Annotated in this window: 98 protein-coding genes, 4 tRNA genes and 1 pseudogene (2 of these 103 cut by a window edge); 67 read left to right on the forward strand and 36 right to left on the reverse strand. The window is 66.9% G+C overall.

Translation table 11 applies throughout. The features are described from left to right. Window positions 1–604, forward strand: partial view of a DEAD/DEAH box helicase gene (locus tag AB4089_RS01270; RefSeq protein ID WP_441407521.1) — the final stretch only. It extends 1,181 nt beyond the left edge of the window; 604 of the gene's 1,785 nt are visible here — the last part of the coding sequence; its start codon lies beyond the left edge, outside the window; it ends in the stop codon at window positions 602–604. A gap of 123 nt (window positions 605–727) precedes the next feature. Here AB4089_RS01270 and AB4089_RS01275 read toward each other — a convergent pair whose 3' ends face one another. From AB4089_RS01275 to AB4089_RS01285, 3 genes are all read right to left on the reverse strand, one after another. Then, a complete protein-coding gene (locus AB4089_RS01275) occupies window positions 728–1,075 on the reverse strand; it encodes a hypothetical protein (protein ID WP_441407522.1) in 348 nt (115 codons plus the stop codon). Between the two features lie 121 nt (window positions 1,076–1,196). Beyond that, window positions 1,197–1,880 (reverse strand): isochorismatase family protein, encoded by a 684-nt coding sequence (locus AB4089_RS01280; protein WP_441407523.1) that lies wholly within the window; start codon window positions 1,878–1,880, stop codon window positions 1,197–1,199. Continuing rightward, on the reverse strand, window positions 1,881–3,209 hold the full coding sequence (locus AB4089_RS01285) for a nicotinate phosphoribosyltransferase (protein WP_441407524.1): 1,329 nt from the start codon (window positions 3,207–3,209) through the stop codon (window positions 1,881–1,883). Window positions 3,210–3,363: 154 nt separating this feature from the next. On the opposite strand from AB4089_RS01285, the gene clpS reads away from it, so the two are divergent. The 6 genes from clpS (at window position 3,364) to rdgB (ending at window position 7,716) form a co-directional block, all read left to right on the forward strand. Next, window positions 3,364–3,729, forward strand: a complete 366-nt coding sequence (gene clpS, locus AB4089_RS01290) for an ATP-dependent Clp protease adapter ClpS (RefSeq protein WP_390204619.1) — start codon at window positions 3,364–3,366, stop codon at window positions 3,727–3,729. After that, on the forward strand, window positions 3,722–4,288 hold the full coding sequence (locus AB4089_RS01295) for a DUF2017 domain-containing protein (RefSeq protein ID WP_441407525.1): 567 nt from the start codon (window positions 3,722–3,724) through the stop codon (window positions 4,286–4,288). The genes clpS and AB4089_RS01295 overlap by 8 nt, the downstream gene beginning before the upstream one ends. 85 nt (window positions 4,289–4,373) lie before the next feature. After that, window positions 4,374–5,426 (forward strand): glutamate racemase, encoded by a 1,053-nt coding sequence (gene murI / locus AB4089_RS01300; protein WP_441407526.1) that lies wholly within the window; start codon window positions 4,374–4,376, stop codon window positions 5,424–5,426. After that, window positions 5,423–6,220, forward strand: a complete 798-nt coding sequence (locus AB4089_RS01305; protein ID WP_441407527.1) for an MBL fold metallo-hydrolase — start codon at window positions 5,423–5,425, stop codon at window positions 6,218–6,220. The genes murI and AB4089_RS01305 overlap by 4 nt, the downstream gene beginning before the upstream one ends. Window positions 6,221–6,268: 48 nt before the next feature. Continuing rightward, the gene (gene rph / locus AB4089_RS01310; protein WP_377985165.1) at window positions 6,269–7,027 is read left to right on the forward strand and encodes a ribonuclease PH; all 759 of its coding nucleotides are present in this window, start codon (window positions 6,269–6,271) and stop codon (window positions 7,025–7,027) included. After that, on the forward strand, window positions 7,024–7,716 hold the full coding sequence (rdgB, locus tag AB4089_RS01315; protein ID WP_441407528.1) for an RdgB/HAM1 family non-canonical purine NTP pyrophosphatase: 693 nt from the start codon (window positions 7,024–7,026) through the stop codon (window positions 7,714–7,716). The genes rph and rdgB overlap by 4 nt, the downstream gene beginning before the upstream one ends. A gap of 111 nt (window positions 7,717–7,827) precedes the next feature. Here rdgB and AB4089_RS01320 read toward each other — a convergent pair whose 3' ends face one another. After that, window positions 7,828–8,595 carry a VTT domain-containing protein gene (locus AB4089_RS01320; RefSeq protein WP_441407675.1) on the reverse strand — a complete coding sequence of 256 codons (768 nt, stop codon included), beginning with the start codon at window positions 8,593–8,595 and terminating at the stop codon, window positions 7,828–7,830. A gap of 116 nt (window positions 8,596–8,711) precedes the next feature. Here AB4089_RS01320 and AB4089_RS01325 point away from each other — a divergent pair, with 116 nt between their 5' ends. Then, entirely contained in the window at window positions 8,712–9,728 is a 1,017-nt protein-coding gene (locus AB4089_RS01325; protein ID WP_441407529.1) for an exonuclease domain-containing protein, read from the forward strand. Between the two features lie 160 nt (window positions 9,729–9,888). Then, window positions 9,889–10,485 (forward strand): DUF4395 domain-containing protein, encoded by a 597-nt coding sequence (locus tag AB4089_RS01330; RefSeq protein ID WP_441407530.1) that lies wholly within the window; start codon window positions 9,889–9,891, stop codon window positions 10,483–10,485. A gap of 661 nt (window positions 10,486–11,146) precedes the next feature. On the opposite strand, the gene AB4089_RS01335 is transcribed toward AB4089_RS01330, so the two are convergent. Then, a complete protein-coding gene (locus AB4089_RS01335) occupies window positions 11,147–12,322 on the reverse strand; it encodes an ADP-ribosylglycohydrolase family protein (protein WP_441407531.1) in 1,176 nt (391 codons plus the stop codon). 215 nt (window positions 12,323–12,537) lie between these two features. Here AB4089_RS01335 and AB4089_RS01340 point away from each other — a divergent pair, with 215 nt between their 5' ends. From AB4089_RS01340 to AB4089_RS01365, 6 genes are all read left to right on the forward strand, one after another. Next, window positions 12,538–12,894 carry a YidH family protein gene (locus AB4089_RS01340; protein WP_390204633.1) on the forward strand — a complete coding sequence of 119 codons (357 nt, stop codon included), beginning with the start codon at window positions 12,538–12,540 and terminating at the stop codon, window positions 12,892–12,894. Then, on the forward strand, window positions 12,891–13,232 hold the full coding sequence (locus AB4089_RS01345) for a DUF202 domain-containing protein (protein ID WP_441407532.1): 342 nt from the start codon (window positions 12,891–12,893) through the stop codon (window positions 13,230–13,232). The genes AB4089_RS01340 and AB4089_RS01345 overlap by 4 nt, the downstream gene beginning before the upstream one ends. Window positions 13,233–13,450: 218 nt before the next feature. Next, window positions 13,451–14,488 (forward strand): MIP/aquaporin family protein, encoded by a 1,038-nt coding sequence (locus AB4089_RS01350; protein ID WP_441407533.1) that lies wholly within the window; start codon window positions 13,451–13,453, stop codon window positions 14,486–14,488. Between the two features lie 92 nt (window positions 14,489–14,580). Further along, window positions 14,581–15,762, forward strand: coding sequence for an exonuclease SbcCD subunit D (locus AB4089_RS01355; protein WP_441407534.1), 1,182 nt, complete (start codon window positions 14,581–14,583; stop codon window positions 15,760–15,762). Next, the gene (locus AB4089_RS01360; RefSeq protein WP_441407535.1) at window positions 15,759–18,848 is read left to right on the forward strand and encodes an AAA family ATPase; all 3,090 of its coding nucleotides are present in this window, start codon (window positions 15,759–15,761) and stop codon (window positions 18,846–18,848) included. The genes AB4089_RS01355 and AB4089_RS01360 overlap by 4 nt, the downstream gene beginning before the upstream one ends. A gap of 108 nt (window positions 18,849–18,956) precedes the next feature. Beyond that, on the forward strand, window positions 18,957–20,426 hold the full coding sequence (locus tag AB4089_RS01365; protein WP_441407536.1) for an MFS transporter: 1,470 nt from the start codon (window positions 18,957–18,959) through the stop codon (window positions 20,424–20,426). Window positions 20,427–20,549: 123 nt separating this feature from the next. Here AB4089_RS01365 and AB4089_RS01370 read toward each other — a convergent pair whose 3' ends face one another. After that, a complete protein-coding gene (locus AB4089_RS01370) occupies window positions 20,550–21,266 on the reverse strand; it encodes an IclR family transcriptional regulator (RefSeq protein WP_441407537.1) in 717 nt (238 codons plus the stop codon). 217 nt (window positions 21,267–21,483) lie between these two features. On the opposite strand from AB4089_RS01370, the gene AB4089_RS01375 reads away from it, so the two are divergent. The 3 genes from AB4089_RS01375 (at window position 21,484) to AB4089_RS01385 (ending at window position 25,061) form a co-directional block, all read left to right on the forward strand. Next, window positions 21,484–22,020, forward strand: coding sequence for a flavin reductase family protein (locus AB4089_RS01375; protein WP_441407538.1), 537 nt, complete (start codon window positions 21,484–21,486; stop codon window positions 22,018–22,020). A 91-nt stretch (window positions 22,021–22,111) separates the two neighbouring features. Further along, entirely contained in the window at window positions 22,112–23,566 is a 1,455-nt protein-coding gene (gene hpaB, locus AB4089_RS01380) for a 4-hydroxyphenylacetate 3-monooxygenase, oxygenase component (protein WP_441407539.1), read from the forward strand. Window positions 23,567–23,726: 160 nt separating this feature from the next. Then, window positions 23,727–25,061, forward strand: a complete 1,335-nt coding sequence (locus AB4089_RS01385) for an MFS transporter (RefSeq protein WP_441407540.1) — start codon at window positions 23,727–23,729, stop codon at window positions 25,059–25,061. An 89-nt stretch (window positions 25,062–25,150) separates the two neighbouring features. Here the strand turns inward: AB4089_RS01385 and AB4089_RS01390 are convergent, their stop codons facing one another. The 5 genes from AB4089_RS01390 to AB4089_RS01410 form a co-directional block, all read right to left on the reverse strand. Then, window positions 25,151–25,978 (reverse strand): alpha/beta fold hydrolase, encoded by an 828-nt coding sequence (locus tag AB4089_RS01390; protein ID WP_441407541.1) that lies wholly within the window; start codon window positions 25,976–25,978, stop codon window positions 25,151–25,153. Window positions 25,979–25,982: 4 nt separating this feature from the next. Then, complete coding sequence (locus AB4089_RS01395) at window positions 25,983–26,312, reverse strand: biotin/lipoyl-containing protein (RefSeq protein WP_091559612.1); 330 nt, start codon at window positions 26,310–26,312, stop codon at window positions 25,983–25,985. After that, window positions 26,305–27,420: an alpha-ketoacid dehydrogenase subunit beta gene (locus AB4089_RS01400; protein WP_441407542.1), complete on the reverse strand. Its 1,116-nt coding sequence runs from the start codon at window positions 27,418–27,420 to the stop codon at window positions 26,305–26,307. Before AB4089_RS01400 ends, AB4089_RS01395 begins: the two co-directional genes overlap by 8 nt. Beyond that, window positions 27,413–28,462, reverse strand: coding sequence for a thiamine pyrophosphate-dependent dehydrogenase E1 component subunit alpha (locus AB4089_RS01405; RefSeq protein ID WP_441407543.1), 1,050 nt, complete (start codon window positions 28,460–28,462; stop codon window positions 27,413–27,415). Before AB4089_RS01405 ends, AB4089_RS01400 begins: the two co-directional genes overlap by 8 nt. 106 nt (window positions 28,463–28,568) lie before the next feature. Next, complete coding sequence (locus AB4089_RS01410; RefSeq protein ID WP_441407544.1) at window positions 28,569–29,981, reverse strand: amino acid permease; 1,413 nt, start codon at window positions 29,979–29,981, stop codon at window positions 28,569–28,571. Between the two features lie 183 nt (window positions 29,982–30,164). Between AB4089_RS01410 and AB4089_RS01415 the strand changes: the two genes are divergently transcribed. After that, complete coding sequence (locus AB4089_RS01415) at window positions 30,165–30,641, forward strand: Lrp/AsnC family transcriptional regulator (protein ID WP_441407545.1); 477 nt, start codon at window positions 30,165–30,167, stop codon at window positions 30,639–30,641. Here the strand turns inward: AB4089_RS01415 and AB4089_RS01420 are convergent. After that, on the reverse strand, window positions 30,638–31,282 hold the full coding sequence (locus AB4089_RS01420; protein WP_441407546.1) for a maleylpyruvate isomerase N-terminal domain-containing protein: 645 nt from the start codon (window positions 31,280–31,282) through the stop codon (window positions 30,638–30,640). The two genes, AB4089_RS01415 and AB4089_RS01420, sit on opposite strands and share 4 nt — an antisense overlap. A gap of 231 nt (window positions 31,283–31,513) precedes the next feature. Between AB4089_RS01420 and AB4089_RS01425 the strand changes: the two genes are divergently transcribed. From AB4089_RS01425 to AB4089_RS01445, 5 genes are all read left to right on the forward strand, one after another. Next, window positions 31,514–32,230, forward strand: a complete 717-nt coding sequence (locus AB4089_RS01425; protein ID WP_441407676.1) for an NUDIX hydrolase — start codon at window positions 31,514–31,516, stop codon at window positions 32,228–32,230. Then, complete coding sequence (gene nadA, locus AB4089_RS01430) at window positions 32,227–33,540, forward strand: quinolinate synthase NadA (protein WP_441407547.1); 1,314 nt, start codon at window positions 32,227–32,229, stop codon at window positions 33,538–33,540. The genes AB4089_RS01425 and nadA overlap by 4 nt, the downstream gene beginning before the upstream one ends. Then, window positions 33,537–35,348 carry an L-aspartate oxidase gene (locus tag AB4089_RS01435; protein ID WP_441407548.1) on the forward strand — a complete coding sequence of 604 codons (1,812 nt, stop codon included), beginning with the start codon at window positions 33,537–33,539 and terminating at the stop codon, window positions 35,346–35,348. The genes nadA and AB4089_RS01435 overlap by 4 nt, the downstream gene beginning before the upstream one ends. A gap of 101 nt (window positions 35,349–35,449) precedes the next feature. Further along, window positions 35,450–36,298 carry a carboxylating nicotinate-nucleotide diphosphorylase gene (gene nadC, locus AB4089_RS01440; protein ID WP_441407677.1) on the forward strand — a complete coding sequence of 283 codons (849 nt, stop codon included), beginning with the start codon at window positions 35,450–35,452 and terminating at the stop codon, window positions 36,296–36,298. An 8-nt stretch (window positions 36,299–36,306) separates the two neighbouring features. Continuing rightward, entirely contained in the window at window positions 36,307–37,482 is a 1,176-nt protein-coding gene (locus tag AB4089_RS01445) for a cysteine desulfurase family protein (RefSeq protein WP_441407549.1), read from the forward strand. A gap of 98 nt (window positions 37,483–37,580) precedes the next feature. Here the strand turns inward: AB4089_RS01445 and AB4089_RS01450 are convergent, their stop codons facing one another. Next, entirely contained in the window at window positions 37,581–38,066 is a 486-nt protein-coding gene (locus AB4089_RS01450) for a GtrA family protein (protein WP_441407550.1), read from the reverse strand. Between the two features lie 4 nt (window positions 38,067–38,070). After that, window positions 38,071–38,745 carry a DUF1684 domain-containing protein gene (locus tag AB4089_RS01455; protein ID WP_441407551.1) on the reverse strand — a complete coding sequence of 225 codons (675 nt, stop codon included), beginning with the start codon at window positions 38,743–38,745 and terminating at the stop codon, window positions 38,071–38,073. A gap of 112 nt (window positions 38,746–38,857) precedes the next feature. Between AB4089_RS01455 and AB4089_RS01460 the strand changes: the two genes are divergently transcribed. From AB4089_RS01460 to AB4089_RS01470, 3 genes are all read left to right on the forward strand, one after another. Then, the gene (locus tag AB4089_RS01460; protein ID WP_441407552.1) at window positions 38,858–40,312 is read left to right on the forward strand and encodes a M20/M25/M40 family metallo-hydrolase; all 1,455 of its coding nucleotides are present in this window, start codon (window positions 38,858–38,860) and stop codon (window positions 40,310–40,312) included. 30 nt (window positions 40,313–40,342) lie between these two features. After that, complete coding sequence (locus tag AB4089_RS01465) at window positions 40,343–41,188, forward strand: hypothetical protein (RefSeq protein WP_441407553.1); 846 nt, start codon at window positions 40,343–40,345, stop codon at window positions 41,186–41,188. A gap of 89 nt (window positions 41,189–41,277) precedes the next feature. Then, window positions 41,278–42,081, forward strand: coding sequence for a transglutaminase-like domain-containing protein (locus AB4089_RS01470; protein WP_441407554.1), 804 nt, complete (start codon window positions 41,278–41,280; stop codon window positions 42,079–42,081). A 56-nt stretch (window positions 42,082–42,137) separates the two neighbouring features. Here AB4089_RS01470 and AB4089_RS01475 read toward each other — a convergent pair whose 3' ends face one another. Both AB4089_RS01475 and AB4089_RS01480 read right to left on the reverse strand, forming a co-directional pair. After that, window positions 42,138–42,599: a MarR family winged helix-turn-helix transcriptional regulator gene (locus AB4089_RS01475; RefSeq protein WP_441407555.1), complete on the reverse strand. Its 462-nt coding sequence runs from the start codon at window positions 42,597–42,599 to the stop codon at window positions 42,138–42,140. Continuing rightward, on the reverse strand, window positions 42,599–43,723 hold the full coding sequence (locus tag AB4089_RS01480; RefSeq protein WP_441407556.1) for an LLM class flavin-dependent oxidoreductase: 1,125 nt from the start codon (window positions 43,721–43,723) through the stop codon (window positions 42,599–42,601). The genes AB4089_RS01475 and AB4089_RS01480 overlap by 1 nt, the downstream gene beginning before the upstream one ends. 209 nt (window positions 43,724–43,932) lie before the next feature. Here AB4089_RS01480 and AB4089_RS01485 point away from each other — a divergent pair, with 209 nt between their 5' ends. The 4 genes from AB4089_RS01485 (at window position 43,933) to AB4089_RS01500 (ending at window position 52,898) form a co-directional block, all read left to right on the forward strand. After that, window positions 43,933–45,390, forward strand: coding sequence for an MFS transporter (locus AB4089_RS01485; protein ID WP_441407557.1), 1,458 nt, complete (start codon window positions 43,933–43,935; stop codon window positions 45,388–45,390). Between the two features lie 439 nt (window positions 45,391–45,829). Beyond that, window positions 45,830–47,101: a diaminobutyrate--2-oxoglutarate transaminase gene (ectB, locus tag AB4089_RS01490; RefSeq protein ID WP_441407558.1), complete on the forward strand. Its 1,272-nt coding sequence runs from the start codon at window positions 45,830–45,832 to the stop codon at window positions 47,099–47,101. Window positions 47,102–47,293: 192 nt separating this feature from the next. Then, window positions 47,294–48,577 (forward strand): aspartate kinase, encoded by a 1,284-nt coding sequence (locus AB4089_RS01495; protein ID WP_441407678.1) that lies wholly within the window; start codon window positions 47,294–47,296, stop codon window positions 48,575–48,577. A 58-nt stretch (window positions 48,578–48,635) separates the two neighbouring features. Beyond that, complete coding sequence (locus tag AB4089_RS01500; RefSeq protein ID WP_441407559.1) at window positions 48,636–52,898, forward strand: Pls/PosA family non-ribosomal peptide synthetase; 4,263 nt, start codon at window positions 48,636–48,638, stop codon at window positions 52,896–52,898. 27 nt (window positions 52,899–52,925) lie between these two features. Here the strand turns inward: AB4089_RS01500 and AB4089_RS01505 are convergent, their stop codons facing one another. The 6 genes from AB4089_RS01505 to bcp form a co-directional block, all read right to left on the reverse strand. Next, on the reverse strand, window positions 52,926–56,159 hold the full coding sequence (locus AB4089_RS01505; RefSeq protein ID WP_441407560.1) for an efflux RND transporter permease subunit: 3,234 nt from the start codon (window positions 56,157–56,159) through the stop codon (window positions 52,926–52,928). Between the two features lie 121 nt (window positions 56,160–56,280). Next, the gene (locus AB4089_RS01510) at window positions 56,281–57,783 is read right to left on the reverse strand and encodes a malate:quinone oxidoreductase (RefSeq protein ID WP_441407561.1); all 1,503 of its coding nucleotides are present in this window, start codon (window positions 57,781–57,783) and stop codon (window positions 56,281–56,283) included. A gap of 78 nt (window positions 57,784–57,861) precedes the next feature. Further along, the gene (locus tag AB4089_RS01515) at window positions 57,862–59,517 is read right to left on the reverse strand and encodes an ABC transporter substrate-binding protein (protein ID WP_441407679.1); all 1,656 of its coding nucleotides are present in this window, start codon (window positions 59,515–59,517) and stop codon (window positions 57,862–57,864) included. 242 nt (window positions 59,518–59,759) lie between these two features. After that, window positions 59,760–60,434, reverse strand: coding sequence for a fasciclin domain-containing protein (locus tag AB4089_RS01520; RefSeq protein WP_441407562.1), 675 nt, complete (start codon window positions 60,432–60,434; stop codon window positions 59,760–59,762). A 227-nt stretch (window positions 60,435–60,661) separates the two neighbouring features. Next, window positions 60,662–60,743: transfer RNA gene (locus tag AB4089_RS01525), tRNA-Leu, on the reverse strand. A 114-nt stretch (window positions 60,744–60,857) separates the two neighbouring features. Continuing rightward, complete coding sequence (gene bcp / locus AB4089_RS01530; RefSeq protein ID WP_441407563.1) at window positions 60,858–61,331, reverse strand: thioredoxin-dependent thiol peroxidase; 474 nt, start codon at window positions 61,329–61,331, stop codon at window positions 60,858–60,860. Between the two features lie 109 nt (window positions 61,332–61,440). On the opposite strand from bcp, the gene AB4089_RS01535 reads away from it, so the two are divergent. Continuing rightward, window positions 61,441–61,941: a MarR family winged helix-turn-helix transcriptional regulator gene (locus tag AB4089_RS01535; RefSeq protein WP_441407680.1), complete on the forward strand. Its 501-nt coding sequence runs from the start codon at window positions 61,441–61,443 to the stop codon at window positions 61,939–61,941. Between the two features lie 19 nt (window positions 61,942–61,960). On the opposite strand, the gene AB4089_RS01540 is transcribed toward AB4089_RS01535, so the two are convergent. Then, window positions 61,961–62,590: a DUF2510 domain-containing protein gene (locus AB4089_RS01540; protein WP_441407564.1), complete on the reverse strand. Its 630-nt coding sequence runs from the start codon at window positions 62,588–62,590 to the stop codon at window positions 61,961–61,963. 121 nt (window positions 62,591–62,711) lie between these two features. Next, window positions 62,712–62,909 (reverse strand): hypothetical protein, encoded by a 198-nt coding sequence (locus tag AB4089_RS01545; RefSeq protein WP_441407565.1) that lies wholly within the window; start codon window positions 62,907–62,909, stop codon window positions 62,712–62,714. Window positions 62,910–63,093: 184 nt separating this feature from the next. Between AB4089_RS01545 and AB4089_RS01550 the strand changes: the two genes are divergently transcribed. Further along, entirely contained in the window at window positions 63,094–63,285 is a 192-nt protein-coding gene (locus tag AB4089_RS01550) for a hypothetical protein (protein WP_441407566.1), read from the forward strand. Window positions 63,286–64,080: 795 nt separating this feature from the next. Here AB4089_RS01550 and AB4089_RS01555 read toward each other — a convergent pair. The 7 genes from AB4089_RS01555 to AB4089_RS01585 all read right to left on the reverse strand — a co-directional run bounded on the left by AB4089_RS01555 (window position 64,081) and on the right by AB4089_RS01585 (window position 69,833). After that, window positions 64,081–64,782 carry a DUF3824 domain-containing protein gene (locus tag AB4089_RS01555; RefSeq protein WP_441407567.1) on the reverse strand — a complete coding sequence of 234 codons (702 nt, stop codon included), beginning with the start codon at window positions 64,780–64,782 and terminating at the stop codon, window positions 64,081–64,083. Between the two features lie 90 nt (window positions 64,783–64,872). Next, window positions 64,873–65,715 carry an oxygenase MpaB family protein gene (locus tag AB4089_RS01560; protein ID WP_441407568.1) on the reverse strand — a complete coding sequence of 281 codons (843 nt, stop codon included), beginning with the start codon at window positions 65,713–65,715 and terminating at the stop codon, window positions 64,873–64,875. A 25-nt stretch (window positions 65,716–65,740) separates the two neighbouring features. Next, window positions 65,741–66,706 (reverse strand): hypothetical protein, encoded by a 966-nt coding sequence (locus AB4089_RS01565; protein ID WP_441407569.1) that lies wholly within the window; start codon window positions 66,704–66,706, stop codon window positions 65,741–65,743. Continuing rightward, window positions 66,703–67,188, reverse strand: coding sequence for a hypothetical protein (locus tag AB4089_RS01570; RefSeq protein ID WP_441407570.1), 486 nt, complete (start codon window positions 67,186–67,188; stop codon window positions 66,703–66,705). The genes AB4089_RS01565 and AB4089_RS01570 overlap by 4 nt, the downstream gene beginning before the upstream one ends. Window positions 67,189–67,449: 261 nt before the next feature. Further along, a tRNA-Lys gene (locus AB4089_RS01575) sits at window positions 67,450–67,525 on the reverse strand. A 117-nt stretch (window positions 67,526–67,642) separates the two neighbouring features. After that, window positions 67,643–68,704, reverse strand: coding sequence for a PQQ-dependent sugar dehydrogenase (locus tag AB4089_RS01580; protein WP_441407681.1), 1,062 nt, complete (start codon window positions 68,702–68,704; stop codon window positions 67,643–67,645). Window positions 68,705–68,798: 94 nt separating this feature from the next. Further along, window positions 68,799–69,833, reverse strand: coding sequence for a sunset domain-containing protein (locus AB4089_RS01585; RefSeq protein ID WP_441407571.1), 1,035 nt, complete (start codon window positions 69,831–69,833; stop codon window positions 68,799–68,801). 129 nt (window positions 69,834–69,962) lie between these two features. Between AB4089_RS01585 and AB4089_RS01590 the strand changes: the two genes are divergently transcribed. The 17 genes from AB4089_RS01590 to AB4089_RS01670 all read left to right on the forward strand — a co-directional run bounded on the left by AB4089_RS01590 (window position 69,963) and on the right by AB4089_RS01670 (window position 92,352). Then, entirely contained in the window at window positions 69,963–70,901 is a 939-nt protein-coding gene (locus tag AB4089_RS01590) for a LysR family transcriptional regulator (protein ID WP_441407572.1), read from the forward strand. Window positions 70,902–71,030: 129 nt separating this feature from the next. Beyond that, window positions 71,031–72,752 (forward strand): dihydroxy-acid dehydratase, encoded by a 1,722-nt coding sequence (ilvD, locus tag AB4089_RS01595; protein WP_441407573.1) that lies wholly within the window; start codon window positions 71,031–71,033, stop codon window positions 72,750–72,752. 454 nt (window positions 72,753–73,206) lie between these two features. Then, window positions 73,207–75,105, forward strand: coding sequence for an acetolactate synthase large subunit (locus AB4089_RS01600; RefSeq protein WP_441407574.1), 1,899 nt, complete (start codon window positions 73,207–73,209; stop codon window positions 75,103–75,105). Between the two features lie 2 nt (window positions 75,106–75,107). Further along, window positions 75,108–75,620, forward strand: coding sequence for an acetolactate synthase small subunit (gene ilvN / locus AB4089_RS01605; protein ID WP_018773531.1), 513 nt, complete (start codon window positions 75,108–75,110; stop codon window positions 75,618–75,620). Window positions 75,621–75,714: 94 nt separating this feature from the next. Continuing rightward, the gene (gene ilvC / locus AB4089_RS01610; RefSeq protein WP_441407575.1) at window positions 75,715–76,740 is read left to right on the forward strand and encodes a ketol-acid reductoisomerase; all 1,026 of its coding nucleotides are present in this window, start codon (window positions 75,715–75,717) and stop codon (window positions 76,738–76,740) included. Between the two features lie 135 nt (window positions 76,741–76,875). Next, window positions 76,876–78,471, forward strand: coding sequence for a phosphoglycerate dehydrogenase (gene serA, locus AB4089_RS01615; protein ID WP_441407576.1), 1,596 nt, complete (start codon window positions 76,876–76,878; stop codon window positions 78,469–78,471). 206 nt (window positions 78,472–78,677) lie between these two features. Next, entirely contained in the window at window positions 78,678–81,464 is a 2,787-nt protein-coding gene (locus tag AB4089_RS01620; protein WP_441407577.1) for an ABC transporter permease, read from the forward strand. Then, window positions 81,461–82,228 (forward strand): ABC transporter ATP-binding protein, encoded by a 768-nt coding sequence (locus tag AB4089_RS01625; protein ID WP_441407578.1) that lies wholly within the window; start codon window positions 81,461–81,463, stop codon window positions 82,226–82,228. The genes AB4089_RS01620 and AB4089_RS01625 overlap by 4 nt, the downstream gene beginning before the upstream one ends. Window positions 82,229–82,237: 9 nt before the next feature. Beyond that, entirely contained in the window at window positions 82,238–83,797 is a 1,560-nt protein-coding gene (gene metG / locus AB4089_RS01630) for a methionine--tRNA ligase (RefSeq protein WP_441407579.1), read from the forward strand. A 138-nt stretch (window positions 83,798–83,935) separates the two neighbouring features. Next, the gene (locus tag AB4089_RS01635) at window positions 83,936–84,988 is read left to right on the forward strand and encodes a 3-isopropylmalate dehydrogenase (RefSeq protein ID WP_441407580.1); all 1,053 of its coding nucleotides are present in this window, start codon (window positions 83,936–83,938) and stop codon (window positions 84,986–84,988) included. A 140-nt stretch (window positions 84,989–85,128) separates the two neighbouring features. Next, the gene (locus AB4089_RS01640; RefSeq protein ID WP_441407581.1) at window positions 85,129–86,241 is read left to right on the forward strand and encodes a branched-chain amino acid aminotransferase; all 1,113 of its coding nucleotides are present in this window, start codon (window positions 85,129–85,131) and stop codon (window positions 86,239–86,241) included. A gap of 126 nt (window positions 86,242–86,367) precedes the next feature. Then, complete coding sequence (locus AB4089_RS01645; protein WP_441407582.1) at window positions 86,368–86,742, forward strand: DUF1304 family protein; 375 nt, start codon at window positions 86,368–86,370, stop codon at window positions 86,740–86,742. An 89-nt stretch (window positions 86,743–86,831) separates the two neighbouring features. After that, complete coding sequence (locus AB4089_RS01650; protein ID WP_441407583.1) at window positions 86,832–87,614, forward strand: MBL fold metallo-hydrolase; 783 nt, start codon at window positions 86,832–86,834, stop codon at window positions 87,612–87,614. Between the two features lie 66 nt (window positions 87,615–87,680). Continuing rightward, window positions 87,681–88,457: a fumarylacetoacetate hydrolase family protein gene (locus AB4089_RS01655; protein ID WP_441407584.1), complete on the forward strand. Its 777-nt coding sequence runs from the start codon at window positions 87,681–87,683 to the stop codon at window positions 88,455–88,457. Between the two features lie 129 nt (window positions 88,458–88,586). Beyond that, window positions 88,587–90,125 (forward strand): glutamate--tRNA ligase, encoded by a 1,539-nt coding sequence (gltX, locus tag AB4089_RS01660; RefSeq protein ID WP_441407585.1) that lies wholly within the window; start codon window positions 88,587–88,589, stop codon window positions 90,123–90,125. A 1-nt stretch (window position 90,126) separates the two neighbouring features. Beyond that, entirely contained in the window at window positions 90,127–90,840 is a 714-nt protein-coding gene (locus AB4089_RS01665) for an HAD family hydrolase (protein WP_441407682.1), read from the forward strand. A gap of 180 nt (window positions 90,841–91,020) precedes the next feature. Further along, window positions 91,021–92,352 (forward strand): sialate O-acetylesterase, encoded by a 1,332-nt coding sequence (locus tag AB4089_RS01670; protein WP_441407586.1) that lies wholly within the window; start codon window positions 91,021–91,023, stop codon window positions 92,350–92,352. Here the strand turns inward: AB4089_RS01670 and AB4089_RS01675 are convergent. Beyond that, entirely contained in the window at window positions 92,349–93,740 is a 1,392-nt protein-coding gene (locus tag AB4089_RS01675; RefSeq protein ID WP_441407587.1) for a hypothetical protein, read from the reverse strand. The genes AB4089_RS01670 and AB4089_RS01675 overlap by 4 nt on opposite strands. A 347-nt stretch (window positions 93,741–94,087) precedes the next feature. On the opposite strand from AB4089_RS01675, the gene AB4089_RS01680 reads away from it, so the two are divergent. Both AB4089_RS01680 and AB4089_RS01685 read left to right on the forward strand, forming a co-directional pair. Next, window positions 94,088–94,159, forward strand: a tRNA-Gln gene (locus AB4089_RS01680). Between the two features lie 130 nt (window positions 94,160–94,289). Then, window positions 94,290–94,362 (forward strand) — tRNA-Glu (locus AB4089_RS01685). 115 nt (window positions 94,363–94,477) lie between these two features. Here AB4089_RS01685 and AB4089_RS01690 read toward each other — a convergent pair. Both AB4089_RS01690 and AB4089_RS01695 read right to left on the reverse strand, forming a co-directional pair. Further along, window positions 94,478–95,014 carry a DUF1697 domain-containing protein gene (locus AB4089_RS01690; protein WP_441407588.1) on the reverse strand — a complete coding sequence of 179 codons (537 nt, stop codon included), beginning with the start codon at window positions 95,012–95,014 and terminating at the stop codon, window positions 94,478–94,480. Between the two features lie 46 nt (window positions 95,015–95,060). Further along, window positions 95,061–95,780: an IclR family transcriptional regulator gene (locus AB4089_RS01695; protein WP_390204725.1), complete on the reverse strand. Its 720-nt coding sequence runs from the start codon at window positions 95,778–95,780 to the stop codon at window positions 95,061–95,063. A gap of 133 nt (window positions 95,781–95,913) precedes the next feature. On the opposite strand from AB4089_RS01695, the gene leuC reads away from it, so the two are divergent. Then, window positions 95,914–97,368 carry a 3-isopropylmalate dehydratase large subunit gene (leuC, locus tag AB4089_RS01700; RefSeq protein WP_441407589.1) on the forward strand — a complete coding sequence of 485 codons (1,455 nt, stop codon included), beginning with the start codon at window positions 95,914–95,916 and terminating at the stop codon, window positions 97,366–97,368. A gap of 87 nt (window positions 97,369–97,455) precedes the next feature. Continuing rightward, a complete protein-coding gene (gene leuD, locus AB4089_RS01705) occupies window positions 97,456–98,058 on the forward strand; it encodes a 3-isopropylmalate dehydratase small subunit (protein WP_441407590.1) in 603 nt (200 codons plus the stop codon). Between the two features lie 471 nt (window positions 98,059–98,529). Here the strand turns inward: leuD and AB4089_RS01710 are convergent, their stop codons facing one another. Beyond that, entirely contained in the window at window positions 98,530–99,561 is a 1,032-nt protein-coding gene (locus AB4089_RS01710; RefSeq protein ID WP_441407591.1) for an Lrp/AsnC family transcriptional regulator, read from the reverse strand. Window positions 99,562–99,689: 128 nt separating this feature from the next. Between AB4089_RS01710 and AB4089_RS01715 the strand changes: the two genes are divergently transcribed. The 6 genes and pseudogenes from AB4089_RS01715 to AB4089_RS01740 all read left to right on the forward strand — a co-directional run bounded on the left by AB4089_RS01715 (window position 99,690) and on the right by AB4089_RS01740 (window position 106,936). Further along, on the forward strand, window positions 99,690–101,111 hold the full coding sequence (locus AB4089_RS01715; protein ID WP_441407592.1) for an MFS transporter: 1,422 nt from the start codon (window positions 99,690–99,692) through the stop codon (window positions 101,109–101,111). Window positions 101,112–101,161: 50 nt separating this feature from the next. Next, entirely contained in the window at window positions 101,162–102,316 is a 1,155-nt protein-coding gene (locus AB4089_RS01720) for an amidohydrolase (RefSeq protein ID WP_441407593.1), read from the forward strand. Between the two features lie 178 nt (window positions 102,317–102,494). Next, on the forward strand, window positions 102,495–103,820 hold the full coding sequence (murA, locus tag AB4089_RS01725) for a UDP-N-acetylglucosamine 1-carboxyvinyltransferase (protein WP_028278332.1): 1,326 nt from the start codon (window positions 102,495–102,497) through the stop codon (window positions 103,818–103,820). A gap of 10 nt (window positions 103,821–103,830) precedes the next feature. Continuing rightward, window positions 103,831–104,571: pseudogene (locus AB4089_RS01730) on the forward strand (lysophospholipid acyltransferase family protein); the annotation flags it as partial. 164 nt (window positions 104,572–104,735) lie between these two features. Next, window positions 104,736–105,788, forward strand: a complete 1,053-nt coding sequence (locus AB4089_RS01735) for an NAD(P)H-dependent glycerol-3-phosphate dehydrogenase (RefSeq protein WP_441407594.1) — start codon at window positions 104,736–104,738, stop codon at window positions 105,786–105,788. A 2-nt stretch (window positions 105,789–105,790) separates the two neighbouring features. Then, window positions 105,791–106,936, forward strand: a complete 1,146-nt coding sequence (locus AB4089_RS01740; protein ID WP_441407595.1) for a D-alanine--D-alanine ligase family protein — start codon at window positions 105,791–105,793, stop codon at window positions 106,934–106,936. A gap of 195 nt (window positions 106,937–107,131) precedes the next feature. On the opposite strand, the gene AB4089_RS01745 is transcribed toward AB4089_RS01740, so the two are convergent. Next, complete coding sequence (locus AB4089_RS01745; protein WP_441407596.1) at window positions 107,132–107,632, reverse strand: DUF3515 family protein; 501 nt, start codon at window positions 107,630–107,632, stop codon at window positions 107,132–107,134. Window positions 107,633–108,089: 457 nt separating this feature from the next. Here AB4089_RS01745 and AB4089_RS01750 point away from each other — a divergent pair, with 457 nt between their 5' ends. The 7 genes in view from AB4089_RS01750 to wecC are tightly spaced (at most 7 nt apart) and all read left to right on the forward strand, a layout consistent with a single transcriptional unit that may run on beyond the window. After that, the gene (locus AB4089_RS01750) at window positions 108,090–108,488 is read left to right on the forward strand and encodes a hypothetical protein (RefSeq protein WP_441407597.1); all 399 of its coding nucleotides are present in this window, start codon (window positions 108,090–108,092) and stop codon (window positions 108,486–108,488) included. A 5-nt stretch (window positions 108,489–108,493) separates the two neighbouring features. Next, window positions 108,494–109,753: a glycosyltransferase family 4 protein gene (locus AB4089_RS01755; protein WP_441407598.1), complete on the forward strand. Its 1,260-nt coding sequence runs from the start codon at window positions 108,494–108,496 to the stop codon at window positions 109,751–109,753. After that, complete coding sequence (locus tag AB4089_RS01760) at window positions 109,750–111,486, forward strand: glycosyltransferase family 4 protein (RefSeq protein ID WP_441407599.1); 1,737 nt, start codon at window positions 109,750–109,752, stop codon at window positions 111,484–111,486. Before AB4089_RS01755 ends, AB4089_RS01760 begins: the two co-directional genes overlap by 4 nt. Further along, complete coding sequence (locus AB4089_RS01765; protein WP_441407600.1) at window positions 111,486–112,394, forward strand: ABC transporter permease; 909 nt, start codon at window positions 111,486–111,488, stop codon at window positions 112,392–112,394. Before AB4089_RS01760 ends, AB4089_RS01765 begins: the two co-directional genes overlap by 1 nt. Then, window positions 112,381–113,271 (forward strand): ABC transporter ATP-binding protein, encoded by an 891-nt coding sequence (locus tag AB4089_RS01770; protein ID WP_441407601.1) that lies wholly within the window; start codon window positions 112,381–112,383, stop codon window positions 113,269–113,271. The genes AB4089_RS01765 and AB4089_RS01770 overlap by 14 nt, the downstream gene beginning before the upstream one ends. A gap of 3 nt (window positions 113,272–113,274) precedes the next feature. Continuing rightward, window positions 113,275–115,197, forward strand: a complete 1,923-nt coding sequence (locus AB4089_RS01775; protein WP_441407602.1) for a glycosyltransferase family protein — start codon at window positions 113,275–113,277, stop codon at window positions 115,195–115,197. A 7-nt stretch (window positions 115,198–115,204) separates the two neighbouring features. Next, window positions 115,205–115,343: the beginning of a UDP-N-acetyl-D-mannosamine dehydrogenase gene (wecC, locus tag AB4089_RS01780; RefSeq protein WP_441407603.1), read on the forward strand. 1,172 nt of this gene lie beyond the right edge of the window; only the first 139 of its 1,311 coding nucleotides appear in the window; its start codon is at window positions 115,205–115,207; the stop codon falls past the right edge of the window.

Consider the following 115,343-nt stretch of genomic DNA (forward strand, 5'->3'; position numbering starts at 1 on the left):
GTCCGTCCCGCAGCTGATGGCGCTGGCCAACTCGATGGAGGCCGAGCGCGACCACGCCCTGGACCGCCCCGAGAAGGAGGACAGCGACGGGCTGTTCAATCCCGAGGACTCGCTCATGGACGAGGCGAACCGCGAGGAAAAGGCCTCCGACTCGCTGATGAAGGGCAAGTTCGAGGCCCTGGACTCCCAGGCGTCCTTTGACCGGGTGCTCTTCGACGGCGGCGAATTCGGCACGGGCGGAGAGGTTGGCTCGGAGGACGAGCTCGACTTCCTCGGAATCCCGGGCCTGCTGGACGCCGATCAGGTGGGCACGCTGTTGCGCCAGCGCCAGCACGAACAGCTCAACCGGAAGAACAGGCGCTCCCCGCAGGCCGGCGCCGAACCGGTTGCCCCGGCCGTGCCGGACCACCGGATGCTCATGGACCTGCGCACCGAGCTGGCCAAGAACGTGGCCGCGTGGTCGGCCCGGACCGGGACCCCGCACGGCGTCATCCACACCAAGCTGCGGACCGTCTGCGGCGGCCCCGCCGTCGCGCAGGCCAACGAGGAACAGCTGCAGACCCGCCTGCGGAAGCTCCAGGACTGGTTCATCGGCCGGAAATAGCCGCCGGCCAACGCATAGGGGCAACGCGCAGGTCCAACGCGCAGGGCCACAGCACAGGGGCAAAAGCAGAGGGACCAGGCCGACGGCCTGGTCCCTCTGCTGTGTCTAACGGAGGCGTGTCGGCTACTGGCCGCTGCCGCAGACCTGGCCGTATTTCTGGCCTGCCGCGGTGTAGTCCGCCTTCATGTCCTCGAGCTTGGCCGTGTCCGGTGAGGGCTTGGCCGACTCGTCGAAGTATTCGATGATGGTCTGCAGCGGAGCCCGAAGGTCATCGGAGGCTGCCGCCTTGATAGGCCGCAGCTGGTTGGCGACCCTGGTCATGCCGGCCTTGTCCGACGTCGCCGACTGGGCGGAGACCACGGTCTTGACCCGGGCGCAGGTTTCCTCGTTGCTCAGCTGCGGCGCGGCCGAGCAGCCGGCCGCGCCGAGCAGCGCGCCAGCGGCAATCAGAACGGTCAGGGTCTTCTTCATGGTGTACTCCGGGGTTCTACGGGTAAGACGATAGGGCAACGGTTTCGAGTCTACTTTGGCGGCGGCCTTTTCCCGCCAGCTGTTGCGGGCCACACGGCCCGGGGGAGAGGAGCGCAGCCGTTCAGAGGACATCGACGCCGCCGAGCTCCATCTCGGCCACCGCGTCGTCGAGGTCGTCGGAAATACCGACCGTCAGGCCGCGCAGCACCGTGACGGAGTAGCCGGCCTGCACCGCATCCAGGGCGGTCGCCTTGACGCAGTAGTCCGTGGCGATTCCCACCACCACGATGTCTTCCACGTCGTGGCTCTGCAGCCAGTCATCCAGCCCGATCGCCTCCTCGCCAGCGGCGAAATCAGTGCCGGCGAAAGCACTGGAGGCTGAAGAACCCGGGGCGTCCTCGGTGCCGATTCCGGACACGGGCATGGCGCCGGGTTTCCGGTCCCCGGTGGGGACATCGTCCTCAGGGGCCAGCAGCCCTTCGAAGCCGGAATACGCCGCGGCGAACTGGCCCTTGCGGAAGTAGGCCTGGATGAATTCGGGATCGAGGTCCGGATGCAGTTCGGCCCCGCGGGTGCCCGCCACGCAGTGCGGCGGCCAGCTGTCCACGTGGTCGGGTTCCTCGGAGAAATGCGCGCCCGGATCGATGTGCCAGTCCTGGGTGGCCACGACGTGGTCGAACTGGCCGTGGTGGGCGTCAACGTACTCGCTGATCTCGCCGGCGAGTTCCGCCCCGCCGGTGACGGGCAGGGCACCTCCCTCACAGAAATCGTTCTGGACGTCGACAATGATCAGGGCGCGGGACATTCAGTCCTCCTCGTAGATGGTGGGGATGGCCGCTTCGCCGCGCTGGAGCCGGTTGACCACAGCGGGGAGTTCCTTCATGGTCTCCGCGTGGCGCCGTCGGGCGCGCTGGACCCCTTCGGGCCCAGTCCACCCCGGAAGAATCTCGCCGTTCTTGACGAACTGCTGCAGCAGCGGACGGTCGTTGCCGTCGTCCTCCGGGTGATGGCCGACGCCGACGATTTCTGCGGTGGCGGTTCCGCGTTCGTTGAGCTTGCGCAGCGCGTACTTGCGCCCGCCCTTGCTGGCTTTGTTCTTGGCTGCTTTGGCGACGGAGATGAACTCGCCGTCACCGTCGGTGCGGCTGACAAGCTTATAGACCATGCTGGCCGTCGGTGCCCCGGAACCGGTGACGAGCGAGGTGCCCACGCCGTAGGAATCCACCGGCGCGGACTGAAGCGCGGCGATGGCGAACTCGTCGAGATCCGAGGTCACCACGATCTTGGTGCGGTCGTTGCCGAGCTCGTCGAGCAACTGCCGGACCCACTGGGCCTGGGCCACGAGGTCACCGGAGTCCAGACGGACTGCGCCCAGCTTGTCCCCGGCGAGGTCGACGGCGGTACGGACGGCCGCTTCGACGTCGTACGTGTCAACCAGGAGGGAGGTGTCCGGCCCGAAGGCGGCAATCTGGGCCTCGAAGGCCTGGCGCTCGGAGTCGTGCAGGAGGGTGAAGGAGTGGGCGGCCGTGCCGACGGTCTTCAGCCCGTAGCGCAATCCGGCCTCCAGATTCGAGGTGCTGTCGAACCCGGCGATGACCGCGGCCCGGGCAGCTGCGGCCGCCGACTCCTCGTGCGTCCGGCGCGAGCCCATCTCGATGCACGGGCGGGTGCCGGCGGCCGAGATCATCCGGGAGGCGGCGGAGGCGATCGCGCAGTCGTGGTTGAGCACGGAGAGCAGGTAGGTCTCCAGGATGCAGGCCTCGGCGAAGGTGGATTCGACGATCAGCACGGGGGAGTTCGGGAAGTACGCCTCACCCTCCGGATAGCCCCAGATGTCGCCGGAAAAGCTGTAACCGGCCAGGTAGTCCAGGGTCTGGTCGTTGACCACCTTGGTGCGGCGCAGGTAGTCCAGTTCCGGCTCGCCGAAGCGGAAGTTCGCGATCCCCTCCAGCAGGCGGCCGGTGCCCGCCACGATCCCGTAGCGGCGCCCGTCCGGCAGCCTCCGGGCAAAGGCCTCGAAGACGGATTTCCGGTGTGCCGCGCCGGACTGCAAAGCACCCTGCAGCATCGTCAGCTCGTAGTGGTCGGTGTACAGGGACGTGCGGGGACGGTCCCAGCCAGCTGAGGTACTCACAAATTCACTCTAGTCCCCACCGGCTCCCTCGTCTCGCTTCGCTTCGCCGTGGGGCCCTCGCCGGCGTGGGCCCAGCCACCGGCTCCCTCGTCTCGCTTCGCTTCGCCGTGGGGCCCTCGCCGGCGTGGGCCCAGCCTCCCCATAGAATGGACAGATGACCCTCAGCGTTGCGCTCGGCCCCGACACACGGGAGAGCACCCAGACCGGAACAGTGACGTCAGGCGACGTCCTGACGGCCCCGGACATCCCTTGGAACCTCGTGATCTGGAACGATCCGGTGAACCTGATGAGCTACGTGAGCTACGTGTTCCGCAGCTATTTCGGCTACTCGGAGACCAAGGCCAACAAACTCATGATGGAGGTCCACAAGAAGGGACGCTCGATCGTGGCGCACGGGAGCAAAGAGCAGGTGGAGCAGCACGCCGTCGCCATGCATGGCTACGGCCTGTGGGCGACGGTGGAAAAAGCCACCGGCGGCAGCGGGAGCGGTTCGGGCAAAGGCAAAGGAAAACGTGGCTAAGGCATTCAAGTACGGGCTCAAGGGCATCCGGGGCTTTCTCGAGCCGGCCGAGCGGGAGCTGCTGCGCAGCCTTTTCGACGACGTGATCTCCATGCTCGAGCCCGAGGAGCGCGCCAACGAGGACCCACTGGCCGCCCTGGTGGGGCTGGACGCAGAAGCCCGCGAACCCTCGGACCGCGCCCTGCGGCGGCTGCTGCCGAACGTGGTGAAGAACGACGCCGACGCCTCCCTGGAGTTCCGCCGCTATACGGAGCGTTCGCTGCGCGAAAGCAAGATCGGCGCGCTGAAGGCGGCCGCCCTAAGCCTGGACCGGGAGGACCTCGTGCTGACCCAGGCCGACGCCGGGCACTGGGCCACCGCACTCAACGATGTCCGGCTGGTGCTCGCCGAACGCCTCGACATCCGCGACGACGCCGACGCGGACAACGTCCACCTCATGCAGGACTGGTCCCAGGCCGAGGACGTCGAAAGCTACCTGGCCCTGGTGTACAACTTCACCACCTGGCTGCAGGAGTCGCTGGTCCAGGCCATGGTGCACTCGCTCGATGCCCGGCGCTGAGCGCGAGGGTGTGACCTACGAGACACGAGTTGAGCGCCACAATGTGATGGCCGCTCCGCAAGCGTTGTCCTATCCTCGAATAATCATGACTTCAGCATCGAATATGGATCCGGCAGGGGCTGCTGCGGACTCCCCAGCCCGCAACAACGCAACGGCCCCCACCGGGCCCGAACCGGCTTTGGAGCTGGGGTCGCGGCCCATTGGCGTCTTCGACTCCGGCGTGGGCGGCCTCACCGTGGCCCGGTCCATCATCGACCAGCTGCCCAACGAATCCATCCTCTATGTCGGGGACACGGCGCACGGCCCCTACGGGCCCCTTCCCATCGCCGAAGTCCGGGCCAACGCCCTCGGTGTCATGGACGAGCTCGTGGATTCCGGCGTCAAGCTCCTGACCATTGCCTGCAACTCTGCATCCGCCGCAGTGCTGCGCGACGCCCGCGAACGCTACACAGCCCGCTACGGGATCCCCGTCATCGAAGTGATCCAGCCGGCCGTCCGCCGCGCCGTCGCTGCCACCCGCACGGGCCGTGTGGGCGTGATCGGGACCTCGGCCACGGTGGGCTCGCGCGCCTACGAGGACACATTCGCCGCAGCCCCGGACCTGGAGATCACGTCCGTGGCCTGCCCGGCGTTCGTGCCGTACGTGGAGGCCGGGATCACCACGGGAGCGGAACTGCTGGCCGTCGCCCGCGAGTACCTAGCGCCGCTCATTGCCGCTGGGGTGGACACGGTGGTGCTCGGCTGCACGCACTACCCGCTGCTGACCGGCGTGATCTCCTTCGTCCTGGGCGAGGACGTCACATTGGTTTCCAGCGCCGAGGAAACGGCCAAGGACGTCTACCGGGCCCTGGCCTCCCGTGGCCTGGAGCGCACAGACGCCACGGCCCCCGAACACAATTTCATTGCCACCGGCGACGCCGCCCAGTTCGAGCACCTCGCCCGGCGTTTCCTTGGCCCCGAGGTCCTCAGCGTCCGCCACGTGGACCACGTCGCAGCGCAATACCCCACCGGCAGCCTCGCCCGGATCACCCCGGAAATGATTGCCGCGGCGCAGTCCGCCGCCGCGCAGGCCGGTGCCGTCCGGCCGCGGATCTCGAACTTCGTGGGCGGATCCGCGGGCGGGGGAACACTGCTGTGAAGCTGACTATCGTGGGTTGTACCGGGTCCTTCCCGGGGCCCGGCTCGCCGGCGTCGTGCTATCTGCTGACCGCCAACGACGGCGAGCGGAACTGGAAGATCGTCCTGGACCTCGGCAGCGGGGCGCTCGGCGCCATCCAGCGCTACACGGACCTGGAGGACATCGACGCCATTTTCCTCACCCACCTGCACCCGGACCACTGCATGGACCTGTGCGGGCTCCACGTTGCCGTGCGTTGGAAGCCGGGCGGCTGGGGAAGGGGCAGGATCCCGGTGTGGGGACCGGCCGCCACGGCCGACCGGATGGCAACGGCGTACGGCCTGGACCTGGACCCGGGCATGCACGAGGAATTCGACTTCAGCAACTGGTCCGAGCGCAAGCAGGTGGCCCTCGGCCCGTTCACGGTGACGCCCTACGCGGTGAACCATCCGGTCGAGGAGGCGTACGCCCTCCGTGTGGAGGTCACGGAGCCCGCCAAGGACGGCACGCCCGTGACCCGTATCCTGAGCTACTCCGGGGACACGGACTCCTGCGCGGGCCTTGAGGACTCCGCCCGCGACGCCGACCTCTTCCTGTGCGAGGCGGCCTTCGAGGAAGGCCGCGACGACGCGATCAAGGACGTCCACCTGACCGGCAAGCGGGCGGGGGAGGCCGCCGTCGCCGCCGGGGCGCGGCGGCTGCTGCTGACGCACATTCCCGTCTGGACGTCCCCGACCACCGTCATGGCCGAGGCCAAGGAGGTCTTCGGCAAGGACGTGGCCGTCGCCGTCGCCGGTGTGCACTACACCGTCTAGCTGTAATGCCGGCGCGGGCGGCACCGGGCGAGTCGATAAGCTAAAGACATGACTTCCCAAGCTCCCAGTGTTCCCGTTATCCGCGCCGACGGCCGTACTCCCGACCAGCTGCGCCCGATCAGCATTACCCGCGGCTGGTCCAAGCAGGCCGAGGGTTCGGCCCTGATCGAGTTCGGCAACACCAGGGTCCTGTGCACGGCCTCCCTGACGGAGGGCGTGCCGCGCTGGCTCAAGGGCGAGGGCCGCGGCTGGGTCACGGCCGAGTACGCCATGCTGCCGCGGGCGACGAACACCCGGTCCGACCGTGAATCGGTCAAGGGCAAGATCGGCGGCCGCACCCACGAGATCTCGCGGCTGATCGGCCGCTCGCTGCGCTCCATCATCGACACCAAAGCCCTGGGCGAAATCACGATCGTGCTCGACTGCGACGTGCTGCAGGCCGACGGCGGTACCCGCACCGCGGCCATCACCGGTGCCTACGTGGCACTCGCGGACGCCATCCGCTTCGCCCGTGAGAAGAAGATGATCGGCCGCAACGCCGAGCCCCTGATCGACACGATCGCCGCCGTGTCCGTCGGCATCATCGACGGCGTGCCGATGCTCGACCTGCCCTACGTCGAAGACGTGCGCGCCGAGACCGACATGAACGTGGTGGTGACCGGCTCCGGCAAGTTCGTCGAAGTCCAGGGCACGGCCGAGGGCGCACCCTTCGACCGTGACGAGCTGAACAAGCTGCTGGACCTGGCACTGCTGGGCACCGAGCAGCTCGCCGCCATCCAGCGCGACACCCTGGCGGAGGCCCCGTGACGGACGCGCCGTCCACGGGAGCGCCGGATGCCGGCGGCCCGGGCGCTGACGGCCCCGCCCCGCGGCTCGTCCTCGCCACCCACAACAAGGGCAAGCTCCGCGAACTCCGCGAACTGCTCCGCGGCCAGGTGCCCGGGCTCGACGTCGACACGCAGGTGGTGGACGCCGGCGCCGTCGGGGGCCCCGACGTCGCCGAAACCGGCGTGACTTTCGCCGAAAACTCGCTGCTGAAGGCGCGGGCCGTGGCCGAGGCAACAGGGCTGGTGGCGATCGCCGACGACTCCGGACTTTCCGTGGACGTCCTCGGCGGAGCGCCCGGGATCTTCTCGGCGCGCTGGTCCGGCCGGCACGGCGACGACGCCGCGAACCTGCAGCTCCTGCTCGCCCAGCTGGCCGACGTGCCGGACGAATACCGGGGGGCCGCCTTTGTCTGCGCCGCGGCGCTGGCGGTGCCCGGGTCCTCGCCCGACGGCGGCCGGGAAGTCGTCGAATACGGGCAGCTGGAAGGGACTCTCCTGCGGGAACCGCGCGGCGAGGGTGGCTTCGGCTACGACCCCGTCCTGCAGCCGAACGGGCTGGACCGCAGCTGCGCCGAGCTCAGCTCCGAGGAGAAGAACGCCATCAGCCACCGGGGCCATGCGTTCCGGGCACTGCTGCCGGCCATCGTCGAGGCCCTGTCCGGGAAATAGCCTGCAGGCGTTCTCGCCGCCGGCCTTAAACTGCGGCAGGCCTTAAACGAAGGAGGGCGCCCCACACGGTGGGGCGCCCTCCTTCGTTCACAGCGTTGCCATTGAGGGCGCTTAGGGGGTCTTGCGCTCTTCTTCCGGCTCATGTTCTTCGATGAATTCCTCGACGACGTCCGTGCCGTACTTCTCGGACTGCCGCCTGGCTATGATGCCGCGGATGACTTCAATGGCGATCGGGATGACCGAGACCAGCACGATGGCGATGAAGATGATGTCGAGGTTGTCCTTGACCCACGGCACCTTGTCCCCGAGCAGGTAGCCCAGGAGCGTGACGCCGCCGCCCCACAGCACGGCACCGATAACGTTGTAGGTGAAGAATTTGCGCTTGCTCATCTGCGCGACGCCCACGATCACCGGGACGAAGGTGCGGATGATGGGGACGAACCGGGCCAGGATCAGGGCCTTGCCGCCGTGCTTTTCGAAGAATGCATGCGCGCTATCCACGTTTTCACGCTTGAACAGCTTGGAATTGGGCCTGTTGAACAGGGCAGGTCCCGCCTTGGACCCAATCAGGTAGCCCACCTGGTTGCCGACAATGGCGGCGACGATGATAAGGGCGGTCAGGACCCAGATGTTGACCTGGATGGTGCCGGTGGCCACAAGCAGGCCGGCCGTGAACAGCATGGAGTCCCCGGGCAGGAAGAAGCCGATCAACAGCCCGGTCTCGGCAAAGATGATGCCGCAGACAAGGAGGACCACCCACGGCGCGAAGGCCGGATTCGCGAGGAAGACCTGCGGGTTGAGCCAGTCGGGCAGGAAGGAGGCCAGATGAGGCTGGACGGGGCCGGCGCCGCCGAGGGCGGACACGGCGAGGTCGCTCATTGCTAGTACGTTCACCCGTTAAGGGTACTTGACCGGTGACGGCCGGGCCCGGGGGCCGGCTTCCGGTGGTCGTGCCACGGCGGGAGGCGGAGCCGGCGGACGGTAATGTTGGGGCCGTGGGTTTGGACTTTACGGCGATCGACTTTGAGACCGCAAACGGCTTCCGCGGTTCGCCGTGTGCTGTTGGCCTGAGCAAGGTCCGCGGCGGCGTCGTCGTGGAGGAAGCCTCCTGGCTCATGCGGCCGCCGGAAAACCATGACGCGTTCGATCACCACAACGTCAGGATCCACGGCATCCGGCCGGAGCAGGTGGCGGGACTGCCGCGGTTCGGGGAACTCTTTCCCGAGATCGGCGCGTTCATTGGAGGTGACGTGCTGGCGGCCCACAATGCGGCGTTCGACCTCGGCGTGATCCGCTCGGGCCTGGAAGTCTCCGGGCTGCCCGGACCCGCCTATGACTACGTCTGCACGGTGATGTTGTCCCGGCGCTGCTATTCCCTGGTGTCCAATTCGCTGCCGTACGCGGCCGAGGAAGCCGGCGTGCCGCTGGTGAACCATCACGATGCCGCCGAGGACGCCCGTGCCTGTGCCGGCATCCTGATCGACATCGCCGCCCGCAACGGGGCGGCGAGCATCGCGGAACTCTATCTGTCACTGGGCCTGGCGGTGTCGCGCCAGCCGGCCTTCGACCCCCGGCGCGACCCGTTGTCCAAAGCCACCGTCGCCGCGCTGGAGGCGCTCGCGGGTGGAAATGCAGCTGCGCCGTCACGCCGGCCGTTCGCCGCCGGGTGGCCGGAGGAAGGCCCCAACCCGGTGCCCAATGCTGCGGCCAGCCCGGACCACCCGCTGTTCGGCCAGACTGTCGTTTTCACCGGCGAACTGGCGATTCCCCGCCCCGAAGCCAAGGTCCGATCCGCCGAGCTTGGCGCCAGGCCTGAAAGCCGGGTCACGGCCCGCACCACCGTCCTGGTGGTGGGGGACGGCTTTGTGGCCGCGGACCTGCGCTCGGGCCGGCTCACCGGCAAGGCCCGCCGCGTCCTGGAACTGCACGACCGCGGGCAGCAGATCGAAGTGCTGTCCGAGGGCGAATTCCTGCAGATGGTCGGCGGACACGTGGCCGCCGTCCCCGCCTGAGCCTGCCTTCTGAACCGGGCCTGCCTGACTCGCCTGGACCGGTCCCGTCTGAACCCGTCCTGCCTGAACCCGTCCCGTCTGAACCCGTCCCGCCTGAACCCGCAGTCACACGGCGCAACAATCATTCCCGGCATGGCGGGCCCGCTCGTAGCCTTGGCGGATGAGCAAACTGCCGGATGCACAGACCCCCGCTGTCCCGTCGAAATCAGGGCCGTCCGAGTCGGTGCCGTCACAGCCGGTGCTGTCGGATGGGGTGCTGTCGCAGCGCGGTATTGACTGGCGGAAGGTATTCGCGTTCCCGAACCCGGTGAACGAGTACTCCGCCCGCATTACCGCCGCCCTGGTTGTGGCGCTCTCCGCGGTCACCCTGCTGACCGGTTTCGGCTGGGGGCTCGCCATCATCGCGGCTGGGTTCTGGCTGCGCGTGCTCTTCGGCCCCCGGATCTCGCCCCTGGCCCAGTTCTCGGTTAAGATCCTGACGCCCTGGCTCGGCCGGACCCGCCTCGTTCCCGGGCCGCCCAAGCGATTCGCCCAGGGCATGGGCGCCGCCATGTCGACGGCCGCCGCGCTGCTGCTGGCGGCCGGCCTCGCTCCGGCGGCGTGGGTCCTGCTTGCCGTGCTGATCGCGGCTGCGTCCCTGGAGGCATTCGCCGGGTTCTGCCTCGGATGCACCATCTTCGGCTTCCTGCAGCGCCGCGGCCTCATTCCCGAGGACGTCTGCGAAGCCTGCAACAACATCTCTCTCCGCCGCGCCTAGGACCCGGCGAGGCTGGGTTCCGGCGAGGTTGGGTTCCGGCGAGGCTGGGATTCTGCGAGGCTGGGACCCGGCGAGGCTGGGATTCTGCGAGGCTGGGACCCGGCGAGGCTAGGAAAAGGCGGGCCTGGGACCCGGCGAGTCTGCCTTCCGACGGGCCAAGGGTCCGGCGAGTCCGGGTTCCGATGGGCCTGGGATCCGGCTTGTCTGGGTTTCGGCGAGTCTGCCTCTGGACATGTCCTCGGGAGGCTCTGACAGTTGGACATAGTGGCATTATGTCCAGTCCTCGCCCCCGCGAATGCGCATGTCCTGAGCTGCGGCTGCCAGGGAGGGACATGTCCCGCGTTCTGACGGCGGACTGGGCATGTCCTGGGTACCCAGCAGTGGCGGATGGACATGCCCCTGGCAGGGATGCGCGACTGGGCATGTCCGGTGGTGTGCGGCAACCGGGATGGACATGCCGCTCGCAGCGGTGCACGACTGGGCATGTCCGGTGGTGTGCGGCAACCGGGATGGACATGTCTCTTGCGGCGAGGCACAACGGGGCATATCCCGTGCAGAAGCCGGCCCAGGTGACGGCAGAAGGACGGTCCCGCCCTGCACGAACGCCGGAAGCACGAATGCCGGAGACCTGGCGCCTAGCGGACAGGCCGGCGCAGTACAGCTAGGTGCCCGTGACGTCCGCCAGCTTCGAGGCCATGCCTCGGATGACCTCCGGCGCTTGGAGCTCCGCAAGCCAGTCGGCCGGCAGGCACCGCTCGCCGTAGTACGCCCCCAGGATGTTCCCGGCGATCGACGCCGTCGAGTCGCTGTCCCCGCTGTGGTTCACCGCCACCGCAATGGCGGCACGGAAATGGTTCTGGGCCGGCAGCCCGGCGATGCCGGAGTCCGACGCTGTTTCTGTCCCGGTTCCCGGGGCGGTGGCCAGCACGGCGTATAGCGCGACGGCGAGGGCTTCCTCGGCCACCCACCCCTCGCCGAGTTCGCTGACCAGGTCCTCGGGGCTGAGCAGACCGCCGTGGCCGGGAAGGTCGCCCGTCAGCTGCAGGGCTGCCTCAAACCGGGCCACCACGTCCGGATCCGGCTCTTCGCCCTTCCGCAGGACGCCGCCGCGCAGGTGCCCGAGGGCGGCCTGGGCCGCTTCGCGCAACTCGAGGCCAGAGGCCAGGGCATGGATGAGTAGGCTGAAGACGCCGGCGCTCTGCCGCGCCGCGGGGTGGCCGTGGGTCAGAGACGCGGCGTCCGCGCTGAGCTTGTAGACCAATTCGGGCCCGAGGTGCGGGATCAGGCCGAACGGCGCTGAGCGCATCACGGTGCCGCAGCCCTTGGCCTCGGGATTGACCGGCCGCTGCACGGTACCCATCTCGCCCGTGGCGAGCCCGCTCAGGCAGGCGTTGCCGGGCGAGCGCCTGCTCTTCAGAACGTCCTGGGCATCGATCCAGCGCGGCGGCTGGAAAGGGGCCGACGGCGGGACGGCGACACCCTGGGTGCCCAGCCAGCGCAGGTACGCGAGCCACAGGCACGCGTTGATGTCCGCCGCCACGCCGTCGTTCGCCCATTCCAGCGCCTCGAGGAGGCCGTCCGCGGTGTAAAGGGTCATTTGCGTGTCGTCCGAGAAGGGGCTGCCGGCGTCGAGCGCGGAAAAGTCCTGCAGTCCCGCGGGGCCGAACCGGGCGCGGATCGCGGCAATGTCATCGAACTCCACGGCGTAGCCCAGCGAATCGCCGAGTGCACCCCCCAGCAGGCAGCCGTGGATGCGCGAGCCGTGGGCCGGGGCGGGGGAGTCCGGCTGGCCGGGTTTTGGGGCTGATGCGGGAGTGGTCCCGGGCTCGGTGCTCATGTCCTCAAATTTACCCGGCGCCGCCCCACCCGTTGCACCGCACGCTGCAATGCCGCACTCTGCAATGCCGCAACTGTGTAGTGCAGTGCAGTGCAGTGCAGTGCAGTGCCGGACGGGCGGCGGGTGCGGAACGCCGGTAGGGTGCTGTTAGGGCCCGTCCAGCGGTCAGGCGAAGCAACCGCCGGCGGCGTATCCGTCGGCAGCGGAGGAATCGAATGCGCGAACCAGCGTGGCGGAAGACCGGGAACACACCGGATTACAGATTCTCCCTGGCCAACGAGCGGACGTTCCTGGCCTGGATCCGCACGTCCCTGGCCCTGATTGCCGGTGCCCTGGCGATCGACCAGCTGGCCCCGGAGATCGCGCCCGGCCCCGTGCGGATTGTCCTGTGCGTCATCCTCGCGTTCCTGGGCGCGGGCCTGGCCGCCTTGTCCTACCACCGGTGGGGACTCATGGAGGCGGCCATGCGGAACAACCGGGAGCTGCCGTTTTCCGCCGTGATGCTGGTGATGACGATCGGCGTCGCGGCCGCGGCCCTGGTGTTCGCCATCCTGATCCTGGTGGCACGGTGAGCCCTGATCCGGCCCGGGATCCCGGACTGCAGCCCGAGCGGACATCCCTGTCCTGGCGCCGGACGATGCTCGCGCTGATCGTGGCCGACCTGCTGATCTGGCGCAGCTGGGCGCTCGCGGGGTCCCGCGGCGGCGGAGCGGTCCCCGTCGATTTCCTTGGAGTGTGCGCGCTCGTCGCCATGGCCGCCACGCTGGTCCTGGGTGTGTGCGTGCTGGTCCGCGGGCGGGAGCTCCGGCGCTCCAACGCCGCGCCGCCGGCGACGCTCCTGCGCTGGGCCGCCGCCGCCGTCGTGGCCCTTGCCGCCAGCGCCGTGACTGCGGTGGCCCTGGGGCACTGAACCGGTAACTGGACAGGACCGATAACTGCACAGGGCGGTTGGGCCGCTTCACGGGCACTAGGCAAGAATCCAGCCAACATCCAGATTCCGCTGGAAGACTGCTGGCGGACCTATTCTCCGGGCGGCCAAGGCCTTCCCCGGACCACAACCCAGCGGCGGGCCGGACGCCGCAAAGTGCAGCCCCAGGCACGCCGCCACCAGCAAAGGAAGTCCTGAACATGACCCTTCTTGTGCCAGCCCCCGAGTCCGTTGGCGTCCAGCCTCCGGCCGTCGGCGACGCTTCGCCCCGACCGGGACTCATCGCCCGGCTGTCCGCCGAGGCGTTGGGGACCCTGATCGTCGTCGTCGCAGGCCTGGGCGTGCCGCTGTTCACCATTCCGCAGTCGAACCCGCTGCCCGCTGCCCTTGCCGCCGGCCTGGCGCTGACGGCGGCGATGCTCGCCGTCGGCTACGTTTCCGGTGGCCACTTCAACCCCGCCGTCACCATTGGCAACGTCATCGCCGGCCGGATCCGCCTGGCCGCAGCCGCGGCCTACATCGGAGCCCAGCTTGTGGGTGCGGCGCTCGGCGCCGTGGCCCTGTTCGGTGTCCTGCGCACCGTGCCGACGATCAACGACAGCACGGGCGCCTTCGCCACCGTGGCGGCCGGATTCGGCGAGCATTCCATCATCCAGGTGCCCATGGCCGGTGTCCTGCTCGTTGAGGTCCTCGGCACGGCCCTGCTCGTGGCTGTCTTCCTTGCCACGACGGCCAGCCGGAACCCCGCCAGGGCGGCGGCTCCTTTCGCGGTCGGCCTGACGACGGCGATGCTCCTGCAGCTTGGCCAGGCGCTCGGCAATGTCCCGTTCAACCCGGCCCGGGCCACGGCATCGGCCATCTTCAGCGGCCCGGATGCACTCGGGCAGCTGTGGCTGTTCTGGGTGGCGCCGGTGGTTGGTGCGGCCATCGCGGGACTGGCTTTCCGCGGCTTCGCGCAGGGCGCCCAGACTGCCAAGACAACTGACCCGGCTGGCGCAGCGTTCACACCTGCCGAATCTAACGACGCCGATTTGGCTGGGTCCGACTTGGACGACTTCGACGCCGCCGACTTGGATGACGCAGAACTGACCGGCGCTCGGCTGACCGGCGCTCGGCGGTGCGGCGCAGCGGACGACGCCGACAAGGGCGCCCCCGCCGGGCGCAGCGGCAAAGCGAAGGCTGCGGCTGCCGAGAACGACGAGGCCCGCAGCTTCTTCGACCGCAATGGTGGAAAGTAGCCACCCTTCACCACGATTACCCCTAGTTGACCTCCGTCACCCTTCCGGGGTGGTGGCGCAAGAGTGTCGGTGGCAGCCGATACCGTAGGAATATGCGGTTATTGCACACCTCCGACTGGCACTTGGGCCGGTCCTTCCATGGCATCGGCATGCTGGATGCCCAGCGCGCCTTCATTGACCAGCTCGTGACCTTTGTCCGGGAAGAGGCCGTGGACGTTGTCCTCATCGCCGGGGACGTCTATGACCGCGCGCTGCCGGGAGTCGACGTCGTCGGCCTGCTGGATGACGCCCTGGTGCGCCTCACCGGTGCCGGCGCCCAAGTTGTCCTGACCAGCGGCAACCACGACTCCGCCATCCGGCTGGGGTTCGCTTCGCGGCTGCTTGAGCGCGGGGGAGTGCATTTGCGCACGCGGCTGGACGAGCTTGACCACCCCGTGCTCTTTCCGCTTACGGACAAGACAGATGACGAGGCTGCGCCGCTGCTGGCCATCTACGGCATTCCCTGGCTGGAGCCCCGGCTCGTCGCCGAGCAGCTGGCCGTCCAGACCGCCAGCCACTTCGAGGTCACACGCGCCGCCACCGAACGGATCCGTGCAGACGTGCTGCGCCGCAGTGAGAGCCGGACCGTCCATTCGGTGGTCCTGGCGCACACTTTCGCCAGCGGAGGCATCAGCTCCGACAGCGAACGGGATCTGAGCATCGGCGGCGTCGGCGCTGTCCCGCTGGATCTCTTCGACGGCTTTGGCTACACGGCACTGGGCCACCTGCACGGCCGGCAAGAGCTGTCACCCGCAGTGCGCTACTCCGGCTCGCCGCTGGCGTACTCCTTCTCGGAAGCCAAGCACCGGAAGGGAAGCTGGCTCGTGGAGGTCGACGCCGAAGGCATCGGCGACGTGCGCGAAGTGCTGTGGGACGCGCCCCGGAATCTCGCCGTGCTCCGCGGAAAACTGGAGGACCTCCTCGAATCGGAGGATTTCGCTTGGGCCGAGGGCGCCTATTGCCAGATCACGCTGACGGACACCGCCCGCCCGGCACAAGCGATGGACCGTCTGCGGTTGCGGTTCCCCGACACCCTGGTTCTCGGCTTCGATCCCGAAGGGGCCGGCGCGGCGCCGAAGGCCAGCTACAGCAGCCGGCTTGCCGAAGCCGACGATGACCTCGCCGTCTGCTGCGGATTCCTCGATCACGTCCGGGGCCGGCCCGCTTCCGACGCCGAAGCAGCCGTTCTCGCAGAAGCGCTCGAGGCCGTGCGCCTGGAAGGGATATCCCTGTGAGGATCCACCGCCTGGAGATTTCCGCCTTCGGACCGTTCGCCGGCACGGAGCGGATCGACTTCGACCGTCTCAGCGCACACGGTCTGTTCCTGCTGAACGGCGCCACCGGCGCGGGCAAAACCAGCGTCCTGGACGCCATCTGTTTCGCCCTGTACGGGTCGGTGCCCGGGGCCCGGCAGGACGGAAAGCGGTTGCGCAGCGACCACGCGGACACGGCCGCAGAGCCGAGGGTCACCTGCGAGTTCTCCGCTAAGGGCCGGCATTTCGAAGTCTCCCGGGCGCCCGCCTGGGACAAACCGAGCGCCCGGGGCAAGAACGGCTTCACCCTCCAGCAGGCCAACACGCTGCTGCGAGAACGGATCGACGGCGCGTGGGTCGAAAAATCCGGTCGGAATGATGAGGCCGGTGCCGAGATCGCCGATGTCCTGGGCATGAACCGGGACCAGTTCACCCGTGTGGTCATGCTGCCGCAGGGCGACTTCGCGGCGTTCCTGCGCTCCAAGGCATCGGACCGCCTGGAGCTGCTGCAGAGCCTGTTCGGCACCCAGCGCTTTGAGGCCGTGGAACAGGAATTGTCCCGGCAGGCGCAGGCAGCCAAAACCGAAGTTGCCAGCCTGACCACGAGGCTGGAGCTGCTGCTGGCCCAGGCTGAGTCAGAAACCGCGGCGCTCGACCTCGACCCCGCCGGGGCCCCCGGGAGGGACATGCCCGACGCCCTCTTGGCCTGGCTGGACGGCGCAGCCGCAACCGCCGCGCAGGAGCGGCGGACCGCCGCCGCAGCAGCCGAGCAACGGGCCGCCGAACAGGCCACCGTCTTGGAGGCCGCCAACGCGCGGGCCAACCGCCACGCCAGGCTTGCCGCCGCGGAACTGCGACGGATCGACGCCGACGCTGAGGCGCCGGTCCTGGCGCAAAAGGCCGTAACCCTTGGCCTGCACCGCCAGGCCGAGGTGCTGGGCGGCCAGCTGCGCGCCGTCGAAAGTGCCGCGGCGGCCGAGGACCTGGCCGAAAAGGCCCTGCTGGAGGCCGCCCGGCAGCTGCGGACTGCGGCAGCCACGGACCCCGAACTCGCCGGGCAGGACCTCCTCGACGCCGGCGCCGAGGACACTTCCATCGGCGCTGGCGCTGCTGGCCGGCGCGCCCCGCTGGACAGCGCGGCCCTGCGGAGCACCCTCGGACGGCTGAGGTCCCTGCGGGCCGTGCTCACCGAACGCCTGCCCGACGAATCCCGGCTCATCGCACTCACTGACCGCAGCAGCACGCTGCGCGCGCAGCTCCAGGAGCTGGAAACAGGGCAGCGGACAAGTGCCGCTGCCCTGGATGTGCTGCGCTTGGAATCGGCGGCCATCTCCGCCGGCATCCGTCCCCTCGAGGAACTCGCTGCGGAAGTCCAGCTGCGCACCAAGGAGGCCACGGCAGCCGACGAACTCGTGACCATCGTTGGCCGCTTCCTCGCCGCCGAGGCCGAGTGCTCGGCAACCGAGGACCGGCACGCCGCGGCCCGGAACGTCCACCAGGACCGGAGGCAGCACTGGCTGGACCTCCGTGAGCAGCGGCTGATGAACGCCGCCGCCGAGCTCGCCACCCAGCTCCTCGCCGGAGTTCCCTGCCCCGTCTGCGGCAGCCCGGAACACCCCTCGCCCGCCCCCGCCGCGGCCTCCGCGCTGACGGTCGCCGAGGCCGAGAAGGCCGCGCAAGAGGCCACCGACCTCGCCGAAGAGGCCTTCGCTGCCCTCGGCCGCGAGCTCTCCGACGCACAACAGCGCGTCGCCGTCCTGGCGGCGCAGGGCGGCAACACGCCTCCGGAGGAAGCCCGTGCGGAGGCGGCCCAGGCCCGGGAACGGGCGGATGAGGCCGGCCGCGCGGCCACGGACCTCGCCGCGGGACGAGCCCGGCTGGCCGAACTCGAAGCGGCCATCGCCGCCGCGGACCGGGCGCAGGCCGACGCCGCCTCCGGCATCGCCCAAACGCAGTCCACGATCACCGAAGTCGGGGAACAGGCCGGAGTCCTCGAACACGCCCTCGAGCAGTTGCGCGCCGGCCATGCCACCCTCGATCAACGCATCGCCGCCCTGACGTCGACGACGGCGGTCCTGGAGCGGGGCGACGCCGCTCAGTCCGCCCTCGAGCAGGCCGCCGCCCGCACCCAGGAGGCACGCCGGCACCTTGACGAGTCGCTTCCCCCGGCCGGTTTCGGCACCGAGGCCGCGGCGCGGGAGGCACTGCTGCCGGCACCGGTGGCCAGCGGTCTCGAAACCGCCATCCGGGCGGGACAGGACGAGGCCGCCCGGATCCAGGAACTGTTCGCCGGGGAAGACCTCGCACTGGCCGCAGCCGAGCGGGCCGCAGGGGACCTCGTCAGCGACGCCGCCCTCGAACAGCTCAAAGCGGAGTCGGCGGCCGCCGAACGCACAGCCTGGGAAGCCGCACTTGCGGCCGGACTGGCGGAAAACTCGCTGCGGAACCTCGGACGCATCGCCGGTGACTACAAGGAACTTGCCGCCGCCGGCAGGGAACCCCGGGACCGGGCCGCACTGCTTGCCGCCGTGGCCGACGCGGCCAAGGGCGGAGGCGACAACACCTACCGCATGAGCCTGAACAGCTATGTCCTCGCGGCCCGGCTGGAGCAGGTGGCGGTCGCGGCCTCGGAACGCCTGATCGGGATGAGCGACGGCCGCTACACGCTTCAGCACACCGATGCGAAGGCCGCGCGCGGCGCGAAGTCCGGCCTCGGCCTGGAAGTCGTCGACGAGTGGACCGGCCAGCGCCGGGACACCGCCACACTCTCCGGCGGTGAATCCTTCATGGCCTCGCTGGCGCTGGCCCTCGGGCTGGCCGACGTCGTGCAGCACGAGTCCGGCGGTGTGGACATCGAGACCCTGTTCGTGGACGAAGGATTCGGCAGCCTCGACGACCAGGCACTGGAACAGGTTATGGACGCCCTTGAAGGCCTCCGCGACGGCGGCAGGGTGGTCGGACTAGTCAGCCACGTGGCGGAAATGAAGCAGCGCATTGGCACCCAGCTCCAGGTGGTCAAGGGCCGCAGCGGCTCGACCTTGCACATCAGCGACGACGCTCGCGTCTGAGCCACGCCAACGGGTTGCCCGTCGCGGAATCAGCTATCATTGATCTGTTACCGGGTCGCGCGCATCGGGAGGAGGGACGATGCGCATTATTGACCGAACCCGGAAACCATGAACCCTTCACCGTCTTCTCTGGCGTCCACTCTTGACGCACCCCTTTCGACCGACACCCGGCCCGCCACTGCACCGGCGCTTGCTCCTGCCACTGCACCGGCACCCGCCGCTGCATTTGAGCCGGCCAAGGGCGGCCGCTTCGCGCGGCTGCCGCTGCTCGCCGGCCGGAGCTTCATCCCGCTGGGGCTCTTCGCCCGCCTGCCGCTGGCCATGCTCACCGTCGGGGCCCTGACGCTCGTCACCGCCGTCACGGACTCTTACGCCGTGGGCGGCGCCGCGGCCGGTGCCGTCGGCATCGGTTCCGCACTGGGAGCCCCCGTCCTGGGCGTCCTCGCCGACCGGCTCGGCCAGCGCGGCGTCCTGCTCGTGTCCGCAGTCGCCAATACGGTGGCCATTGTTGCCCTGATCCTCGCGGCGTACCTCATCCCCGGGGCGAAGGACCTTGCCGCCGCCGTCCCCGTCCTGGCCGCCGCGTTCGTGGCCGGCGCAAGCTGCCCGCAGGTCGGTCCGCTGGCACGCGTGCGCTGGATGGCGCTGACTTCCCGGACCTTCGGGCCCGGCCGCAGCGCGGCGGCCAATTCCGCGGACCTGGACACCGCACTGTCCTATGAGAGCACCGCGGACGAGCTCACCTTCGTGCTCGGCCCGGCACTCGTCGGCATCCTCGCGAGCCTGCTCGCGCCGTGGCTTCCGCTGGCCCTCGCCGCGGTACTGACTCTCGTCCTTGTCCCGGCGTTCGCCGTCCACCCCACGCACCACGCGGTGGTCCGCACAGCGCGGCGCCCGGCCGCTGCTGCTTCAGGCGTGGCCGCCGCACCCGCCGCCGGATCAGCCGACGGCCCGGACGGCGACCGGCGCCGGGAGACGCGCCCTGCGGCCCAGCGCGCCAGGACCCTGGCCGCCGTCGCGCTTCCCGTGCTGGCGATGGTATGTATGGGCACGTTCTTCGGCTCCACCCAGGCATCCCTGAGTTCCTTTTCGGCCAGCTTCGCCACCTCCGAACTCGCGGGCCTGCTCTACGCCGTCATGGGACTGAGCTCCGCAGCTGCGGCCCTCTCGGTCGCCTACTGGCCCCGGCGCTTTAGCGTGAACGCCCGCTGGATCGCGTGCGCGGCCCTCATGGCCGGACTCGCACCGCTGCTGTTGCTGCCCTCGACCGCGCTGCCGATGATCCTGGTCCTGCTGGTTCTGGGCCTGCCCGTGGGCCCGCTCATGGTCACTGTGTTCGCCATCGGCGGCCTCGTGGCCCCGGCCGGCAAGCTCGGCACGGTCATGACCGCCCTGGCCAGCGGCATTGTCGCAGGCACCGCGCTCGGATCTTCGATCGCCGGGCAGCTGGCCCAGAACTTCGGATATTCGACGGCGTTCCTGGTTCCCGTGTGTGCCGCCACGGCGCTGTTCCTGCTGGGAACGGCAGCCGCCGTCGTGCTCCGGCAACGCGGAAGGAAGACGGCGCCGGCCGCCTAAGCCCCGCTAACCCGCCGTTGCGCTATCACTCTTGGTCCCTAAAACGGCGCCAAGAGGACACCTACTGATAGAGCAACGGGGGGGGAAGCGGGCGGCGCCGGCCGCCTAAACCCAAACCAGCAGCTAGCCGAGCTGCGCCTCGATGCGACGCGCCGCCTCCTGGAGTGCCCCGGCCACCTCGTCCGGATCCTGTGCGGCACGGATGTAGACGACGGCGAGGGCAGCCGGCCTGCCGCCCGGCACCCGCAACGGGACAGCAATGGAGGACACACCGGGGATCACCTCGTCATGGCTCGCGGCAAAGCCGCGGGTCCGGGCCTCGGCCGCCTCGGGCCGGTAGGGGATGCCTGGGGACAGCGCGTGCCATTCCTGCTCAGCGAAGGCGGACTGGATGGCGATGCCCGGGGCCCCGGCGCTGATGGGATGCCGCGACCCCGGGTGCTGGACCACAGCTGCTCCGCTGTGCCGCGGATCCACGGTCACCAGTGTCACGCACTGCTCCCGGTCCCAGACCGCCACGAAGGCGCTCATCATCAAGGTGTTGGCCAGCTGGGTCAGTTCCGGCAGGGTTGCCGACTGCAGGTCGCGGGAGACGCCGCGCGCCAGGACGGCGAGGCCGGGCCCCGGCTGGACGCGGCCGCCGTCGTCGCGGACCAGCAGCGAATGGTCCTCGAGGGTGCGCAGGATCCGGTAGGCCACTGAGCGGTGGACGCCCATGGCATCGGCGAGCTCGGCAATGGTGAGCGGTTGCTGGGCTTCGGCGAGAATCTCCAGCGCCCTGATGCCACGGGACAGCGTCTGGGACGGGGAGGCCTGCGCAGTGCCGGCGTTCGGGGTCATGGGGTCCATCCTAGGGGCGGGATCGCTGGACACCGGCCGATCATGCCGGATAGCCCTTGTGCTCTCGTACACGGTCCGCTAGCGTTCTATATGGGAATTACTTGTTCGATTATAGAACACGATTCGTCAGAAAGCACAGCTGGTTCAAAGCCCAGCTCATCCAAAACGCAGCTCATCCCACCACAGCCCAGGGAACCGCCACGACCGCAAGGAATCGATGATGATTGCCAAGCCGCGCGACCAGGCCGGGAACATCCAGGGCCGGGTTTCTGCCCCGCGCGCCAACCACTTCCGGGGCAGCCTCGGCAGGTTCGCCACCGGCGTCGCGATCGTGACCTTCGACGGGGTGACCAAGCGCCACGGCATCACCGTGAACTCCTTCACCTCGGTCTCGATGGAACCTCCGCTGGTGCTGGTAAGCATCGCCCGCACCGCCAAGGCCCACGACGAACTCGCCGGGAGGCCCTTCACGGTGAATATCCTCGGCGCCGAACAGCGGTACCTGGCGCTGCACTTCGCCGGACGCCCCGGCCCCGAGCCGCTGTGGGTGGAGGGAGACACCGCGCCGCGGCTGTCCAACGTGCTCGCCTACTTCGAATGCAAGCCGTGGGCAGCGTACGACGGCGGCGACCACACCCTGTACGTCGGCGAGGTCGTGGACTTCAACTACCGCAACGGCGACGCCCTGGCATTCGCCAACAGCACCTTCACCACCATCCCGGAAAGCCAGCTGGGCATGGAGGACCTGCTGTAGGGCACGCACAGAGCGAATCAATTCAACAGTGACACCACATAACTGTGACACCACATAACGGCGAACCACTCGATGATGACTGGAGAATCCCATGGGTATCCGTACCGGACAGCAGTATCTGGCCAAGCTCAACGCCATGACCCCGCACGTGGTGATCGACGGCGAAGTGGTCAGCGAGAAGATCGCCGAGCACCCGGCCTTCCGCAATGTGGCCCGTTCCTACGCCAGGCTCTTCGACATGCAGCACGACCCGAAGTACCAGGAGGCCCTCACCTACGCCTCGCCGAGCACCGGGGACCTCGTCAACGCCTCTTTCCTGGTACCGAAGACCATCGAGGACCTCCAGCGCAGGCGCCGCGCCATCTCCACCTGGGCTGAGTCCTCCAACGGCTTCCTTGGCCGCTCCGGGGACTACATGAACTCCGCGCTCACTGCGCTGAGCACGGCGGGGGAATGGTTCGCTCAAGCGGATCCGAAATTCGGCGAGAACATCCGCAACTACTACGAGTGGGCCCGGGAAAACGACGTCCTCGCCACGCACACCCTCATCCCGCCGCAGGTGAACCGCTCGGTCTCCGGGTCGGAGCAACTCGGCGGCCAGCTCTCGGCCCGGATCGTGGAGGAGCGCGAGGACGGGGTCGTCATCCAGGGCGCCCGCATGCTCGCCACCATCGCCCCGATCGCGGACGAGCTCCTCGTGTTCCCGTCCACGGTGCTGCGCGGCACCCCGGAAGACGCGCCCTATTCCTACGCATTCGCCATCCCCAACGATGCCCCGGGGCTGCGGTACCTCTGCCGTACCTCGCTGTACAACGGCGGCAGCACCCACGACGAGCCGCTGGCCTCCCGCTATGAGGAAATGGACGCCGTCGCGGTCTTTGACCACGTCTTTGTGCCCAGCGAGCGCATCTTCATGCTCGGCAACCCGCAGCTGTGCAACGCCTTCTACACCGAGACCGGCGCCGGCGCGCTCATGACCCACCAGGTGGTCACCCGCACCATCGCCAAGAGCGAGTTCTTCCTGGGCCTGGCGTCGGAGCTGGCCGAATCGATCGGCATTGACGGGTTCCAGCATATCCAGGAGGACATTGCGGAGCTGATTATCGACGTCGAAATCGGCAAGGCGCTGGTCCGCGCCTCCGAAGCCGACGCCGGGCTCAACGACGCCGGCGTCATGCTGCCAAAGTGGTCCACGCTGAACGCCGCCCGCAACTGGTACCCCAAGATCGCCCAGCGCTTCCCGCAGATCATCCGGAAGTTCTCGGCGTCGGGCCTCATGGCACTGCCCGGCGAGGCGGATGTCAACAGCGAGGCCCGGGCGGACATCGAGCTGTACCTGCAGGGCAAGTCCCTGACCGGTCCCGAGCGCGTCCGGCTGTTCAAGCTGGCTTTCGATGCCTCGATCTCCGGGTTCGCCGGGCGGCAGTCGCTCTACGAGTACTTCTTCTTCGGCGACCCGGTGCGCATGGCCGGGGCCCTGGTGAACACCTACGACCGCGGGCCGGTCCGGGCCAGGGTCCGCGAGTTCCTCGCCCGCACGGACTGACCGGGCGGGGACACGTTCGGAAAACATGTGCGGGGAATCACATCTTCATAGTAGTATTTGGGATACTAACTGACCGTTCGATCAGTAATTCCAGCAGCATTCAGTTATCACTTCGCACCCACTTTGGGCAGTACCTCTGCCCCCGGACATGAAAGTTCCAATGACTGTAACTTCAGCCGTAGATTCCCAGGCGGGTCCCAGCAGCAAAAAAGAGGAACGCAAGGTCCTCGCTGGGACCCTGGTCGGCACCACCATCGAGTGGTACGACTTCTTTATTTTTGCCCAGCTGACAGCCACGCTGCTGTCCCCGCTGTTCCTCGCCCCGCTGAACGCCTCCAACCCGGGCCTGGCGCAGATCCTGTCCTTCGCCCTCATCGGCATCAGCTTCCTGTTCCGCCCGCTCGGCGCGATCGTCGCCGGCCACCTCGGTGACCGCCTCGGCCGCAAGGCCATGCTGGTCTTCACCCTGGTCATGATGGGTGCCGCCACCGCGCTGATCGGCATGCTGCCCACCTACGCTCAGATCGGCGTCTGGGCCCCGATCCTGCTCATCACCCTCCGCGTTATCCAGGGCTTCTCCGCCGGTGGCGAATGGGGCGGCGCTGCCCTGATGGCCGTCGAGCACGCACCCAAGAGCAAGCGTGGCCTGTTCGGCGCCTACCCGCAGATCGGCGTGCCGGTCGGCATGATCCTGGCCACGGGCCTGCTGTTCTTCCTCAACACCAGCATGTCCAAGGAAGACTTCGCGGCCTGGGGCTGGCGGGTTCCGTTCCTGCTCTCCATCGTGCTGATCGTGGTGGGCTACCTGATCCGCCGCGCCGTCGCCGAGAGCCCCGTCTTCAAGGAGATGCAAGACCGGAAGGAAGCCAGCAAGGCCCCGCTCGGCGAGCTCATCCGGAAGCACAAGAAGGCCGTCCTGTACTCCACGATGATCTTCATCGGCAACAACGCTGCCGGCTACCTGCTGATCGCCTTCTTCATCTCCTACGCGACGAAGACGCTCAAGATGCCCACCCCGCAGATCCTGCTGGCCACCACCCTGGCCTCCTTCGGCTGGCTCGTCTTCACCCTGGTTGGCGGCTGGCTCTCTGACAGGATCGGCCGGGTCAAGACCTTCCTGATCGGCTACGGCATTGTCTTCGCCTGGATGATCCCGATGTTCGCGCTGATCGACACCAAGGACATCCTGCTCTACGGCGTGGCGCTGTTTGTCCTCACGATCGGCCTGGGCCTGTCCTACGGTCCCATGTCCGCGATGTACGCCGAGATGTTCCCGGCCAATGTCCGGTACTCCGGGATTTCGATCGGGTACGCGTTCGGCGCCATCCTCGGCGGAGCGTTTGCGGCCACCATCGCGGAGGCGCTCCTGCAGGGCACCCACTGGACCGGGTCGATCGGCATCTACATCATGGTCCTCTGCGTCATTTCCGCCGTCGGAGTCCTGCTGGCCGGAGAAACGAAGGGCCGCCCGCTCGGCCTCAGCAGCCACCACTAGGCTGAGGTTCCGGCAAAGCACGACACAAAAGAGGCACGGACAGCGGTCCGTGCCTCTTTTGTGTTGGCCTGTGGTGCGGCTTCCTCGGCTTAGACGCCCAGGAAGCTGATGGCACCCTGCTTGAAGGCGCGGCTGGTGATCGCGTTGGTGTGGTTGCGGGCCGGCAGCACGAGCTGTTCGACCATGGCGCCGGCCTTGGCGCCGAGGGCGGCCAGTTCCGGCATGGACGCTGCACGGTCGTCCTTTTCCCCGGCCACAAGGAGCATGGGCATGTGCGGGACGGCTTCTGCGGGATCGTACGGCTCAGTCTTGATCGCCTCAATCAAGGAGAGCAGCGCGAAGATGTTGTTGCTCGGCAGCAGCATGGCCATCTTCAGCAACCCCGCGGTCGATTCGTCCGCGATCGGGGTGCCGTCGGCCAGGTACCGCTGCGCGGCGATCAGGTCGAAGTCCGCCAGGGGGTCCGCGACGTTGGGCCCGCCCAGGACCAGCCGGTGCACGAGCTCATGCTGGGTGGCGCCGAACTCCCACGCAAGCCGGGATCCCAGCGAATAGCCGATCACGTCGAGGCCGCTGGACGGGTCCCCGTCGCGGAGGGGCCGTGCGCCGGCGTCGAACACGATCTGCAGCAGGTCCGCGCGGATCCGGCTGGGGGAGTAGGAATCCATGTCCTCCGGCGCCCCGCTGCGGCCGTGGCCCGGCAGGTCCACGGTGATGACGCGGCGGCCGGCTTCCAGGAGTGCGGTGAGCCAGCCGCTGTCCTCCCAGTTGAGCTTGGACGAGGAGGAGAAGCCGTGCAGCAGCAGGACGGGACGGAGCCCGGCGTCGTTCTGGGGCTCATGCACCTGCACGTACAGCTGGGGGTCGGTGCCCTCCACCGTGTGGGAATGCAGTTCGCCGGTGTGTCTGCCGCTCATGCTCTCAGTCCTCATCAAGTACGGCGCTCAGGCGGACCCGGCGCTTAGGTGCCTCTTCCTTCGGGACGGTGCCCACGATGCCGGCGGTGTTGTCCGGCACCTCAAACACAATCAGGGGCTCGCCGACGTTGATCTTGTCGCCGGGCCCGCCGTAGGTACGCACTACCTTACCTGCCTGCGGGCTGGGCAATTCAACGGCCGACTTGGTGGTTTCGACCTCCACGAGCGGCTGGTTGCGTTCCACCTGCTCGCCCGGCGAAACCAGCCATTCGAGCACTGTGGCCTCAATCAGGCCCTCGCCGAGATCCGGCAGCGGGAAGGAAATTTCAGCCACGTTTGTACTCCAATACTCGCTGGATGCCGAAGAGGATCCGGTCAATGTTCGGGATGTATTCATCTTCCAGGTCGCCGGAAGGGTACGGGACGTCGAAGCCGGTGACCCGCTCCACCGGCGCCTTGAGGGTATCGAAGCAGCTCTGGGTGATCAGCTGCGCCACCTCGGCGCCGAGGCCTGAGGTCAGCGGCGCTTCGTGGACGACGACGGCGCGGCGCGTCTTGCGCACGGAGGCGGCCAGCGCCTCGGCGTCGATCGGCTTGAGCCAGCGCAGGTCCAGGACCTCGATGTCGATCCCGTCCTCGGCCGCGAGTTCGGCCACCTGCAGGCAGCGCGCCACCATGGCGCCCCACGCGACCAGCGTGAGGTGGCGGCCCGTGCGCATCACCTTGGCGCCGGTGGGGGAACCGCCGGCTGCATCGTGCCGGGCGGCATCCACGTCGCCCTTCTGCCAGTACCGCGACTTCGGCTCCATGAAGATCACCGGGTCCGGCCGCGTCGCGGCGTACTTGAGCAGGTGGTAGGCCTCGTGCGGGTTCGACGGCGAGACGACCTTGAGGCCCGGGACGTGGGCGAAGAGCGCCTCGAGGCTTTCGCCGTGGTGCTCGGGGGCCCGGATGCCGCCGAAGCTGGGCACCCGCAGGGTGATGGGCATCGGCATGGTGCCGCGGCTGCGGTAGTTCATCCGGGCGATCTGGCAGACGATCTGGTTGATGGCCGGGTAGGCGAAGCCGTCGAACTGGACCTCGGGGATGGGGTGGAAGCCGGCCATCGCCAGGCCCACGGACATGCCCAGGATGCCTGATTCCGCCAGCGGCGTGTCGAAGACGCGCTGTTCGCCGTGCTTGGCCTGCAGCCCGTCGGTGATCCGGAAGACGCCGCCGAGCCTGCCGCAGTCCTCGCCGAAGATGACGGCCTTGGGGTTCTCCGCCAAGACCTCGTCGAGGGCACGGTTGAGCGCCTGCTGCATGGACATCACAGTGGCGGAAGCCGGTGCGCCTGCGCTGTTGGCAGTGCCCTCGCTGGTGCTCTCTGCGGTGTTGTCGGCAGTGCTCTGTCCGGTGTTGTCGCCTGCGGCGTCTACGCTTTCAAGGATCGAGTTAGACATGTTCGGACTCCTCACGCCAGTTGGCGGCCTGGGCCTGCAGGGCAGGGGTGGTTTCCTGGAAGACCAGGTCAAACATTTCCGTCCCGGGACGGGAGCCCAGGGCCTGGATACCGGTGCGGATCTGCTCCTCTTCGGCCTTGGCCGCGGCCAGCACCTCGGCGAAGAACGCCTCGTCCGCGATTCCGTCGGCCAGCAGCCGCTGCCGGAGGCGCTCCAGCGGGTCGATGCCGGCGCCGTCGCGTTCCTCGTCGAGGGATCGGTAGCGGCCCGGATCATCGGAGGTGGAGTGCGGGCCGCGGCGGTAGGTCATGGCCTCGATCAGCACCGGGCCGCCGCCGGAGCGGGCATGCGCGAAGGCGCGGCGGGTCGCCTCGAGGACCGCGACGACGTCGTCGCCGTCGATCTGCAGCGCCGGGATTCCGTAACCGGCGGCGCGGGCGGCGACGGAGCCGCCGGCCACCTGGCGTTCGGTGGGGACCGAGATGGCCCAGCCGTTGTTCTGGACGAAGAACACCACCGGCGCCTTCATGACGGCGGCGAAGTTCATCGCCTCGTGCACGTCGCCCTGCGAGGAGGCGCCGTCGCCGAAGTAAGTCAGGGCGACGCCGAGCTCTCCGTCGGCAGTGCCGGCCAGCGTCTGGCCGTGGGCCCAGCCGACGGCGTGCAGGACGGACCCGGCCACCACCGCCTGGATCGGGGCAAGCCGGGATTCCATCGGGTTGTACAGCCCGCCGTGCCACGTGGCCTTGTGGGTGGACATGTAGGCCACCATGTCAACGCCCATTGCCCGGGCGACACCCATCTCGCGGTAGGTGGGGAAGACGAAGTCACGGGTGGTGTCCACGGCGTAGCCGCTGCCCACCTGGGCCGCTTCCTGCCCGAGCTCGGGGGCGTAGCCGGGAATGATGCCCTGCCGCTGCCAGGCGATGGCAGAGGTATCGAGGTGGCGGACGGCCACCATCAGCGTATAGAGCTCACGGAGCTCGTCGGCAGTGAGGGGCCCGGCTGCGCCGCCGGAAGCCACAGGGAGAAGTGTGTCCATGCCTGTGACCCTAGTCACCGGCGGGAGGGTGTGCAATCAGCCTAGGACGAGGTGCCCAGACTGCACAGTTATGCCGCCCCTACCGCCGGTGAGCTTGGCAATTTGTCTAGCGAGCCTGCTGGTCGGCCCCTACGCCTGCGCGGCGGTTGCGGGTGAGCCGGGCGCCGATCCAGCAGGCGGCGGCGATGCCGGCGACCAGGGCCATCGTGCTGAACAGCTGCTTGCTGCTCTCCGCGCCGGTGAAGCCGACCGCGAAGATCAGTGCCAGGAGCACGAGCCCGAAAATCGTCAGCCCGGGGAACCCCTTCATCCGCAGCGGCAGCGCGGTGCCCTCGCGGTCCGCACGGCGCCTCAGGATCAGCTGGGACACGAGGGCTGTACCCCACACCACCAGGCAGGTGGAGCCGACCAGCTGGAACAGGGCGGGCAGGATCTTCTCCGGAAACAGCAACTCGAGCACGGTGGCGATGAAGCCGAAGGCCACCGAAACGCCGACGGCCACCACGGGGACCCGGGACTTGTTCAGCTTGGACAGGAACCGCGGGGCCTCGCCACGCTCGGACAGCGAGAACACCATGCGGGAGGCGCCGTAGAGGTTTGCGTTGAGGGCCGAGAGCAGGGCGACGACGGCGACGAGCGTGATCGCGGCGCCGGCGCCAGGGATGCGGGCGGCGTCGAGGACTCCCGCGAACGGGGACTTCAGCGCCTCGGATGTGGCGGGAAGGACGGCGGCGATAACGAACACGGAGCCGATGTAGAAGACCAGGATCCGCCAGACGACGGTGCGGATGGCCTGGGCGACGCTGCGCTCCGGGTTCTCGGTCTCGGCGGCGGCCACGCTGACGATCTCGGTCCCGCCGAAGGCGAAGATCACGACGAACAGGGCGGTGGCGATGCCGCCGAGGCCCGCGGGGGCGAAGTCGGAAGTGATGTTGCTCAGTCCGGGGGAGGGGACGTCCGGCAGCCAGCCGAACAGCAGGGCCGCGCCGATTGCCAGGAAGATCACGATGGCGGCCACCTTGAGGATGGCGAACCAGAACTCGAACTCGCCGAAGTTCTTCACCCCGGCGAGGTTGATGGCCGTGAAGAGGACCATGAAGACCAGGGACAGCGCCCAGACGGGGATGACCGGCCAGACCGTGAAGAGGAGCCCGGCGGCACCGAGGGCCTCGGCCGCGATGACGACGACGAGCTGCAGCCACCAGAGCCAGCCCACCGTGGCGCCCGCCGTCGGTCCCATGGCCTTTTGCGCATAAACCGAGAAGGCCCCGCTGTTGGGGTTGGCCGCCGCCATTTCACCCAGGGCCCACATGACGAGGATGATGAGCGTTCCGGCGACGAGGTAAGAGATCAACACGGCCGGCCCGGCGGCCTGGATTCCCGCCCCCGAGCCGAGGAACAGGCCGGCGCCGATGGCACTGCCCAATCCCATCATGGTCAGCTGGCGCGGCTTCATGCTGTGGCCCAGGGCCGGGGCCGGGAGTGTTGTGGGTGACGTCGCGGTGGACTTCGTTGTCATGGCGAACCTTCGTGTGGTTTGGATCTGTGCGTCCTTATGGGACCTATCAAATTTACCGTCTGTGAGCCGGCCCTACGGGTCGCCGGGGCGCCCCCGCCGTGAGAATATGGTGGCAGTTTGCGCACTGAATCGGGGCATCGGAAGCGGTTTGTCAGGTCCGGGCCACTTGGGAGGGAAAAATTCATGGATGTTGATCCGCTGGATGCAAAGATTGTCCGATTTTTCACGGATTCCCCCCGGGCGTCGGTGCTGGAGGCCTCCCGGGTGCTGAAGGTGGCCCGAGCCACTGTCCAGTCCCGGCTGGACCGGATGCAGGACGGCGGTGTGATCGGCTCGTGGGTGCCGCATCCCGATCCGGCGCACTTCGGCTACCCGGTGGTGGCCTTTTGTTCCTTGACCATCAACCAGGACCTCGGGCATGACGCCGTCGTGGAGGCCCTGGCGCGGATCCCCGAGCTGATCGAGATCCATACCGTCTCCGGGAGTTCGGACCTCATGGCCCGCATTGCCGCGCGTTCCAATTCGGATCTCCAGCGTGTCCTCGATGCCATGATCGCCACCCGGACGGTCCTGCGGTCCTCCTCGGTGATCGTCCTCAATACCCACTTCCAGGGGCGCACCCTGCCGCTGCTGGAAGCCGCGGCCGCAGCAAGGGGCTAGAGAACGCTCAGGCCCTCGGGCAGGCCGGTCCGGCCGGTGAGCAGGAGCAGCAAGTCGCCGGCGGCCGGCGACCGGGAGCCGATGGCTGCGGCGAGCTCCAGGGAGGCCGCGACCGCCGGGGCCAACAGGGCGGGCGGGGGGAGCCCCAGGGCGCGTGCCAGGTCCAGCGTGTGTACGGCCAGTTCGAAGGTCCGGGTCGGCAGGTAGTCGATGAGCCGCATGGCCCCGGCTGGGGTGGCCACCAGGGCATCGTCCGGCGTCTTCCCGAGAAGTGCTGTGACACGTTGGACCAGCTCCCGCACTGCGGAGGCCGGGTCCTCGCCCAGGGCTGTCCCGGTTTCCTTGCCTCGCTGGGCGATCGCGTCCGGCGAGGTGGCGCCCCGGACGGCCAGGAAGTATTCGACCGGACCTGCCAGCAGTTCCCCGGTAGCAGGGGTGGAGAGATAGGTCTCCACAGTGGTGAGGGCACGGCTCGTGTGGCCGGTCAGCGCCCGGACATCCCATACACCCAGTGCCGGCCGCGACCACGCCTGGTCCGGTATCTGTCCGGCGAGCTCCAGGAATGCCTGCGCCGCTCCCGCGTAACGGGCCCTGGCTGCCGCTGCGGCCCCACCCTCCAGGTCCATGTCTTCTGCTTCCATAGCCCCGATTAATACCGTTGTCCGCACCCGCGGACAAGGTCGACCGAATGCCCGGACCAGGGCCCCGGCCAGCCAGCGGCTCTCCTGCATGTGACCTGAAACATTTTGTACTGGGGCAGCTCCGTCGTATCATTAGTTCTAGTCAATTTGACTATAACTAATCCGGCGGTCGGGCCGGAGACGTCCGGGCAGTCCACAGCGGACCCGGCCGGGACTTCAGAAGGCGGGTGGATCACCGTTTACACCGCAGCAGCCAACGTCTCGGAGCGCCAGACCGCTCCGCCGTCGCTGGCCATCTCCACCGTGATCTTTGYGCTGCGACCCAGCGAGAAGTCCGGGCGCCCCACCCTCTGGATCCCGCTGGTGCGCCGGATCCGCGAACCGTTCAAGGGCCTCTGGGCGCTGCCCGGTGGTCCGCTCACGCACTCCGAGTCACTCCAGGACGCTGCGTCGCGGAACCTGCGCGAGACCACGGGCCTGGACCCGAACTACCTGGAGCAGCTCTACGCCTTCGGCGGACTGCACCGCTCACCCACCCAGCGCGTGGTCTCCATTGTGTACTGGGCCCTCGTCCAGCCCACGGAGGCAGCGCTCGCGGACGAATCAGAGAACGTGCGCTGGTTCCGCGCCGACCGGCTCGGCGAGCTCGCCTTCGACCACAACGCGATCGTCGACTACGCCCTGTGGCGGCTGCGCAACAAGATGGCCTACGGATCCATCGCCTACCACCTGCTGGGCGAGTACTTCACCCTGGCACAGGTCCGCGAAGTCTACGAGGCCGTCCTGGACCGCGAACTGGATCCCGCCAACTTCCGCCGGCAGGTCAAGGCCACCCCGGAAATCGAAGAAACCGATCAGTACCTGCAGGGCGGTAAACACCGCCCACCCCGCCTCTACCGCTTTACCGGCCGCCCAGGCCTTGACCCAGACAACAGGAGCACACCATGAGCAGCGTTAACACGGCAATCCAGCTGATCACGCGCGAGCAAGCCACCGCCAGCACCAAGGGCCTTGCAGCATCCGCCTCCACCTGCAGCCCGGCGCTGGCCCGCGGGCCCTGGGACTATGACCTCGCCGAGGCCCTCGCCGGAACGCCCGCCTACGGACCGGGAGCCTCCTCCGCCGACGTCGCGCCGGTCTCAACCCCGCGGCAGGGTCAGCTGCCGGAGGAGTACAAGCTGGCCAGCGATGCCGAGCTCGACGCCCGGATCCGGGCCGCCAAAGCGGCGCTGGGGGACCGCGCCGTCGTCCTGGGGCACTTCTACCAGCGCGACGAAGTAATCGAATATGCCGACTTCGTGGGCGATTCCTTCCAGCTCGCCAATGCGGCGCTGACCCGGCCGGACGCCGAAGCCATCATCTTCTGCGGCGTGCACTTCATGGCCGAGACCGCGGACATCCTGTCCCGGCCGGACCAGGCAGTGATCCTGCCCAACCTCGCCGCGGGCTGCTCCATGGCGGACATGGCGGACATCGACTCGGTCACCGAGTGCTGGGAACAGCTTGAGGAAGTTTTCGGCACGGAGCCCGACGCCGACGGCCGGGTCCCGATCATCCCGGTCACCTACATGAACTCCTCCGCAGCCCTGAAGGGCTTCTGCGGCGAGCGCGGCGGGATCGTCTGCACGTCCTCGAACGCCGCGACGGTGCTGGAGTGGGCGTTTGAGCGCGGCCAGCGGGTGCTGTTCTTCCCGGACCAGCACCTGGGCCGCAATACCGCCAAGGCCATGGGCGTGCCGCTGGAGCAGATGCCGATGTGGAACCCGCGCAAGGACCTCGGCGGCAACGACGAACAGACACTGCTCGATTCCCGGGTGATCCTCTGGCACGGCTTCTGCTCGGTCCACAAGCGCTTCAACGTGGGCCAGATCGAGAAGGCCCGCGCCGAGTTCCCCGGCGTGCAGGTGATCGTGCACCCGGAATGCCCTATGGAGGTGGTGGACGCCGCCGATTCCGCCGGGTCCACCGACTTCATCAAGAAGGCCATTGCCGCGGCCACGGAACCCACCACGTTTGCGATCGGCACCGAGATCAACATGGTGAACCGGCTCGCCGCGGAATACCCGCAGCACACCATCTTCTGCCTGGACCCGGTGATCTGCCCCTGCTCCACCATGTACCGCATCCACCCCGGCTACCTTGCCTGGGTCCTGGAGGCGTTGGTCCGCGGCGAGGTGCTCAACCGCATCACCGTGGACGAGGGCGTCGCCGCCCCGGCACGTGTGGCGCTTGAACGCATGCTGGCGGCGCGGCCGTGACCAGGCGGCTTGTGATTGTGGGCAGCGGGGTTGCGGGGCTCTACGCCGCGCTGCTCGCCACCGACGCCGCCACCGCCGGCGGCCGCGACATCGAGGTGGTCCTCCTGAGCAAGGGGACACTGGAGCAGAGCAACACTTTCTACGCCCAGGGCGGCATCTCCGCCGTCCTGGGCCCGGAGGATGCCGCTCCCGGAGATTCCGTGGCAGCGCACATCGCGGACACGCTCGCCGCCGGTGCCGGGCTGAACGACGCCGAGGCGGTCCGCGTCCTGTGCACCGAAGCCGTCCGGGACATCGCCGGCCTGGGCCGCTACGGCGTGCATTTCGACGTGCGTCCCGGCGGCGGACCGGCCCTGGGCCTGGAGGCGGCGCATTCGGCGCCGCGCATCCTGCACGCCGGCGGCGATGCAACGGGCGCCTGCATATCGCGCGGGCTTGTCGCCGCCGTCCTGGAACGCGCCGTCCTGGATCGTGCCGGCCGCGGCCGGCTCCGGGTGGAGACCAGCGCGTTCGTCACCGAACTCCTGACGGAACCGGACGTCCACTCGGAATCCCTGTCCCGGCCCGGCAGCGAGCGTCCGACGCCGGTCCGGGTCACCGGCGTGGCCTACCTGGCCGGCGGCCGGCCCCAGCGGTTGGCCGCCGACGCCGTCCTGCTCGCCACCGGCGGCGCCGGCCGTCTCTTTGCCCGCACCAGCAATCCCTCCGTCGCCACCGCCGACGGGTTGGCCCTGGCCTGGCGCGCCGGCGCCGCGGTGCAGGACCTGGAGTTCTTCCAGTTCCACCCCACCACGCTTGCCGCCGAGGAAGTCCCGGGCGGACCGCCGGCCCTGCTCATCTCCGAAGCCGTCCGCGGCGAGGGCGCCATACTGCTGGACTCCGCGGGGTACCGCTTCATGCCGGACTACCACCCGGACGCGGAACTGGCCCCCCGGGACGTCGTCTCCCGCAGCATCGCCCTGCACCTGGCCGCCACTGGGGCCCCCGCGGACGCTCCCGTGTACCTGGACGCCCGCGGCATTGAGGCCGACCGGGGCGCCGGCTTCCTGGCCCGGCGTTTCCCCACCATCAGCGCAGCCACCCGGGCCGCCGGCTACGGCTGGACTGCAGAGCCGGTCCCGGTGTCCCCGGCCGCCCATTACTGGATGGGCGGCGTGTGCACCGACCTGTCGGGCCGCACCTCCGTTCCCGGGCTGTACGCCGCCGGCGAGGTCGCCCGGACCGGTGCCCAGGGGGCAAACCGGCTGGCCAGCAACTCGCTGCTGGAAGGGCTGGTCTTCGGACGCCGGGCGGTCGAGGACTTCCTCGCCGACGAAACGGGCTGGGTGGCGGCCGGGGCGTCGTCCGACGCCGTTCCTCCGCGTGCTGCCTCGGCCGCTGGCGGCCTCCCCTTGACGCACGCTTCCGGAACGCCATCGAACGACGGCATGCAGGCAGCTCTGGGTGCCGGCCGGGAATATCACCCGGCCAGCTTGCCCGATGGTGTTGCGAGGACTGAGATTGGTCCCGGGCCGTTTTGCCGCGACGCCCTTCGGCGGTTGATGACTGCGGACGCAGGCGTAATCCGCAGCGGGGAGCAGTTGCGGAAAGCGGAGCACGTGCTTGCCGCCTGGGCAGCCGAGGTCCACCCTGAGAGCGCACCGGACACGGCGGACCAGGCCGCCCACGAGGACCGGAACCTGCTCCTCGCGGCCCGCCTCCTCGTGGCGGCGGCCCGGCAGCGCACGGACTCCGTCGGCGCGCACTACCGGGCAGACGCGGACCACGCCCCAGCCCTCACCCATTCCATGCAAAGGATTTCCTCGTGACCACCACTGCCCACGCAACTGCTGCTCCGGAAACCGTGCCCGCCCGCACCGCGGCGCTCGCCGGGAGCCTGCCCGAGGCCGCCGTCCTGGCTGTCCTGCGAATGGCCCTCCAGGAGGACGCCCCCTACGGGGACATCACCTCGCAGACGCTCATCCCCGCGCAGGCGCGGGCGACGGCGGTGCTCAATGCCCGGGTTCCCGGCGTGCTCAGCGGCGGGGAAGTGTTCGCCGCGGCGATGAAGCTGACTGACCCGGCCGCCGTCGTCGAACTGCTGGTCAACGACGGCGAGGCCTTCACCGCAGGAACCGCCCTGGCCCGGGTGACCGGCAACGCCCGCGCGGTGCTGCTGGCCGAACGCGTCGGACTGAACCTGGTCCAGCGGATGAGTGCTATCGCCACCAGGACCGCGGAATATGTCGCGCTCGTGGACGGCACCGGGGCCCGGATCACCGACACCCGCAAGACGACGCCGGGGCTGCGGGTGCTCGAACGATACGCCGTGCGCTGCGGCGGCGGCGCGAACCACCGCTTCAGCCTCTCCGACGCCGTCCTGGCCAAGGACAACCACCTGGCAGTCCTCACCGGGGGTGACCCGGCCAAGCTGACCGCCGTGCTGCGCGCAGCCAAGGCCCAGCTTGGGCACACGACACACTTCGAGGTCGAGGTGGACACCATGGAGCAGATCGAGCCCGTCCTGGCGGCCGGGGTGGACACCATCATGCTGGACAACTTCTCCTTGGCCGAGTTGGCGGCCGGCGTCAAACTGGTGGGCGGCCGGGCCCGTGTTGAGGCCAGCGGCAACGTCAACCTCGCCACCGTGGCGGACATCGCGGCCACGGGCGTGGACGTCATCTCGATCGGGGCCCTGACCCACAGCGTCACCGCCCTGGACCTCGGGCTCGACATCGACCTCGAGCCCGTCCCCGGCCCGGACCAGACAGTCGGCTGAAAACCGCCATGATCTTCCTGGACGCCGCCGCCACCACCCCGGTCCGCCGCGAGGTGCTTGAAGCCATGTGGCCCTACCTCACGGGGGAGTTCGGCAACCCCTCGAGCCACCACTCCTTCGGCGATGCCGCGGCCTCGGCGCTCGCCGGGGCCCGGGCGGCGACGGCCAAGGCCCTCGGCTGCCGCCCGGGCGAGGTCACCTTCACCTCCGGTGGCACCGAAGCGGACAACCTGGCCGTCAAGGGCATTGCCCTGGCCCGCCGGGCCGCCGACCCGCGGCTGGACCGCGTGGTGATCAGCGCCGTCGAGCACCCGGCCGTGGAGGAATCGGCCCGGTACCTCGAACGGGTGCACGGCTTCGCCGTCGACGTGGTCCCCGTGGACCGCTACGGCCGCGTCACTGAGGAAGCCCTCGCCGCGGTCCTCAGGCCGGAGACAGCCCTGGTGAGCATCATGTACGCCAACAACGAGGTCGGCACGGTCCAGCCCATCGCCCGGCTCGCCGCGCTGGCCCGCGCGCAGGGCATCCCGTTCCATGCCGACGCCGTCCAGGCCGCCGGCTGGCTGCCGCTGGACACCGCCGCGCTGGGCGTGGATGCGCTGAGCATCTCCGGCCACAAGCTGGGCGCGCCCAAAGGCAACGGCGCGTTGTTTGTGCGCGGCCGGGTCCGGGTCGAACCGCTGGTCCACGGCGGCGGCCAGGAGCGCGGCCGCCGCTCGGGCACCGAAAACGTCGCCGGAGCCGTGGCGCTGGCGACGGCCCTGACCCTGCCCACAGAAACGGGCGCGGCCGGCCACGTCACGGCCCTCCACGTCTCGGCACTGCGGGACGGTTTTATTGACGCCGTCCTTGCCGGTGTTCCCGGCGCGATCCTCACCGGCCACCCCACCGAGCGGCTGCCCTCGGTGGCGTCCTTCTGTTTCCCGGGCACCAGCGGCGAGTCAGTGCTGCTGGAACTCGAACGCCAGGGAGTCATCTGCTCGAGCGGTTCCGCGTGCGCGGCCGGCTCGGATGCGCCGTCGCCCGTGCTGCTGGCCATGGGCATCGAGCCCGAGACCGCCCAGACGGCCGTGCGGTTCAGCTTTGATTCGACCATCACGGCAGCGCAGCTGCAGGAGGCGGCGGCCGCGGTCCGCACCGCCGTCGGCAGCGTCCGCTCCCTCGGCACCCCCTCCACCGGTTGAGCTATCACTAGATGTCCTTATCGGGCACCGATAGCAGCTTCAACTGATAGCGCAACCCGGGGTTTGGGACCGGGGTTGGGGCTCTAGGCGGGGTGCAGCTAGCGGTGGCGGGCGCGGCGGAAGATCCAGTGCCGCAGCATCGTGAACCGCACGGCGGTGGCGGCGAAGCCGGAGAGGGTGGTGGTCCACAGCTCCTCGGCGACGGTGGCATCCGGGTTGACCCAGTGCAGGACGGCCAGGCTGCCGCCGGTGATCAGCAGCGCCACCAGGATCACGATCAGACCGTTGAGATGGTCCCGCTTCATCCGGCGGCGTTCGGTGATCTTGAACGTCAGGCGCCGGTTGAGGGCGGTATTCATGAACGACGTCAGGATCAGGGCCGCCGCGTTGGCCGGCTGGGCCCCGAGCCAGGGCCGGGACAGGGCGTACAGGGCCAGGGACGTCAGCGTACAGACAATCCCGACGCCGGTGAACCGGATGAGCTGCCGGGCCACGGGGTAGCGGAGGACTCCGCGGTAGCGTTTGGGGTTCTGCCCGCGGACGACGGCGGGAGCAGGGGCCTGCTGTTCGAGCTGGGACTCCATCCGCTCAGTACAGCTCGCCCACGGGGATCTCCACGGCCAGCCGGTTGGCCGGACCCGCAAGGGGACATGCCCAGGCTTCGTTGTAGGCGCACGAGGGGTTGTAGGCGAAATTGAAGTCCAGGACGAATTCGGCCTGGGGCCCGGAGCCGCGCACGCCGTGGAAGGCCCCCTTGATGGTGTCCAGGAGGTAGCGTCCGGCGCCGTAGCTGCCGCCGGGCTGGCCGGCGGTGGCGTCACGGAACGGCACAAAGATGCCGCCGCCGTAGCCCTTGAGCTTCCAGACCGCGAGCTGGCCCATCTCGGGAAGGTCGAAGGTTCCCAGCCGCACGAACCGGACCAGGCCGTCGGTCCCTGTCTCGACGTTCATCTCCCGGCCGGCGCCCTCGAGGGTCAGCGGGACATGGAAACGGTAGATCGGATCGTAGTCCGCCGTCTTCAGCCCGTCGAAGCTGGCCTTGGCCTCGGCAGTCAGTGCGGAAGCCGGGTGCGTGCCGAACATGCGGTCCCGCTCTTGGCGCCAGTAGGAGTGGGCTTCTGCAGGGCTGTCCGCGGCGATCTTGCGCGTGGTGGCATAGAGGGCAAATGTCCGCAGCCGCCAGTCAGCGATATCGAGCGCCGACATGCCTGCCACGTCACCCTGGTCACCAAGATGCGTTCCGTCAAAGTGCTGTTCGGCCATGCCCCCAGCGTATCCGCTTTCCCGGGACTGAAATTTTGCGCGGGATTCCGGGGCAGGACCCGCGCGCCGGATAATCCGTTCGGCCGGGACGTCCAGCCGTAGACTTTCGCCCATGCGCAACCCACTGCAGAACACCGCCCCCGGCGATTCCCTCAAAAGCACCGGCGACACACGGTCCAGCAGCAGCGACACCCAGGGCAGGAGCCGGCGCGCGGCGGCCTCGCTGGCGGAACTGGTCACGTACCGGACCGTATCCATCCGGAGCGGGGAGTCAAGGAGGACCGGGGAGGAGGCAACCGCCGAGTTCGAGGCCTTCATCGCGGCACTGCCCCGGCTGTATCCGGCGGTCCACGCTGCCCTCGAAGTGGAGCGGGTCAACGGGCACGCCCTCCTGTACCGCTGGCCCGGCCGCGCCCTAGCGGAAGACCCAGCGGAGGACTCGGCGGCGCCGGCGCGCCCGTCCGTGCTGATGGCGCACTATGACGTCGTCCCGGCCGGTGACCCGGGGGAGTGGACGCATGCGCCGTTCTCCGGCCACAACGACGGGACCTTCCTGTGGGGCCGCGGAACCCTCGATGACAAGGGCCAGCTCGTGGCCATCCTGGAAGCGGCCGAGAGCCTGCTCCGGACAGGGTATGCGCCGGCGTATGACCTCTACTTCTCGTTCGGTAACAACGAGGAGACGGCCGGGGACAGCGCGGCAGCTGCCGCAGATCTGCTGGCCGGCCGTGGCGTGGAGCCCTGGCTCGTGCTGGATGAGGGCGGCGCCGTCGCGGGCGGCGCCTTCCCGGGAGTGAGCCGGGCCGCCGCCGTCGTCGGCGTGGCCGAAAAGGGAATCCTTGACGTGGAGCTGCTGACCCGGGACCCGGGCGGACACGCCTCCACGCCGCCGCGGATGGGCGCCACAGCGCGGCTGGCCCGCGCCATCACCCGGATTGAGCGCAGCCCGTTCCCGCAATCCCTGCCGGACGTGACCGCGGAGATGCTGCGCCGCTTCGGCCCGCACACGCCGGCGCCGCTGCGTGCCGTGTTCGCCCAGGTGGCCCTGCTCCGGACACCGATCACCTGGCTGTTCGCGCGGCTCGGCAACGAGACCAATGCGATGACCCGAACCACCGTCGCCATCACCACGCTCGAAGGCAGTTCCGGGGCGAACGTCCTCGCCGCCACGGCCAAGGCGAACGCGAACATCAGGGTGGCGGTGGGAGAAACCGTCGAGGGCACAGTGGCACGGCTGCGGAAAATCATCCGCGATCCGAAGGTTGAGCTGCGGGTCGTGGAGGGCAACGACCCCTCCCCGGTTTCCCCGTCATCCGGGCCCCAGTGGGAACTGCTGGCAGAGTGCATCGGACAGATCTACCCCGAGGCGGTCATCACCCCCTACATCATGATGGGCGGCACCGACTCACGCCGCTTCACCGGGATCTGCGGCAACGTGTACCGCTTCGCGCCGTTCTTCATGGACGTCCCGGCCCGCGGCTCGATCCACGCCGTTGACGAGAAAATTTCCCTGGACACGCTGGAGCAAGGCGTCCGCTTCTACGAAACACTGATGCGGGAACTCTGAGCCGGCCGGCGCCCCGGCTACGCTGGCATCATGACTGGGACGTCCCTCTCCAGAGGATCAGGCCCCGCCGGGGTCTGGGGCGCTGTGCTGCGCACCGGCCTGGCGCTCGCGGTCGCGGGCGCGGCCCTGGCGGGCTGCAGCAGCGACGGCAAGGGGACGCCGGTCTGGACTGCCGAGAGCAGCCCGGCGGACAGTGCCACACCCAGTGCGGCGGGAAGTGCGACGTCGACTGACGGGCCGACGCCGGGACCGTCGGGCAGCGCTTCTGCCGCCTCGGGATCCAGCGCAGGTGCGACGGCCGCGGCCTGGAAAGTCTTCACCGACCCGGCCAAGACCGTCAGTTTTGAGGTGCCGCAGGACTGGATTGTCCAGTCCGCCGCTCCCGATCCGGGCACGCTGCCCGGCGCGCTGAAGATCACCGTCAAGGACGCCGACGGCGCGTACCTGGCCACCCTGCAGACCGGCCTTCCCCCGCAGGGTGCCCCGGCCTGCCCGGACGGCGCCGCACGGGACTACGTCGTGGTCAGCAGTGTTCCCGTTGACCTGCCGCACGCGGGCGGCGAGGGGACCATCGAACCCCACGTGGTGTTCCGGGTCATCCAGGGCTACAAGTACTTCGGCTCGTTCGGCATCACCAACGTGGTGGGCGGCTCCGGCGGCAAGAGTTGCGGGCTGCAGAATGTGGTCCGTGGCCCGGCCGGCAAGGGGGACTATTCCTTTGGTGACCTGACGGTACTCAAGACGTTGGCCCCGGACCAGAAGGTCGCCCCCGCCAAGGCGTTCGACACTCTGGACCAGGCGGCCAAGTACGTCAATGAGGGTTCCGAATTCGCCAACGTCCAGCGGATGCTAATGTCTCTGGAGATCAAAAACTAGTCCCGCCCACCCGCACATCCCCGGGCCGTTGACGGTGACTTCCCATCTGCCCCCACCTCACATCCCACATCCCGGAGATACGGAGATAAATGGAACGCGCCGTAGCCGCCCGTCTGGCCTTCAAGACCGTTGCCGAAACCAAGGTGGCTCTCGCCGTGGCAGTGGCCCGGAACGCCGGCTACGACTCACTGGAGGAGTCGCTCACGGTGACCGCGGGTGGCCAGGACGTGCCGCTGACCGAACTCACGGACCATCACGGCGGGCGCTTCCACTACATGGAATTCGCCGAACCCACCGACGTGCTGGTCGAATACTCGGCCACCGTCACTGGCTTCGCCGTGCCCGAGGAACCGGGGCTCATGGAACTGATCCGCTATGTCCGGCCCAGCCGGTACGCCGAGTCGGACCGGCTCCTGCCCACCGCCTATGCCGAATTCGGGGGACTCCAGGGCGAAGAGCTTCTCCATGCTGTCCGCAACTGGGTCTTCGGCGAACTGCGCTACGTCAGCGGATCCTCGCGCGGGACTGATGGCGCCGTCGAAACGCTGCTGCACCGCCGCGGCGTCTGCCGGGATTTCGCCCACCTCGCCATTGCCCTGCTGCGTTCCAAGAACGTCCCGGCCCGGCTCGCCGCCGTCTATGCCCCCGGCCTGACCCCGATGGACTTCCACGCCGTGGCCGAAGCCCACATCAACGGCGCGTGGCACGTCATCGATCCCACCGGGCTGGCGCCGCGGGAGAGCATGCTGCGGATCACGGCCGGGCGCGATTCCTCGGACACGGCCTTCCTGTCCACCGTGGGCGGCAGCCTCTCCCTGCAAGAGCTGACCGTCACCGCGGTTGTCGATGAGCTGCCGGTCGAAGACCCGTCGGAGCTCGTCGCCATCCACTAAGCGCCGTCCGGCCCGCCTCCCGACGTGCGATGCCGGCGGCCGGGCCCGGCCCGCCCTCAGCGCACCGTGACCGAGGCGCGGAGTTTCTCGGTCAGGCGCAGCAGTTCCTGCTGTTCCGCGGCGGTGAGGGCCGGGCCCACGAGCGCGGCGATGTCGCGGACGTGTTCCCGGCCGATTTGTTTCTGCAGGTCCCGCCCGGCGTCGGTGAGCCGGATGAGGATCCCGCGGCCGTCGTCGGGAGCAGGTGTCCGTTCGAGGAGCCCGCGCTTTTCGAGCCGCTCCACCAGCCGGCTCAGGCTGGACTGGCTCAGCAGGACGTTGTCGTTGAGCTCGTTCAGGCGCAGCCACCCGGAGGGGCACCGGGAGAGCGTGAAAAGGACGTCGTATTCATTGAGCGCCAGTGACTTGAACGCCGGCGCGGCCTGCAGCTTGCGCATCACCGCCACCTGGGCCCGGAACAGGGATTCCCAGGTTTCCGCGGCCAGGCGCACCGGCGATTCCGTGGTCTTGGCGGACATCACGCGTCCTGGCTGGTGGACTCTGCCGCGGCGGCGTCCACGGTGCCAGCTGCCACAGCGGCAGCCACCCGGCCGGCGTGCGTCGGCGGTTCCGGGACATGTGCGGGCTTGAGCGCGGCATATTCCTTGCGCAGCACCGGCAGGACCTCTTCGCCGAACAGGTCCAGCTGTTCCAGGACGGTCTTCAGCGGCAGGCCTGCGTGGTCGATCAGGAAGAGCTGGCGCTGGTAGTCGCCGAAGTACTCGCGGAACGTCAGGGTCTTCTCGATCACTTCCTGCGGGCTTCCGACAGTCAGCGGGGTCTGTGACGTGAAGTCCTCCAGCGACGGGCCGTGGCCGTAGACCGGTGCGTTGTCAAAGTACGGGCGGAACTCCTTGACAGCGTCCTGGGAATTCTTCCGCATGAAGAACTGGCCGCCGAGGCCCACAATGGCTTGGTCCGCCTTGCCGTGTCCGTAGTGCTCGTAGCGTTCGCGGTAGAGGCCGATTAGCTGCTGGTAGTGCTCCTTGGGCCAGAAGATGTTGTTGGCGAAGAAGCCGTCACCGTAGTACGCCGCCACTTCGGCGATCTGCGGCGTGCGGATGGAGCCGTGCCACACGAAGGGGGCGACGCCGTCGAGCGGGCGGGGCGTGGAGGTGAAGTTCTGCAGCGGGGTGCGGTGCTTGCCGGACCAGTTGACGGTGTCCTCGTCCCACAGGCGGCGCAGCAGGGAGTAGTTCTCGATCGCGAGCTCGATCCCGTCCTGGATGTTCTTGCCGAACCAGGGGTAGACGGGGGCGGTGTTGCCGCGGCCCAGCACCAGGTCCACGCGTCCGTCGGCGAGGTGCTGGAGCATCGCAAAGTCCTCCGCGATCTTCACCGGGTCATTGGTGGTGATCAGCGTGGTGGCCGTGGACAGGATGATCCGCTCGGTCTGGGCGGCGATATACGCGAGCGTGGTGGTGGGGGAGGAGGAGAAGAATGGCCGGTTGTGGTGCTCGCCGAGGGCGTAGACATCCATGCCGATCTCTTCAACCTTCTTGGCGATCGCCACGGAGGCTTTGATGCGTTCGTGCTCCGTGGGGGTGCGGCCCGTGGTGGGGTCGGTGGTGATGTCGCTGACGCTGAAGACGCCGATCTGCATGATGTGCCTTTCCGTGGCCTGTCTGATCCGGGAACTGCTTTTCACTATACCTGATTTACATGCATTTGCATGTATCGATGGCTACAACATCCGACACGGCCGAATATTCCCGGCACTTCCGGCCGGGTTTGCCACCCGCGCCGGAGCAGGGGCCTAGGATGCAACCAATCGGCTGGCCATGAGGTGCCTGCCCGCCCGGAAGGCCTCCCTTGCGACGTGTCGTAGCTTTTCTGTGTCTGGTCGAACTCACCAGCGGAATCCTGCAGGGCTACTACACGCCCATCCTCACCGACATCGCCCGGCACCTGGGCATCCACGACGCCGACGTCAACTGGTTCGAAGCCGCCCAGCTGATGGTCAGTGCCCTGACCGTGCCGGTGCTGGCCAAGCTGGGGGACATGTACGGGCACCGGAAGATCCTGCTGGCTTCCACTGTGGTCACCGCCGCGGCCGCCTGGGGCGTCGCGCTCGCCCCGGACTTTTGGACGTTCCTGGCAGCGTGGGCGTTCCAGGGCTTCTACGTGGTCTGGCTGCCGCTGGAAATCGCGCTGATCTTCAGCCGCGTCCATCAGCTGCCCGACGGAGCCGCCCGCACCCGGCGGGCGGCCGGCGTTCTGGTCGGGGCACTGGAGGCCGGCGTCATCGCCGGGGCACTGGCCGCCGGCGCGCTTGTGGAAGTCTTCGCCGGGCAGCTGCAGCTCGTGCTCCTGGTCCCCGCGCTGGCCGTGTCCGCCTGCTGGTTCGCCATCCGCTTTGGCGTGCCCGAGTCCAGTGAGCGCAGCGGCGGCCGCGTGGACACCCGCGGGTTCACCCTGCTCGCGCTCGGACTCCTGCTCATCACCTCTGGCCTGACGTTCATGCGCCTCAACGGAGCCGGCACGTGGTGGCCGTGGGCGCTGGTGGCGGCAGGGATCTTGGTGTTCATCCCGTTTGCGCGGTTCGAGCTGCGCACGGCGGATCCCCTCGTGGACATCCGGATGCTGCGGGGCAAGTCCATGTGGCCGGTCCAGCTGACCGCCGGGCTCTTTGGCGTCTCGGTCCTGGGCGCACAGGCTCCGTTGTCCACCTTCGCCAGGACCGACCCCGCGCTGCACGGCTACGGCCTAGGGCTGCGCGCCGGGCAGGTCTCCATCATCATCGGCGTGTACGTGCTGGCACTGCTCGTGGGCGCACTGCTGTATCCGGTGATCACACGCCGGCTCACGCCACGCTGGACGCTGGTGGGCGCCGCCGCGCTCGTGGGGCTGGGCTATCTGCTGTTCCTGCCGTTCCATGGCAGCCTCGCCGAGGCGCTGGCGAACATGGCGGTCGCCGGCGTCGGCTCCGGGGCACTCGTCGCGGCGCTGCCCTCGGCGGCTGCCGCGGCCGCGCCCCTCAACCGCACCGCCATGGCCACCGGCCTGACCAACACCACCAAGACCATCGGTGGGGCCTTTGCCTCCGCGGTGTTCGGCATCGCCCTGCTCAGCCACGTCCTCGCCGACGCCGGGGCCGGACCGGGGGACTCCGTGCAGACCGCGGCTCCGCTCGCCGGGTACCTCACGGTATGGACCATCTGCGGGGTGACCGGGCTGGCCGCGGCCGCCGCACTGGTACTGGTGCCGCGGCTGGCATTCTCCGACCCGGCCACGGCCGCCGGCGCGCCCCTCCCCGCCGGCTACCGCTAGCCTGTTCCGTGCACTGAAAACCCATGACATAGAGTACCGACGTCGAGTACCGGCGCCGGTAAGCCGGCAGCACGTCCACGGATGGGCGAGAGCCGGCGGCTCCTTCTAAGTACCCGGGATCGCGAGTACCACAGGCTCTCCGGAGAATCGGGTAGTTTGACCGCCGTTTGGGCGGAAAAAACAGGTACCCGCTACTGAGGTGCCGAAAGTTTCCTGAGATTAAGATAAGAACCGATAAGCATCCGGGCAGACCCAGCTGACCTGCCCAGTTCACGTATAGACAACGTCGATACGTGACCAAATACGGGCCCCACGAAAGAAAAACCCAGCGCGCCACAGAAGCTGCGCTGTCTCCTTTCCATGCCCGTCATCAGGAAAGCCCGAGCCGTGTTTACGCTCGGGAAACTTCGCCAGTCGGAAGTGCGGGGGACATTGACAGATGGATATCTTTGAAAGCTTGGAGTCTGAGGTTCGCACCTATTGCCGCAGTTGGGACACGGTGTTTGAGCGAGCGGCTGGCAGTAGCCTGTACAGCGAGGACGGCAGAGAATATCTGGACTTCTTTTCCGGCGCCGGAGCACTGAACTACGGACATAACAACCCGGTGCTGTTGCAACCGCTGGTGGACTATCTTCTCTCCGGCTCAATCGTTCATTCACTCGACATGAAGACGCCTGCCAAGCGGCGGTTCCTGGAAACATTCCAGGAGCTGATCCTCAAGCCCCGGAACCTGGACTACAAAGTCATGTTCCCTGGCCCAACGGGAACGAACTCCGTGGAGGCGGCCCTGAAGCTCGCCCGTAAAGTCACCGGCAGGCAGCATGTCCTGAGCTTCACGAATGCATTCCACGGGATGACCCTTGGCTCATTGTCGGTTACAGGCAATTCAATGAAACGGCAGGGAGCCGGCGTTCCGCTAACGAATACGTCGAGCATGCCCTACGACGGATTTTTCGACGGTCAAATGCCGGACTTTCTGTGGCTCCGGCAAGCCCTGGAGGACAGGGGCTCAGGACTCGACAAACCCGCCGCGGTGATCGTGGAAACCGTCCAGGGCGAGGGCGGGCTCCGGGCCGCCCGGGCATCCTGGTTGCGGGGCCTTGCGGAGCTGTGCCGCCAGCACGAGATCCTGCTGATCGTTGACGATGTGCAAGCAGGATGCGGACGGACTGGAACCTTCTTCAGTTTTGAGGAGGCGGCCATTACTCCGGATATCGTCTGCCTGTCCAAGTCCATCTCTGGCTTTGGACTGCCTTTGGCACTGACATTGTTCAAACCCGAGTTGGACATCTGGAAGCCTGGCGAGCACAACGGAACATTCCGTGGGCACAACCCGGCGTTCGTCACGGGGGCAGCCGCCCTGGAACACTACTGGCAGGACGGCAGCTTCCAATCAAACGTCGCGGGACTCATTGCGCAGCTGCACGAAGGCCTCGAACAGATCGCGGCAGCCGTCGAAGGCGCCACCGTCCGTGGACGGGGACTGCTCGCGGGAGTCTTTTACCCCAACCCTGCGACGGCGGAGAAGATCGCGGCCGAATCGTTCGCCCGTGGCCTGCTCGTGGAAACGTCGGGACCGGAAGGCGAGGTCGTCAAAGCGATGCCGGCGCTGACTATCAGTCCTGCGGATCTGCAGAAGGGGCTCGATATTCTCGCTGCCGCGGCGGTCTCCGTGACCGGAGAGCCGGTGGTCTTGGGATCAACTGTTTAGGCATTAGCTGTAGGGGGCTCATAGGGGGAGTACCGCTCGCAAAAATCGAAGCAGATTTCGGGGAGAGAAATGGGTACCCGCAAAGCAATAGCGGTTTATGAGGGTGATCTAGTTGAAATCGACCCGGCGATTCGCCCGGGTAGCGTCATCGTACAAAAATTTGGTGGTTCGTCCCTGGCTGATGCCGCCGGCATCCTCCGTGCAGCTGAACGCATAGCCAAAACGCGGGCCAACGGATACCGGGTCGTGGCGGTAGTGTCCGCCATGGGGGACACCACCGACGAACTCTGCGACCTCGCCGCCGAGGTTTCCGCCCGTCCGCTTCCTGGTGACCTCGATGCCCTCCTGAGCATCGGCGAACTTGTGTCCTCGGCCCTGCTGGCGATCGCGCTCGCGGATCTTGGCCAGGTGCCGCGCACATTCACCGGCAGTGCGGCCGGCCTCATTACCGACAACATCCATGGCAAGGCACACATCACTGATGTCAGGCCGGACCGCGTCCGCACTAGCTTGGCCCACGGCGAAGTCCCCATCGTTGCAGGATTCCAGGGCAGGACGAAGAAACGGAACAAGGTGACCACACTCGGTCGCGGTGGCTCCGATCTCACGGCCGTCGCGCTCGCAGCGGCACTTGGGGCAGATATTTGCGAAATCTACACGGACGTCGACGGCGTCTACACCGCGGACCCCCGTGTCGTCCCGACAGCCCGAAAGATCGAAGTCCTCTCGAGCGAGGAAATGCTGGAGTTCGCGGCCTCCGGGTCCAAGGTGCTGCATCTGAGGTGTGTTGAATACGCCCGCCGGTTCGGTATCCCGATCCACGTCAGGTCCTCGTTCGTGCCGGACCCTGGGACGCTGATCCTGCCTGGCCTCGACCGCCATCCTGTGCACCAGCCCGCACGGGAGCAGCCCGAGGTGACCGGAGTAGCCGGAGTCAATTCGGCGTCGAAAATCACCGTCGTTGGAATTCCGGACGAACCGGACAGCATGGCGCGCATCCTCAGTGTGCTGTCGCGTTCCGGGGCGCACGTCCAGAAGATTGTCCACAACACGGCCAGCCCGGGCTCAAGCCGTTCCAACGTTGCCTTGATCGTTCCGGCAGCCCAGGCAAATTCCGCCCTGGCCGTGCTGCATGCCGAAAAGGCAACCATCGGATTCCGCGGCCTGCAGCACGACGGCCAGGTGGGAAGGGTGTCCGTCACCGGCCTGGGCATGCGGTCGTCACCGGAAATCTTCTGCACATTCCTCAAGGCCCTGTCCGACGCCGATGTGGACCTCGATCTCCTGGACATCTCCGAGACGTCCGTGGGGGCCATCACACAAGCTGACCGGCTCGCCGATGCCGAGCGGGCCGTCCGGCTGGCGTTTGGCATGGCTCCGGCGGAGGAGCACGCCGGAACGGGTCATTACGACAACCTCGCGCCCGCTGTTTACCCCCGGCCGGCCAACGGACTGCGATCTCTGGCAGGGATATGACCCCTGCCCGCAGGGTGGCAGAACCATGGCGCGTGACGTAAAGCGAAGGAGCGAAACGATGGGCAAAAGCGCGAGGACCGGCAGCGGCCCCACCCTCCCGCCGGAGCTGCGTGGCAAAATGTCGCTGAACGGCGGCTCGACGGGGGGAACAATCCTGACTTCGGCCGCGCCGGATCAGACGGCCCGCTGGCATCGAGGCGAACGGCTGGACCAGCTGTTCGAGGATCGCTGTGACCTCTTGCAGGATGAGGGGCTCGGTACGCAGGTCGCCGTCGATGCGGGCACCATCGTCTTGACGTATGCCCAGCTGGACGAGCGGGCTAATCAGCTCGCGCGGCATCTGCTGCTGTGCGGCGCCCGGCCCGGAGACCGGATTGCACTGCTGTTTGATCAGCCGTGGCGGGCCTACGTGGCGATGCTCGCCGTGTTGAAGATCCGTGCCGCCTATGTTCCCCTGGATCCGGGATTCCCTCCTGACCGGCTCAAGTACATTGTCGAAGACGCCGATGCCACAATGGTCCTGTCCCTGTCGCATTTGCGGGACCTGCTGCCTGAAGTGGCCGCTGTCACCGTGTGCCTTGATGATGTGCAGGATCAGGTCGACGCCAAGGACTCCTCGCGGCTGAACCGTAAGGACATGGGCGGAACCCAAGACGAACTGGCCTACATCATCTACACCTCGGGTTCTACCGGCAGGCCCAAGGGCGTGGCCGTGGAACATGCCAGCATCTGCAACTTCGTCCGGGTCGCCGCCGCGCACTATGGCATCCGGGCCACGGATCGCGTGTACCAGGGCATGACCATCGCATTCGATTTTTCGGTCGAGGAAATCTGGGTCTCGTGGATGGCCGGAGCCACCCTGGTGCCCAAGCCAAAGGGGCCCAACCTGCTTGGCGCCGACCTCGCCGAGTACCTGACCGAACATAAGATTACGGCCCTTTGTTGTGTTCCGACGCTGCTGGCGACCATTGACGAGGACCTGCCCGGCCTCAGGTTCTTGCTGGTCTCCGGCGAGGCATGCCCGAAAGACCTGGTCACGCGCTGGCACCGCCCGGACCGGCGCTTCCTGAACGTCTACGGGCCGACCGAGGCGACGGTTACCGCGACCTGGGCCCTGCTGGATCCGGACGGACCCGTCTCACTGGGCGTGCCGCTTCCCACGTATTCGGCGGTCATCCTCGACCCCGATGGGTGCCGTGCGCTGCCCCGCGGTGAATCCGGGGAAATAGGCCTTGCCGGAGTGGGCCTGGCACGGGGCTACGTGAACCGGCAGGACCTGACGGAGCGGGCCTTTGTCCCGGATTTCCTCGGGATCGACAATAATCCCTCCGGGCGGATCTACCGCACCGGAGACCTGGGCAGGATCAATGACCGCGGGGAACTGGAGTACTTCGGCCGGATCGACACGCAGGTCAAAATCCGCGGGTACCGGATCGAGCTGACTGAAATCGAATCCTGCCTCCTGCAGCTGCCCGGAATCGCGCAGGGGGTTGTTCAGACCTTCGAACCCGAGCCGGGAGTGGTGGAACTGGCCGCGTATTACACCCTCCGCCAGGACATCCAGAGCATTGATGCCCAGGATCTCCACCGGATGCTGCGCACCAGGTTGCCCGGCTACATGGTTCCTGCGTACTTCGAGGAGCTGGACGCCATTCCCATGATGCCCAGCGGCAAGGTGGACCGGAAGCTGCTGCCCCGGCCGGCGCGCAGGCTCAGCCTGGCTGCCGCCGGGTCCTACACCGCCCCGACAAACGACGCTGAGAAAGCCCTGGCCGGGCAGCTCGGCACAGTGCTGGGCCTCGAGAAGGTGTCCGTCGATGCGCACTTTTTCAACGACCTGGGCGCCGACTCACTGCTGATGGCGCACTTCTGCGCCCGCGTCCGGAAGGATACGGACCTGCCGTCGGCGGCGATGCAGGACATCTACGAAAACCCCACGGTCCGCCAGCTCGCCGAGTACCTCCAGGCTCTTCAGACCAGGCAACTCGAGTCGGCACTGGCCCATTCGACGCCGGAGGACGGTCCGGCGGCCCCCAAACCGGTGCCTCCGCCGAGCACTTTCCAGTTCGTCATGTGCGGAGTAGTCCAGCTGCTGATATTTCTGGGGTACACCACGTATGCGGCCGGCCTGCTGATTGTCGGCTACCAATGGACGTCCGGAGGAAGCAACCTGTTTGACATGTGGTTGCGGTCCATCGGTTTCGGCGCCGCCACATTCCTCGTCCTGTCCGTGACACCGATCCTCGTCAAGTGGGTCCTGGTGGGGCGGTGGAAGCCGGAGCAGATCCGAATCTGGAGTCCGGGGTACCTGCGGTTCTGGGCAGTGAAGACCCTGACCCGCGCTAATCCCATGGTGCTGTTCGTGGGCTCGCCTCTCTATGTGCTGTACCTGCGGCTCCTTGGGGCAAAGATCGGCAAGGGTGTGGTGATCCTCTCCCGGAAGGTGCCGGCCTGCCCGGATTTGTTTACGGTTGGCGACAACACGGTCATCCAGAAAAACTCCTCGTTCCTCTGCTACCGGGCACAGTCGGGCGTGATTGAGACCGGACCGGTGACGCTGGGCAACAATGTCCTGGTGTCGGAGAAGACCACCCTGGACATCGGCACGTCGATGGGGAACGACACCCAGCTCGGACACAGCTCGTCGCTGCAGACGGGGCAGGCCGTACCTGATGGACAAACCTGGCACGGATCGCCCGCGGCGCGCACCAACGCCGACTACCGGCGGGTCCCGGCCATGACCTGCAGCACCCGCCGGCGAGTCATTTTCAGCCTGCTCCAGCTCTTCAACCGGCTCGTCCTGGTGGTACCAGCCGCCGTCCTCGGGCTCGCGGCGCTCCTGCCGTCCTATCTTGGCAGCGGGCACCTGCAGCTGGGCAACCCGAGCTTCTTCCTCGACGTGGTTGGCGTGACGCTGGTGCTGTACGTCGTCGGCCTGGTCACGGGCCTGATCGTGGTGTTCACCGTCCCGCGTCTGCTCAACCGCTTCCTCAAGCCGGACAAGGTCTATCCGCTGTACGGTGTGCACTTCACCATCCAGCGGATGGTGTCCCGCATGTCCAATGTCAGGCTGTACAAAGATGTTTTTGGCGACAGTTCCTACATCGTGCACTACCTGCGGGCGCTGGGTTACAAACTCGGCAAAGTGCAGCAGACCGGATCAAACTTCGGCCCCACCCTGGCCCATGAGTCGCCGTACCTGAGCTCAGTGGGGACGGGGACCATGGTCGCGGACGGCCTCAACATGATGAACGCCGACTTCACCAGTACCTCGTTCCGCCTCTCGCAGGTCCGCATCGCCGGCCACAACTTCCTCGGCAACGCCATCACCGTTCCGATCGGATCCCGCGTGGGGGACAACTGCCTGCTGGCCACGAAGGTGATGATCCCGATCGACGGTCCGGTCCGGACGGATGTTGGCCTGCTCGGCTCGCCGCCCTTCGAGATTCCCCGGTCTGTCCAGCGTGATGCCCAGTTTGATGAAAAGAAGATGGAGGAGGCCAAGAACAGGGCCCTCCCGGCAAAGAACCGGCACAACATCCTGAGCATGGTGCTGTTCCTGGCAGTGCGCTGGGTCCTGCTGTTTATCGCCACGCTCAGCGGGGCCGTTGCCGTGTCCGCCTTCAGCGTCCTGGGTGTGTTGTCTGTCGCCGCCATGATGCTCGCCATGCTGGTGTTCCGGGTGCTCATCCTGGTGCTGGTGGAGCGCTCGGTCATGGGTTTCCGCCACCTGAAGCCGCAGTACTGCTCGATCTACGACCGCTACTTCTGGCGGCACGAACGGCTGTGGAAGCTGCTGGCCATGCCCGGGTTCAACGGGACGCCCTTCAAGCCCCTGATCTGGAGGATGCTGGGCGTCAAGGTTGGCAAGCGGCTCTACGATGCCGGCGCCAACATGCCGGAGAAGACACTCGTGACGATCGGTGATGACGGCGCCTTGAATGAGGGGGCAACCATTCAGGGCCACTCCATGGAAGACGGCGCCTTCAAGTCGGACCGCATCCGTCTCGGCGACCGGTGCACCGTAGGCGTGGATGCATGGATCAATTACGGCGTGACGATGCAGGACGGTGCCGCCCTGGGGGCCGATGCCCTGCTGATGAAAGGCGAAGACGTCCCGGAAAATGCAACCTACACGGGCAACCCGGCACGCGAGGTGATGATCCCCGCCAGCCCGGAGCCGCGCCGTGCCGGGACCATCGGTGCCGGGACCATCAGCGGGCCACGCCACCGGGATCCACTCGCCTCACAGGGCGGGCTCCTGAGGCTTCCGAGGGTGGCCCACGGGGCACACCGGTCAGCGCGGGCCACTACGCACTGACCGGGCAGGATCCCAGCCCCGGAGTCCCTAGTGAGATCCGGTTGGCAGGGGAGCGTCTTCGGGGAAGTCGTCCGGGAAGTCCTCGGACGCGGCTGCCGGTGCGGAGTGGCGACCGCGGGGCAGGGACTTCTGCAACGCCCTGCGCTCACGCCGTCCTTCCACGAGCCGGTACAGTACCGGCACCAGGATCAGCGTGAGGGCCGTGGAGGAGATCAGGCCGCCGATCACCACGATCGCCAGGGGCTGGGAGATGAAACCGCCGCCGCCGGTCAGGCCCAGTGCCATGGGCGTCAGAGCGAACACCGTGGCCAGGGCTGTCATGAGGATCGGGCGGAGGCGCTGGCGGGCTCCGTGCGTGATCGCCTCCGCCACGGCCATCCCGGGCTCGCCGTTGCGGGGCTGGCGGTACTGGTTGATGAGGTCAATCAGCACAATCGCGTTGGTCACCACGATGCCGACGAGCATCAGCATGCCGATCAGTGACGGCAGTCCCAGCGGCACCCCGGTTACCACGAGCAGGGCGATGGCCCCGGTGGCCGCGAACGGGATGGAGACCAGCAGGATCAGCGGCTGAATGAGGGATTTGAACGCAGCCACCATGATCACGTAGACGATCGCGACGGCGGCCAGCAGCGCGAGCCCCAGCTGCCGGAACGAATCGGCCTGCTGTGTCGTGGCGCCGCCGATCGTGGCGGTGACCCCCGGCGGCAGCTGGACCGACTTGAGGCGGTTCTGCACCTCGGTGCTGACCGCGCCGAGGTTGGCGCCCGACGGCGTCACGGAGATCCGTGCTGTGCGTTGGCCGTTGCTGGCGGTGATGGAGACCGGGACGTCGACCTGTTCCACGGAAGCGATGCTGCCCAGCGGCACGGTGCCGGCCGCCGTCGGGAGCGGGATCGCGCGGACAGCGTCGATGCTCGTGAAGCGGGTGCCGTCGCCAATCCGTACCGGGAAGTCGTTGGTGTCGATGCGGACTGTGCCGGCCGGGATCGGGCTGATCGTGGCGGCCAGGACCCCTGCCACGCGCTCTTCGTTCAGGCCGGCAGCGACGGCCTTGGCCCGGTCCACCTTGACCTGGACCACCGGCTGGCTGGCGGCCAGGTTGGTGGCCACCTCGCTGCTGCCGGGCACCCCGTCCATGGCCTTGACCATGGCGTCACTGGCGGCCCGGAGATCAGCCGTGGTGGCCGCCTTGAGGGTGATGTCCACGGTCGAGGACGTGCCGAAGCCGCCCTGCTGGGATCCGACGGTGATCTTGCCGGCGTCGCCGAGCTGGGCGAGCTGGCTGCGGACAGTGTCCTGGAGCTTGCCTTGGTTGGCCTTTTCGTCCGTCACCACCGTGAACGTCGAGTTCGACGCGCCGCTGGAGAGTAGGGCAGAGAAGCCGGTCTGGGCGTTGCCGGTGGTGGACTGGACGTCCTTGATCCCGTCGATGCCCCGCAGGACATCCTCAACCCGGATGGCCGAGGCGCTGGCCTCGGTGAGGCTGGTGCCGGCCGGCAGGACCTGCTTAACCGTCATGCTGTTCTCGCCGGAGCGGCCCAGCAGGTCGGTGGCGAGCAGGGGGGACATCGCCACGGTGCCGCCGAGCACCAGCGCCGCGGCGATCAGAGTGAGGACGGGGTGCCGCTGCGTTCCGGCGAGGACAGGCAGGTACCCGCGCTGCAGGAGCGTGCGCTGCTCGGCCTCATGCGCCCTGGCAGCAACGCCAGCGCCAGAACCGGTGCCAGAACCAGAACCAACGCCAGAATCAGCGCCAGCGCCGGCGGCAGAATCAGCGCCGGCGCCGGCGGGCGTGCGCAGGAACCAGTACGCCAGCACCGGCACGATGGTCAGGGAGACCAGCAGCGAGGAGATCAGGGCGATGGTCACCGTCAGGGCGAACGGCCGGAACAGCTCGCCGGCCAGATCACCGACGAAGGCTATCGGCAGGAAGACGGCCACAGTGGTCAGTGTGGAGGCCGTGATGGCTCCGGCCACCTCGCGGATGGAGGTCAGGATCGCCGTGATCTTGGTTTCGCCGTAGCTCAGATGCCGTTTGATGTTTTCGATGACCACGATCGAGTCGTCCACCACGCGTCCGATCGCGATGGTGAGCGCGCCCAGGGTCAGGATATTCAGCGAGTAGCCGGTGGCCGAGAGGCCGATGAACGTGATCAGCAGGGACAGCGGGATGGACACGGCCGTGACAAGGGTGGAGCGCACGGACATGAGGAACACCAGGATCACGGCGACGGCGAAGCCCAGGCCCAGCAGGCCCTCGGTGGTGAGGTCCTTGATCGATTTCTCGATGAACGGCGCCTGGTCGAAGACCGGGGTGAACTTGGCGTTGGAGCCAAGCTCGGCCTCCAGCTGCGGGATGGCGGCCTTGACCGCGTGGGAGATCCCAACCGTGTCGCCGTCGGGCTTCTTGGTCACGGACAGGGCGAGGGTTTCCTTGCCGTTCGTGCGTGTGATGGACGTGCGGGCGTCCTCGACCAGGCTGACGTCGGCCACGCTGCCAATCGTCGCCGCATCGCGGGCCGAGCCCAGCGGGAGGGCCTTGATGGCGTCGAGGGAATCCACCGGGCTGCCGATCTGCAGCGAGAGGGTCTTGCCCTGTTCCTCGACGGTGCCGGCCGGAACCAGCGCACCGTTGTTCTTCAGTGCGTCACTGATGGACTGGAGATTCGCGCCCGACGCCGCCAGGTCCCCGGGGCGCGGCAGGATCCGGATGTGCTCGGTGGCGCCGCCGGTGACGTCGGCGCCCCTGACGCCGTCGAGCTTCTGCAGCCGGGGGACACTGAGCCGGGCGAGGTCGGCGTTCAGTTCGCTGAGCGGCTTGTCCGAGGACACGGCCAGGAACACGATCGGGAAGTCGCTGATGCTCCCGGCGATCGCCTGCGGCTGGACGTCCTTGGGCAGGGCCTGCTTGGCGTTGGAGATGGCGCGGTCGATCTGGTTCCGCGCGCGGTCCAGGTTGGTGCCGTACGTGAACGCCAGGGTGATCTGGGAGACACCGTTCCGCGAGGTCGAGGACGTCGACTCCAGGCCCTCGACGCCGTTGAGCGCCGTTTCCAGCGGAGCGCTGATCTGCTTGTCCACGACTTCCGGCGACGCGCCGGGCATCGAGGAGATGACCGTGATCTGCGGGAACTCGATGGACGGAATGAGCTCCTGCTTCAGCGAGGACATCGTGATCACACCGAAAACCGACGCGAACACCGTGATCAGCGCGATCAGGGCCCGGTTGGCGAGGGACAGCTTTGCGAGCCGGAACATCTCATGGTCTCCTGGTGGGTCGGCGACGTCCTGCACTGCAGGCCATCAAAGCGCAGGGACGTCAAAGAGTTGCAGCGGTCCCAAACCAGCAGTGTAAACCAGCCGCCGCCCCGCCCCGGACTTAGTTGTGGGCGGAGACCTGTTCGAGTTGCAGCGTCTTGGCCGTCTCGGCCTCCAGCTGTGCGGCGAGCTCAGGGTTGTCGTTGAGCTTGATGCCGTAGCCGGGCATCATGTCCTTGAGCTTGGACTGCCAGCCCTTGAAGTTCTTGGGGAAGGACTTCTGGAGCAGTTCGATCATGATCGGCACGGCCGTGGACGCGCCCGGGGACGCGCCAAGCAGGGCGCCGATGCTGCCGTCGCGTCCGGCAATGACCTCGGTGCCGAACTGCAGCACGCCGCCCTTCTTCGGGTCCTTCTTGATGATCTGGACCCGCTGGCCGGCCGTGATGAGCTCCCAGTCGCCGTCCTTGGCCTCGGGGTAGTACTCCCGCAGGGCCTCGACCTTGTCGCCGTGGCGTTTGGCGACTTCCTTGACGAGGTAGGCGGTGAGGTCCATGTTGTCCTTGGCCACGGCCAGCATCGGGATGATGTTGGAGGGGCGGATGGACAGCGGCAGGTCCAGGTAGGAGCCGTTCTTGAGGAAGTTGGTGGAGAACCCGGCGTAGGGGCCGAACAGCAGGGAACGCTTGCCGTTGACGTAGCGGGTGTCCAGGTGCGGCACGGACATGGGCGGGGCGCCGACCGATGCCTGGCCGTAGACCTTTGCGCTGTGCTGGGCCGCGAGGCTCTCGTCGGTGCAGCGGAAGAACTGGCCGGAGACCGGGAAGCCGCCAAAGCCCTTGCTTTCCGGGATGCCGGAGGCCTGGAGCAGGTGCAGGGCGCCGCCGCCGGCACCCACAAACACGAACTTCGCGTGGATGGAGCCGTGTTCGCCGCTCTCGGGGTGCTTGAGCGACAGGTCCCAGCCGCCGTCGGACGCCCGCTTGATGTCGCTGACGTTGTGGCCGTAGTTGATTTCCACGCCGTTGTTGCCCAGGTAGGTGGTCAGCTCCCGGGTCAGGGCGCCGAAGTCGACGTCGGTGCCCTCGGCGGCACGGGTTGCCGCGACCCGCTGCTTGGGGTCGCGGCCCTTGACGATCAGCGGGGCCCACTTGGCGATCTGGGCGTGGTCCTCGGAGTACTCCATCGAGCGGAACAGCGGGTTCGGCTTGAGTGCCTCGTAGCGGGTGCGCAGGAACTTGGTGTGGTCCTCGCCGATCACGAAGCTCATGTGCGGAACGGTGTTGATGAAGCCCTTGGGGGAGCCGATCAGGGAATTCGAGACCAGGTGGGACCAGAACTGGCGGGACAGTTGGAACTGCTCGTTGATGTTCAGGGCCTTGGCGGGGTCCACCGAGCCGTCTTTGGCTGCGGGGGAGTAATTAAGCTCACACAGGGCGGCGTGGCCGGTGCCGGCGTTGTTCCAGGGGCCGGAGCTTTCCAGTCCCGGCTCGTCGAGCTTCTCGAACAGGGAGATGGTCCAGTTCGGCTCGAGCTGCTTGATGAAAGCACCGAGAGTGGCGCTCATGATGCCGCCGCCAATCAGGACGACGTCGGCATGTTGGGTCTTGGAAATGAAAGTCACAATCAGTCTCCGATAGCAGCGGCTCTGGCTGTCACAGAATATCCCGCACCGCCCACTAACTGAAATTGGCCCCGGGCGTCAAGGCTTTAGCTCGACCTTTGTGAAAACTTCATTAAGCACCGGGGACGCCGGGTACTTCAGGACCCTGTCTGAGAGCGCCAGGGCGGAGATCGGGTACGCGATGGGAACCGCCGGCACCGTGGCCGCGATCTGGGCATTGATCGTCTGGTATTCGGACGTGCGGTCCTTGCCGTCCGGCAATCCCCGGGCCCGGGCGATCTTGGAGAAGACCTGGGGATCCTGGTAGCCGAATTCGCCGGTGTTCTCGCCAAAGAGCGGGCCCACGAAGTTGTCAGGGTCCGAATACGAGCCGTTCCAGCCGAGCAGGTGCAGGGCGTGGTCACCCGGGGAGGTGACCTTCTGCAGGTAGCCGTCGGCCCAGTCCACGGGCACCGGCTTGATGTTGAGTCCGACGGCGGTCAGTTGCCGGCTGATTTCGGCGTACACCTTTTCGGGCGTCGGCAGGTAGGGCCGGGTGACGTTGAGCGGATAGTAGAACTTCAGCTCCTCGCCCTTGTAGCCGGCTTCGGCGAGAAGTTCCTTGGCCTTGTCCGGGTTGTAGCCGAGCGCGGCGGCGTTGTTGTTGAAGCCGCTGAGCTTGGGCGGAACAAACTGGGACGCCTGCGCTGTGTTGTCGATGAAGAAGCGTCGGATCAAGGTGTCCTTGTCCAGCGCCATCTCGATCGCCTGGCGCACCTTGAGGTTCTGCAGGATGGGGATTTCCTGGTTCATGCCCAGGTACATGACGGAGAAGGGATCCCGCTGGATGATCTGTTTTCCGCTCTTGACCAGCTGGTCGAAGTTGCCGACGGTGACGGCGTCGTAGGCGTCGATCTTGCCGTCCAGCAGTGCCTGCATCCGGGTCTGCGGGTGATCGTAGGTCACGAACTTGATGGTTCCGATCTGTCCCTTGTCCCCCCAATAGTCCTTGTTGCTGTTCAGGGTGACGCTGCCAGGGTCCCAGGAGTCGAAGACGTACGGTCCGGTGCCCACCGGGTGGAGGCCGTAGGCGGACACCGGCTGGCCGCCGCGGCTCTGGTCCAGGACGTCCGCGTGCTGCGCGGCAAGGGCCTTGGGSGAAGAGAYCGCGAAGGCGGGGAGGGTGAGGGCCTGGAGAAATCCCGTGAAGGGCTGGGTCAGGTCGATCCGGACATTGTCCGGAGCCACAGCGGTGCAGCCCTTGTAGATGGACAGGGGCGCCTGGTCCGCATGGGCCTTGAACACGCCCTTGAACGTGGTGCCGCTGGCCTCCTGGCGGAGGGCAGGAGAGAAGTTGAACCAGCGGTTGAAGTTGGTGCAGACGGCGGCGGCATCGAACGGCGTCCCATCCTGGAAGGTGACGTGCTCGCGCAGCTTGAACCCGTAGGTCCGGCCTTCATCGCTCTGGGACCACTCCGTGGCCAACAGCGGCGTGGGCTCGCCGGTGGTCTGGTCGACGCCCACAAGCCCCTCCAGGACCTGCCGGGTGACGCGATAGGACTCGACGTCGGAGACAAGGGCGGGATCGAGGCCCAGCGGATCCGAGCCGGTGCCGAAGGTGAACGTGGCGGTGGGCGCCGCGGCAGGAGCGGATGTGGGGGTCGCGGAGCTGGGTGCCGGGCCGAGGTTGCCCGTGCAGGACGCGAGCGGGAACACAAGGAGTGCGGCCCCGATGCCGGCGGCAATCCGCCGCATTGTCCTGCTGGGCACTGTACTGCTGGGCACTCGAGAATCACCTCTGGGGAACTGGTTGGGCCGCCGGCTGCGGAACAGCCCCAGTCTAGTTGACAGCGGAGTCCGCCAGCTTTTGTGGCGCACCGGCACGCGCAGCACGTGCTTGCCAAAAGCGAAGGCCCGCACCTTCTGGTGCGGGCCTTCGCTTCTCCTATTGGTCCAGGGAGTCAGGCTGGAGCCGGGACAGGAGTGCTTGAGTCTGACTACTTGGGCATCAGGACAGAGTCGACCATGTAGACCGTTGCGTTGGCGGTCTGGACGCCGCCGCAGACAACGTTGGCGCCGTCGACCTTGAGGGCGTCCTTGGTGCCGGTAACGGTCACCGAACCGCCTTCTACAGTCTTGTGGGTGCCGACGATCTGGTCCGGGGTGATCTTGCCCGGGACCACGTGGTAGGTCAGGATCTTGCTCAGGGTGGCGTCATCCGTCTTCAGGGCCTCGATCGTGGCCGGGTCGATCTTCTTGAAGGCGTCATCCGTCGGGGCGAAGACAGTGAATTCGCTGCCGTTCAGGGTGTCGACCAGGTTGACTTTGGGGTTGAGCTTGCCGGAAACGGCGGCGGTCAGCGTGGTGAGGATCGGGTTGTTGGAGGCGGCGGTGGCTACCGGGTCAAGGGCCATGCCCGATACGGAGCCGGCACCGCTCGGAACCTGGGCGGCGTAAGCTGCGCAGCCGGGGCCGACGAGGTTGGCGGCCGGATCCATGGCTGCGGCGGAGGCGGTGGCCGACGGCGCCATGCTGGATGCCGACGGCGCGGCGGACGGTGCCGCAGAAGACGGTGCCGAGGAAGCGGAAGATCCGCCACAGGCCGTGAGGCTGAGCATAGCGGCAGCTGCGATACCTGCAACGGCGAACGTGGTGCGCTTGATGTTCTGCATTTTGGTTTCTCCTTTATTGTGCCGAATGTTGCCTGCGGCGGACGTTGCCGCTGTGGCCTTTCCCGACTGTTGGGCACCGACCCTTGGTTGGTGTCTCAATGGGTATTCGGCTGCTCGGAGGAAACGGATGGGTGGGGAATTGAAATTCTTTTTGAACACCCCCGAATGCCCTGAAAACCGCTGGAAAACACGAGAACCCCGGTCCGAAGACCGGGGTTCTCTCTGTGTGCGCAAGGGGGGACTTGAACCCCCACGCCCGAAGGCACAGGAACCTAAATCCTGCGTGTCTGCCAATTTCACCACTCGCGCGCGGCGCCGTCGTCGTCCGGGAATTGAACCCCGGAGCCTGGCGCCAGGCTCCATTGTACCTATTACCCGGGACCTATTACCCTCACGCTTTACTGGTGCGGCGTACGGCGTAGGTCAGGCGTCCAGCTTCAGGTCGCGGCGAAGTTTGGCTACGTGCCCGGTGGCGCGGACGTTGTACTGCGCGAGGGCGACACGCCCCTCGGCGTCGACGACGATCGTGGAGCGGATGAGGCCCTGGTAAGTCTTGCCGTAGTTTTTCTTCTCGCCCCACGCCGCATACGCGTCGGCGACGGAGTGGTCCTCGTCGGAGAGCAGCGGGAAGGTCAGGCCTTCGGCGGCCGCGAACGCGGCAAGCTTTCCGACGGGGTCGGGGGAGATGCCCACCACGTCATAACCGGCGGACTGCAGGGAGGCGAGGGAATCCCGGAAGTCGCACGCCTGCTTGGTGCATCCCGGGGTGGAAGCCGCCGGGTAGAAGTAGATCACGGTCTTCCGGCCCCGGAAATCGCGCAGGCTGACGTCCTGTCCTTCGGCATTCTTGAGGGTGAAATCCGGTGCTGTGGCACCGGCGATGAGTCGCTCAGGCACGGGGGTCTCCTAGATGGGTTGGGCCGCAATACGGGCTGACCATCCAGCGTAGTGAGGCGATCGGCCCACGACGAATCCGCTGCTCGCTATACTCTTGGGTATGCCTGATATGGATCGCTGGCCCACGGGCCGCCTATTGTCCACGGCAGCACGTCTCGTAGAACACTCCTGGAACGAAAAATTGGGGGCCATTGGGCTGACCCATGCCGGGGTGATCGCCATGGAGGTGCTCTCGGCGAATGGGCCGATGACGCAAGCCCAATTGGCCCAACTCGTGCGGGTCCAGGCCCAGACCATGGGCAAGACGCTGAGTCGCCTGGAAGCGCACGGCCACATTTCGCGGCAGCGCAGCGCCTCTGACAGGCGCAGCCATGTGGTGTCGCTGACTGACCAGGGACGCCAAGCCGTGACAGCGGCCGCCGACATGGAACGCTCGGTGCTCGCCGCGACGCCCATTGACCCCGACGTGCTGCGCCAGGAACTCCAGGCCGTGGTCAGGGTGCTGGCAACAAGGTCAACTTCCGTGGAGGCCAAGGCCATCGTCACGTCCGCGGACCCGGCCGCCGCGGCCAATCCCGGTGCCGCGGCCGAGGCTGCCCCGCTTAACTAGCCGCTTATTAACTAGCCGCTTAGATTGTCACGGCCTGGTTCGCCAGGGTGGCCACGAGGGCTGACATCTTGAGGCCCGTGAGCACCACTGTGAGCAGGGTGACGCCGATCATTGCCCAAAGCGGGGCGAGCCCGCGCCGCGGCGCCACCTCATGGACTATCACGGAGCGGCCGATCACGTAGAGCGCAAGGCTGAGGAACACCCATGCCCAGTGGAACGGACGGACCACGCCGTCCTTGCGAAGCCTGTCCCAGTCCAGGTACGCCAGGAGCGCGGACACGCCATAGAGCACGAAGCTCGTGGCCACCAGGATGAAGTAGGGAGCCGTGAAGATCGACGCCGGATCGAGCGTCTGGATCTGGCGGGGGCCCACGGTGCGCAGCCGGAATACCGGGTTCCAGAACATGAGCAGAATGAGCGACACGAGCGGAAGGGCCACAATGGTCCAGATGTACGCGTTGTAGACCGGTGTCTTGTCACTGATGCGCCTCCGCGGTGCCACCAGGCCTTGGGGCGGTGTCGCCTGGAACTGGCCTGCGCTCAACTGTCCGGTCCACGCCGTCCCGTTCCACCACCGAAGCCGGCCGGAGCCCGCGGGGTCTGGATACCAGCCGGGGCCAGGGGATGAAGCATTGGGCGGGACGGTCATGGCGTTTCATCCTTTGCGGCGCGGCGCGTTCGCTTATTCAACGCACTCTTCGGTTCTGGCTAGGTGCACATCTAGGACAGAGAGTACATGGGCGCGGCCGCAACGGCGGGTCAAGGGCCCGTCAGCGGCGGTGGCCGGTGTTGTCAAGGCCGACGAAGTGCGACAGGCCACTGGTTCTCCCGCGCCGGAAATCCCTGAGGGCCCTTTCGGACTCGGCGTTCGAGACTGTGCGCCGACGCCTGGATTTGTGCCGCACGTCACGGACAATGGTCGCGATCACGACGAGTGCGGCCGCGCCGCCCAGGATAAGCAACTCCATGGTTCCCCCTTGTGTTGGAGCGTTTGTCGATTCTAGCCGCGGGCCATGGCGGCCGGTAGGGGACCGGGACGTCTGGAGGATCCCCTTGAAGGCCTGTCACCCACGCGGAAATGTCCAGCACCGAAGTATCGACGCGCCACCGCATCGGGAGGACGATTAAAGGGCCACACCATCAAGGAGGTCAATGATGTGCTACCCGTACAACAGGGATTTCCGGCGGGACACCACGAAGGATGCCGCGCGGGAAACTGAGGAACGCCCGGAGCCCCGGGTGGAGGCAAAGGAATCCAGGTTCTGGGGCTTCCCGCGCCGCAGCAAGGAGTTCACAGTCGAAGAGCCGGAGACAGTGGTCGACCGGCCCCGCGAGAAGGTCTAAGGACACGATGTGACCCGACCGGCCGCTGAACCACACATTTAGCTGAGACAGTGAAAATGTGGGTTCGGCGGCCGCTTCATGGCCGGGCCGGCCGGCGGAGGCCAATCGCCGCGGAGAGCCCAAGCAGGAGGCCACTGACCGCCAGCAGGGATCCGGCGACGCCGATCTGCCCGTCCGGTCCGGGATCACCAGGGCCGGCCGCGTTCGGCGGCTGCTCCGCTGAGGGGCCCGGACCCTGCCCCGCATCCCCGGTCGGGGACGCAGTCGTCCCCGACCCGGGAGCAGGCGTGGCCGTAGCCGGGACGGACGTCGTCGCAGGTTGAGCAGGCTTGCCTTCGCCCGCCGTCGAATCCTTGGGGCCGGAGGTTGGTGTCGCGGGTACCGGCGCGGGCTGGGCGGGTTGCCCTGCGGACGATGTCTGTGACGGCGCCGGAGGCGGAGCGGCCCCGGAGGGTGACGGCGAGGCGCCGCCCGGACCCTTCGGGCTGGGCGCAGGGGAGGCAGGCGGCGGACTCGGCGTCGGCGAAGACGGACAGAACTTCACCGGGAGAAGGCCGGCCGGCCCACAAGGATCGGCCACTGCGGGCAACGCCAGAACGAGCGGCGCTGCCGCGAGCACCAGTGCCACGGCGGATGTGTATGAGGCCTTCCGGATGGAGTTCATCCACACCATCGTATGGTTCCACCGACGGCCGGCAGGGAATCTCAACCCGGTGAGGCTCCTTTTCGCTGACAAAAGGAACGGCAGGGGCCCGGCGGCCACGGTGGTCGCCGGGCCCCGAATAGCGGTGGGCGCTAGCGTTGTCCGGGCGCTCCAGGCTCCTGTGGGTACGGCGGCTGCACCGGCTGTCCCTGGGGCGGGTACAGCCCCTGCTGCGGGTACTGGCCTTGCTGCGGCGGGTACAGCCCCTGCTGCGGGTACAGCCCCTGCTGCGGTGGGTAAGGCTGGCCCTGGGCGTAGGGGAGCGGAGCAGGTCCCTGTGGCTGTTGCACCGGGGCGTATGGCGCCTGCATGGGCATCCGGGCGAAGGTGGCCTTCCTGTCCTCCTCCCGTGCCCTGGCGCGGGCTTCGACGGCCCGCGCGGAGAAGAAGCGCTGGTGCCCGAGGTACACGACGACGAAGAGTCCGACGGCCACGGAGAAGAACGCTACTGCCGTCACGCCGGACGTCAGGCCGCGCATCAGGCCGTAAATGAGGGTCAGCATGCCGCCCACGAGGAACCCGCCGGCGAACAAGGGCTTCCTCGACTCCGTCCAGATGCTGGCCCCCAGGATCAGGAGGGCGGAGGCGAGCGCCGCGATGGTCACGTTCCGGTTGTAGTCGTGCACCGCGGACTGATGGGCTTCGATGGCCGCCTGCCGGGCCGCGGAGTCGAGATTTACCATGGAGGACAGTTCGGGGGCCGGATAGAAGGTGGCGATGCCGAGGCCGACGAAGAGCACGATGATGATGCCCAGGCCGATCGAGTATAGGACGCGCAGGGATTTTTCGGTCATGGCCCTATCATGCGTAGGCAATCAGGCGGAGTGGGGCAGGCGCGCCTTTTGCTGGGGCTTCCTTCTGTGTGCGGCGGCCGGCCTCATACGTCAGCTTGCGCGCGGCCCGATCATGTCCAAAGTGTACCCGTCCGGGTACGCGGACAGGCTGCCGCCGGGCACAAATTTGGGCTCGGGCGGCAAGGGGCGCCGCCTGGCCTTGAGAGCCTGGAACCGCAGCACCGCGTTGAAAGGTAGGCGCAGCGCCGCCGGGGCAGGTTTCAGACCCAGAGCAACGGCGACCTGGGGTTTGTCCATCATCAGCGCCAGGACGGTCGGGGTGAACCGGCGAAGCCAGGTGGGGAAACGTCTGGCGAGGGCCTCGGCCGTCGCCTCGAGCAGCATTGCACCCTCGGGGCTCGGGCCCATGTCCCGGTCCTCGTACTCGTCCAGGAACCGTTCCGCCTCCGCGAAGGTGGCCGGGACGCCGTCGAGCCCCATCTGCCGGCCCAGCTCGGCGTAGAAGTCCGTGGCGGCCCGCTTCTCCAGCTCGGTCAGCCGGCGCCAGCCGTGACGATCGGCCCAGCGCAATGGCAGGACAAGCATGGTCGTGAGGACGTAGACGAAGTCGTCCTGGGTGCCGGGCACTCCCTTGTGTACCCGGCGGAGCAGCTCAATCATGGCCTGGCTGCGTTCGTGGGCGAAGCCGTTGGCGATGATCTCGTGGATGACGATGCCGGTGTCGTAGGAGCGCTTCATTGGCCGGGACTTCATCTCCCCGGTCGCCGCCAGGGTCCGGGCTGTGGAGGGGATGGCGAAGTTGCGGTAATAGGCGACGAAGAAGCCCGAATGGATTTCAGCCTTGAAATCGAAGAGGACCATGTTCCGGTAGATCCCGTACATGTCCGTACCGCTAGGTCCTGTTTGGCGGGTCGGGTGCGTCAGAAGGTGCATGGGGGCTTTCTGTAGCTGCCGCAGGTTATGCCCGGGCAGGGGAGACATGGAGTTTTGATTCGACGGCGAGCACGTAGCTGCGCTCCTCCGCGGTCAGGAAGGTCGCCGAAGTGCCGGCAGCGAGCTCGGCGTCCCAGATTTCGACAATCATCCGGTGCAGCCGGTCCTGAACCGGTGCCTGGGGGTCGGCCTCAAGGGTCCGGTCAAGAGATGTGCTCTGCAGCGCTTTGGCCCGGATGGACTCGACGCGTGCGAGGGTTTCGGTGTTCCAGCGGTGCTGGTTTCTGCGGCCGGTCCGGCCGGCAACCGCCGGGATCGTGAGTCCGGCGCCGGCCAGGACGGTCGCGACCAGTTCCAGCTGGTGGTAGGGGAAGTCAGGCCTGACCAGTACGGCCAGGAACGTCAGGTGTCGGGACAGCAGGGAGAGGCACATCTCGGCCATCACCAGGAAGCCCATGATGCAGCCGGCGCCAAGCATGGAGAATCCGACTCGGAACGAGGGGCTCATTCGCGGGACATAGCGGAAGCAGATCACAGCAATTTCCGCGCTCATCGAGCAGATGAAGAGGGTGAGCATCAGTGAGAAAAGGAGCGCCGGGAAGCGGTTCTCGTAGATGCCCCAGGCGGGGGTTGTGGTGGTGGGACCGGTGAGGAGGAAGAACGCTGTTTGCAGGGTCAGCGTGAGCGTCAGAGGCAGGGACCGCGTCCACCAGGACCGGCGACCGCGGACTTCCGGGGCGATGGCGGCGAATGCAGCGAGGCGCAGGTACCAGAGAGAGATGATCATCAGGGAGTTCAGGACCAGTTTGACCAGGTTCATCCCGCCCAGGGCCGTGTCGACGGGGACGTAGACAATCGGGGACATGAGCAATGAGCCCATGCCTCCGTACACGGCACAGGAGAGCACCAGGTCGGTCCGGTTGCGACGCAGTGCGGGAATGCGGGCAACGGCGAGCAGGACCAGGGCTCCGGCCATGAGGAGCTGCGTCATCCGAAGACCGCCCCGAAGTTGCCCGGCTGCGTGTCAGGCTTCCGGCGGGAGTGGCGGATGCGGGACGCGAGCCGGTCCGCGAGGAGTTCGGCCGTCACCTCGAGCTCGTCGAAGAAGTCGGTTCGCTTGAGGGCTGTGACGACGCGCTCCGGGTCGAGGTCCGGGAAGAAGGCGCTGGCGTAGCCGTGTGACAGGACTTCCTGTTCGTGACGGAGGATCATATGCGCGAACTCGTGGAGCACGATCTGCTGGCGGTGCACCTCCGATGCGGCCCTGGCATGCAGGATGAGATCCATGTCGTCCAGCCCGAACCACAGGCCGCAGACCTTGTCCGTGGGGGTGTTGTTGATGGGCTTGATGACGATCCGGCGTCCCCTGGTGGCCTCCAGATGGGCCTGGATGGAATGCATGGAGACTGGCTCATGAAGCCGCAGGCCCTCTTCCTCATTCCGCGCTCGCTCGCGGGCGACACTGTAGTCCATGGGCGCTGATCCTTGGGATGGTCCAATAGGGTTGGGAGTTCTCCTCCTCCAATGGAGGAGCGTATCAGTCCTGCTCAGCGACCTGCCCGGTGACCTGTGTGTCGGAAGTAGTGAAGTTCCTCCCTGCCAGGACGCATCTGACGCACCCGGGATTTACACACGTTTTGTCCCATTAACCCAGATATCCCCTCGGAGGGATCAGGGCAAAAAGAAAACCCCGCCTTCACCGGCCGTTAGGCTGGTGAAGACGGGGTTTCTCTATGGTGCACCCCCCGGGACTCGAACCCGGAACCCATTGATTAAGAGTCAATTGCTCTGCCAGTTGAGCTAGAGGTGCATCTGTTGTTTTCGTTCATCGTGGGCTTTTTATTTCCCGCGTTGTTCTCCGCAACGACATGAAACTCTACACGAGTTTGGCTGTCGTGTGAAATCGAGCGGCGCGGGATGCCTGCGGCTAGCCGGGAAGGTCCAAAATCAGCGCGAAATCAGGGTTTTGGTTGTTGATGAGGAGCCACAGCCGGCCGTCAGGGGCGAGCGAAACGTTCCGGACCCGGCCGTACTTTTGCGTGAAATAGCTCACAGGTTCGTCGGCGAATTCGCCCCGGAGGGGAACAACCCACAATCTTTGACCGCGCAGGGCACCCAGGTAGGCAGTGCTGCCGACAATTTCGAGGCCGCTGGGTGACGAATCCGCCGTCGACGGCCACACCACCTTGGCGTCCAGGAAGCCGGAGCGGTGCGGGGCACCTGTCACCTCCGGCCAGCCGTAGTTGCCGCCCGGCACTATCAGGTTGAGCTCGTCGTTGACGTCGGGGCCGAATTCGCTGGCCCAGAGCCGGCCGGCGCTGTCCCAGGCAAGTCCTTGCACGTTCCGGTGGCCAAGGCTGTAGACCGGGTTATCGCCAAACGGGTTTCCCGGTGCCGGCCGGCCGTCTGCTGTGAGGCGGAGGATCTTTCCGCCGAGCGCCCTGCTGTCCTGTGGCTGCTCGCGGCGCTGGGAGTCGCCCGTCCCCACATACAGGAAGCCGTCCGGTCCAAAGCGGATTCGTCCGCCGTTATGCGTTCCGGCCTTCGGAATGCCCGTGAAAACTGTCTCCAGGGCACCGAGCTCCAACCGGCCGTCACGCTCCTCCAGCCGCATGCGGGCGATCCTGTTGTCCGTCGCCGCGGTGAAGTAGGCGTAGAGATACCGGTCCGCGGCAAAGTTTGGCGAAAGGGCAAGGTCCAGGAGGCCGCCTTCTCCGCCGGGTACGACGCCGGGCACCTGGCCAAGCGTTCCCAGCGCCCCGCCGCTGACGGTCCGGAGCAGTGCGGTGTCGCGTTCGGAGATGACCGCGGTGCCGTCGGGAAGGTAAACCGTGGACCACGGCAGGTGCAGGCCGTCGATCCGGCCCGCAACCTTGGGCTCGCCCGCTGCGCCGGCTGTGGCGGTCGCGGTGCGGTCTCCTGGCTGAACCACGGGAGGGGAGGTGCCGCTGCCAGTACAGGCGCTGAGGAAAAGCAGGACAACAATCAGGGCAGTCACCCGGGCCGTTGCCCTCACAGGGAAGCTTGGGGGCGTAACCAAACTGCGGGGCGCCTCAGGACCGGACGCCGGCCCGGACGGCCAGCTACTGCCGGGTCCGGCGCGGAGGCCGAAAGCCGGCTGCTTCGGCATGAGCGGCCGAGAGGAACCACACCTCTGCCCGAGTTTCCTCATACGAAGGACTGGTCTCGTCGTGGTAGACCATCGACGATGCATTGCCCTTGACTGTGAAGCCCTCAGGACCACTCCCATCGGCCGCCGGTGCCGCTGATCCTTCACCATAGGGCTGCTCAGTGGCCAGGTGGCCGGTGGGCTCGGCCGTGTGGCTGGCGGAGGCCTCCGCCGCCGCGGACGAGGCGGCCATCTGCCGGGTTTCTGCGTCAGCGAGGGGCGCTGCCGGAGCCTCGGGGACGGGGGCTTCAGCCATCGCCGGTTCCGGCGTGCTAATGCCAGTGCCAGTGCCAGTGCCAGTGCCAGTTCCGGTGTCCGCGGCGGTTCCAGTGGCCTCGTCCTCGCCCGGTTCCGCGGCTGCCGATTCTGCTCCGGGCAGGGTCGGCGCGTGGGGTTCGGTGTATTCGGGATGGTGGACGGGGAGGCCCTCCGCTGGAGCCGTTTCCGCGGCCGCTCCGGGTTCGGCTCCCGCCGCAACGTGTGCGCCGCGGGTCGGATCGATATGGGCCGGGGCGGCATGCGCATCCGACGGCGGAGCAGTTTCGGACCACTGCGTCTCCCATTCGGCGTTCTCCGGGGTTCCGGCCGCTTCTGCGGCTGGTCCGGCCGCCGGCTCGCTCCAAGGCGCGGCTGCGGCCGTCGCGGCTGCTTCCGGCGCCACCAGAGGGGCCGCCTCGGGCTCTGCCTCCTCCGGGGCAGCCGCAGCCGGCTCGGGCGCTTGCGCCGCAGCCGACGCCGCCATGGCAGCCGCGGGACCGGCCGCCGCCGTCGAACCGGCCACCGCTTCGGAATCGGCCGCCGCGGTCGGGCTGGCCGCAGAGCCGGAAGCGGCACCGGTGCCTGCGGCGGATCCGGAGTCTGCGCCCGGGCGGCTCTTCTTGCGGTTCAACAGCCACCAAACCACAGCGACCACCACGATGATGACGACGAGCCAGACGATCCAGTCCATAGCAGAGCCTTTCAGTCCAAGTTCAGTCCGTATTCAGCCTATGAAGCATGGGTGCCGATGCTTGACGTTACGTCCGGGCGAAGCCGGCTGTCCAGCAATCAACCGTGCTCCGACGTGTAGCCTCGCCTCATGGATTTCAAGCGACTGCAGATTCTGCGCGAACTCGCAGACCGCGGCACGGTCGGGGCCACAGCGGAGGCCATGAAGGTCACGCCGTCGGCCGTATCGCAGCAGCTCAAGACCCTGCAGGAAGAACTGGGTGTAGTTCTCGTGGAGAAGTCCGGCAGGGGAGTGCGGCTCACGGAGGCAGGACTGGCCATGGCGGGCGCCGCTGCCGACGTCTCGACGGCCATGGCGCGGGCCGAAGCGACGATCGACACGTACCGGCGCGGCTGGCAGACGCGGGTGGTGGCGGCCTTCTTTCCCAGCGCCGCGGAGATGTTCCTTCCCGGCATGCTCCATCGCGTCAAGGCGGTCGAGGGGCTGCGGTTCGAAGCGCATTTCGAGGACCCCGGTGTTGCCGGATTCGCCGGGCTGACGGCTGACTACGACATCGTCCTGGCGCACAGTGTCGACGGTCCCGAAGTCTTCGGCGGCCAGGGCCTGACGGTGGTGCCGCTGCTGGACGAGCCGCTGGATGTGGCGTTGCCGGCCGGGCACGCTTTGGCCGGCAAGACCACGCTGTGTGCCGAGGACGTCGTCGGCTTCCCGTGGATGGGCGTTCCCGAGGGCTTTCCCTTCGACACGGTGCTGCGCCAGATCGAGGTGCGGGCCGACTCGCAGGCCCTCCGTGCCCAGCAGTTCCCCGATCTGCGGGTACTGGAAGCCCTGGTCAGCGCCGGCCACGGGCTGAGCCTGCTGCCGCGGTACACCGCGGTCAGCAACCAGGACCGGGGGTTCGTCCTGCGTCCGCTCGAAGGCGTGAAAGCGAGCCGCAGCATTGTTGCGCTGGCCCGTCCCGACGTCGCGGCCCGGACCACCATCCAGCAGGTCCTGGCGATGCTCCGGGCCGAAGCGCAGGGTGTCGCCGAAGCCCCTGAATTGCGTGACGCGGCTCACCAGGCCTGAGCCAAACCGGCCCCCAGTTTCATGATGTGAGACGAGAGTCCACTATTTGATCGACATATTCCCGGTTTTCCGCTTAACGCTCCCTTGCCGGGTCGTTTGCGTCTGTGGCGGAGCCCTAGACTTTGAGCCATGAGTCAGGACACCCAAAAAGCAACAGACACCAAGCCGGACATCAAGCCCCGCAGCCGGGTCGTTACCGATGGAATCCACGCCGCCCCCGCGCGCGGCATGTTCCGGGCGGTCGGCATGGGAGATGACGACTTCGCCAAGCCGCAGATCGGCGTCGCGAGCTCGTGGAACGAGATCACTCCCTGCAACCTTTCGCTGAACCGGCTCGCCCAGGGCGCCAAGGAAGGCGTCCACGCCGGCGGCGGGTTCCCCATGCAGTTCGGCACGATTTCCGTCTCCGACGGCATCTCCATGGGCCACGAGGGCATGCACTTCTCCCTGGTGTCCCGCGAAGTCATTGCCGACTCCGTCGAAACGGTCATGCAGGCCGAGCGGATCGACGGCTCGGTGCTCCTGGCCGGCTGCGACAAGTCCCTGCCCGGCATGCTGATGGCAGCCGCGCGCCTGGACCTCGCGAGCGTGTTCCTCTACGCCGGCTCCATCATGCCCGGCTGGGTCAAGCTTGAGGACGGCTCCGAAAAGGAAGTCACCCTCATCGACGCGTTCGAAGCCGTCGGTGCCTGCGCCGCCGGCAAGATGAGCCTCGAAGACCTGACCCGCATCGAAAAGGCCATCTGCCCCGGCGAAGGCGCCTGCGGCGGCATGTACACCGCGAACACCATGGCCTGCATCGGCGAGGCGCTCGGCATGTCCCTGCCCGGCTCGGCCGCCCCGCCCTCGGCAGACCGCCGCCGCGACGAATTCGCCCGCAAGTCCGGCGAAGCAGTGGTCAACCTGCTGCGCCTGGGCATCACCGCCCGCGACATCATGACCAAGAAGGCGTTCGAGAACGCCATTGCGGTGACCATGGCCTTCGGCGGCTCCACCAACGCCGTGCTGCACCTGCTCGCGATCGCCCGCGAAGCCGAAGTTGAGCTGACCCTCGATGACTTCAACCGGATCGGCGACAGGATCCCGCACCTGGGCGACCTGAAGCCGTTCGGCCGCTACGTCATGACCGACGTCGACAAGATCGGCGGCGTTCCGGTCATCATGCGTGCACTGCTCGACGCCGGCCTGCTGCACGGTGACTGCCTGACCGTCACGGGCAAGACGGTTGCCGAGAACCTTGCGGCGATCAACCCGCCGGACCTGGACGGCAAGATCCTCCGGGCCATGGACAACCCGATCCACAAGACCGGCGGCATCACGATCCTGCACGGCACAATGGCCCCCGAGGGTGCCGTCGTGAAGAGCGCCGGCTTCGACGCCGACGTCTTCGAGGGCGCCGCACGCGTCTTCGAGCGCGAGCAGGGCGCCCTGGAGGCGCTCGACAAGGGACAGATCAAGGCCGGCGACGTCGTCGTCATCCGCTACGAGGGCCCCAAGGGCGGTCCCGGCATGCGCGAGATGCTCGCCATCACCGGCGCCATCAAGGGCGCCGGCCTGGGCAAGGATGTCCTGCTGCTGACCGACGGACGGTTCTCCGGCGGAACCACCGGCCTGTGCATCGGCCACGTCGCGCCGGAAGCCGCCGACGGCGGCCCCATCGCGTTCGTCAAGGACGGGGACCGGATCCGCGTGGACATCGCGGCCCGCACCTTCGACCTCCTGGTCGAGGAAGCCGAGCTCGAGGCCCGCAAGGTCGGCTGGGAGCCGCTCCCGGCCAAGTTCACCAAGGGCGTCCTGGCCAAGTACGCCAAGCTCGTCCACAGCGCCTCCACCGGCGCCTACTGCGGCTGATCCTCCGGCCTCGGTGACCAGGCTTAATAAGGGAAGCTCCGAGGGGCCCCGAACGCACGGCGTCCGCGCCGGGCGTTCGGGGTAGGAGATTCCCGTCTGCCGCCAAGGCTGCAGGGCCAGGGGAAACCGGAGGACCAATCCGTGGACAGCGCCGTCCAAATAGTGAGACAGTCGCCGGGCTCGTTGACACCTGTCTCACTCAGAGGGAAAACTGAACGCATGATCGAGATCGTTACCGCCGGCATCACTGAATGTGTCTCCGTCGTACTTACCAAGCGCGTGGCTCAATAGCCTCTCGGTAACGAACCGTCACGCGCAACCCCTCGAAGAGCCCTCCGGCTGAGGGGTTTTTTTATTTCCCGCAGCACAAGCAGCACCCATCACCAGCAGCACCCATCACCAGCAGTACCCAAGAAGTTCCACGATCACCGAAGATCCACAAAGGAAGAGTCCGATGAGCAAAGGATCGCCGATCAGCCCCTCGCTGATGGCCACCAAGTCCACTGGAGCCCACAAGGCTCCGGAACGCGTCGATCGTCCGGCTGACGCCGGCGTCGACACTGCTGCCGTCTCTCCTGTCCTCGGACCGAACAACGTCGTACCCCCGACTGTTATGACCGGTTCGCAAGCAATTGTCCGCTCGCTCGAAGAACTCGGCGTCCAGGACATTTTCGGTTTGCCCGGTGGCGCGATCCTGCCCACCTATGACCCCTTGATGGCCTCCAAAATGAACCACGTTCTGGTCCGTCACGAACAGGGAGCCGGCCACGCCGCGCAAGGCTACGCCATGGTCACCGGACGGGTTGGCGTCTGCATCGCCACCTCGGGACCGGGCGCCACCAACCTCGTTACCGCCATCATGGATGCCCACATGGACTCCGTGCCGATTGTGGCCATCACCGGCCAGGTCTCCAGCGGGGTGATCGGGACCGACGCATTCCAGGAAGCGGACATCGTCGGGATCACCATGCCGATCACGAAGCACTCCTTCCTGGTCACAGACCCCAACGACATCCCGCACGTGATGGCCGAGGCCTTCCACCTGGCCTCCACCGGACGCCCGGGCCCGGTCCTCGTTGACGTCGCCAAGGACGCCCAGCAGGGCCAGATGACGTTCTCCTGGCCGCCGAAGGTCGACCTCCCGGGCTACCGGCCGGTGGTGCGCGGACACAGCAAGCAGGTCCGCGAGGCCGCCCGGCTCATTTCGGCCGCCAGCAAGCCCGTCCTGTACGTCGGCGGCGGTGTGGTCAAGGCGCACGCTTCGGCCGAACTGCGCGAACTGGCCGAGCTGACCGGCGCCCCCGTGGTGACCACCCTGATGGCCCGGGGCGTGTTCCCGGACTCGCACCCGCAGCACGTGGGCATGCCGGGCATGCACGGCACCGTTTCCGCCGTGACCGCCCTGCAGCAGTCCGACCTGCTGATCACCCTCGGCGCCCGGTTCGATGACCGCGTGACCGGCATCCTGAAGTCCTTCGCCCCGAACGCCAAGGTCATCCACGCGGACATCGACCCGGCGGAAATCTCCAAGAACCGCACGGCCGACGTTCCGATCGTCGGCTCGGTCAAGGAGATCATCCCCGAGCTGACCGAGGCCCTTCGCCTGCAGTTCGAAGCGTTCGGCACCCCGGACCTGACCCCGTGGTGGGCCTTCCTGAACAACCTCAAGGAAACCTACCCGCTTGGCTGGACCGAACCCGAGGACGGGCTCAGCGCCCCGCAGCGCGTCATCGAACGCATCGGCGCCCTGACCGGCCCCGAAGGCATCTACGTGGCAGGCGTCGGACAGCACCAGATGTGGGCTTCACAGTTCATTAAGTACGAACGCCCGCACGCATGGCTCAACTCCGGCGGCGCCGGCACCATGGGCTACGCCGTCCCGGCGGCCATGGGCGCCAAGGTGGGCGAACCGGACCGCGTAGTCTGGGCGATCGACGGCGACGGCTGCTTCCAGATGACCAACCAGGAACTGGCGACCTGCGCGATCAACAAGATCCCCATCAAGGTCGCAATCATCAACAACTCCTCGCTGGGCATGGTCCGGCAGTGGCAGACCCTGTTCTACGAGGGCCGCTACTCCAATACCGACCTCAACACCGGGCACGACACCGTCCGCATCCCGGACTTCGTGAAGCTCGCGGACGCCTACGGCTGCGCTGCCTTCCGGTGTGAACGCGACGAGGACATTGACGCCACCATCCAGAAGGCGCTGGAAATCAACGACCGCCCGGTGGTCATTGACTTCGTTGTGAGCCCGAACTCGATGGTGTGGCCGATGGTCCCCGCCGGGGTCAGCAACGACCAGATCCAGGTTGCCCGCAACATGACCCCGGAATGGGAAGAGGAGGACTGAACATGACCCGCCACACATTGTCCGTTCTGGTCGAAGATAAGCCCGGTGTGCTGACCCGCGTCGCCAGCCTCTTCGCCCGCCGGGCCTTCAACATCAATTCCCTGGCCGTCGGCCCCACYGAGGTCCCGGGCATGTCCCGGATGACCGTGGTGGTCGACGCCGATGGCGAGCTGATCGAACAGGTCACGAAACAGCTGAACAAGCTGGTCAACGTGATCAAGATCGTCGAGCTCACCTCCGAATCTTCCGTACAGCGCGACCACATCCTGGTCAAGGTACGTGCGGATGCCGCGACACGTCTGCAGGTCACCCAGGCCGCAGACCTGTTCCGCGCTTCAGTGGTCGACGTCTCCACAGAGTCGGTGGTCATTGAGGCAACGGGCCACCCCGAGAAGCTCACGGCGCTGCTCTCAGTGCTGGAGCCATTCGGCATCCGCGAAATCGTGCAGTCCGGCACCTTGGCCGTTGGACGGGGATCCCGCTCCATGAGTGACAGGGCCCTGCGCTCCGCGTAAGCGGCGGCGTGAGGCGCAGGGCGGGACGCAAAACCCGCCCAGTACCGCAGCACCACAGACAACATCGAAAATCCACTCAAGAGGAGTTACGCAAGTGACTGAAATGTTTTACGACGACGACGCAGACCTGTCGATCATCCAGGGACGCAAGGTTGCCATTGTCGGCTACGGCTCCCAGGGCCACGCCCACGCGCTGAACCTGCGCGATTCCGGCGTCGAGGTTGCAATCGCGCTCAAGGAGGGCTCGAAGTCGATCGCCAAGGCCGAGGACGCCGGCTTCACCGTCAAGAACGTCGCCGACGCCGCCGAATGGGCCGACGTCATCATGATCCTCGCGCCGGACCAGTACCAGCGCTCGATCTACAACGACTCCATCAAGGACAAGCTGACCCCCGGCAAGGCCCTCGCCTTCGCCCACGGCTTCAACATCCGCTTCGGCTACATCGAGGCACCGGAGGGCGTTGACGTCATCCTGATCGCCCCGAAGGCTCCCGGCCACACCGTGCGCCGCGAGTTCGAGGCCGGCCGCGGCATCCCGGACATCATCGCCGTCGAGCAGGACGCCACCGGCTCCGCCTGGGAGCTGGCCAAGTCCTACGCCAAGGCCATTGGCGGCACCCGCGCCGGCGTCATCAAGACCACCTTCACCGAAGAGACCGAAACGGACCTCTTCGGCGAGCAGGCTGTCCTGTGCGGCGGCGTGTCCCAGCTGGTCCAGTACGGCTTCGAGACCCTGACCGAGGCCGGCTACCAGCCGCAGATCGCCTACTTCGAGGTCCTGCACGAGCTCAAGCTCATCGTTGACCTCATGTGGGAAGGCGGCATCGCCAAGCAGCGCTGGAGCGTCTCCGACACCGCAGAGTACGGCGACTACGTCTCCGGCCCGCGCGTCATCACCCCCGAGGTGAAGGAGAACATGCAGGCAGTCCTGAAGGACATCCAGGAGGGCGTCTTCGCCAAGCGCTTCATCGACGACCAGGACGCCGGCGCCCCCGAGTTCAAGGAACTGCGGGCCAAGGCAGAACAGCACCCCATCGAGGCCGTTGGCCGCGAGCTGCGGTCCCTGTTCGCCTGGCAGCAGCAGGACGTGGACTACGTCGAAGGCTCTGCAGCCCGCTAGTCAAGGCCCGGCAGGGGAGCCGGACACCATTTCTGGGGTCCGGCTTCCCTGCTGTCCAGCACCACCAGCATCACCAGCACCACCCGATTCACCAAAATCCCCACCAGATACACAAGAGAGCTAAAGAGGTCACCGGTGACAAGCACCAAACCTGTCGTACTCCTCGCTGAGGAACTTTCGCCCGCCACCGTCGAGGCCCTCGGCCCGGACTTTGAAATCCGCCAGACTGACGGCTCCGACCGTTCCCAGCTGCTCTCCGCGATCGCCGACGTCGACGCGATCCTGGTCCGCTCCGCCACCCAGCTGGACGCCGAGGCCATCGCTGCCGCCAAGAACCTCAAGGTCATCGCCCGCGCCGGCGTGGGCCTGGACAACGTGGACATCAAGGCCGCAACGCAGGCCGGCGTCATGGTGGTCAACGCGCCGACCTCCAACATCGTCTCTGCCGCCGAACTGACCGTCGGCCACATCCTGAGCCTCGCCCGCCACATCCCGCAGGCCAGCTCCGCCCTCAAGGACGGGGAGTGGAAGCGCTCCAAGTACACCGGCATCGAGCTCTTCGAGAAGAAGATCGGCATCATCGGACTGGGCCGGATCGGCGCCCTGGTCGCGGCCCGCCTCAAGGGCTTCGACACCAAGATCCTCGCCTACGACCCCTACATCACCTCCGCCCGGGCCGCCCAGCTCGGCGTTCAGCTGGTGACGCTGGACGAGCTCCTGGCACAGTCTGACTTCATCACCATCCACATGCCCAAGACCCCGGAAACCGTCGGCATGCTCGGCGCCGACGCCTTCAAGAAGATGAAGAGCACGGCGTACGTCGTCAACGTCGCCCGCGGCGGCCTGGTGGACGAGGAAGCCCTCTACACCGCGCTGCAGGCCGGTGACATCGCCGGCGCCGGCATCGACGTGTTCCATAAGGAACCCAGCACCGACCTGCCGTTCTTCAAGCTCGACAACGTCGTGGTGACCCCGCACCTGGGCGCCTCCACCGACGAAGCCCAGGAGAAGGCCGGCGTTTCCGTCGCCAAGTCCGTCCGCCTGGCCCTGGCCGGCGAACTGGTCCCCGACGCCGTCAACGTCGCCGGTGGCGTCATCGCACCCGACGTCCGCCCCGGCATCCCGCTGATTGAAAAGCTGGGCCGCATCTTCACCGCGCTGACCCACGCCTCCCTGACGCAGTTCGACGTCGAGGTGGCGGGCGAGATCTCCTCCCTCGACGTCAAGGTCCTGGAACTCGCGGCGCTCAAGGGGATTTTTGCCGACGTCGTGACCGAACAGGTCTCCTACGTCAACGCCCCGGTGATCGCAGAGCAGCGCGGCATCAACGTCCGCCTCATCACGACGCCGGACACCGAGTCCTACCGCAACGTCCTGACCCTGCGCGGAGCCCTCAGCGACGGCAGCCAGATCTCCGTCGCCGGCACCCTCACCGGCCCCAAACAGATCCAGAAGCTCGTGGGCGTCAACGGCTACGAGGTGGAGATTCCGATCAGCGAGCACCTCGTGGTGGTTGCCTACACGGACCGCCCCGGCGTGATCGGCACGATCGGCCACATCCTGGGCATGAACAACATCAACATCGCCGGCATGCAGGTGGCGCGCCAGGCAGAGGGCGGCCAGGTGCTGGCCCTGCTGACCATCGACAGCTCCGTTCCCCAGCAGGTCCTTGACGCGATCAAGGCCGGGATTGGCGCTGACATGGTCCGCGAGGTTGACCTCGAGGACTAAAAGTCCTGCCCCCAGGGCCCCGGCGGCGGCATGACCGCCGCCGGCGGCCACGAGCGGGCGGCCGGTCTGCGTACAATGGCTAGGACCGAATTTCGGGTCTTGGCCGGCAGACCGGCCTTTACTTTTGCACGCCCGGCAGGGGACGCCTTCAATTCCGCAGGAAATGAACTGTGGCGTGCGCACGCAATCCAGCTTTCAGGAGCCCAATGAACGCCGTCCAGAGGTTCATCAGAAGCAGAGTGCTTTTGCTGACCGCGTCCATTTTGATCGTGGCCATGTGCCTGTCCGTGCTCGTCCAGGGTCAGTCCCAGGCGGCACTGAGCAGGACCGTGGACCAAAACTCCCGGGGGCTCTATGACGTCCTGGTCCAGGCCAAGGCCGATGATAACGGCGGCCTGATGCAGCCGGACATCGCCACCGGCCAGGGCGGCATCAGCTTCGATCAGCTGGATTCGATCCGCAAGCTCTCCGGCACATCGGTGGCCGCGCCCATCAGCCTGGTCTCGCGCGTGACGCAGAACCTTGAGTCGCCGCGCCTTGACGCCACCGACTACCTGGGCTTCAACGCCGGCCTCGCGGGCACCGCGGGCGACCCGACCGCCACCGACCCGAGCAAGTGGCCGGCCGCGGAATCGGTGCTGAGCGACACGCCGAAGAAATACCGCCTCACCGCCAGCGCCGTCAGCTCCGACGGCCACTCCGACCAGATGCTGTTCAAGACCACGGCTGAGGGCTCCCTCGGCAAGGCGAAGCTGGTCCAGGAACAGGTCGAGGGCGGCCAGAACGTCCGCATCCAGGGCCCCGAGGGCGAGACCGGCATCAAGTTCCCGACGCCGGCCGGCGGCTCCGAGCACAACCTCTTCAACCTTTCCGTATCCCTGCCCATGGCGCCGCAGGTCACCGAATCCGTGGTCGCCGTCGACCCCGTCTCCGAACGCGCGCTGCTGGGCACGGCCGGTGACTTCCTGTCCCCGCTGGAGAAGGCCCCGCCCGCGGACGCCCGCAATGCCGGCGCGATCGGCCGGCACTTCGAAAGCCTCTTCACCAACGRCATCAGCATGGACGAACTCAAGGAAGGCCCGGACTTCCTTGGCGTCAAGCTCAAGTACTGGGCACCGCTGATGACCCAGTACCAGCAGGCCAAGCGCGACGGCCAGCTCACCGCCGATTCGCAGGCCATCCCGCTGATCGTCCGCTCCGGCACCTCCCTGGACCTGAAGTACTCGGTCAAGATCGAGGAAATCGACGACTCCGGCAATGTCACCAAGGACGTCGGCACGGTGTCCCGCTCGCTGGACAAAGACTACCTGCCGTTCGTTTCCAAATCCCCGTTCGCCCTCGCCTGGCCCGGGTCCAAGGACCTCTCCCAGCTCATGGGTGACACCGGTTCCTTCAGCCAGGGCCTCTACAACCCGGCCACCTGGACCACTAACTTTGCCGCCGCCCCCACGTACAAGGACGGCGACGCCGCCGCCAACGGCGCCGCGAACAAGAGCGCCACGCCCGGCGACTGGGTCACCGTGAACCGGCTGCCGGACAAGGCCGCCAACGGTGCCGCCGTCGACCAGACCCAGCGCAACCCCGTAGACGAGCGCTCCTACCGGCAGAACCTTGAAACCGGAAAGAAGCTGGCCACCCCGCTGGCCATGGTCTACGGCACCTTCGACCCGGCGGCCGTCAAGAACGCCGCCGGCGACGTCAACCGGCTGCCCCTGGGCGGCTACGACCCCGCGCCGTTCACGCTGACCAAGGACGCGTCCGGCACGGAGGCCAACACCGAGCTCAAGCCCTCGCTGAGTGCCACGGGCCTGGTCAGCCAGTCCGCCGGCGCCATCACCGACTACTACGGCCTCGCCGCCGCCCGCGGCTACGAGAAGAACGCCTCCGTGATCGACGCTGTGCGCGTCCGGGCCAAGGTCCCCGGCAGTTGGAAGCAGGCGCAGCCCGAGGTGGAGAAGCTCGCCAACGAGATCCGCGACATGGGCCTGCAGGCCACCGTTGTGGCCGGTTCGGCCCGCGAGGACGCCAGCATCGCCGTTCCCGGTTACTCCAAGGACGACGCCGGCAAGGAATCGCCGCTGGGCACCGTGCAGCAGTCGTGGGTCCGGCAGGATGCCGCGGACGCCGTCTCCGGCTCCCTGACGGCCACGAACGTGACCCTGCTGTTCCTGACCCTGTGCGGCGCAGCCCTGCTGACCGGTGCCTCCACAGTCAGCTACATCCGGAAACGGCGCAGCGAGGCCGGCACCCTGCGTGCCATGGGCTGGACACAGCGCAAGATCCGATCCTGGGTGCTGGCCGAATTTGGCGTCGGCGCCGCGCTGCTGGCTGTCGCCGGCACCGCCCTGAGCCTGATCAGCTGGAGCACCGCCACCGCGGTCGTCTCGGCGTCGGTCCTTGTGTTGTACGTGGGTGCGGCGTTCATCGCGGCCCAGCAGCTGCGCCACCGCGACGAAGTGGACCAGGAGCCGCAGCACGATGAGCGGCTGATTGCGGTCGATTCCCCGCTGACCTTCGCCAACCGGCAGCTGAGCACCAACAAGTTCAACACCATCTCGCTCGCCGTGGCCGTCGGTGTCTTCGCCGCCGCCGTCGGCGGACTGGTCGCCCTGCTCATCGACATTCCCCGGGCCGCGGGCGCCAGCGCCCTCAGCGGGCTGGCCGCCGCCAGTATCGCGCTCCCGAGCATCATCCTGGCCGTGTCCGGAGTGGCCGTCGGCTTGCTCCTGACCATGGTCACCGGCCGCTTCGAGCTGCAGGCCAAGCGCCAGTACCTCGGCACGCTCCGGGCCATGGGCTGGAACCCGGACATGCTGGGCCAGGTCCGATTCTTTGAAAATGCCATGGTGGGAACCGTCGCGCTGCCGCTGGGTGTCGTGGGCGCCCTTGGCATTGGCCTTCTCCTCGCCCCCTATGCCGCACTGTGGGCCGCAATTGCCGGTCTCGTGGCTGTACTTTGCTGGATTCCGATTGCAACGAAAGTGGTCCAATGACTAACGAGCTGAACCTTGACCGGGAGGCACACGACCGGATGACCGCCAGCACCCGTCGCGGTGCGCACAAGACCCGCGCCAACACGATCGTGAAGGCCACGGACCACGCCACCCCGCTGGAACTGAGCAACATCACCATCCACTACGGCGGCGGCAAGGGCGGTGCCGAGGCCGTGAACGTCGTGGACGACTTCAACATGACGCTGCACGCCGGCGAAATGCACTGCGTCGCCGGCCGTTCCGGCTCGGGCAAGACCAGCATCCTGACCGTCGGCGCGGGACTGACCCTGCCGACGTCGGGCCGGGTGTTCTGGGAAGGCGACTCGCTCGAGACGATGGGCGACGACGAGATCGCCGACCGCCGCCGGGCCTTGATCGGCTACGTTGACCAGGGCGGTGCCCTGATCGACGGGATGAGCGCGCTCGAGAACGTCCTGCTGCCGGCCGTGCCCGACGGCGAGGTTGAGCAGCGCCGCGACATGGCCAAGGACCTCCTGGACCTGGTGGGCCTGGGCCGGCGGATGCGCCACCGCCCGGCCCAGCTCTCCGGCGGTGAGCGCCAGCGCGTGGCGATCGCCCGCGCCCTCATCCTCGGCACCCGCGTCCTGGTGGTCGACGAGCCCACGGCCAGCCTGGACCGCGCCGCGGCCAACCGCATCATCAGCATCCTCAAGGACACGACCTCGGACGGCATTGCCGTGCTGGTCGCTTCACATGATCACGAACTCGTCCGCCTGAGCGATACCCTCACAGAACTGATCTAGATTTAGACCGTGACTTCTTCTGAAAAAACCCCGTTCTACATCACCACGGCCATCACGTACCCCAACGGCGTGCCGCACATCGGCCACGCCTACGAGTACATCGCCACCGACGCGATGGCCCGCTTCAAGCGCCTGGACGGGTATGACGTCTTCTTCCTGACCGGAACCGACGAGCACGGCATGAAGATCGCCCAAGCCGCCGAGAAGGAAGGCGTCACGCCGAAGGAGCTGGTGGACCGGAACGCCGAGATCTACAAGGCGGCCCACGCCGCCCTGGGTGTCTCGTACGACCGCTTCATCCGCACCACCGACGCCGACCACTACGCGGCGTCGCAGGCCATCTGGAAGAGGATGGAGGCCAACGGGGACATCTACCTGTCCAAGTACGAGGGCTGGTATTCGGTCCGGGACGAGGCCTTCTACGTCGAGGACGAGACGGTCGTTAAGGACGACGGCGTCCGCTACTCCCGCGAATCGGACACCGAGGTGACATGGACGGCCGAGGAGAGCTATTTCTTCCGGCTCTCCGCCTACCAGGACAAACTGCTCGCACTCTACGAGGCCCACGCTGAGTTCGGTGCCCCGCAGTCGCGCTTCAACGAGGTCATCAGCTTCGTCCGGCGCGGGCTGGAGGACCTCTCCATCAGCCGCACCACGTTCGACTGGGGCGTCCCCGTGCCCGGCAATGACAAGCACGTCATGTACGTGTGGGTGGACGCGCTGACCAACTACCTGACCGGCGTCGGCTACCCGGACGTCGATTCGGAGTCCTTCAAGAAGTTCTGGCCGGCCGATGTCCACGTGATCGGCAAGGACATCTCCCGCTTCCACGCCATCTACTGGCCGGCGTTCCTCATGAGCGCCGGGCTGGAGCTGCCGAAGCGGATCATGATCCACGGCTTCCTGCAGAACAACGGCGTGAAGATGTCCAAGTCGCTGGGCAATGTGGTGGCGCCCTCGGACTTCGTGGCCCAGTACGGCCTGGACCAGGTGCGCTACTTCTTCCTGCGCGAGGTCCCCTTCGGCGCGGACGGCAACTACAACCACGAGGCAATCGTGGGCCGGATGAACTCGGACCTGGCCAACAACTTCGGCAACCTGGCCCAGCGGTCCCTGTCCATGGTGGCCAAAAACTGCGAGGGCCGCGTGCCGGCGCCCGGTGCGTTCACCGCCGAGGACACCGCGCTGCTCGAGCAGGCCAACGCTCTGCTGGACGCCGCCCGGGCAGCGTTTGAGAAGCAGGAGTTCAGCCGCGCGCTGGAGGCCATCTGGACCGTCCTGGGGGACACCAACGCCTACTTCGCCGAGCAGGCCCCGTGGGTGCTGCGCAAGACCGATGTCGAACGCATGAACACCGTGCTCTACGTGACGCTCGAGGTGCTGCGGATCGTCGCGATCCTCGCCCAGCCGGTCATGCCGACGGCGACGGCGGCGATCCTGCACACGCTCGGCCAGCCCGAGGGCGGGGCACGCCAGTTCTCGGCCGTCGGCACGCCGATCGCCGCCGGCACCGAACTGCCGGCCCCGGCTCCGGTGTTCCCGAAGTACGAGGAACCCGCCGAGGCCTAAGCCCGCAGGCCACTGACGCTCCCGCACCCCTGAACGGGGGTGCGGGAGCGTTTTTCGTCCCGGGCGTTTCGTCGGGACGGGCGTTCGAATAATGAGACGACTTGACCAGAATGTGGATGACTTGGCTACGCTGAAATCATGAGCGCATCCACGATTGATCTGGCAGTCATCCCGGGCGACGGCATCGGCCCGGAGGTCACGGCCGAAGCCCTAAAAGTCCTCGAGAAGGCCGCGGCCGCCGAGGGGATCGTGCTCCAGCAGACCCACTACAAGCTGGGTGCGGAGCACTGGCTCGAGACGGGGGAGACCCTGCCCGCGGCCACCCTCGCCGATCTGCGCACACGCGACGCCATCTTGTTCGGCGCCGTCGGGGCGGCCCCCGGCGATACCCGGATCCCCTCCGGCGTCATCGAGCGCGAACTGCTCCTGAAGCTGCGCTTCAGCCTGGACCACTTCGTCAATCTGCGGCCCTCGCGCCTGTACGCCAGCGTCGGCAGCCCGCTCGCCAACCCCGGCGAGATCGATTTCATCGTGGTCCGTGAAGGCACCGAGGGCCCCTATGTGGGCAACGGCGGCACCTTGCGTGCCGGCACCCCCCACGAGGTGGCCACCGAGGTTTCCCTGAACACCGCCCACGGCGTGGAGCGCGTGGTCCGCGACGCGTTCCGCCGGGCCAACGAACGCCCGCGCAAGAAGCTCACCCTCGTGCACAAGCACAACGTCCTGGTCTTCGCCGGCCAGCTCTGGAAGCGCACCGTCGAAGCCGTGGCCCAGGAGTTCCCCGAGGTCACCCACGACTACCTCCACGTCGACGCCGCCACGATCTTCATGGTCACCGATCCGGCCCGCTTCGACGTGATCGTCACCGACAACCTGTTCGGCGACATCATCACCGACCTCGCGGCAGCCGTGACCGGCGGGATCGGCCTGGCCGCCTCCGGCAACCTCAACATGGACCGCACCGCCCCGTCCATGTTCGAGCCCGTCCACGGTTCCGCCCCGGACATCGCCGGGCAGCAGAAGGCCGATCCCACAGCCGCCATCCTCTCCGCGGCACTGCTGCTGGACCACCTCGGCTTCACCGCCGCCGCCCGGAAGATCGAGGCCGCCGTAACGGCCGACGTCGAAGCCCGCGACGGTGCCTTCCGGAGCACCAGCGAGGTCGGCGACGCCATCGCGGCGGCGCTGTAGCCGCTGCCCTGCACCTCACCCCGAGGGGGCCGCAAAACCCCGCTGCCAACGGGCGTAAGCTTGTTTCGAATCACCAATATGCTGCCGTGGTCCGAGGGTGAACCACGTTCCCACACCAGGCAGCCGATCGTGGAGGAACCATGACTCAGACTGCCCATGGCGTCGAATTCACCCAGCACCCCTCGGAGACCCCGAAGTCTGCTGAAGAGCGTGCAGCCATCCTGGCGAACCCGGGATTCGGCGACTATTTCACTGACCACACCGCCATTGTCGACTACAGCGTCGACGCCGCAGGCAACGGTGGCTGGCACGACGCGCGGGTTGAGCCCTACGGCCCGATTTCCCTGGACCCGTCCGCCGCAGTGCTGCACTACGGGCAGGAAATCTTCGAGGGCCTCAAGGCCTACCGCCACGCTGACGGCTCGATCTGGACCTTCCGGCCCGAGGCCAACGCCGCCCGGCTGAACAGGTCCGCCCGCCGCCTGGCCCTGCCCGAACTCCCGGAAGAATACTTCCTCGGTTCCATCCGCGAACTCGTGGCGGCCGACAAGGACTGGGTGCCCTCCGGCGACGGCGAAGCCCTGTACCTGCGGCCCTTCATGATCGCCACCGAGGCGTTCCTTGGCGTCCGGGCAGCGCGTGAGGTCTCCTTCCGCGTCATCGCCTCCCCGGCCGGCAACTACTTCGGCGGCGAGCTCAAGCCCGTCTCCATCTGGATCTCCCGCGAATACGCCCGCGCCGGCCGCGGCGGAACAGGCGCCGCCAAGTGCGGCGGCAACTACGCCGCCTCCCTGATCGCCCAGCAGGAGGCCGAGGCGCACGGCTGCAAGCAGGTCCTTTTCCTGGACCACTTCAACGACGACGCGGTCGAGGAACTCGGCGGCATGAACGTCTTCTTCGTCATGAAGGACGGCTCGCTGGTCACCCCCGCGCTGTCCGGAACCATCCTTGAAGGTGTTACCCGGATGTCCGTGATCCAGGTGGCCAAGGACATGGGCCGGGAAGTCACCGAACGCAAGATCACCTTGGATGAGTGGCGCGACGGCGTCGCCTCCGGCGACATCGCCGAGGTCTTCGCCTGCGGGACGGCCGCGGTCATCACCCCCATCGGCGTGCTCAAGGACGCCACCGAGTTCATCGGCTCCGAGGACGCCACGGCGGGGGAGACCACCATGGCCATCCGCGCGCAGCTGCTCGGGATCCAGACCGGCACCGTGGAAGACACCCACGGCTGGCTGACCCGCCTCGCCTAGAGACTGAAATACGGCACGACGGCGGCCCCCACCTTCCGGTGACGGGCCGCCGTCGGCGTCTGCGGTCCCAGACCGGGCCCCCGTTGGGCCCTTTTCACCCGGCCGCCCGCAGTGCACAATGGGCACATGACGGGGCTGATCCAAGTTCTGGGCGTGATCTTCGGCGTCCTGCTCATCAGTGTCGGCATCATGGAGTCCTTTTTCATCCGGGACCAGCGCCTGCACCGGGTGTTCCTCCTCCAACCGGATGACGTCGAAACAGTCCGGCTGTGGACGTTCAATCTCGGCTTCTACAACGTCATCTGGGGGATCGGTGCCATTGCTGGCGCGATTGCCCTGGGCGGAGCCGAGGCCGCGGCCGGCGAGGCGCTCCTGATGTTCACGTGTGCGGCCCACGTGGCCCTGGGCCTGATCCTGTTCCTCTCCGAACGGCGGCTCTGGGGAAATGCCATTGCCGAAGCCGCCCTGCCGCTGGTCATCGGCGTCCTGCTGCTCGTCTAAGGGTGACGGACGGTCGAGGACACCGGTGCAGGGTCTCTTCAGTGCAAGGTCCCATCATTGCAGGGTCCCTTCAGTGCAAGGATGGTGGAGTGACTACCCAGAACTCCAGTGGCATTGTCCGTAGCAGCGAGCTGACCCGGTTCCGGCTCGCCCCGAACCCTGGCCCTATGAGCCTGGCCGGAACCAACTCCTATCTCATTTCCGCCCCGGGGGCGGAGGGCAGGGTGGCCGTCGATCCCGGGCCCCTCGATGAGCCGCACCTGCAGGCGCTGGCCGGCGACGGGCCGGTCGAGCTGATCCTGATCACGCACCGGCACGCGGACCACACCGCTGCGGCGGCGAGGTTTTCTGAGCTGACGGGCGCGCCGGTCCGGGCCGCGGATCCTGCCCACTGCCACGGCGCGGCCCCGCTGCTGGACGGCGAAACGATTTGGGCGGCCGGAACGGAGATCAGGGTGCTGGCGACGCCGGGCCACACGGGGGATTCGCTGTGCTTCCACCTGCCGAAGGACGGCACGCACGGCTCGGTCCTGACCGGTGACACGATTCTTGGCTCGGGCACCACGGTGCTGGACTACCCCGACGGGACCCTCCGCGACTACCTGGAATCGCTGGACCGGCTGGAGCGCCTGGGCCCGGCCACGGTTCTGCCGGCGCACGGGCCGGTGCTGCCCGCGCTCGACACCGTCGCCCGCGCCTACCGGGGTCACCGGCAGGGCCGGCTCGACCAGGTCCGGGCAGCCCTCGTTGCGCTGGGCGCAGAAGCAACCGTCGCCGCCGTCACCGACGCCGTGTACGCCGACGTCGACCCCTCCGTCCGCCGCGCCGCGGAACTCTCCGTGGCTGCCCAGCTGGACTACCTGCGCGGCTGACGCCGCTAGACCCGGGGCCGCTGTCGCAAAAGCCCCGGAGGCTGCCGGGACGGTAGGGTAGGAACCATGCGTATCGCCCGGTTTGTAGTCGATTCTGATCCCCTTTACGGCATCGTGGAAGGTGAACCCGGCAGTGAGGAAGTCACTGTCATCAAGGGTGACCCCTTCTTCCACGGCGTCGAACGAACCCCCACGAAGCACAAGCTGGAAGACGTCCGCCTGCTGGCGCCGATCATTCCGCGCAGCAAGGTGATCGGCGTGGGCCGCAACTTCGCTGAGCATGCCAAGGAACTGGGCAACGAGGTCCCGGAGCAGCCCCTGCTTTTCCTCAAGCCCAACACCTCCGTGATCGGGCCCAACGATCCCATCGTCCTGCCCGAGTTCTCCGAGGACGTCTCCTTCGAGGCCGAGCTGTGCGTTGTTATCGGCCGGATCTGCAAAGACGTACCCGAGGACCGGGTGCACGACGTCATCTTCGGCTACACCTGCGGCAACGACCTCACCGCCCGCGACGTCCAGAAAACGGACCTGCAGTGGGCCCGGGCCAAGGGCTTTGACACCTCGGCCCCGCTTGGCCCGTGGATCGAGACCGAGCTGGACACTGAAGACCTGCAGATCCGGGGCCGGCTCAATGGCGAACTGCGCCAGGACGGCAGCACGAACCAGATGATCCGCGGCGTCCGGGAGCTCGTCTCCATCGTCTCGCAGGCTTTCACGCTGCTGCCCGGCGACGTCATCATGACCGGCACCCCGGCCGGCGTCGGCGCCATCCAGGCAGGGGACCGCTACGAGGTCGAAATCGAGGGCATCGGACGCCTCTCCAACCCGGCGGTCCGCCGCTAACTGCTCCGCCAGGAGGAAGCCGCACCGTTTTCGGGCAGCCGCACCGTGGATCCACGGTGCGGCTGTCCGTTTTCGTAGCGGTATTCCGGGCAAGTAGTGATGGCAGGGATTGGTAATGTTGGTACCACTATGACTACTGCTTCCGCGTCCGACGCCGTTTCCAGCTCCGCCCCGCTTGCCGCCCCCGCCGGTGAAGTCACCGCTGACACCCCGGTCCGGGTGCGGTTTTGCCCGTCGCCCACGGGCACCCCGCACGTCGGCCTGATCCGCACCGCCCTGTTCAACTGGGCCCACGCCCGGCACACCAAGGGCACCTTTGTGTTCCGGATCGAGGACACGGACGCGGCCCGCGACTCGGAGGAGAGCTACCAGCAGCTGCTTGAGGCCCTCAAATGGCTTGGCATCACCTGGGAAGAAGGCGTGGAAGTCGGCGGTCCGCACGAGCCCTACCGTCAGTCGCAGCGGCTGGACCTCTACAAGGACGTCGTGGCCAAGCTGATCGACGCCGGCTACGCCTACGAGTGCTACTCCTCCCCGGAGGAAGTCGAGGCCCGCCACCGCGCCGCGGGACGCGACCCCAAGCTTGGTTACGACAACTTTGACCGGGAGCTCTCCGAAGAGCAGCTCGCCGCGTTCAAGGCCGAGGGCCGTCAGCCCGTGCTGCGCGTCCGCATGCCGGATACGGACGTCACCTTCACGGACATGGTCCGCGGCGAGATCACCTTCAAGGCCGGCAGCATCCCGGACTACGTCATTGTCCGTGCCGACGGATCCCCGCTGTACACCCTGGTCAACCCGGTGGATGACGCCCTCATGGGGATCACCCACGTGCTCCGGGGCGAGGACTTGCTCTCCTCCACACCCCGCCAGGTGGTGTTGATCCGGGCCCTCATGGACATCGGCGTGGCCAGCTACATGCCGGTCTTCGGCCACCTGCCGTACGTCATGGGCGAGGGCAACAAGAAGCTCTCCAAGCGCGACCCCCAGTCCAACCTGTTCCTGCTCCGGGACCGCGGCTTCATCCCCGAAGGCCTGCTCAACTACCTGTCCCTGCTCGGGTGGAGCCTCTCCGCGGACGAGGACATCTTCACCGTGGACCAGCTGATCGAGCACTTCGACGTCAACGACGTCCTGGCCAACCCCGCCCGTTTCGACATCAAGAAGGCCGAGGCCATCAACGGCACCCACATCCGGATGCTGGACCCCGAGGACTTCCACGGCCGCCTGGTGCCCTACCTGCAGGCCGCCGGCCTGGTCGGGGAGAGCCTCACCGCCCGAGAGGAGGAGATCCTGGCCGAGGCCGCCCCGCTGATCCAGGAGCGCATTTCGCTGCTGGGCGAAGCCCCCGAGATGCTCGCGTTCCTGTTCAAGGCAGACGACGCGATCGACGTCGCCGACGACGCCCGCAAGGGGCTGCCGGAGAACCTCACCGAGGTGCTCGACGCCGCCTTGTCCGCACTGGAGCCCGTTGCTGACTGGACGGCCGAGAACATCCAGGCCGCCCTGAAGGAGGCCCTCGTGGAAGGCCTCGGCGTCAAGCCGCGCCTGGCCTTCGGCCCGGTCCGAACGGCCGTCTCGGGCCGCCGGATCTCCCCGCCCCTGTTCGAATCCATGGTCATCCTGGGCAAGGATTCCTCCCTCGCCCGGCTGCGTGCCTTCCGCGGCTGACATGCTGGCAGCAGGGCTGGGCGCGGGAGTTGTCCAAGGGATCCTCTTTGATATCGACGACACGCTGGTGGACCTCGAATTCTCCATGACGTCCGCACTCCGCGACGTCAGCGAGCACCTCCTGCCCGGCCTTGACGAGGCCGGGTGGGAGAAGTTCGGGCGGATCTTCACCCACGAGACAACCCACTTCTACGACCGCTACCTGGCCGGCGAGATCACGTTCAACGAACAGCGGCTGCTCCGCGGCCGGGCAGCGCTGGGCTACTTCGGCGTCGAACTGGCCGACGGCGAGCAGGCCCACCACTGGGTGAGTTCCTACGCGAGCCGCCAGCACGGCTACATCCGGGCGTTCGACGACGTCGGCCCCCTGCTGGACGCCCTGGACGCCGCTGGCATTCCGTACGGTGCCGTGAGCAATAACGTCCATGATTACCAGCGGGTAAAACTGGACGCGGCCGGGCTGGAACGGATCACCGTCCTGGTGGGCACCGATACTGTCGGCGTCGCCAAACCCGACCCTGCCATCTACCTCGAGGGTGTCCGGCGGATCGGTACCGGACCCGGCCAAACGCTGTACGTCGGGGACAACCGGCTGCTCGACGCGGAAGGCTCGACGGCGGCCGGCCTCCTGGGCGTCTGGCTGAACCGCGGCGGGGAGCCGGCCTCGGGCTTCGTTGGCCGCGAGGTCGGCTCCCTGCTGGAGCTGCTGGCGTAGGGGAAGCCGCGGTGACATCGGCTTTACTAAAGACCGTGTAGTATTTCGTTCGACTYCAAATCTCAGTGGCATAGGCGGCATCGCCAACAAACGGATGGGGGATCCGTGCATAGAGCTATGGCCAGATACTATCGGGGGCTAGTGATTGGCTTGGCGGTTGCCGGCCTAATGTTGGCAGGCGTGGGGCCCGTGCAAGCGGTGCCGTCTGTCAAGGTCTTGCATGTGTTCCTGGCGGCAGGCCAGTCGAACATGTCCGGCCGCGGGCTTCCCGTCGGCGGAGCCAACGACGCAGAGGATCCAAGGATCTTCCAATACGGCGCAAAACTTCGCACCTTTCGGCCGGCGACGGTTCCCTTGGACATGCACGACGCTGCGACAGGGATCTCGCCCGCGACCACCATGGCCCGTGAGTACTTGAAAACCCAGGCCGCCAACGTCGGGGTCCTCATCATCCCCGCGGCGCACGGCAAAACCGGATTCACAAGGGCTCCGGGTACCCTCACCTGGTCGGTCGGTGCTGCGATTTCGCCGGCATCCGACCTCCCCGGTCTCGCAGTCACCCAGACTCTTGAGGGTATTGCGGCGGCGAGGGCGGCTGGCTACGTGGTGGAGCTCAAAGGCATTCTTTGGCACCAGGGCGAAAACAACTCTGCGATGTCCACGGCGGCATATAGCTCAAAGCTGGACCAGCTGATTGAATTCTTCCGGACGAAGCTCGCGGCGCCAAATCTGCCCTTTGTGCTCGGCCGCATGGCCCCGGAGGGAATTGCGGTCGTTCCGGGCCGGAGCAACGTGGACGAGAGTCAACAGGAAACCCCGGCGCGTGTGCCCTACACCGGGTTCGCTGCGTCCGAGGCCGGGGGTGTCAACGCCGGCGATATCACTCACTTCTCCAGGACCGGTATTCAGTATCTGGGGCGAACGTACCTCGCCGCCTATTGGCACGCTGCCCATGTAGCTTCCATCCCGCTGAACGCACCGATACCGAAGATCCGGGGGACCGCGATGGTCGGGACCACGCTAACCGTTGTGCCCGGCGCCTGGGGCCCCGGACAGGTCTCGTTGGCCTACCAGTGGTTCCGCTCCCATATTGCCATCAGTGGAGCTACCCGTGCTGCGTATACGTCGGGTGCCGCCGATCTCGGGAGAACCCTGACGGTGGAGGTCACGGGATCCAAGGCCGGGCACCCCTCCCGTTCGAGAATGTCGTCCGGCACGGCCAAGGTGGTCCGTAGAAGCCTCACCTCAGCCGTGCCGTCGATCCGGGGGACGGCGAAAGTCGGGGCAACGCTGACCGCGGTTCCCGGCGCCTGGGGCCCTGGACGTGTCGCGTTTGCCTATCAGTGGTACCGCTCGCATGTCGCCATCAGTGGAGCCACCCGCAATACGTACAGGCCCGGTTCGGCTGATCGGGGGAGAACCCTCACGGTGGAGGTCACGGCTTCCAAAGCCGACTACACCACCACTTCGAGGAGTTCGACCGCTGCAGCAAAGGTGGCTGGCGCAAGCTAGGACGACCGCGCCGAGGACTGCTTCTTCCGCAGCGCCAGAAAGGCACCCACGGAACCAAGGGCCAGCACAGCCACGAGTCCCAGTGCCGTGGCGGCGTCGGACTGCCGGATCATGCTGGTGGGAGATACCGCCGCGGCCCCGGAATACAGCGTTCCGGTGCCGTCAGCAATCCGGGCGTTGCCGTCGGCGAGCTTGTCCGCCCCCGTGGCCAGCTGCGAGGAGCCGGTCGCCAGCTTGGTGTTGCCGGCCGAGAGCTGGGAGGCCCCGGACGCCAGAGCCTGGGATCCACCGAGCAGGCCCGGGTTGGCCGGATCGCCGGGAACGCCATTGATGCCGGAGTTCAGCGCCACGGTTCCGTCGGCAAGTCGGGAGGTGCCGTCGGTCATCCGTGCGGCGGCCTTCAGCAGGCCCGGGTGTTCGGGATCGCCGGGGACGCCGTCCATCCCGACACGGATCTTGGATGTGCCCTCGGCCAGGAGCCGGGTGCCCAGGACGACGCCTGGGCTGGCCGGGTCCTGGCTGTTGAGCTTTCCGGCCAGCATGGCGAATCCCGCCGTGAGCTTGCCCGTTCCCGCGTGCAACTGGCCTGCGCCGTCCCGCAGACGCTTCGCGCCGGCCTGAAGCTGGCTGGCGCCGGCGTCCAGCTTGTGTGCGCCGGCGGTGATCTTGGCGATCTTGTCCTTCACCACGGACAGCGGTACGAGGCCCTGGACCGGATCGTTCGCCGCAGCCTGCAGCAGTTCCATGGCCTGCGCCAGTGCCGCTGTCCCGGTTCCGGCCTCCGGGTTACCGTTGGCGCCCCGGTAACCCTTGAGCTGGTCTGTTCCACCTGCCAGGGCAACAGTGCCCCCGGCCAGCTGGGCGGCGCCGCCGTCGAGCTGCGTGGCTCCGTCTGCGAGGTTGTTCTGGGCGTTGCCCGCCGGCGTAGGGGTCAGCGCGGCGGACAGCTGCACGGCCCCCGCCGCGAGCTTCTGCGCGCCGTCGTCGACTTTGTAGACGCCCGGTGCCAGCTTGCTGTTGACATCCGTTTGGATCTTGACGGCACCCGCGGCCAAGTCGCCGGCACCGGCCTGGAGCTTGTCCGCTCCGGGTGCCAGTTTGGTGCTGATGCCCGAGTAGATCTTGTCCGCCCCCGCGGAGAGCTTGCCGGCCCCGGTATCGGCCTGGCTGGCGCCGTTGGCGAGTTTTCCGGCGCCGTCCTCTAGCTGGCCGGCTCCGGCTGAAGCCTGGGCGGCCCCGTCCTTGAGTTTCGCAGAACCGTCCGTGATGCGGCCTGTGACGAGGGTATAGAACCCCAGCAGGGCGATGAGCAGCAGCGCCAGGGTGGCGATGGCGAATTGCTGCGCACGGGTCCGGGTCTTGCTGGTGGCGGCACGACTCAGTGACACAGGTGTTTCCTCTCGACGTTCCCGCCGGCAGCGGCTCTGCTGCCGGCCACCCCGGTCAGTGTGATGCAGCTAACACTGGAAATTGAGCGCAAAGCTGCCCTCAGCGGCGTGGGGGAGGGGTGGTTACTCGTTGGTAACTTACCGAGCGTAAACTTGTTTCGCCCGGATTGGCAAGGGCGGACCAGGATTTTCCGGTGGTTGAAACGGGGTTCGGCCTGCCCAGCCCACCCGGCCCCGTGGCCGCCCGCCCGATTTGTGCAAGTGAAAACTCTCGGGTAAAGTAATTACTCGTGCTGAGGCGCCGGGAGCGAGGGTTTGGACCCAGTCATCCGGTCCTGAAGTGCCATTGGGATATGGTGTAATTGGCAACACTACGGTTTCTGGTACCGTCATTCTAGGTTCGAGTCCTGGTATCCCAGCTCTGAAAACTCACGGATTTTCGGGAGTATTTGGAAGTTTCGAAGCGGCTTTGCCGATTTGAAACAGCGACCAAATGTATGAAACAATCATTTGGCTTGAACGGCAGGAATGCTGTTCTGGAGAGTACGCGGCCCCATCGTATAGCGGCCTAGTACGCTGCCCTCTCACGGCGGTAACGCGGGTTCGAATCCCGCTGGGGTCACAATGGAAACGGTCCCGGGCATTAGCCCGGGGCCGTTTTGTTTTGCCCGGATCCGGTGGCGCTTCCTCAGTCGCTCCGGCTCGCGCCTCCGCCCCCGGCGAATGTCCGATCGCGGCTAAAGCCCGGCAGCGGCGTCGCGGACCTTGATCATGGTGCGGAGATTGCGGGTGGTGGTGGTTGCCTTGTACTTGGCCTTCGAGGAGAGCTTGCTGATAGGGCTCTCCAGGGTTCCTCCGGTGGGGGCTAGCCATGCCAGGGCTTCCGGTCCCAGCCGGGTGAGCTCGGCACCGTCCAGGGCGCTGCCCGATTCAAAGAGCTCCGAGAGTGCCGCCTCATCCGAGGCTAGTGTCAGGTAGGTGTGGGTGGACGCGTCGTCGGCCGGGTAGGGGCACGCCTCGACGAGTACCGCCACGCGGTCCGAGGTCAGAACCACCACCCAGGCGTCGTAGCCGAAGGTTTCCCGTAGGCAGGCCTCAAACTCCCGCTTAACGCCGGCAGGATCCAGATCGCTGGCCAGCACCACATTCCCGCTGGCCAGCAGCGTTTTAACGTCTGAAAACGGCCGAGACTTCAGTGCGACCGTGAGGTCGGCCATCTTGATGTTGATGCCGCCCACATTGATGCCCCGGAGGAATACTGCATAGCTGTTCATGGGCACAGCATACTTAGTCGTTGGTCTGCCTAGTCGTTGGTCTTGCTTAGTCGTTGGTCTTGCGCAGTGCCTCGGTCAGGATGCGGCCGGCGTTGCAGACCACTTCGGCGTGCAGCCGCCCCGGCTGGCGGGTCAGGCGCTCGATGGGCCCGGAAATGGACACCGCGGCAATCACGCGGCCGGACGGCCCGCGGACCGGGGCCGAAACGGAGGCGACCCCCGGCTCGCGTTCACCCAGGCTCTGACCCCAGCCCCGGCGTCGTACTCCCGCCAGAACGGTGGGGGTGAAGCGGGCCGACTGGAGGCCTTCCAGGAGCCGGTCGTGGTCTTCCCAGGCCAGTAGCACCTGGGCGGCCGAGCCGGCCTTCATGGACAGCTGGGTGCCAACGGGAATTGTGTCGCGCAGGCCGATGGGGCGCTCGGCGGAGGCCACGCAGACGCGCCAGTCGCCCTGGCGGCGGAAGATCTGCGCGCTCTCGCCGGTGGCGTCGCGCAGCTGCATCAGCACGGGGCCGGCGGAGGCGATGAGGCGGTCCTCGCCTGCGGCGGAAGCCAGTTCCACCAGGCGGCTCCCGAGTACGAACCGGCCCTGGATATCGCGGCTCACCAGCCGGTGGTGCACCAGGGCGAGAGCCAGCCGGTGCACGGTGGGCCGAGCCAGCCCCGTGGCCGCCACCAGCTGCGCCAAGGTGGTGGGGCCGGCCTCAAGTGCGTCAAGCACATGGGCCGCTTTATCGATGACACCGACTCCACTAGAATTGTCCATGTAATGATATTGACGTCTCATTATCTGAGATGCAAGTCAACGCGCTGGCGTATTACTTGGCTGTGCTGGTTCAGTGGAACTAACAGCCCGCGTAGGGACGCACATTTACTTACCGCAGTGAAGGGAGCAGGCCGTGGCAAAGACACTGGCCGAGAAAGTCTGGGACGCGCACGTAGTGCGCAAGGGGGACGGCGAAGGAGCCAACGCCCAGCCGGACCTCCTCTTCATCGACCTCCACCTGGTGCACGAGGTGACGTCGCCGCAGGCGTTTGAAGGCCTGCGGCTCGCCGGGCGCAAGCTGCGCCGGCCGGACCTCACCATAGCCACCGAGGATCACAACACTCCCACGCTGGACATCGACAAGCCAATTGCCGATCTCACGAGCCGGACCCAGATCCAGACCCTGCGCAACAACTGCCAGGAGTTCGGTGTCCGCCTGCACTCGCTCGGTGACGCCGAGCAGGGCATCGTCCACGTGGTCGGACCCCAGCTGGGCCTCACGCAGCCGGGCATGACCGTGGTCTGCGGCGACTCGCACACTTCAACCCACGGCGCCTTCGGAGCCCTCGCCATGGGCATCGGCACCTCCGAGGTGGAGCACGTCATGGCCACCCAGACGCTGTCCCTGAAGCCGTTCAAGACCATGGCCATCAATGTTGAGGGCACGCTGCGGCCCGGTGTGAGCGCCAAGGACATCATCCTGGCCGTCATCGCCAAGATCGGCACCGGCGGCGGGCAGGGCTACGTGCTGGAGTACCGTGGCTCGGCCATCCGTGCCCTGTCCATGGAAGCCCGGATGACCATCTGCAACATGTCCATCGAGGCCGGCGCCCGCGCCGGGCTGGTGGCCCCGGACCAGACCACGTACGACTACATGTACGGCCGCCCGCACGCGCCCCAGGGCGCCGAGTGGGATGCCGCCGTCGAATACTGGAACACCCTGAGCACCGACGACGGCGCTGCGTTCGACGTCGAGGTGGACCTGGACGCCAACACCCTGGAACCATTCGTGACCTGGGGGACCAACCCGGGCCAGGGCGTGTCCCTGTCCGCGAAGGTGCCCTCGCCGGAGGACTTCGGCGACGAGAACGCCAAGGCTGCCGCCGAACGCGCCCTGCAGTACATGGGCCTGGAGGCCGGCACGCCGATGAAGCAGATCCGGGTGGACACAGTGTTCCTGGGCTCCTGCACGAACTCCCGCATGGAGGACCTCCGGGCCGCCGCCGACATTGTCCGGGGACGGACCAAGGACCCGGCCGTGCGCATGCTCGTGGTGCCCGGATCCGCCCGTGTCCGGCTTGAGGCCGAAGCCGAGGGCCTGGACAAAGTCTTCAAGGACTTCGGTGCCGAGTGGCGCTTTGCCGGCTGCTCCATGTGCCTGGGCATGAACCCGGACCAGCTGGAGGTGGGGGAGCGCTGCGCCTCCACGTCCAACCGCAACTTTGAGGGACGCCAGGGCAAGGGCGGCCGCACGCACCTCGTCTCGCCTGTTGTCGCAGCGGCGACGGCGGTCCGCGGCACGCTGAGCTCGCCGTCGGATCTGGACCCCGCCCCGGAGTCCGCGGCGCTCCGGGTCGACGCCCTTTAGTCCCGGCCGCGCAGCCTCCGCCGCACCGCCCGATCCACTTAGCCCGATCCACTTAGCCCTGATCCATACAGTCCCGAAGGATCCGCCATGGAAAAGTTCACCACCCACACCGGAATCGGTGTCCCTCTGCGCCAGAGCAACGTCGACACGGACCAGATCATCCCCGCCGTCTACCTCAAGCGCATCACCCGCACCGGCTTTGAGGACGCGCTCTTCGCCGCCTGGCGCAAAGACCCGTCCTTCATCCTGAACCAGGCGCCGTTCAACGAGGGATCCGTCCTGGTGGCGGGCCCCGACTTCGGCACCGGCTCGTCGCGCGAGCATGCCGTCTGGGCACTGAAGGACTACGGCTTCAAGACCGTCCTGTCCTCCCGCTTTGCCGACATCTTCCGCGGCAACTCCGGCAAGCAGGGCCTCCTGGCCGCCGAGGTCGCCCAGGACGACATCGAGCTCATCTGGAAAGAACTCGAGAACGCACCCGGCACCGAGGTTACGGTGGACCTCGTGTCCAAGACCGTGCAGTGCGGCAACATTGTGGCGCCGTTCGAGATTGACGACTACACACGGTGGCGCCTCCTGGAAGGCCTGGACGACATCGGGCTGACGCTGCAGCACGAACCCGATATCACGGCGTACGAGGCCACCCGGCCCTCCTTCAAGCCCAAGACGCTTCCTGCCCGGTTGTCCTGAGGCCCCAGGGCTGAGCCGCCAGGTCTTCTGGCAGTAATCGCGTAGTGATGACGTGCCGCCGTCGAGTTGAAAGACTCGACGGCGGCACTTGTCTTTTGGCGGGGCTGGCGTTCGCAGTTCTCATGGCCTGGCCCTCCGACTTCATGTTTCGCTGGCCCTATGCCACCGCGGTTGCAGAGCGCTGACCGTTCTTGAGGGCCTTCGCCCGGTGCCGGAGCTTGCGTCGGTGCAGGGACCCCGGCCAATCCGTTCCGAACGTACTCGAGTCCATTGGAGCTATTCCGGAAAACGGATCCAAGTGTGCGGGCGGCCATAGGAAGCTGTTCCTGACAACGGCGTTCCGGGCAGGGGTGGTGCGGTGGAGTGGTAGGTGTGGCCGGTGGGGGTGGTGAGTTTGATGGTGTGGCGTGGTCCTGGGCGTGGGACGGCGGTCCAGACGTGGGCGCGGACGTTATGGCTTTGTGCGTCCGTTCACGAATCGTGGCGACGCAAGGCTTGCGCCGAGTCCTCCCGCCACAGTGGCAGGGGGACAACATCCTGGCTTCGCCCTGACTCATCCAACAGATGTCCGAGCCGTTTATACGTGCGAACCACCGCCTGCCGGGTGATTACCGTGCTTCCCGGCGCCCGGGCTGCCAGCTCCCGCTCGTGCCCCTGGACTTCTAGATAGTCGCGGACCCACAGTGTCACCAAAAGGTTCTGGGTACCTAGTACCTGCGCGCTCAAGCGGCAGCTTGGCAGTCCCGCGAAGTATCGGCCGATGGAGTCCACATGGGTCGCAGGAACGTTGAGGCTCAGGCTCACCTCCCGCAGGCCCTGCTGGCCGGCGACGGAAGTATCGCACCTCATCGTCATGTAGCCGGACGCCAGAAACCGTTCCACCCGCCGTCGGGCCGTCTGGGGCGACACACCGGAGGCGGCGCCCAGCTCTGCCCAACTGGCCCGACCATCGCGAGCAAGCTCCTCCAGCAGGGTGGCGTCCAGCCGGTCGGGGGCATACGCGGGCGGTGGCGGAGTGGACTCCTTCGCCATGAGCCGGGCCCGCGCTGGTTCCAGGGTTCCGCTGCGCCACTCCGAGGCCTGCCGATAGAGCTGTGTAACGAAGACAACCTCCCTGCGCGTCACACCTGGCAGGTCCGCGAAGGCGCCCGTGACGATCGCCATGAGTTCCTCATGGCTTGATGCGAAACAGTCCACGAACAAGTCGTGGGCTCCTGACACCAGGGAAACCGTCCCGAAAGCGGGTTCCGCGCAGAGCCGCTGAATGAGGGCCTCGTGCTCGCCCGGCACCGAGGACAGAAAGACAAAAGCGGACCAACCGGCGCTGAGGTACCGCGGTCCTGGAGACGGGGTGATCCACGCGAGTCCCTGTTCCGCGAGTGCATTCCAGCGTCGGGAAACGGTGGGGCCGGAGAGGCCAAGGACGTCCCCCACGCGGGCCCAGTCGGCCCTCGGATTGATCTGCAGGGCGTTTACGATTTCGAGATCCAATTCAGAGATCATGGCTGATTCTTTCAAATTTCTCGATGTGTTGGGGATTGAGAGCAATATCGGAGTCGTGGATGGGGCCGAAGCTAACGTTGTGACTCGCATCACTCCAATTCAGGTGTCCCGAGTCCCAAGGAAGCAATATGACAAGCAAGACAGTCCCACCGACGACGGCGGCGATCACCCGCCGAACGATCGCCGGCATGGTCGTGGCGATGGCCGTGATCGAATCACTCAGTGGCGTCACCCAGGGGTACTTGAACCCCATCCTGCCCGCCCTCGGGCCCGTCTTGTCGATCGATGATCCGACCATCAACGGCATCTTCCTGATCTCCAACGTCAGTTTCGCCGTGCTCACGCCCATCATCTCCCGGCTCGGAGACAGTTACGGCTACCGGCTGGTGCTCCGCTGGTCAACTGCGGTGGTCGCTGCGGGAGTGCTCATGATGGCCCTCTGGCCGTCCCTGGCCACCGTGACCGTGGGCGTCGTCCTGCTCACCTGCGTCGTGGGCTTCATCCCGCTCATGATGGGAATCCTGAGGGTCAGCAGCCCAGCTCACACCCGCACCGGAGTCAGCGTGATGATAGCCATGCTCATGATCATGGTCGGTGCAGGCGGGCTGCTGGCGGGGATTGTGGGCGTCAGCGACCCCACGCTCGGATTTTGGGTGGCGGTTCCGTTCGCCGTCGCGGCGCTGGTCTCTTCTTTCTTGTTGCCCGACGCCGGAACTCCCACCCGGGAAGGAATTGCCCTGGTGCCATTGATGGCCTGTTCCGTCGGCCTGATCGGCTTCGTCGTCGCCCTTTCGATGGGGCCGGACTGGGGCTGGCTCGATGCGCGGACGCTCGGATCCGGCCTCGTTGGACTGGCGCTGCTGGCCTTCTGGGCCCGGATAGACGCAAGGGGCCCTGAGCAGGGAAAGAAGTTCGTGGATCTGCGCATGCTTGCAAACCCGCGTATCCGGGCAGTCTCGCTGGCCACCTTCTTCTTCGGCTTCGCATCCATCAGCTACTTCGGCACCAACGGTATCTTCCTGCACGCCAACCCCGACAAGACCGGCTATGGATTCGCCCTCAGCCCACTCATGATCGCCATCGTCCTTGCCGCCGCATCCGTGCTCTCATTCGCGTCGTCGATGTTGACCGCGCGGGCGCTCAAGGCGTTCGGCGAGCGGGCCACGCTGGTCTTCGCCGGACTGCTGCTCGCGGGTGGTTTCGTGGTGATGATCGCTGTGCACGGCTCCCTGGCCGGGTACTGTGTCGGGTTCGCCATGTTCAACTTGAGCCTCGGCATGTATCAGGCCGGGACCCGCTCGCTTTCCGTCGAGGGTGTCGCGCTGGAGGAGACCTCGACGGCGGCCGGACTCAACGAGCTGGCACTGTCGGTTGGCATTGCGGTGGGTGCCGCCGTCGTCAAGCTCCTCTCGTCATCGTCGGCGGAGTCCGGGCGCATCACCGAGGTTGGCCTCGTATCCATCTGGGGAGCGCTCGCAATGGCTGCATTGATCGCGGCGGCAGCCTCAGCACGCTATCCGCAGCGTCAGTCAGCGCAGGTCCTTCCGTGAACCCGGCTACGCTGACGCCGGCAGGATTTGCCACTTCCTCCATTGCCTCCATGGCTGAGATCCACGGCCGAATCTCCGCGGCATTGGAGCGCTGGCAGCCCAAGATTCTGCGGCTGAGCCACGCGATCCACGCCGATCCGGAACTCAGCGGCGAAGAGTTCCGGGCCGCCAAACGGGCCGCCGTGCTGTTGCGGGCCGCTGGCTTTAGCTTCGACGGCCCCCAGCCTGCATCTCCGACCGCTTTCACTGCCCGGTACGGAAACGGCCAGCTTGTAGTGGCCCTCTGCGTCGAATACGACGCACTGCCGGCCATTGGACATGCCTGCGGACACAACGTGAACGCCGCCAGTGCCGTGGGTGCGGCGCTGGCACTGGCTGCCGTGGCGGACGACCTTGGCATCACCGTCAAGGTGCTCGGCACCCCCGCCGAAGAGACGACCGGCGGAAAGGTGGATCTCATCGAAGAGGGCCACTTCGACGACGTCGCCCTGGCGATGATGGCCCATGCGGGTGCCGAGGACGTCATCGGCGGTTCATCCTTGGCCATGTGCATGTGGGATGTGCTGTACGAGGGGCGTCCGGCCCATGCAGCAGCGGCGCCGGCCGAAGGTATCAACGCCTTGGACGCACTGGTGGTCGCCCAAACGGCCATTGCCCTGGCCCGGCAACAGCTTCCGCCGGGATCCATCGTGTCGCTGATCGTCACGGAAGGCGGGAGCGCCGTCAACGTTATCCCTGAGCGGGCCCGGGCCAGCGTGGAAATGCGCTCGCCGAACCTTGCGACACTCCGGGTGATCGAGGAAAAGGTCCGGCGCTGCCTGGAGGCCGGTGCTCTTGCCAGCGCCGCAACGCTGAAGGTCACGCCGGCCGGGAACGCCTATGCCGAGCTGAGGCAGGACAGTTTCCTCTCCGAGGCCTACCGTGCCGCGATGGCCGTCCGGGGGAGGGACGTCACCTTCAACGCCAAACCGGTGGCTTCCACGGACATGGGAAACGTCTCTCAGCTGGTGCCGAGCATCCACCCGCTGCTTGGCTACGACGTGGGCGGCGCAGCCCATCACACGGCGGAGTTCGCCGCCTACGGGTCCTCCGCTTCTGCGGATCGGGCGGTGCTGGACGGTGCGTTCGGCCTGGCTGCGGCGGCCAGCGCCGCGGCAGGGGATCCCCGGCAACGTGCCCGCCTGCTTTGCGGCAACTCTCGCTGACACTGCGGTCCCACGGCGCCGCGCATGCGGCGCCGTGCGCCTCGCCATATCCGCTCAGCCGAACCCAACACGCGGCCCTTCGAACCGCCCTGTATTTCAGATCGGTAACGGATGCTCCTATGCTTAGCTGGAGCCTTTGTAAGGATTTGGGGGCGAGTAGTCGTGAGGAAACCGGTATATGAGTAGTGTTCTGACAATCCGCGGAGGCGTCCCGCTAACTGGCCGCGTCACCGTTCGCGGGGCCAAGAATCTTGTCCCCAAGGCCATGGTTGCCGCCCTTCTGGGCAACGAACCGTCGGTGTTGCGCAACGTGCCTGAAATTAAGGACGTCGAGGTTGTCACAAGCCTGCTCCAGCTCCACGGCGTCAGGGTCGACAAGGACCCCGTCACGGGCGATCTGACCCTTGACCCGAAGGGCGCCAAGACCGCCTCCAGCACGGCCATCGACGCCCACGCCGGCGATTCGCGCATCCCGATCCTGCTCTGCGGGCCGCTGATCCACGCGATCGGCGAGGCCTTCATCCCCGACCTGGGCGGCTGCAAGATCGGCGACCGCCCGATCGACTACCACCTGAACGTCCTGCGCCAGTTCGGCGCCGTCGTGGAAAAGCGCCCCGGCGGAATCCACATTTCCGCGCCCAACGGGCTCAAGGGCGCGAAGATTGCCCTGCCCTACCCGTCCGTCGGCGCCACAGAGCAGGTCCTGCTGAGCGCCACCCGCGCCGAAGGCATCACCGAGCTCTCCGGCGCGGCCACCGAGCCGGAAATCGTTGACCTCATCGCCGTGCTGCAGAAGATGGGCGCGATCATCAGCGTCCAAACCGACCGCACCATCCGGATCGAAGGCGTCCGGGACCTCGGCGGATACAACCACCGTGCCCTCTCGGACCGCAACGAATCGGCCTCCTGGGCTTCCGCTGCACTCGTCACCCGCGGCGACATCTTCGTCGAGGGCGCCACGCAGCGGGACATGATGACGTTCCTGAACACCTACCGCAAGGTTGGCGGCGGAATGGACATCGGCGACGACGGCATCCGCTTCTACCACCGCGGCGGCAAGCTCAACCCGCTGGTCCTCGAAACGGACGTGCACCCCGGATTCATGACGGACTGGCAGCAGCCCCTCATCGTCGCCCTGACCCAGGCCGAGGGCGTATCGATTGTCCACGAGACGGTGTATGAGAACCGGTTCGGCTTCACCGATGCGCTGATCCGCATGGGCGCCAACATCCAGGTCCACCGCGAGTGCCTCGGCAGCGTGCCCTGCCGCTTCGGCCAGCGCAACTTCCTGCACTCCGCCGTCATCTCCGGACCCGCGCAGCTCAAGGGCACCGACATTGACGTCCCGGACCTGCGCGGCGGATTCAGCCACCTCATCGCCGCACTGGCCGCCACCGGCACCTCGCGCGTCACGGGAATCGACATCATCAACCGCGGCTACGAGCGCTTCACGGAGAAGCTCGCGGGCCTCGGCGCCGATTTCGACATCACGTCAGCCAAGTAGCGGGGACCTGGTGAAGGAATCGGCCAAGAGCCACGCCACGTTTGTGGCCGTCGCCGGGATTGTCCGGCCTGTGATGAACCTGTTGATGAACAAGAAGTGGGAAGGCCTTCAGAAGCTGCCCGCCGGGGGCTTCATCGCCGCGCCCAACCACTGCACGGAGATCGACCCACTGGTGGTGGGGCACATGCTCTACAACCAGAAGCGGATGCCGCACTTCCTCGCCAAGGCCGGCCTCTTCAAGGTGCCCGTCTTGGGCGCGGTGCTGCGGTCCACCAAGCAAATCCCGGTGGAACGCTCGACGACGGGGGCGAACCGTTCGCTGCAGCTCGCCAAGGAGATTGTCAACGAAGGCGGGGCGATCATCATCTACCCCGAGGGAACCCTGACCCGGGACCCGGCGCTGTGGCCGATGAAGGGTCACACCGGTGCCGCGCGCATGGCATTGGAGAGCGGCATTCCCGTGGTGCCCATGGCCCATTGGGGCGCCCAGGAGGTCTTCCCGCGGTATGCGAAGCGTTTCTACATCTTTCCCCGCAAGACCTCCCGCCTGGTGGTGGGGGATCCCGTTGACTTGAGCGCCTTCGAAGGCCGCCCGCTGGACAGGCAGACGCTTACGGCAGCCACGAATGTCATCATGGACGCCATTACGGCCCTTCTGGCGGAACTGCGCGGCGAACAGCCGCCCGCGCAGCGCTGGGATCCGGCCGCGCACAACCAGTCCACACACGGCCGCATGGTCGAGCGTGGCACAACGCCAGGAACAACGAAGACGGCAAGCAAAGGTCCCGACGCCGGCGCTGACGTCGCGCCGGAAGCAGCCGCCGGGACAGGCGCCAACCCAACCGAGGGCACCGGCAAGAACTCGGACGCTGCAGGCACAACCGCCGCCACGGGAACCGACCCGGACGGCACCGCGTGACGGCGGCCAGCCGCGGATCCGATTCCGCCACCACCGTGGCCGTCCTGGGAGCAGGCTCCTGGGGCACCACGTTCGCCAAGGTCGTCGCCGACGCCGCCACCGCCTCCGGGGTCGAACGAAGCGTCCGCCTCTGGGGCCGGCGCCCGGAAGTCGTGGAGCAGATCAACACCCTGCACCGCAATGAGCAGTACCTGAAGGGCATCTCGCTGCCGTCCAGCATCACCGCGTCCACGGACGTCGCCGAGGTCCTCGCCGGCGCGGAAGTGGTCATCCTGGCCGTTCCGGCACAGACCCTGCGGCCCCAACTGCAGGCCTGGAAACAGCATTTGGCGCCCGGCGCCGTCGTCGTGTCCCTCATGAAGGGCCTCGAACTGCACACCGATGCCCGCATGAGCGAGGTCATCTGCGAGGAACTTGGCCTGGCCGCCAACCGGGTGGCCGTGGTTTCAGGTCCCAACCTGGCCATGGAGATCGCCCGGGAAGAGCCAACGGCGTCCGTTGTGGCCTGCACGGATCCGGTCGCGGCCGGCTGGATCGCCCGGACATGCACCGCACCCTACTTCCGCCCGTACACCACGAACGATGTGATCGGCGTGGAAATCGGGGGGATCGTCAAGAACGTCATCGCCCTGGCCGTGGGAATTTGTGAAGGCAAGAAGATGGGGGACAACACCAAGGCCTCGGTCATCACCCGCGGCCTTGCCGAGACCTCCCGGTTGACACTGGCGCTGGGCGGGGAGGCCCGCACCATGGCTGGGCTCGCCGGCCTGGGTGACCTTGTGGCCACTTGTTCGTCCCCCCTGTCCCGAAACCACACGGCCGGCCGGCTGCTTGGCAAGGGGTTGACACTCGAGCAGGTCACCGCCGAGATGAAGCAAACGGCTGAAGGCATCAAGTCCAGCCAGGCGGTTCACGAACTCGCCGGGAAGCTCGGCGTCGACATGCCCATCACGGCAGCCGTCGTCGCCGTACTGGCCGGAAAATTGTCCGTAGATGAACTGGGTCCGCTGCTGCTGTCCCGGGACCTGAAACCCGAAGGCGACTACTGAGCGTGTCAGAGAAAAATGTGAGCACTGAAGGCCGTACGAGCCAGTCCAAACCCCGCGTCGCGGTGCTTTTTGGCGGCCGTTCCAGCGAGCACGCCGTCAGCTGCGTGACAGCCGCCGGTGTCCTGGGCGCCATCGACAAGGACAAGTACGACGTCATCCCCATCGGCATCGCCAAGACCGGCCAGTGGGTCTTGGCTTCCGGCGCCACCAGCGAGTGGTCGCTCTCGGCGTCGTCGCTGCCTGAAGTGGCGCCTTCGACGCAGACCGTAGCCCTGGCCGAGATCGGCGGCGAGCACCAGCTGATCGTGGCCTCCCCGAACGCGGTCCCGCAAGAGCTTGGCGCCGTCGACGTCGTCTTCCCGCTGCTGCACGGGCCGTTCGGCGAAGACGGCACCGTCCAGGGCCTCCTGGAGCTCTCTGACACCCGCTACGTCGGTGCCGGCGTGCTGGCGTCCGCCGTCGGCATGGACAAACACTTCATGAAAGTAGTCTTTGAATCGGCCGGTCTCCACGTGGGACCGTACATCGCCGTGACCGACCGCCAGTGGCGCAATGATCCTGAGTCCGTCCGCAAGCGCGTGGACCAGCTCGGCTTCCCGGTGTTCGTCAAGCCTGCCCGGGCGGGCTCTTCGATGGGCATCTCCAAGGTGGATTCCCTCGAGGGCCTGGATGCCGCAATCGCGGCGGCCCGCGAGCATGACCCCAAGCTGGTCATCGAGGCCGGCATCACGGGACGCGAAATTGAATGCGCCGTGCTGGAAGGCCGGGGGACCGATGCCCCCAGGACGTCCATGCCGGGCGAGATCTCCGTGGCCGGCGGCGGGCACGAATTCTATGACTTCAACGCCAAATACGTGGACGACGCCGCCGCACTCAGCTGCCCGGCCGACCTCCCCGAGGAAGCGATCACCCGGGTCCGGGAACTTGCCGCGGTCGCCTTCGACGCCGTCGGCGGTGAGGGACTGAGCCGGGTGGACTTCTTCTACACGCCTGAGGGCGAACTGATCATAAACGAGATCAACACGATGCCCGGGTTTACGCCCAAGAGCATGTACCCGCAGATGTGGAAGGCCTCAGGCCTGGGATATGCGGAGCTGATCGACGAGCTGATCCACCTGGCGCTGCACCGCAAGACCGGCCTGCGCTAGGCCCCACCCACCGGCACCCTAACCTCGCTCCGCTTAGGTCAGGGAACCCTGCCGGCGTGGACCCACCACTGGCACCCTAACCTCGCTCCGCTTAGGTCAGGGAACCCTGCCGGCGTGGACCCACCACTGGCACCCTAACCTCGCTCCGCTTCGGTCAGGGAACCCTGCCGGCGTGGACCCACCACCGGCTTGCGTCTATTTGCTGGACGGCAGGTTCTGCAGGTCTTCCTGGCCCACGCAGTTCCGGGTTGCCTTGATCTTCTGCGCGGCGTTGGCGAGGTCTGCCAGCACGGTGGCCGAACTGATCTTGTCCGGATCCATCAGGATCTCCGTGGCCGGTTCGCGGCCGAACGTCGTCAGCGTCCACACCGGGTTGCCTTCCTTGATGACCCAGTCGACGCCGTTGACGCTTACACAGCGATCCGTGGTGGGTCCCGGAACGTTGACCCCGCACCGAAGGATCACCGCGGAGGGATCACCCCACGCCGCTGTGGCCTGGGCGTTGGTCTTGCGCAGCTTGGCGTCGCCGATTGCGTCCGGAAGAGCCAGCATCATGGGTGCGCAGGCGGCGTTCGCGGCATCTTTGGCGGGCGTTACGTCCACCACCGGGGAACACGAGGTCAAGGCCAGGCCGGCTGCGGCGGCCGCCGCAACCAGGGCAATGCGGGCGGAAACACGGCGGCTGAACTGGAGCATTCATCCAGCGTAACCCGGCCCGCGTGGCGCTATGGCCACACATTCGGGAGAGCGGGTAGCATCACAATGAACAGCCTGACTCTTACCTTCGAGTAGACTGGGACCTCGTGCAACTCTGGGGCTCTGCCGACAAAGACGTTAGTGTTGGTCGCATAACGCACACCTGATTCAATCTCGCACTGTGGGGGAGGGACTGTCGATGACGTCGTGCAGCCGGAAGAAAACCATACGGACCGGGCTGGGAGTATTGCTCCTAGCCGCTTCAGTCATGGGCACGGCAACAGCAGCCAGCGCCGATGACTTGGTGATCCCTAGCCCATTGGCAACGGCGATTTCACCCTCCCCGACGCCCGCTGACCCGGGGCCCCAACCTACGCCGACTACACCGGACGAGCCCGTTCTCACTCCGCCGCCGGTGGAAACCCCGCCACCGGCCGTTGAGACGCCGCCTGCGCCGGTGGACACCATCCCGGCGCCCGTGGTCCCGCCCGTAGTGGCGCCGATTCCGCCCGTCGTGACGCCTGCGCCCGTCATTGAAACGCCGCCCGTCGTTGCACCCGTTGCCCCGGCGCCCGTCGTCCCGACTCCTGTCGTCGAGGAAACCCCGTCTGAAACGCCGACTCCCTCGCCCACTCCGACAGTGGCGCCATCCACGGCCCCCGCAATCATTGCTACGCCCACCGAACCCCCCGTGATGGTGAAGTCTGAAGTCCAGGCCGCCGTTGCCGTCGCGACTGGAAGCCCCTTGGCCGTCCAAGCCATCACCGTGCTGGTCCTGCTGGGCCTGGGCTTTGCTTACTTCCGGTTCATCGGTTCCAAAAAAGCCACCGGCGTTCCGCGCACCAGTAAGTCCTGACACTCATGCAGGATGAAGCCCCGGTGGAGTCGACTGCGCCCAAGTCCGTGAGTGACAGCCTGCGGATCACGCTGATCACCCACTCCTACTGGCCGGAACAGAGCCCTCCACAGAGGCGCTGGACCGCCATGATCAAGGAATTCACGCACTCAGGTTGGGATGTCGACGTCGTGACTCCCGTGGCGCACTACCCGTTCGGCCGGCGGGCGCTCCCGCGCTGGATGGCTGGAAGACCATTCCGGCTGCGCAACGGCCAGTTCACCGAGAAGATCCTCCACGTCCCCTACCTGCGTCACGGCAACTCCCGCGCCGCCCGGCTGCTGGACCAGTGCTTTTCGGCCGTTTTATCGATCCCCGCCGGAATGATGGTCCGCCGGCCCGACGTCGTGGTTGTCACCGCCCCCGGCTTGCCCTCGCTTGCTGCCGGCTATGCCGTGGCCAGATTGAGGCGGGTCCCCCTGATCGTGGAAATGCGGGATGCTTGGCCGGACCTGGCCCGCGACGCCCGCCTGGTCCAAGGAAGCGTTAAGAGCGTCGTTGAGCATGCAGTGGACTTCGTCCAGCACCGGGCGGACCTCGTAGTCACAGTGACAGAGGGATTCGCGGCCACGCTGCGCTCACGCGGAGTCCGTAACGTGGCGACGATCAGCAACGGAGTGCACCTGGACGCTATCCCAGTGGTGGGACCGCCTGAGCCGAAACGGGACGTCTTCGAGGCCCTGTACTTGGGGAATCATGGCGAGAGTCAAAAGCTCGACGTCGCCATCCGCGCGAGTGCCCTCGTGGGGAACTCGATGCACTTGCACATGGTGGGACACGGGACCCAGAGGCCGGCATTGGAGAAGCTTGCACGTGAACTAAGGGCTCCTGTCACGTTTCACCCGCCCCTGACCGGGGGAGCCATGCTGGAACGCTACTCATCGGCGGACACATGCATCGTCTCCTTGCGGGACGACTGGAAGTCCTTTGAGACCACTGTGCCGTCCAAGACCTATGAGGTTCTGGCCATCGGCCGACACATCACCGCCGTGGTGAAGGGAGAAGCCGCGCGGATCGTCTCTGACGCCGAGGCCGGCGATATCGTGGCAAGCGATCCGGAAGAGCTGGCCGCCTTGTGGCGCGAGCTGGCCGCCGACCGCGGCCGCCTGGTCCGCAATGGCGACAGCCGCCAGTGGGTCAAAGCCAACGCGGAGTACGGGCAACTCGCCGGCCGCTACATGGAACTCATCACCGAACTGCTCGCGGAAACCAGCCTTCGTCGATGATGCAACTGATTAACAACGTCCGGCTGGCCCAAAGCGTCGTGCGCCAGCATCTGACGGACGATCCCGTCATCCTGTTCCTGCAGCTTTCGCGCAGGCTGCCCTCGGCGGTGCTTCCGCTCGCCAAGCGCTTGTGCCAGCTGGCTCCGAAAGACTCCACGTCCGCGGCCGTGTTGTTCGCGGCACTCGCCGCCGGTGACGACGCCGACGTCGATCGTCGCCTCCGCATCGCTGCCGACGGACCCGTCGAGGGGGACAAGGCGCGGCGCCTGGCCGACGTCGCCCTCGCGGCAAACCTGCCCGCGGTCTCGGATGTCTTCCTTGCCAAGGCGGGCACCGCGCAGCACGCGAAGCAGGCCCGGGCGCGGCGCCTGTGGTACGACGGCGCGGTCAGCGAAGCCGTTGCGGCACTCAACGGCTCGGGCGCTGCGGGACTGCGGCAGCGTGCCCGCCTCGCGGCCGAGGCCGCGATCCTGGCCGACGCATCGCCGTCGCTCGAGCGCCGACCCTATGCTCCGGTTCCCGGCCGGATCCTGCATCTGCTGACAAACTCCCTGCCTCACACCGCCAGTGGCTACGCCCAACGGTCCCACTCCACCCTGCTGGCGCAGCAGGCGGCTGGCTGGGATGTGCTGGCGGTCACCAGGATGGGCTATCCAGTGCAGGTCGGGAAACTCCTCGCGAAGAGCAATGACACCGTGGACGGGATCCGATACCAACGGCTGTTGCCCGCCAAGATGGCCCAGTCCATTGACGCCCGGCTGCAGCAGCAGGCGGAGGAACTGCTCGCCGTGGCCTTGGATTTCAAGCCCAGCGTGCTGCACACCACTACGCACTACGTCAACGGACTGGTGGTGCGGGCCGTGGCCGAGGCCCTCGGGATTCCCTGGGTCTACGAGGTCCGCGGCCAACTGGCTGACACCTGGGCCTCCACCCGCGGGCCCGAGGCCCGCGACAGCGAGAAGTACCGGCTGTTTCAGAATCGGGAAACGGAAGTCATGCAGGACGCGGACCTCGTGCTGACCCTCGGGACTGCCATGAAGGCCAACATCGTCGCTGCCGGAATTCCGGCCAGCAAGGTCCTGATCGCCCCTAACGCCGTTGGCGGGAACTTCCTCGCCGAACCTCTGGACAAGGCCAGCGCCCGGCGTGAGCTCGGTCTTGCAGAAGACGGGCAATTTATCGGTACCGTGAGCAGCTTGGTACCCTATGAAGGAATTGAGGACCTCGTAGCCGCCTTTGTGCGGCTAGCGGAGGACCTGCCTTTGCTCCGTCTCCTGATCGTGGGTGACGGTTCCTCGTTGCCATCGCTGCAGATTCAGGCGCAGCGGAGCAGGTTCGCCAGCCGCGTTATCTTCACGGGCCGCGTACCCCGGAGCCAGACGGCACTGTACCATCAAGCGCTGGATGTATTTGTTGTGCCGCGCAAGGACTTGGAGGTGACCCGTTCCGTGACACCGCTCAAGCCCGTGGAGGCCATGGCCTGCGCCCGCCCCGTCGTGGCCAGTAACTTGCCGGCTCTGGCGGAAATTGTCGAGGACCGGGTGACCGGGCGCCTGGCGGAGGCGGGGGATCCAGACGCGTTAGCCGTCGCCATCCGGGAACTGCTCACGGATCCACAGTTGGCCGCAGAGTTCGGTGCTGCGGGAAGGGAACGTGTGTTGCAGGACAGAACATGGGCCGCCAACGCGGTTGCCCTGGCACGAGAGTTGGAAATGCTGGGAGTAACTATCTGATGAGCATCAAAGAGCAGGCCCAGGCGGAAGAAATCCAGACGGAAGAGACCAGGACGCCCACCGTCTCTGTGCCCGTGAACCTTGTGCGATTGAGTAAGGTGGGCCAGCGGCCCGACTTCCTGGACTATCTGGTCCAGCTGTGGGACCGCAGAAGCTTCATCCTCTTCGACGCCCGCTCACGGGTCCAGAGCGGCAACGACAAGACGCATCTAGGTACCGCGTGGCTTGTGCTGACTCCGGTACTGAACGGCCTCAGTTTCTACCTGATCTTTGGCGTGCTCCTTGGCACCGGCAAGGGAATTGATAACTTCATCGGCTACGTTCTCATTGGGACATTTACGTTTCAGATGAGCACCCGTTCCATCGTGGGCGGAGCCAAGTCGCTCACCGGTAACACGTCAATGATCCGGGCCTTCCAGTTTCCCCGCGCTTCACTGCCCATCGCCGTCAACGTGAGGGAGCTCCTCTCCAACATTCCCGTGACTATCGTCATGTTGCTCTTCGTCATTTTCACGGCGCCGGCCGAGGAAATCACGTGGCGATGGTTGCTCATTGTTCCCGTGATCCTGCTGCAATTCCTGTTCAATCTGGGGATTGGCATGTTGCTGGCGCCGTTACTGCTCAAGATTCCGGACTTGAGCCACCTGCTCACGTTTGTCATTCGATTCTTGATGTATGTCTCGGCCGTCTTCTTTGCCGAGAGCCGCTTCGGAAAATACCCCGCCATACGCACCGTCATGGATTACAATCCGATTTTCCAGGTCATTAAAATCATTCGCGATTCTGTCCTTTACGACACGACGCCAGCATGGCGGGCCTGGGAGGTCTTGGCACTGTGGGCACTGGTTTCCGTTGCCGCGGGGTTGTTTGTCTTCTGGCGCGGAGAGGAAAGCTATGGACGTGTCTGATTTGTCGGGAGTCGCCCACCCGGAGCCAACAGTGGTGGTGGACGACATCTCAGTGGTCTACAGGACCAAGAACCAGTCTCCCGGGCGGACCAATGCCCGAACCTCCATCTTGAAGAGCCTGAAGGCCCGCCGTCTCGGTGATTCAGCGGTCAAGACCAAGGCCTTGAGCAAGATCTCCTTCGTGGCTAACCAGGGCGACTCCATCGGCATCATTGGCCGCAACGGCTCGGGCAAGAGCACCCTGATGAAGGTCCTCGCCGGCCTGATCATCCCCGACACCGGCACTGTCTATGCCTCGAGCAACCCCATCCTCCTGGGCGTCAACGCAGCTCTGATCAGCTCCATCTCCGGTGCCCAGAATATTCGGCTCGGCTGCCTGGCGATGGGCATGAGCCACGCACAAATCGATGCCAAGTTCGATGACATTGTGGAGATGTCCGGACTGGAGCACGAGGTTTACCACCCGATGAACTCCTACTCCTCGGGCATGGGCGCGCGCCTCCGCTTTGCCATCGCCGCGGCCGTGGACCCCGAGATCCTACTCATCGATGAAGCACTCAACACCGGCGATGCCCAGTTCAAAGACCGCTCCAAGGCACGGATGGAGAAGGTGACCGAGCAGGCCGGAACCGTTTTCGTGGTCAGTCACAGCCTCGGGACAATTACGGGCATGTGCAACCGCGCCATATGGATCGACAAGGGCGATTTCATCATGGACGGAACCCCGGACGACGTGGCCAAGGAATACCGGAACTTCATCTGGCGCATGAACGAGGGCAACGCCGACTACGGCCGCCAGATCCGGGCCGAGCTAATGGCAAGCCTGCCCGAAATGCGGACCACGCTGCTCCCTAACGGCTGGAAGCGGTCCAGGTAGAGAATGAGTTTTAGGGACAAGACGGCGTATTGGCGCCGCGCACTGTGGCACGCCCGCCAAGGCGGCATGGGCCAGGTCAAGAGCTACCTTCACCGCAGCACGGCCGAGCGCGACGAAGCCAGCCTGGCCGGCGTCCGCGGCGCGGAAGGCGCATGGCGCGGCTTGGGACGCGGCCGGCACCTGGTCTTCAGGGAAGCGGAGGGTGACGTCGCGCAGCCGCGAAATCCGCAGCTGCGAGTGGGCATCATCATGGATGACTTTTCCGCGGCGGCTTTCTCCGCCGAGTGGACCGTCGTGGCGCTCAGGCCGGACAGCTGGGAAGAGCAGTTGCGCGATGAGGCGCTGGACTTCGTCGTCGTCGAATCCGCCTGGGCGGGCAACGCCGGACTCTGGCGGGGCAAGATCACCGGCCCCACCGGCCCTTCGGCGGTCTTCCGGGAACTCGTTGAGGGTTGCCGGGCAGCCGGACTCCCGGCGATCTTCTGGAACAAGGAAGACCCGCCGCACTACGAGGACTTCCTGCCCGCCGCGAAACTGTTCGACCACGTCTTCACCACCGACGCCAACATGTTGCCGCGCTACCGGGCAGATCTGGGCCACGACCGGATTTCCGTGCTGCCCTTTGCCGCGCAGCCCCGCATCCACAACCCGTCGCGGCCCCGGCACGGCTGGCACGCCCGCGAGATCGCCTTTGCCGGGATGTATTTCGCGCACAAGTACGAAGACCGCCGGCGCCAGATGGAGTACCTGCTGGGTGCGGCCGTGGACGCAACCGCGGGCAAACGCCCCGGGTTTGAAATCTTCTCGCGGCAGCTGGGCAGGCAGCCGCAGTATCAGTTCCCCGGAATCCTCAAGAAGCACGTCGTGGGGTCCCTGTCCTACAAACAGATGCTAACCGCCTACAAGGCGTACCAAGTCTTCCTCAACGTCAACTCCGTCACGGACTCGCCCTCGATGTGCGCCCGGCGGATTTTCGAGATCACCGCGGCCGGCTCCAGCGTTGTCTCGACCCCGAGCGCGGCCATTACGGAATTCTTCCCGGGAAGCGAAATTCCCACCGCAGACAACCGTGACGATGCCGCCCACCTGTTGAAGGCGTTGACCGCCAACCCGGACTACGCCCAGCGCCTCGTCCACAAGGCCCAGCGCAGAATCTGGGCGGAACACACTTTCAGCCACCGGGCACGGTCCATCGCGGCAGCGGCGCGGCCTGCGCTGGCCACCGCGGCACCGCGGCCCCAGGTGTCGGTCCTCGTTTCAAGTTTCCGTCCGCAACAACTGGAACACGTCATTGCCGGCGTGGCCGCCCAGCAGGACGTGGATGTCCAATTGGTCTACCTTGCGCACGGGTTTGAGATCGACAAAGCCGCGTTCCGCCGGAAATGCCTGGAAGCCGGGATTTCCGACATCCTGGTCCTCCACGAACCGCAGCAAACCCTGCTCGGTGAGTGCCTTAATTCCCTCGTGGCGCACGCCGACGGCCGGTTCGCCACCAAATGGGACGACGACGACATCTACAGCCCCCTGTACCTGGGCGACCAAGTCCACGCCATGATGTACTCCGAAGCCGAGGTGGTGGGAAAACGGGCGCATTACATGCATCTTGCCGGAGCTGGTGCTACGATCCTGCGCAACCCGCAACTGGAACACCGGTACGTCGAAGCAGTCTCCGGACCTACGATTTTCGCCTCAACTGACACCTTCAGGCGCTTTCCTTTTCAGCAACTGCAACGTGGAGAGGACTCGCGCTTCCTCAGCGACGTCATCGAGTCGGGTGCGCGGATCTACTCGGCGGACCGCTTTAACTACTGCCAGATGCGCGGCGCCGACGTGTCGTCACACACGTGGCCCATCACCAATGAAGAGCTTCTGGCTACTTCAAAGATTCAATTCTTCGGGTCGCCCGAAGAGCACATTTTAGTTTAGGGGAGACATGGACGAGACGATTTTTGATGTTGCCGTCATCGGACTTGGCTACATCGGCCTGCCCACCGCGGCGAGCTTCGCGGCGAAAGGCAAGCGTGTAGCCGGCGTCGATGTGAAGCAGTCGACGGTCGACGCCGTCAACCGGG

This window comes from Arthrobacter sp. 2MCAF15 (genome assembly GCF_052115605.1).
Taxonomy (GTDB): domain Bacteria; phylum Actinomycetota; class Actinomycetes; order Actinomycetales; family Micrococcaceae; genus Arthrobacter.

What these genes read in the sequence shown, in the direction of transcription:
- AB4089_RS01600 (WP_441407574.1), top strand. Translation starts at nt 73,207, where the DNA reads ATGAGCAAAGGATCGCCGATCAGCCCCTCGCTGATGGCCACCAAGTCC.
- AB4089_RS01335 (WP_441407531.1), bottom strand. Translation starts at nt 12,322, where the DNA reads ATGAGCACCGAGCCCGGGACCACTCCCGCATCAGCCCCAAAACCCGGC.
- AB4089_RS01410 (WP_441407544.1), bottom strand. Translation starts at nt 29,981, where the DNA reads ATGACAACGAAGTCCACCGCGACGTCACCCACAACACTCCCGGCCCCG.
- AB4089_RS01450 (WP_441407550.1), bottom strand. Translation starts at nt 38,066, where the DNA reads ATGGAGTCCCAGCTCGAACAGCAGGCCCCTGCTCCCGCCGTCGTCCGC.
- AB4089_RS01770 (WP_441407601.1), top strand. Translation starts at nt 112,381, where the DNA reads ATGGACGTGTCTGATTTGTCGGGAGTCGCCCACCCGGAGCCAACAGTG.
- AB4089_RS01365 (WP_441407536.1), top strand. Translation starts at nt 18,957, where the DNA reads ATGAACCCTTCACCGTCTTCTCTGGCGTCCACTCTTGACGCACCCCTT.
- AB4089_RS01320 (WP_441407675.1), bottom strand. Translation starts at nt 8,595, where the DNA reads ATGAGCGACCTCGCCGTGTCCGCCCTCGGCGGCGCCGGCCCCGTCCAG.
- AB4089_RS01520 (WP_441407562.1), bottom strand. Translation starts at nt 60,434, where the DNA reads ATGCAGAACATCAAGCGCACCACGTTCGCCGTTGCAGGTATCGCAGCT.
- AB4089_RS01560 (WP_441407568.1), bottom strand. Translation starts at nt 65,715, where the DNA reads ATGCACCTTCTGACGCACCCGACCCGCCAAACAGGACCTAGCGGTACG.
- AB4089_RS01655 (WP_441407584.1), top strand. Translation starts at nt 87,681, where the DNA reads ATGCGTATCGCCCGGTTTGTAGTCGATTCTGATCCCCTTTACGGCATC.
- AB4089_RS01400 (WP_441407542.1), bottom strand. Translation starts at nt 27,420, where the DNA reads ATGTCTAACTCGATCCTTGAAAGCGTAGACGCCGCAGGCGACAACACC.
- AB4089_RS01445 (WP_441407549.1), top strand. Translation starts at nt 36,307, where the DNA reads ATGATCTTCCTGGACGCCGCCGCCACCACCCCGGTCCGCCGCGAGGTG.
- AB4089_RS01370 (WP_441407537.1), bottom strand. Translation starts at nt 21,266, where the DNA reads ATGACCCCGAACGCCGGCACTGCGCAGGCCTCCCCGTCCCAGACGCTG.
- hpaB (WP_441407539.1), top strand. Translation starts at nt 22,112, where the DNA reads ATGGGTATCCGTACCGGACAGCAGTATCTGGCCAAGCTCAACGCCATG.
- nadA (WP_441407547.1), top strand. Translation starts at nt 32,227, where the DNA reads ATGAGCAGCGTTAACACGGCAATCCAGCTGATCACGCGCGAGCAAGCC.
- AB4089_RS01330 (WP_441407530.1), top strand. Translation starts at nt 9,889, where the DNA reads ATGAGCAAACTGCCGGATGCACAGACCCCCGCTGTCCCGTCGAAATCA.
- AB4089_RS01765 (WP_441407600.1), top strand. Translation starts at nt 111,486, where the DNA reads ATGAGCATCAAAGAGCAGGCCCAGGCGGAAGAAATCCAGACGGAAGAG.
- AB4089_RS01760 (WP_441407599.1), top strand. Translation starts at nt 109,750, where the DNA reads ATGATGCAACTGATTAACAACGTCCGGCTGGCCCAAAGCGTCGTGCGC.
- AB4089_RS01475 (WP_441407555.1), bottom strand. Translation starts at nt 42,599, where the DNA reads ATGTCCGCCAAGACCACGGAATCGCCGGTGCGCCTGGCCGCGGAAACC.
- AB4089_RS01385 (WP_441407540.1), top strand. Translation starts at nt 23,727, where the DNA reads ATGACTGTAACTTCAGCCGTAGATTCCCAGGCGGGTCCCAGCAGCAAA.
- AB4089_RS01635 (WP_441407580.1), top strand. Translation starts at nt 83,936, where the DNA reads ATGAGCGCATCCACGATTGATCTGGCAGTCATCCCGGGCGACGGCATC.
- AB4089_RS01585 (WP_441407571.1), bottom strand. Translation starts at nt 69,833, where the DNA reads ATGGACTGGATCGTCTGGCTCGTCGTCATCATCGTGGTGGTCGCTGTG.
- AB4089_RS01545 (WP_441407565.1), bottom strand. Translation starts at nt 62,909, where the DNA reads ATGGAGTTGCTTATCCTGGGCGGCGCGGCCGCACTCGTCGTGATCGCG.
- AB4089_RS01570 (WP_441407570.1), bottom strand. Translation starts at nt 67,188, where the DNA reads ATGGACTACAGTGTCGCCCGCGAGCGAGCGCGGAATGAGGAAGAGGGC.
- AB4089_RS01555 (WP_441407567.1), bottom strand. Translation starts at nt 64,782, where the DNA reads ATGACCGAAAAATCCCTGCGCGTCCTATACTCGATCGGCCTGGGCATC.
- leuD (WP_441407590.1), top strand. Translation starts at nt 97,456, where the DNA reads ATGGAAAAGTTCACCACCCACACCGGAATCGGTGTCCCTCTGCGCCAG.
- AB4089_RS01390 (WP_441407541.1), bottom strand. Translation starts at nt 25,978, where the DNA reads ATGAGCGGCAGACACACCGGCGAACTGCATTCCCACACGGTGGAGGGC.
- clpS (WP_390204619.1), top strand. Translation starts at nt 3,364, where the DNA reads ATGACCCTCAGCGTTGCGCTCGGCCCCGACACACGGGAGAGCACCCAG.
- murI (WP_441407526.1), top strand. Translation starts at nt 4,374, where the DNA reads ATGACTTCAGCATCGAATATGGATCCGGCAGGGGCTGCTGCGGACTCC.
- AB4089_RS01690 (WP_441407588.1), bottom strand. Translation starts at nt 95,014, where the DNA reads ATGAACAGCTATGCAGTATTCCTCCGGGGCATCAATGTGGGCGGCATC.
- AB4089_RS01480 (WP_441407556.1), bottom strand. Translation starts at nt 43,723, where the DNA reads ATGCAGATCGGCGTCTTCAGCGTCAGCGACATCACCACCGACCCCACC.
- murA (WP_028278332.1), top strand. Translation starts at nt 102,495, where the DNA reads ATGAGTAGTGTTCTGACAATCCGCGGAGGCGTCCCGCTAACTGGCCGC.
- AB4089_RS01280 (WP_441407523.1), bottom strand. Translation starts at nt 1,880, where the DNA reads ATGTCCCGCGCCCTGATCATTGTCGACGTCCAGAACGATTTCTGTGAG.
- AB4089_RS01640 (WP_441407581.1), top strand. Translation starts at nt 85,129, where the DNA reads ATGACTCAGACTGCCCATGGCGTCGAATTCACCCAGCACCCCTCGGAG.
- AB4089_RS01745 (WP_441407596.1), bottom strand. Translation starts at nt 107,632, where the DNA reads ATGCTCCAGTTCAGCCGCCGTGTTTCCGCCCGCATTGCCCTGGTTGCG.
- AB4089_RS01405 (WP_441407543.1), bottom strand. Translation starts at nt 28,462, where the DNA reads ATGGACACACTTCTCCCTGTGGCTTCCGGCGGCGCAGCCGGGCCCCTC.
- AB4089_RS01500 (WP_441407559.1), top strand. Translation starts at nt 48,636, where the DNA reads ATGGGCAAAAGCGCGAGGACCGGCAGCGGCCCCACCCTCCCGCCGGAG.
- AB4089_RS01460 (WP_441407552.1), top strand. Translation starts at nt 38,858, where the DNA reads ATGCGCAACCCACTGCAGAACACCGCCCCCGGCGATTCCCTCAAAAGC.
- AB4089_RS01755 (WP_441407598.1), top strand. Translation starts at nt 108,494, where the DNA reads ATGCAGGATGAAGCCCCGGTGGAGTCGACTGCGCCCAAGTCCGTGAGT.
- AB4089_RS01625 (WP_441407578.1), top strand. Translation starts at nt 81,461, where the DNA reads ATGACTAACGAGCTGAACCTTGACCGGGAGGCACACGACCGGATGACC.
- nadC (WP_441407677.1), top strand. Translation starts at nt 35,450, where the DNA reads ATGGCCCTCCAGGAGGACGCCCCCTACGGGGACATCACCTCGCAGACG.
- gltX (WP_441407585.1), top strand. Translation starts at nt 88,587, where the DNA reads ATGACTACTGCTTCCGCGTCCGACGCCGTTTCCAGCTCCGCCCCGCTT.
- ilvD (WP_441407573.1), top strand. Translation starts at nt 71,031, where the DNA reads ATGAGTCAGGACACCCAAAAAGCAACAGACACCAAGCCGGACATCAAG.
- AB4089_RS01720 (WP_441407593.1), top strand. Translation starts at nt 101,162, where the DNA reads ATGGCTGAGATCCACGGCCGAATCTCCGCGGCATTGGAGCGCTGGCAG.
- AB4089_RS01415 (WP_441407545.1), top strand. Translation starts at nt 30,165, where the DNA reads ATGGATGTTGATCCGCTGGATGCAAAGATTGTCCGATTTTTCACGGAT.
- AB4089_RS01420 (WP_441407546.1), bottom strand. Translation starts at nt 31,282, where the DNA reads ATGGAAGCAGAAGACATGGACCTGGAGGGTGGGGCCGCAGCGGCAGCC.
- AB4089_RS01505 (WP_441407560.1), bottom strand. Translation starts at nt 56,159, where the DNA reads ATGTTCCGGCTCGCAAAGCTGTCCCTCGCCAACCGGGCCCTGATCGCG.
- AB4089_RS01715 (WP_441407592.1), top strand. Translation starts at nt 99,690, where the DNA reads ATGACAAGCAAGACAGTCCCACCGACGACGGCGGCGATCACCCGCCGA.
- AB4089_RS01710 (WP_441407591.1), bottom strand. Translation starts at nt 99,561, where the DNA reads ATGATCTCTGAATTGGATCTCGAAATCGTAAACGCCCTGCAGATCAAT.
- AB4089_RS01355 (WP_441407534.1), top strand. Translation starts at nt 14,581, where the DNA reads ATGCGGTTATTGCACACCTCCGACTGGCACTTGGGCCGGTCCTTCCAT.
- ectB (WP_441407558.1), top strand. Translation starts at nt 45,830, where the DNA reads ATGGATATCTTTGAAAGCTTGGAGTCTGAGGTTCGCACCTATTGCCGC.
- AB4089_RS01550 (WP_441407566.1), top strand. Translation starts at nt 63,094, where the DNA reads ATGATGTGCTACCCGTACAACAGGGATTTCCGGCGGGACACCACGAAG.
- AB4089_RS01565 (WP_441407569.1), bottom strand. Translation starts at nt 66,706, where the DNA reads ATGACGCAGCTCCTCATGGCCGGAGCCCTGGTCCTGCTCGCCGTTGCC.
- AB4089_RS01350 (WP_441407533.1), top strand. Translation starts at nt 13,451, where the DNA reads ATGACCCTTCTTGTGCCAGCCCCCGAGTCCGTTGGCGTCCAGCCTCCG.
- rph (WP_377985165.1), top strand. Translation starts at nt 6,269, where the DNA reads ATGACTTCCCAAGCTCCCAGTGTTCCCGTTATCCGCGCCGACGGCCGT.
- AB4089_RS01535 (WP_441407680.1), top strand. Translation starts at nt 61,441, where the DNA reads ATGGATCGCTGGCCCACGGGCCGCCTATTGTCCACGGCAGCACGTCTC.
- AB4089_RS01645 (WP_441407582.1), top strand. Translation starts at nt 86,368, where the DNA reads ATGACGGGGCTGATCCAAGTTCTGGGCGTGATCTTCGGCGTCCTGCTC.
- AB4089_RS01470 (WP_441407554.1), top strand. Translation starts at nt 41,278, where the DNA reads ATGGAACGCGCCGTAGCCGCCCGTCTGGCCTTCAAGACCGTTGCCGAA.
- AB4089_RS01375 (WP_441407538.1), top strand. Translation starts at nt 21,484, where the DNA reads ATGATGATTGCCAAGCCGCGCGACCAGGCCGGGAACATCCAGGGCCGG.
- AB4089_RS01540 (WP_441407564.1), bottom strand. Translation starts at nt 62,590, where the DNA reads ATGACCGTCCCGCCCAATGCTTCATCCCCTGGCCCCGGCTGGTATCCA.
- AB4089_RS01695 (WP_390204725.1), bottom strand. Translation starts at nt 95,780, where the DNA reads ATGGACAATTCTAGTGGAGTCGGTGTCATCGATAAAGCGGCCCATGTG.
- AB4089_RS01590 (WP_441407572.1), top strand. Translation starts at nt 69,963, where the DNA reads ATGGATTTCAAGCGACTGCAGATTCTGCGCGAACTCGCAGACCGCGGC.
- AB4089_RS01340 (WP_390204633.1), top strand. Translation starts at nt 12,538, where the DNA reads ATGCGCGAACCAGCGTGGCGGAAGACCGGGAACACACCGGATTACAGA.
- AB4089_RS01465 (WP_441407553.1), top strand. Translation starts at nt 40,343, where the DNA reads ATGACTGGGACGTCCCTCTCCAGAGGATCAGGCCCCGCCGGGGTCTGG.
- AB4089_RS01275 (WP_441407522.1), bottom strand. Translation starts at nt 1,075, where the DNA reads ATGAAGAAGACCCTGACCGTTCTGATTGCCGCTGGCGCGCTGCTCGGC.
- AB4089_RS01455 (WP_441407551.1), bottom strand. Translation starts at nt 38,745, where the DNA reads ATGGCCGAACAGCACTTTGACGGAACGCATCTTGGTGACCAGGGTGAC.
- AB4089_RS01665 (WP_441407682.1), top strand. Translation starts at nt 90,127, where the DNA reads ATGCTGGCAGCAGGGCTGGGCGCGGGAGTTGTCCAAGGGATCCTCTTT.
- AB4089_RS01775 (WP_441407602.1), top strand. Translation starts at nt 113,275, where the DNA reads ATGAGTTTTAGGGACAAGACGGCGTATTGGCGCCGCGCACTGTGGCAC.